Source organism: Streptomyces sp. GESEQ-4 (assembly GCF_017948455.1).
GTDB lineage: Bacteria > Actinomycetota > Actinomycetes > Streptomycetales > Streptomycetaceae > Streptomyces.
Genome location: NZ_JAFFSU010000005.1, coordinates 1 through 112,926 on the forward strand (window position 1 = coordinate 1; position 112,926 = coordinate 112,926).

The 112,926-nt window shown below is 71.0% G+C and carries 104 protein-coding genes and 3 pseudogenes (1 of these 107 only partly in view); 44 read left to right on the forward strand and 63 right to left on the reverse strand.

Annotated features, from left to right (window positions below; all coding sequences use genetic code 11):
* Window positions 1-761 precede the first annotated feature (761 nt).
* The 12 genes from KCH48_RS12085 to KCH48_RS12140 all read right to left on the reverse strand — a co-directional run bounded on the left by KCH48_RS12085 (window position 762) and on the right by KCH48_RS12140 (window position 13,287).
* Window positions 762-1,328 carry a phage tail protein gene (locus tag KCH48_RS12085; protein ID WP_210573015.1) on the reverse strand — a complete coding sequence of 189 codons (567 nt, stop codon included), beginning with the start codon at window positions 1,326-1,328 and terminating at the stop codon, window positions 762-764.
* Between the two features lie 46 nt (window positions 1,329-1,374).
* A complete protein-coding gene (locus tag KCH48_RS12090; protein WP_210573017.1) occupies window positions 1,375-3,336 on the reverse strand; it encodes a putative baseplate assembly protein in 1,962 nt (653 codons plus the stop codon).
* Complete coding sequence (locus KCH48_RS12095) at window positions 3,336-3,758, reverse strand: GPW/gp25 family protein (RefSeq protein ID WP_210573019.1); 423 nt, start codon at window positions 3,756-3,758, stop codon at window positions 3,336-3,338. Before KCH48_RS12095 ends, KCH48_RS12090 begins: the two co-directional genes overlap by 1 nt.
* Window positions 3,759-3,908: 150 nt before the next feature.
* Window positions 3,909-4,247, reverse strand: coding sequence for a PAAR domain-containing protein (locus KCH48_RS12100; protein WP_210573020.1), 339 nt, complete (start codon window positions 4,245-4,247; stop codon window positions 3,909-3,911).
* 32 nt (window positions 4,248-4,279) lie between these two features.
* Entirely contained in the window at window positions 4,280-6,133 is a 1,854-nt protein-coding gene (locus KCH48_RS12105; RefSeq protein ID WP_210573022.1) for a VgrG-related protein, read from the reverse strand.
* The gene (locus KCH48_RS12110; RefSeq protein ID WP_210573023.1) at window positions 6,130-6,852 is read right to left on the reverse strand and encodes a LysM peptidoglycan-binding domain-containing protein; all 723 of its coding nucleotides are present in this window, start codon (window positions 6,850-6,852) and stop codon (window positions 6,130-6,132) included. The genes KCH48_RS12105 and KCH48_RS12110 overlap by 4 nt, the downstream gene beginning before the upstream one ends.
* Window positions 6,853-6,909: 57 nt before the next feature.
* Window positions 6,910-7,335, reverse strand: a complete 426-nt coding sequence (locus tag KCH48_RS12115) for a phage tail protein (protein ID WP_210573025.1) — start codon at window positions 7,333-7,335, stop codon at window positions 6,910-6,912.
* Between the two features lie 23 nt (window positions 7,336-7,358).
* Complete coding sequence (locus tag KCH48_RS12120; protein WP_210573027.1) at window positions 7,359-10,598, reverse strand: hypothetical protein; 3,240 nt, start codon at window positions 10,596-10,598, stop codon at window positions 7,359-7,361.
* A gap of 4 nt (window positions 10,599-10,602) precedes the next feature.
* The gene (locus KCH48_RS12125; protein WP_210573029.1) at window positions 10,603-10,761 is read right to left on the reverse strand and encodes a DUF6760 family protein; all 159 of its coding nucleotides are present in this window, start codon (window positions 10,759-10,761) and stop codon (window positions 10,603-10,605) included.
* A complete protein-coding gene (locus KCH48_RS12130; protein WP_210573031.1) occupies window positions 10,758-11,252 on the reverse strand; it encodes a hypothetical protein in 495 nt (164 codons plus the stop codon). The genes KCH48_RS12125 and KCH48_RS12130 overlap by 4 nt, the downstream gene beginning before the upstream one ends.
* The gene (locus KCH48_RS12135; RefSeq protein WP_210573033.1) at window positions 11,249-11,689 is read right to left on the reverse strand and encodes a phage tail protein; all 441 of its coding nucleotides are present in this window, start codon (window positions 11,687-11,689) and stop codon (window positions 11,249-11,251) included. Before KCH48_RS12135 ends, KCH48_RS12130 begins: the two co-directional genes overlap by 4 nt.
* A gap of 35 nt (window positions 11,690-11,724) precedes the next feature.
* Window positions 11,725-13,287 (reverse strand): phage tail sheath family protein, encoded by a 1,563-nt coding sequence (locus tag KCH48_RS12140; RefSeq protein ID WP_210573035.1) that lies wholly within the window; start codon window positions 13,285-13,287, stop codon window positions 11,725-11,727.
* Window positions 13,288-13,535: 248 nt separating this feature from the next.
* Here KCH48_RS12140 and KCH48_RS12145 point away from each other — a divergent pair, with 248 nt between their 5' ends.
* Window positions 13,536-15,686: a DUF4157 domain-containing protein gene (locus KCH48_RS12145; RefSeq protein ID WP_210573037.1), complete on the forward strand. Its 2,151-nt coding sequence runs from the start codon at window positions 13,536-13,538 to the stop codon at window positions 15,684-15,686.
* A 23-nt stretch (window positions 15,687-15,709) separates the two neighbouring features.
* On the opposite strand, the gene KCH48_RS12150 is transcribed toward KCH48_RS12145, so the two are convergent.
* From KCH48_RS12150 to KCH48_RS12165, 4 genes are all read right to left on the reverse strand, one after another.
* Window positions 15,710-17,956 carry an ATP-binding protein gene (locus KCH48_RS12150; RefSeq protein WP_210573771.1) on the reverse strand — a complete coding sequence of 749 codons (2,247 nt, stop codon included), beginning with the start codon at window positions 17,954-17,956 and terminating at the stop codon, window positions 15,710-15,712.
* A 196-nt stretch (window positions 17,957-18,152) separates the two neighbouring features.
* On the reverse strand, window positions 18,153-18,857 hold the full coding sequence (locus tag KCH48_RS12155) for a DUF4255 domain-containing protein (RefSeq protein WP_210573039.1): 705 nt from the start codon (window positions 18,855-18,857) through the stop codon (window positions 18,153-18,155).
* A complete protein-coding gene (locus KCH48_RS12160) occupies window positions 18,854-22,126 on the reverse strand; it encodes a DUF11 domain-containing protein (RefSeq protein WP_210573040.1) in 3,273 nt (1,090 codons plus the stop codon). Before KCH48_RS12160 ends, KCH48_RS12155 begins: the two co-directional genes overlap by 4 nt.
* 232 nt (window positions 22,127-22,358) lie before the next feature.
* Window positions 22,359-23,054 carry a LuxR C-terminal-related transcriptional regulator gene (locus KCH48_RS12165; protein ID WP_246885197.1) on the reverse strand — a complete coding sequence of 232 codons (696 nt, stop codon included), beginning with the start codon at window positions 23,052-23,054 and terminating at the stop codon, window positions 22,359-22,361.
* A gap of 284 nt (window positions 23,055-23,338) precedes the next feature.
* On the opposite strand from KCH48_RS12165, the gene KCH48_RS12170 reads away from it, so the two are divergent.
* Window positions 23,339-24,646, forward strand: a complete 1,308-nt coding sequence (locus tag KCH48_RS12170) for a hydrolytic protein (RefSeq protein ID WP_210573773.1) — start codon at window positions 23,339-23,341, stop codon at window positions 24,644-24,646.
* Between the two features lie 125 nt (window positions 24,647-24,771).
* Here KCH48_RS12170 and KCH48_RS12175 read toward each other — a convergent pair whose 3' ends face one another.
* Window positions 24,772-25,092, reverse strand: coding sequence for a hypothetical protein (locus KCH48_RS12175; protein ID WP_374104677.1), 321 nt, complete (start codon window positions 25,090-25,092; stop codon window positions 24,772-24,774).
* Window positions 25,026-25,271, reverse strand: a complete 246-nt coding sequence (locus KCH48_RS43410) for a hypothetical protein (RefSeq protein WP_374104678.1) — start codon at window positions 25,269-25,271, stop codon at window positions 25,026-25,028. The genes KCH48_RS12175 and KCH48_RS43410 overlap by 67 nt, the downstream gene beginning before the upstream one ends.
* Window positions 25,272-25,780: 509 nt before the next feature.
* Between KCH48_RS43410 and KCH48_RS42175 the strand changes: the two genes are divergently transcribed.
* From KCH48_RS42175 to KCH48_RS12200, 5 genes are read left to right on the forward strand one after another with little or no spacing between them, the layout of a single operon-like run.
* On the forward strand, window positions 25,781-27,499 hold the full coding sequence (locus KCH48_RS42175; RefSeq protein ID WP_210573043.1) for a sensor histidine kinase KdpD: 1,719 nt from the start codon (window positions 25,781-25,783) through the stop codon (window positions 27,497-27,499).
* A gap of 48 nt (window positions 27,500-27,547) precedes the next feature.
* Window positions 27,548-27,976, forward strand: coding sequence for a roadblock/LC7 domain-containing protein (locus KCH48_RS12185; protein ID WP_210573774.1), 429 nt, complete (start codon window positions 27,548-27,550; stop codon window positions 27,974-27,976).
* Window positions 27,973-28,356 carry a DUF742 domain-containing protein gene (locus KCH48_RS12190; RefSeq protein ID WP_210573045.1) on the forward strand — a complete coding sequence of 128 codons (384 nt, stop codon included), beginning with the start codon at window positions 27,973-27,975 and terminating at the stop codon, window positions 28,354-28,356. Before KCH48_RS12185 ends, KCH48_RS12190 begins: the two co-directional genes overlap by 4 nt.
* Window positions 28,334-28,936 (forward strand): ATP/GTP-binding protein, encoded by a 603-nt coding sequence (locus KCH48_RS12195; protein ID WP_210573046.1) that lies wholly within the window; start codon window positions 28,334-28,336, stop codon window positions 28,934-28,936. Before KCH48_RS12190 ends, KCH48_RS12195 begins: the two co-directional genes overlap by 23 nt.
* Window positions 28,937-28,967: 31 nt before the next feature.
* Window positions 28,968-29,561, forward strand: coding sequence for a GAF domain-containing protein (locus tag KCH48_RS12200; RefSeq protein WP_210573047.1), 594 nt, complete (start codon window positions 28,968-28,970; stop codon window positions 29,559-29,561).
* Window positions 29,562-29,638: 77 nt separating this feature from the next.
* Here the strand turns inward: KCH48_RS12200 and KCH48_RS12205 are convergent, their stop codons facing one another.
* Window positions 29,639-30,919: an acyl-CoA dehydrogenase family protein gene (locus KCH48_RS12205; RefSeq protein WP_210573054.1), complete on the reverse strand. Its 1,281-nt coding sequence runs from the start codon at window positions 30,917-30,919 to the stop codon at window positions 29,639-29,641.
* Between the two features lie 503 nt (window positions 30,920-31,422).
* Here KCH48_RS12205 and KCH48_RS12210 point away from each other — a divergent pair.
* Entirely contained in the window at window positions 31,423-31,965 is a 543-nt protein-coding gene (locus tag KCH48_RS12210) for a tellurite resistance TerB family protein (RefSeq protein ID WP_210573056.1), read from the forward strand.
* A gap of 65 nt (window positions 31,966-32,030) precedes the next feature.
* On the opposite strand, the gene dacB is transcribed toward KCH48_RS12210, so the two are convergent.
* From dacB to KCH48_RS12235, 5 genes are all read right to left on the reverse strand, one after another.
* Window positions 32,031-33,335, reverse strand: coding sequence for a D-alanyl-D-alanine carboxypeptidase/D-alanyl-D-alanine-endopeptidase (dacB, locus tag KCH48_RS12215; RefSeq protein ID WP_210573063.1), 1,305 nt, complete (start codon window positions 33,333-33,335; stop codon window positions 32,031-32,033).
* A 163-nt stretch (window positions 33,336-33,498) separates the two neighbouring features.
* Window positions 33,499-33,969 (reverse strand): hypothetical protein, encoded by a 471-nt coding sequence (locus tag KCH48_RS12220; protein WP_210573064.1) that lies wholly within the window; start codon window positions 33,967-33,969, stop codon window positions 33,499-33,501.
* Window positions 33,953-34,444, reverse strand: coding sequence for an RNA polymerase sigma factor (locus tag KCH48_RS12225; RefSeq protein ID WP_210573067.1), 492 nt, complete (start codon window positions 34,442-34,444; stop codon window positions 33,953-33,955). The genes KCH48_RS12220 and KCH48_RS12225 overlap by 17 nt, the downstream gene beginning before the upstream one ends.
* Before the next feature lie 47 nt (window positions 34,445-34,491).
* Entirely contained in the window at window positions 34,492-35,136 is a 645-nt protein-coding gene (locus tag KCH48_RS12230; RefSeq protein ID WP_210573069.1) for a class F sortase, read from the reverse strand.
* Window positions 35,133-35,519: a Tat pathway signal sequence domain protein gene (locus KCH48_RS12235; RefSeq protein ID WP_210573071.1), complete on the reverse strand. Its 387-nt coding sequence runs from the start codon at window positions 35,517-35,519 to the stop codon at window positions 35,133-35,135. The genes KCH48_RS12230 and KCH48_RS12235 overlap by 4 nt, the downstream gene beginning before the upstream one ends.
* A gap of 272 nt (window positions 35,520-35,791) precedes the next feature.
* On the opposite strand from KCH48_RS12235, the gene KCH48_RS12240 reads away from it, so the two are divergent.
* Window positions 35,792-37,375: a carbohydrate-binding protein gene (locus tag KCH48_RS12240; RefSeq protein ID WP_210573073.1), complete on the forward strand. Its 1,584-nt coding sequence runs from the start codon at window positions 35,792-35,794 to the stop codon at window positions 37,373-37,375.
* On the opposite strand, the gene KCH48_RS12245 is transcribed toward KCH48_RS12240, so the two are convergent.
* On the reverse strand, window positions 37,365-37,985 hold the full coding sequence (locus tag KCH48_RS12245) for a TetR/AcrR family transcriptional regulator C-terminal domain-containing protein (RefSeq protein WP_210573075.1): 621 nt from the start codon (window positions 37,983-37,985) through the stop codon (window positions 37,365-37,367). The two genes, KCH48_RS12240 and KCH48_RS12245, sit on opposite strands and share 11 nt — an antisense overlap.
* Between KCH48_RS12245 and KCH48_RS42180 the strand changes: the two are divergent.
* The 7 genes and pseudogenes from KCH48_RS42180 (at window position 37,939) to KCH48_RS12280 (ending at window position 43,608) form a co-directional block, all read left to right on the forward strand.
* A pseudogene (locus KCH48_RS42180) lies at window positions 37,939-39,530 on the forward strand (FAD-dependent monooxygenase). The gene KCH48_RS12245 and the pseudogene KCH48_RS42180 overlap by 47 nt on opposite strands.
* A 198-nt stretch (window positions 39,531-39,728) precedes the next feature.
* Window positions 39,729-40,370: an HAD family hydrolase gene (locus KCH48_RS12260; protein ID WP_210573079.1), complete on the forward strand. Its 642-nt coding sequence runs from the start codon at window positions 39,729-39,731 to the stop codon at window positions 40,368-40,370.
* A 106-nt stretch (window positions 40,371-40,476) separates the two neighbouring features.
* Window positions 40,477-41,664: a helix-turn-helix domain-containing protein gene (locus tag KCH48_RS12265; RefSeq protein ID WP_210573081.1), complete on the forward strand. Its 1,188-nt coding sequence runs from the start codon at window positions 40,477-40,479 to the stop codon at window positions 41,662-41,664.
* 229 nt (window positions 41,665-41,893) lie between these two features.
* Window positions 41,894-42,025 (forward strand): hypothetical protein, encoded by a 132-nt coding sequence (locus KCH48_RS42910; protein WP_282615135.1) that lies wholly within the window; start codon window positions 41,894-41,896, stop codon window positions 42,023-42,025.
* 58 nt (window positions 42,026-42,083) lie between these two features.
* Window positions 42,084-42,578, forward strand: coding sequence for a DUF6415 family natural product biosynthesis protein (locus KCH48_RS12270; RefSeq protein ID WP_210573082.1), 495 nt, complete (start codon window positions 42,084-42,086; stop codon window positions 42,576-42,578).
* A 118-nt stretch (window positions 42,579-42,696) separates the two neighbouring features.
* Window positions 42,697-43,170 (forward strand): hypothetical protein, encoded by a 474-nt coding sequence (locus KCH48_RS12275; RefSeq protein WP_307840866.1) that lies wholly within the window; start codon window positions 42,697-42,699, stop codon window positions 43,168-43,170.
* Between the two features lie 9 nt (window positions 43,171-43,179).
* Window positions 43,180-43,608 (forward strand): hypothetical protein, encoded by a 429-nt coding sequence (locus KCH48_RS12280; protein WP_307840867.1) that lies wholly within the window; start codon window positions 43,180-43,182, stop codon window positions 43,606-43,608.
* A gap of 333 nt (window positions 43,609-43,941) precedes the next feature.
* Here the strand turns inward: KCH48_RS12280 and KCH48_RS12285 are convergent, their stop codons facing one another.
* The 3 genes from KCH48_RS12285 to KCH48_RS12295 all read right to left on the reverse strand — a co-directional run bounded on the left by KCH48_RS12285 (window position 43,942) and on the right by KCH48_RS12295 (window position 46,577).
* Window positions 43,942-45,000: a DUF3558 family protein gene (locus tag KCH48_RS12285; protein WP_210573084.1), complete on the reverse strand. Its 1,059-nt coding sequence runs from the start codon at window positions 44,998-45,000 to the stop codon at window positions 43,942-43,944.
* On the reverse strand, window positions 44,997-45,545 hold the full coding sequence (locus KCH48_RS12290; RefSeq protein WP_210573086.1) for a DUF3558 family protein: 549 nt from the start codon (window positions 45,543-45,545) through the stop codon (window positions 44,997-44,999). The genes KCH48_RS12285 and KCH48_RS12290 overlap by 4 nt, the downstream gene beginning before the upstream one ends.
* 147 nt (window positions 45,546-45,692) lie before the next feature.
* Window positions 45,693-46,577 (reverse strand): DUF4394 domain-containing protein, encoded by an 885-nt coding sequence (locus tag KCH48_RS12295; RefSeq protein WP_210573087.1) that lies wholly within the window; start codon window positions 46,575-46,577, stop codon window positions 45,693-45,695.
* A 275-nt stretch (window positions 46,578-46,852) separates the two neighbouring features.
* Here KCH48_RS12295 and KCH48_RS12300 point away from each other — a divergent pair, with 275 nt between their 5' ends.
* Entirely contained in the window at window positions 46,853-48,067 is a 1,215-nt protein-coding gene (locus KCH48_RS12300; protein ID WP_210573089.1) for a CdaR family transcriptional regulator, read from the forward strand.
* Between the two features lie 34 nt (window positions 48,068-48,101).
* Here the strand turns inward: KCH48_RS12300 and KCH48_RS12305 are convergent, their stop codons facing one another.
* Complete coding sequence (locus KCH48_RS12305) at window positions 48,102-48,836, reverse strand: helix-turn-helix domain-containing protein (RefSeq protein WP_210573090.1); 735 nt, start codon at window positions 48,834-48,836, stop codon at window positions 48,102-48,104.
* A 242-nt stretch (window positions 48,837-49,078) separates the two neighbouring features.
* Between KCH48_RS12305 and KCH48_RS12310 the strand changes: the two genes are divergently transcribed.
* The 3 genes from KCH48_RS12310 to KCH48_RS12320 are packed head-to-tail and all read left to right on the forward strand — an operon-like array spanning window position 49,079 to window position 51,507.
* On the forward strand, window positions 49,079-49,750 hold the full coding sequence (locus tag KCH48_RS12310; protein ID WP_210573785.1) for a DUF4097 family beta strand repeat-containing protein: 672 nt from the start codon (window positions 49,079-49,081) through the stop codon (window positions 49,748-49,750).
* A 12-nt stretch (window positions 49,751-49,762) separates the two neighbouring features.
* Entirely contained in the window at window positions 49,763-50,722 is a 960-nt protein-coding gene (locus KCH48_RS12315; RefSeq protein ID WP_210573092.1) for an ATP-binding cassette domain-containing protein, read from the forward strand.
* Window positions 50,719-51,507, forward strand: coding sequence for an ABC transporter permease (locus tag KCH48_RS12320; RefSeq protein ID WP_210573094.1), 789 nt, complete (start codon window positions 50,719-50,721; stop codon window positions 51,505-51,507). The genes KCH48_RS12315 and KCH48_RS12320 overlap by 4 nt, the downstream gene beginning before the upstream one ends.
* Before the next feature lie 104 nt (window positions 51,508-51,611).
* Here the strand turns inward: KCH48_RS12320 and KCH48_RS12325 are convergent, their stop codons facing one another.
* The 4 genes from KCH48_RS12325 to KCH48_RS12340 form a co-directional block, all read right to left on the reverse strand.
* Window positions 51,612-51,998 carry a VOC family protein gene (locus KCH48_RS12325; RefSeq protein ID WP_210573099.1) on the reverse strand — a complete coding sequence of 129 codons (387 nt, stop codon included), beginning with the start codon at window positions 51,996-51,998 and terminating at the stop codon, window positions 51,612-51,614.
* 121 nt (window positions 51,999-52,119) lie between these two features.
* Window positions 52,120-54,645, reverse strand: coding sequence for an FtsX-like permease family protein (locus tag KCH48_RS12330; RefSeq protein ID WP_210573101.1), 2,526 nt, complete (start codon window positions 54,643-54,645; stop codon window positions 52,120-52,122).
* A 3-nt stretch (window positions 54,646-54,648) separates the two neighbouring features.
* Window positions 54,649-55,410, reverse strand: a complete 762-nt coding sequence (locus KCH48_RS12335) for an ABC transporter ATP-binding protein (RefSeq protein WP_210573103.1) — start codon at window positions 55,408-55,410, stop codon at window positions 54,649-54,651.
* Window positions 55,407-55,643 (reverse strand): hypothetical protein, encoded by a 237-nt coding sequence (locus tag KCH48_RS12340; protein WP_210573104.1) that lies wholly within the window; start codon window positions 55,641-55,643, stop codon window positions 55,407-55,409. The genes KCH48_RS12335 and KCH48_RS12340 overlap by 4 nt, the downstream gene beginning before the upstream one ends.
* A gap of 164 nt (window positions 55,644-55,807) precedes the next feature.
* Between KCH48_RS12340 and KCH48_RS12345 the strand changes: the two genes are divergently transcribed.
* The 4 genes from KCH48_RS12345 (at window position 55,808) to KCH48_RS12360 (ending at window position 60,467) form a co-directional block, all read left to right on the forward strand.
* Window positions 55,808-57,097 (forward strand): sensor domain-containing protein, encoded by a 1,290-nt coding sequence (locus KCH48_RS12345; RefSeq protein WP_210573106.1) that lies wholly within the window; start codon window positions 55,808-55,810, stop codon window positions 57,095-57,097.
* Between the two features lie 16 nt (window positions 57,098-57,113).
* The gene (locus KCH48_RS12350) at window positions 57,114-57,773 is read left to right on the forward strand and encodes a response regulator transcription factor (protein ID WP_210573108.1); all 660 of its coding nucleotides are present in this window, start codon (window positions 57,114-57,116) and stop codon (window positions 57,771-57,773) included.
* A gap of 146 nt (window positions 57,774-57,919) precedes the next feature.
* Entirely contained in the window at window positions 57,920-59,086 is a 1,167-nt protein-coding gene (locus KCH48_RS12355) for a serine hydrolase (RefSeq protein WP_210573110.1), read from the forward strand.
* A gap of 154 nt (window positions 59,087-59,240) precedes the next feature.
* Entirely contained in the window at window positions 59,241-60,467 is a 1,227-nt protein-coding gene (locus KCH48_RS12360; protein ID WP_210573112.1) for a cytochrome P450, read from the forward strand.
* A 26-nt stretch (window positions 60,468-60,493) separates the two neighbouring features.
* On the opposite strand, the gene KCH48_RS12365 is transcribed toward KCH48_RS12360, so the two are convergent.
* The 6 genes from KCH48_RS12365 to KCH48_RS12390 form a co-directional block, all read right to left on the reverse strand.
* Window positions 60,494-61,537, reverse strand: coding sequence for a hypothetical protein (locus KCH48_RS12365; protein ID WP_210573114.1), 1,044 nt, complete (start codon window positions 61,535-61,537; stop codon window positions 60,494-60,496).
* A 10-nt stretch (window positions 61,538-61,547) separates the two neighbouring features.
* A complete protein-coding gene (locus KCH48_RS12370) occupies window positions 61,548-62,765 on the reverse strand; it encodes an ABC transporter permease (RefSeq protein WP_210573115.1) in 1,218 nt (405 codons plus the stop codon).
* Complete coding sequence (locus KCH48_RS12375) at window positions 62,762-63,502, reverse strand: ABC transporter ATP-binding protein (protein ID WP_374104674.1); 741 nt, start codon at window positions 63,500-63,502, stop codon at window positions 62,762-62,764. The genes KCH48_RS12370 and KCH48_RS12375 overlap by 4 nt, the downstream gene beginning before the upstream one ends.
* Window positions 63,499-65,049 carry a hypothetical protein gene (locus KCH48_RS12380; RefSeq protein WP_210573117.1) on the reverse strand — a complete coding sequence of 517 codons (1,551 nt, stop codon included), beginning with the start codon at window positions 65,047-65,049 and terminating at the stop codon, window positions 63,499-63,501. The genes KCH48_RS12375 and KCH48_RS12380 overlap by 4 nt, the downstream gene beginning before the upstream one ends.
* Before the next feature lie 268 nt (window positions 65,050-65,317).
* The gene (locus KCH48_RS12385) at window positions 65,318-65,815 is read right to left on the reverse strand and encodes a hypothetical protein (RefSeq protein ID WP_246885198.1); all 498 of its coding nucleotides are present in this window, start codon (window positions 65,813-65,815) and stop codon (window positions 65,318-65,320) included.
* Between the two features lie 230 nt (window positions 65,816-66,045).
* Window positions 66,046-66,429 (reverse strand): helix-turn-helix domain-containing protein, encoded by a 384-nt coding sequence (locus KCH48_RS12390; RefSeq protein ID WP_210573119.1) that lies wholly within the window; start codon window positions 66,427-66,429, stop codon window positions 66,046-66,048.
* A 106-nt stretch (window positions 66,430-66,535) separates the two neighbouring features.
* Here KCH48_RS12390 and KCH48_RS12395 point away from each other — a divergent pair, with 106 nt between their 5' ends.
* On the forward strand, window positions 66,536-67,384 hold the full coding sequence (locus tag KCH48_RS12395) for an SDR family oxidoreductase (protein ID WP_210573121.1): 849 nt from the start codon (window positions 66,536-66,538) through the stop codon (window positions 67,382-67,384).
* Between the two features lie 10 nt (window positions 67,385-67,394).
* Here KCH48_RS12395 and KCH48_RS12400 read toward each other — a convergent pair whose 3' ends face one another.
* The 4 genes from KCH48_RS12400 to KCH48_RS12415 all read right to left on the reverse strand — a co-directional run bounded on the left by KCH48_RS12400 (window position 67,395) and on the right by KCH48_RS12415 (window position 72,479).
* Window positions 67,395-68,051 (reverse strand): response regulator transcription factor, encoded by a 657-nt coding sequence (locus tag KCH48_RS12400; protein WP_210573123.1) that lies wholly within the window; start codon window positions 68,049-68,051, stop codon window positions 67,395-67,397.
* Window positions 68,048-69,364, reverse strand: a complete 1,317-nt coding sequence (locus tag KCH48_RS12405) for a sensor histidine kinase (RefSeq protein WP_210573125.1) — start codon at window positions 69,362-69,364, stop codon at window positions 68,048-68,050. Before KCH48_RS12405 ends, KCH48_RS12400 begins: the two co-directional genes overlap by 4 nt.
* A 129-nt stretch (window positions 69,365-69,493) precedes the next feature.
* Window positions 69,494-71,710 carry an MMPL family transporter gene (locus KCH48_RS12410; protein ID WP_210573791.1) on the reverse strand — a complete coding sequence of 739 codons (2,217 nt, stop codon included), beginning with the start codon at window positions 71,708-71,710 and terminating at the stop codon, window positions 69,494-69,496.
* 148 nt (window positions 71,711-71,858) lie between these two features.
* Complete coding sequence (locus tag KCH48_RS12415) at window positions 71,859-72,479, reverse strand: peptidoglycan-binding protein (protein ID WP_210573128.1); 621 nt, start codon at window positions 72,477-72,479, stop codon at window positions 71,859-71,861.
* 199 nt (window positions 72,480-72,678) lie between these two features.
* Between KCH48_RS12415 and KCH48_RS12420 the strand changes: the two genes are divergently transcribed.
* Entirely contained in the window at window positions 72,679-75,021 is a 2,343-nt protein-coding gene (locus KCH48_RS12420; protein ID WP_246885199.1) for a sensor histidine kinase, read from the forward strand.
* Window positions 75,014-75,670, forward strand: a complete 657-nt coding sequence (locus tag KCH48_RS12425) for a response regulator transcription factor (protein ID WP_210573130.1) — start codon at window positions 75,014-75,016, stop codon at window positions 75,668-75,670. Before KCH48_RS12420 ends, KCH48_RS12425 begins: the two co-directional genes overlap by 8 nt.
* Before the next feature lie 53 nt (window positions 75,671-75,723).
* Here the strand turns inward: KCH48_RS12425 and KCH48_RS12430 are convergent, their stop codons facing one another.
* Together KCH48_RS12430 and KCH48_RS12435 are read right to left on the reverse strand one after the other, a co-directional pair.
* Complete coding sequence (locus tag KCH48_RS12430; RefSeq protein ID WP_246885200.1) at window positions 75,724-77,388, reverse strand: lysyl oxidase family protein; 1,665 nt, start codon at window positions 77,386-77,388, stop codon at window positions 75,724-75,726.
* Window positions 77,389-77,556: 168 nt separating this feature from the next.
* Window positions 77,557-78,012 (reverse strand): MarR family transcriptional regulator, encoded by a 456-nt coding sequence (locus KCH48_RS12435; protein WP_307840868.1) that lies wholly within the window; start codon window positions 78,010-78,012, stop codon window positions 77,557-77,559.
* A 155-nt stretch (window positions 78,013-78,167) separates the two neighbouring features.
* Between KCH48_RS12435 and KCH48_RS12440 the strand changes: the two genes are divergently transcribed.
* The 3 genes from KCH48_RS12440 (at window position 78,168) to KCH48_RS12450 (ending at window position 81,129) form a co-directional block, all read left to right on the forward strand.
* Window positions 78,168-79,136 carry an alpha/beta hydrolase gene (locus tag KCH48_RS12440; RefSeq protein WP_210573135.1) on the forward strand — a complete coding sequence of 323 codons (969 nt, stop codon included), beginning with the start codon at window positions 78,168-78,170 and terminating at the stop codon, window positions 79,134-79,136.
* Between the two features lie 100 nt (window positions 79,137-79,236).
* Entirely contained in the window at window positions 79,237-80,163 is a 927-nt protein-coding gene (locus KCH48_RS12445; protein WP_210573137.1) for a peptidoglycan-binding protein, read from the forward strand.
* Window positions 80,164-80,325: 162 nt separating this feature from the next.
* Window positions 80,326-81,129: a hypothetical protein gene (locus tag KCH48_RS12450; RefSeq protein WP_210573139.1), complete on the forward strand. Its 804-nt coding sequence runs from the start codon at window positions 80,326-80,328 to the stop codon at window positions 81,127-81,129.
* Between the two features lie 9 nt (window positions 81,130-81,138).
* On the opposite strand, the gene KCH48_RS12455 is transcribed toward KCH48_RS12450, so the two are convergent.
* From KCH48_RS12455 to KCH48_RS12465, 3 genes are all read right to left on the reverse strand, one after another.
* Window positions 81,139-81,606, reverse strand: a complete 468-nt coding sequence (locus tag KCH48_RS12455; RefSeq protein ID WP_210573141.1) for a DUF4442 domain-containing protein — start codon at window positions 81,604-81,606, stop codon at window positions 81,139-81,141.
* Window positions 81,607-81,664: 58 nt separating this feature from the next.
* Window positions 81,665-82,060: a luciferase family protein gene (locus tag KCH48_RS12460; protein ID WP_210573143.1), complete on the reverse strand. Its 396-nt coding sequence runs from the start codon at window positions 82,058-82,060 to the stop codon at window positions 81,665-81,667.
* Window positions 82,061-82,151: 91 nt separating this feature from the next.
* Entirely contained in the window at window positions 82,152-83,198 is a 1,047-nt protein-coding gene (locus KCH48_RS12465) for a hemin ABC transporter substrate-binding protein (RefSeq protein ID WP_210573144.1), read from the reverse strand.
* Window positions 83,199-83,305: 107 nt separating this feature from the next.
* Between KCH48_RS12465 and KCH48_RS12470 the strand changes: the two genes are divergently transcribed.
* The 5 genes from KCH48_RS12470 to KCH48_RS12490 all read left to right on the forward strand — a co-directional run bounded on the left by KCH48_RS12470 (window position 83,306) and on the right by KCH48_RS12490 (window position 88,754).
* Window positions 83,306-84,058: a hypothetical protein gene (locus tag KCH48_RS12470; protein WP_246885202.1), complete on the forward strand. Its 753-nt coding sequence runs from the start codon at window positions 83,306-83,308 to the stop codon at window positions 84,056-84,058.
* A gap of 112 nt (window positions 84,059-84,170) precedes the next feature.
* A complete protein-coding gene (locus KCH48_RS12475; protein WP_210573149.1) occupies window positions 84,171-85,100 on the forward strand; it encodes an HtaA domain-containing protein in 930 nt (309 codons plus the stop codon).
* 77 nt (window positions 85,101-85,177) lie between these two features.
* Window positions 85,178-85,702, forward strand: coding sequence for a hypothetical protein (locus KCH48_RS12480; protein WP_210573151.1), 525 nt, complete (start codon window positions 85,178-85,180; stop codon window positions 85,700-85,702).
* Between the two features lie 138 nt (window positions 85,703-85,840).
* Window positions 85,841-88,354 carry an immunoglobulin domain-containing protein gene (locus KCH48_RS12485; RefSeq protein ID WP_210573153.1) on the forward strand — a complete coding sequence of 838 codons (2,514 nt, stop codon included), beginning with the start codon at window positions 85,841-85,843 and terminating at the stop codon, window positions 88,352-88,354.
* Between the two features lie 34 nt (window positions 88,355-88,388).
* Complete coding sequence (locus KCH48_RS12490) at window positions 88,389-88,754, forward strand: DUF6479 family protein (RefSeq protein ID WP_210573154.1); 366 nt, start codon at window positions 88,389-88,391, stop codon at window positions 88,752-88,754.
* Window positions 88,755-88,930: 176 nt separating this feature from the next.
* Here KCH48_RS12490 and KCH48_RS12495 read toward each other — a convergent pair whose 3' ends face one another.
* The gene (locus KCH48_RS12495) at window positions 88,931-90,574 is read right to left on the reverse strand and encodes a glycoside hydrolase family 13 protein (RefSeq protein WP_210573156.1); all 1,644 of its coding nucleotides are present in this window, start codon (window positions 90,572-90,574) and stop codon (window positions 88,931-88,933) included.
* A gap of 348 nt (window positions 90,575-90,922) precedes the next feature.
* On the opposite strand from KCH48_RS12495, the gene KCH48_RS12500 reads away from it, so the two are divergent.
* Window positions 90,923-91,849 (forward strand): LAETG motif-containing sortase-dependent surface protein, encoded by a 927-nt coding sequence (locus tag KCH48_RS12500; protein ID WP_210573158.1) that lies wholly within the window; start codon window positions 90,923-90,925, stop codon window positions 91,847-91,849.
* 19 nt (window positions 91,850-91,868) lie between these two features.
* Here the strand turns inward: KCH48_RS12500 and KCH48_RS12505 are convergent, their stop codons facing one another.
* Complete coding sequence (locus KCH48_RS12505; protein ID WP_210573160.1) at window positions 91,869-92,828, reverse strand: nucleoside hydrolase; 960 nt, start codon at window positions 92,826-92,828, stop codon at window positions 91,869-91,871.
* A 119-nt stretch (window positions 92,829-92,947) separates the two neighbouring features.
* A pseudogene (locus tag KCH48_RS42185) lies at window positions 92,948-93,225 on the reverse strand (threonine--tRNA ligase); the annotation flags it as partial.
* Window positions 93,226-93,304: 79 nt separating this feature from the next.
* Between KCH48_RS42185 and KCH48_RS12510 the strand changes: the two are divergent.
* The 3 genes from KCH48_RS12510 (at window position 93,305) to KCH48_RS12520 (ending at window position 95,885) form a co-directional block, all read left to right on the forward strand.
* The gene (locus tag KCH48_RS12510; RefSeq protein ID WP_307840869.1) at window positions 93,305-94,132 is read left to right on the forward strand and encodes a methyltransferase domain-containing protein; all 828 of its coding nucleotides are present in this window, start codon (window positions 93,305-93,307) and stop codon (window positions 94,130-94,132) included.
* 456 nt (window positions 94,133-94,588) lie between these two features.
* Window positions 94,589-95,185: a hypothetical protein gene (locus tag KCH48_RS12515; RefSeq protein WP_210573799.1), complete on the forward strand. Its 597-nt coding sequence runs from the start codon at window positions 94,589-94,591 to the stop codon at window positions 95,183-95,185.
* Between the two features lie 94 nt (window positions 95,186-95,279).
* Complete coding sequence (locus KCH48_RS12520) at window positions 95,280-95,885, forward strand: hypothetical protein (protein WP_246885234.1); 606 nt, start codon at window positions 95,280-95,282, stop codon at window positions 95,883-95,885.
* A gap of 233 nt (window positions 95,886-96,118) precedes the next feature.
* Here KCH48_RS12520 and KCH48_RS12525 read toward each other — a convergent pair whose 3' ends face one another.
* The 4 genes and pseudogenes from KCH48_RS12525 to KCH48_RS42195 all read right to left on the reverse strand — a co-directional run.
* Complete coding sequence (locus KCH48_RS12525) at window positions 96,119-96,862, reverse strand: hypothetical protein (RefSeq protein WP_210573169.1); 744 nt, start codon at window positions 96,860-96,862, stop codon at window positions 96,119-96,121.
* A 662-nt stretch (window positions 96,863-97,524) separates the two neighbouring features.
* Window positions 97,525-97,890, reverse strand: coding sequence for a hypothetical protein (locus tag KCH48_RS12530; protein ID WP_210573801.1), 366 nt, complete (start codon window positions 97,888-97,890; stop codon window positions 97,525-97,527).
* Window positions 97,891-97,906: 16 nt separating this feature from the next.
* Window positions 97,907-98,599: a transcriptional regulator gene (locus KCH48_RS42190; protein ID WP_246885287.1), complete on the reverse strand. Its 693-nt coding sequence runs from the start codon at window positions 98,597-98,599 to the stop codon at window positions 97,907-97,909.
* Window positions 98,600-98,959: 360 nt separating this feature from the next.
* Window positions 98,960-99,160: pseudogene (locus KCH48_RS42195) on the reverse strand (multiprotein-bridging factor 1 family protein); the annotation flags it as partial.
* A 410-nt stretch (window positions 99,161-99,570) separates the two neighbouring features.
* Here KCH48_RS42195 and KCH48_RS12540 point away from each other — a divergent pair.
* The 3 genes from KCH48_RS12540 to KCH48_RS12550 all read left to right on the forward strand — a co-directional run bounded on the left by KCH48_RS12540 (window position 99,571) and on the right by KCH48_RS12550 (window position 101,852).
* Window positions 99,571-100,029: a hypothetical protein gene (locus KCH48_RS12540; protein WP_210573173.1), complete on the forward strand. Its 459-nt coding sequence runs from the start codon at window positions 99,571-99,573 to the stop codon at window positions 100,027-100,029.
* A 9-nt stretch (window positions 100,030-100,038) separates the two neighbouring features.
* A complete protein-coding gene (locus KCH48_RS12545) occupies window positions 100,039-100,710 on the forward strand; it encodes a trans-aconitate 2-methyltransferase (RefSeq protein WP_210573179.1) in 672 nt (223 codons plus the stop codon).
* Between the two features lie 371 nt (window positions 100,711-101,081).
* Window positions 101,082-101,852, forward strand: a complete 771-nt coding sequence (locus KCH48_RS12550; RefSeq protein ID WP_210573181.1) for a hypothetical protein — start codon at window positions 101,082-101,084, stop codon at window positions 101,850-101,852.
* A 48-nt stretch (window positions 101,853-101,900) separates the two neighbouring features.
* Here KCH48_RS12550 and KCH48_RS12555 read toward each other — a convergent pair whose 3' ends face one another.
* The 4 genes from KCH48_RS12555 to KCH48_RS12570 form a co-directional block, all read right to left on the reverse strand.
* Window positions 101,901-102,689, reverse strand: coding sequence for a GAF and ANTAR domain-containing protein (locus KCH48_RS12555; protein WP_210573803.1), 789 nt, complete (start codon window positions 102,687-102,689; stop codon window positions 101,901-101,903).
* Between the two features lie 109 nt (window positions 102,690-102,798).
* On the reverse strand, window positions 102,799-103,584 hold the full coding sequence (locus KCH48_RS12560; protein ID WP_210573804.1) for a TIGR03943 family protein: 786 nt from the start codon (window positions 103,582-103,584) through the stop codon (window positions 102,799-102,801).
* The gene (locus tag KCH48_RS12565; protein WP_210573184.1) at window positions 103,581-104,594 is read right to left on the reverse strand and encodes a permease; all 1,014 of its coding nucleotides are present in this window, start codon (window positions 104,592-104,594) and stop codon (window positions 103,581-103,583) included. The genes KCH48_RS12560 and KCH48_RS12565 overlap by 4 nt, the downstream gene beginning before the upstream one ends.
* Before the next feature lie 93 nt (window positions 104,595-104,687).
* Window positions 104,688-106,031, reverse strand: a complete 1,344-nt coding sequence (locus KCH48_RS12570) for a helix-turn-helix transcriptional regulator (protein ID WP_210573185.1) — start codon at window positions 106,029-106,031, stop codon at window positions 104,688-104,690.
* A gap of 90 nt (window positions 106,032-106,121) precedes the next feature.
* On the opposite strand from KCH48_RS12570, the gene KCH48_RS12575 reads away from it, so the two are divergent.
* A complete protein-coding gene (locus KCH48_RS12575; RefSeq protein ID WP_210573853.1) occupies window positions 106,122-106,313 on the forward strand; it encodes a hypothetical protein in 192 nt (63 codons plus the stop codon).
* Here the strand turns inward: KCH48_RS12575 and KCH48_RS42200 are convergent.
* Window positions 106,310-106,612 (reverse strand): Uma2 family endonuclease, encoded by a 303-nt coding sequence (locus KCH48_RS42200; RefSeq protein WP_307840870.1) that lies wholly within the window; start codon window positions 106,610-106,612, stop codon window positions 106,310-106,312. The genes KCH48_RS12575 and KCH48_RS42200 overlap by 4 nt on opposite strands.
* 169 nt (window positions 106,613-106,781) lie before the next feature.
* The gene (locus tag KCH48_RS12585; protein WP_210573186.1) at window positions 106,782-110,750 is read right to left on the reverse strand and encodes a hypothetical protein; all 3,969 of its coding nucleotides are present in this window, start codon (window positions 110,748-110,750) and stop codon (window positions 106,782-106,784) included.
* A gap of 264 nt (window positions 110,751-111,014) precedes the next feature.
* Between KCH48_RS12585 and KCH48_RS12590 the strand changes: the two genes are divergently transcribed.
* Entirely contained in the window at window positions 111,015-111,926 is a 912-nt protein-coding gene (locus KCH48_RS12590; RefSeq protein WP_210573187.1) for a ribosome-inactivating family protein, read from the forward strand.
* Window positions 111,927-111,934: 8 nt separating this feature from the next.
* On the opposite strand, the gene KCH48_RS12595 is transcribed toward KCH48_RS12590, so the two are convergent.
* A complete protein-coding gene (locus KCH48_RS12595) occupies window positions 111,935-112,210 on the reverse strand; it encodes a DUF397 domain-containing protein (protein WP_210573188.1) in 276 nt (91 codons plus the stop codon).
* Window positions 112,170-112,926 carry the 3' portion of a helix-turn-helix transcriptional regulator gene (locus KCH48_RS12600; RefSeq protein WP_210573189.1) on the reverse strand. It continues 92 nt past the right edge of the window, so 757 of the gene's 849 nt are visible here — the last part of the coding sequence; the start codon falls outside the window, past its right edge; its stop codon occupies window positions 112,170-112,172. Before KCH48_RS12600 ends, KCH48_RS12595 begins: the two co-directional genes overlap by 41 nt.

The window sequence follows — 112,926 nt, forward strand, 5'->3', positions numbered from 1 at the left end:
CGGGGGGGGGGGGGGGGGGGGGGTGGGGGGGGGGGGGGCGGCCGCCGGGCGGGGGGGGGGGGGGGGGGGGGGGGGGGGGGGGGGGGGGGGGGGGGGGGGGGGGGGGGGGGGGGGGGGGGGGGGGGGGGGGGGGGGCGGTGGGGGGGGGGGGGGGGGGGGAGGGGGGGGGGGGGGGAGCGTCGTCGGGGCGGCGGTGCTCGTCGGCGCCGGTCGGTTCGGCGGTGGGGCTGTCGGTCGGTTCTGCCGGTGGCTCGGCGCTGGGGGCAGCGGTCGTCCCGCTCGTGGGCGAGCCAGGTGCCGGGGCGGCGGAACCGGTGCGGGCCTCGTCCGGCCCTGACTGGGCTGGGGAGTTGGCGGGCTCGTCCCGGCCGGGGTCGGCGGCGGGAGGCGTGTCGGCGTCGGAGCCGGGGTCGGCAGAAGGGGCGGGGGCCGGGGCGGCGCCGGAGCCGGTGGCGGCGGGCCGCGTCGTGCTCTGCCTCCTCGGCTCGCCGCGGCCGCGGCCGGTCATCCGGGCGCGGAACGACGAGGGGCGGGGAGGTGCGGCGGACTCGGGCCCGTCCGCCGGAGGCTCCGGGGTTGCCGCGGGCGCGGGTGCCGAGGGCTCCGGGGGTGCGGTCGGCTCCGGTGGCGTCGGTGAGGGTGAGGGCGTGCTCGGGGTCGTAGCGGGCGGTTGCGACCAGCCCAAGTACGTGCCGCAGTTGCCGCAGAAGTCGTCCGTCGAGCCGTTGGACGCCCCGCACGCGGGACATGCGCGCATGGCGTCACCTCCCTTCGTCGGCGGGCGGGCCGGGGAGGACCTCCACCCGGAATGCCGTGTGCACCGGGCACATGGCCCGGACGATCTCGCGGACCCTGGCCGGATCCACCCGCGCCTCGCGGCCCGGCCAGACCCGGACCAGGACCTCGGCGGCGGGCGGGGGCGGCAGTTCGGTGCCGGCGGAGTTCGACCACCAGGAACCGCCGTCGCCGGTCACGTCGCTGTGCACGCCGAGCGCGAGCTGCAGGGCCTCGGCCAGACCGCGTCGGGTGCCGCGCCACCGGTGCAGCTCCACCGCGCGGACGACCGCCTCGCGGCGCAGCTCCACGGGCCACTGGGGGTCGTCGGCGGCGCCCACCCACGACGCCAGCCAGGCCAGGAAGTCGACGGGGGTGACCCGGGGGTCGAGGTAGGAGGTGAGGTTGTCGAGGGTCGCGAACACCGGGGCGAGGACGGTGTCGAGGCCGGCGGTGAAACGCTGCGCGAAGTCGTCGTCGGCGTACAGCGCGGGCAGTTGCTCACCGATGGGGAAGCGGCTCGGCAGTCCGGGTACGGCGGCGCGGCGGCTCATCCCCGTACCTCCGGCGCTACGGCGGTATCCGCCACGACGACCCCGCTCATCCCCGCCCCTCCCCGTCCATCGCCGTCACGACCACCTGGTGCTGGTAGGAGAAGACGAGCGCGCCCGCGGCCACGTCGATGCGGTCCGCCGGGGCGCCGCGGCGGCCGGTGATGGGGTCGGCGGGGAACAGGAGGATCTCCTCGACGAGGGCGTTGCCGGTGGCGCGTTGGAGGATGCCGAAGATCTCGCCGTACTGGACGGGCCGGCCGAAGGGCCAGCCGGTGCCGTCCGGGCCGCCGCTCAGCGGGTTGAGGTGGCGGAACAGGGCGTCGAGGGCGGCGTCACGGACGCGATCGGTGTCCGCGGCGGCCGTCGCGAGCCGGGCGACCACGGTGACGCCCTGGTACACCGGCGGCTCGACGACGAGGCGGGTGCCGATGAGGCGGCGTTCGTCGAGGCTCGCGGTGATGGCCTCCAAGACCTGGTCGGAGGGGATCAGTTGCTCGAAGCGGAGGCGGTCGTCGCCCTCGTCGGCCACGGCGTCCGGGACGACGAGGACCCGTACCGCGCCCGGTTCCTCCGCCGCGGGCACACAGCGGACCCGGCGTACCGAGGGCGCGGCCTGGCGGCTGATGATCTCGTAGTCCTCGGCGGTCACCGCGCGCTCCTGCATGCGCAGCACCTCCGGCGCCCGCAGCTTGGCGTTCTCCACCGTCTCGCCCGCGACGCCGCCGCGTGCCGCCTCCCGGTTGGTGACCTGGGCGATGTACGGAACGGAACTCAGCAGCACGGAGATCGCGCCGCGAGCGACGTTGCCCGCGGGGCCGCCGCCGGTGCGGTAGCGGGCGACGCGTATGTGGGCGCCCTTGGGCGGTACGGCGCCGCACTGGCGCAGCGTGCCGTCCGGTTCGCGCAGCACCGGCGGGAAGGCGAACTCGCCGTTGGTGGCGTCCACGCGGACGTGCCGGTCGGCGGGTCCTGAGCGGCCGAAGTGGTCGACCACGTCCCAGCGTTGCCAGCCGTCGGCCGAGGACACCTCCACCACCGAGGGCTCGCCGTCGAGGAGGACCGGCGGGCGGCCGAGCCGGAACGTCTGGCCGGCGACGCCCTCCGAGGTGCCGAGGGGTACGTCGATCACGGTCTCGGCGTGCTCGACGGACATGGTGCCGCCGACGGTGAACACCTCCGCCTCGCGCACCGTCGGGGACTCCGAGTAGAACGGCTGGCCCGGCTCCGCCTCGGTGACGCGGCAGCGCAGCCAGCCGGCCCGGGTGCCGCCGATCACCGACGCGGTGTGCCCGGCCGGTACGTGCACGATGACCTCGCCGGGCCGGTTCAGACCGCCGGTGGTGTCCGTGCTGGTCTCGCACAGCTGCCAGCCGCTGCCGTCCCACGCCTCCCACACCAGCGGGGGCTGGCGCGGGTCCACGCCGACGCCCTCCACGCGGCTGTCCAGGCGCACCGCGACGATGCAGCGCGGCACCGCCGTCGGCAGGCCGAACAGCAGCGCGTCGCCCGGCTCCGGTGCGGCCTGGAAGCAGGGGATGTCGTGGCCCTCGGCGAGCGTGCCGGTCATGTCGGTCTGCTCACCGGTCCTGGGCGCGGTCACCAGGCGGGTCAACTCGCTGGGCACGATGCGCAGTTCGTCCGTGGTCGCGAACACGACGGGCTCGTCGCTCTCGCCGCCGGCGGTGGTCACCTCGGTGCCGGCGGGCAGCGCGACGGTGTCGGGCTGCGGTGCCGACAGCCAGAAGTCGACGTCGGCCGAGGCGGCGGCGGGCGGGAACAGGCTGATGCCCAACAGGTCCAGGAACGCGGTGTAGTTCTTGTCCGGGACACGGTTCAGCCGGTACAGCAGCTGGTCCACCATGTAGGCGAACGTCTCGATGAGGGTGACGCCCGGGTCGGAGACGTTGTGGTCGGTCCACTCCGGCGTGCGCTGCTGCACATACCGCTTCGCCTCGTCGACGAGTTGCTGGAACCGTCGGTCGTCCAGGTTGGGGGAGGGCAGGGCCATCAGTCCGCGACCAATTCCTCGGCCCCCTCCTCGGAGGGGATCGTGTAGAAGGGAAAGACCAGGTTGCGCCGGTCGTTGGTGGAGCGCAGGGTGTAGTGCACGTCGATGTAGAGGGTGCCGTCCTCGACGGCGTCGAAGGCGACGATCACGTCCTCCACGGCGATGCGCGGCTCCCACCGCTCCAGGGCCTCGCGCACCTGCTGCGCGATACGTCCGGCGGTGGCGCCGTCGCCCGGGGCGAAGACGTAGTCGTGGATGCCGCAGCCGAACTCGGGGCGCATGGGGCGCTCACCCGGCGCGGTGCCGAGCACCAGCCGGATCGCCTCCTCGATCTCCCGCTCCCGCTCGACCATCCCGATCCCCCCGGTCGCCCCGACCCGCAACGGGAACGCCCAGCCCCGGCCGATGAACCGCTCACTCATCGCACACCTCCGGTCGGGACGGGTGGGGCGCCGGGCAGGATCGCGCCGCCGCACGCGCAGTGCCCGCCCCGCAGCCGGACCAGACAGCCACGCCGAATGGACCGCTCGCACATCGCACACCTCCGGTCGGGACGGCCGGAGCGGCGCTCATCACACGCCCCCGATCAGGACGTTCGGGGCGCCCATCATGATCATTGCGCCGCAGGTGGTCTGGTCGCGCATGCGGGCGGCCGGGAGGCCGCCGATGAGGACCTGGCCCTTGGCGAGGGCGCTCGGGTCGGGCTTGATCAGGTTGGCCGGGCCCAGGGCGGCGTGCGGTGGTATCGGGCAGGTGACCAGGCTGCCCACGCCGCCGACGGGGCTGGTGGCGACGGCGGCGGGTTTGCCGCCGATCAGCACGCGCAGCACCGCCTGGGCAGCGGGGCCGGTCGGCAGGGCGAGCGCCCCGCCGTGGTTGGTGGGGTCACCGGTACGGGCTGCGGGTGGCATGCGGTCCTCCTTGGGAAGGTGAAGGTCGGGAGTCAGTTGATCCGGATGAGCTTGGCCTTGAGGACGCCGAGCAGACCGCCGTCGACGGTGACCCCCGTGCGTCCGGTGACGTTCACGCTCGTGCCGTTGACGTCCACCTTGCGGCCGCCGATCGTCACCCCGACCCGGCCCTGGATGTCCACGTTCCGGCCGGACACGCTCACGTTGCCCCGCCCCGCGTCGAGGGTGATGCCCTTCTTGTCGAGCAGGACGGAGCTGAGCGGTCTGGTGCCCTTGGCGGCGTACACCGTCAGCTCGATCGATCCCTTCCGCTGGTCGACCTTGATCTCGAGGCGCTCGTCGGCGGAGGCGAGCCTGAGCCCGGACTGGCCCGGCGCCCGCGCGTCCAGCAGCTCCAGCCGGTGCCCCGAACGCGACACGATGGAGCGGCGGTTGACCTTGCCGGTGGTCTTGTCGATCAGCGGGTCCTTGTGGGGCGAGGGCTTGTCGACGCCGTTGTAGAGCCCGCCGATGACGTACGGGCTGTCCAGCAGGCCCTGTTCGAAGCCGACCAGGACCTCGTCGTTGACCTCGGGACTGAAGACGCCTCCGCCGCCCTTGCCGCCCCACTGCACGGTGCGCACCCAGTCGGTGGTGTACGTGTCGTCCAGCCAGGGGAACTTCAGCTTCACCCCGCCGTTCCCGCCGAGGAGGCCGCCGCCCGGCTCGCGGACGTCCGTCACCACGCCGATCGCCAGGCCCGGCATGCGCGGCCCACGGGCCGGTGCGTTGGCGCCGGTCACCAGGCCGGTGAGGGAGCGGTCGGGGCTGGCGCTGACCCACACCGTCGTCCGGTATCCGCCGTCCGGTTCGAGGATGTGCTGCACCGCGGTCGCCGTGTACTTGCCGGAGAAGTACTGTCCCACGTTGCCGAGCGTCACAGGCTTGCCCGCCCGCAGGAGGGGGTTGCCCTCGACCACCGCCTCCAACTCCCCGAAGCCCGCACTGACCTGGTCGGCCACCGCGTCCGCGACCGCCTTCACTTCGGCCTGGGTCCGGTACGGGGTGTCGGTGACGGTCAGCTTCGACGACTTGCCGAACCGGGCGGCGAGCGCCGGGCTCAGGCCCGGCACCACCGTGTCACTGTTCACCGACGGCGCGGGGGCCACCAGCGGCTTCTTCGTGGTGACGTTCCAGCCGCGCACCTCCACCTGCTGCGCGCCGTCGGCGGCCGACAGGGAGGCCCGTAGCGCCAGCAGGTTGCGGCCGTACTCCAGCACCATCGGGTTCTTGGCGGCCGAGGTCGACGGCGCGGGCGCGCCGGACGCCTTCTTCGGCTTGGTGAACTGCAGCAGCCCCTTGTCGTCGACGCTCACCTGCGCGCCGCTCTCGGCGGCCAGGAACTGCAGGAAGTCCCAGTCGGACACGTTCGCCTGGGAGAGCTGCGTATAGGTGACCGGCGCGGCCTGCACGGTGCCGACGGCCAGCCCGGCCCCGGCGGCCACCTTGCGGACGATGGCCGACGCGGTCATGTTCCGGTACGCCACCACCTTCCGGCCCCGCTGCAGCCGGTGCGCCTTCGAATAGGCGCGCACCACCGTGAACGAGCCCGTGCGGTCCCGGTCCACCTCCAGCGCGGTCACCTCGCCGTTGAACAGCCGCTCCTTGGCCTGCCCGGTCACGGTCATCACGGAGACCTTGAGCGGCGTGCCGATGGTGATGCCGGTCTTCTTGAGGAACTCGTGGTCGGGGTCGCGGAAGGTGAGCACCGCCGCGTCCGGCAGGCCCACGTTCTCGTCGACCACACAGCTCACCAGCTGGGCGGCCCAGACCGGCGGAAGTTCACTCGGCGCCTCCACGATGGGATCCGCCGCGAAGGACCTGCCGTCCCGTGCCCCGCCTGTCACTGTTCCTCCTCAGCGCCCGCGTCGCTCAGTGCCGGCACCACGAGTTCGGTGCCGGGCATGAGCGTCATCGGGTCGTCGATGTCGTTCGCCTCCGCGATGGCCCGCCAGGCCGTCGCGTCGCCGTACTCCTGCCAGGCCAGCAGCGCCAGGCTGTCGCCCGCCACGACGGTGTGCGTGGAGCGGGCGGTGCGCGCGCCGGACGTGGGGTTCTGGCCCGCCGGGCCGACGCTCGCCTCCTCGATCGACAGCTGGCAGGTGGCCCGTAGCGGCTTGCCGTCCACGTCGAACAGCGTGTACGACACGGACAGGCTGGTGAGCACCCCGTCGAACGACGTCGTCCGCGCCGTGCCCCACTCGAACCGCACCCACGGGCTGGCCGGCTTCCTGCGGCCCAGGCTGGCCTTGGTCGGCACGCAGGCCTTCATCAGCTTCTCGACCGCCTGCTCCACCGAGTTGTCGTGCTTGGCGGTGGCGTCCAGGAACACCTCGAGGCTCAGCGTGCGCGGGCCGCTGCCGACGAACTCGGGCAGCGCCGACTCCGCCGCCATACGGGACGGGGTGCGCCGCCACTCGGTGGTCTTGCTCAGCTCCAGGGTGGAGGGGTTGAACTGGAGGTTGAGCCGCGCGAGCGTCCCGCCGGGCTTCGCGCCGACCGAGGCAGGGGGCTCCTTCAGGGTCAGCTGAGCCCTGGCCCGACTGGTGCGGGACGTTCTGGGCATGCCGGGACTTCCTTTCCGGGACGATCACTAAGGCGGCGGGCGGTTCTTGAGGGCGGCTCAGGAAGGGCTCAGCCCCTCGTGGGCGATCTCCAGCGTCTCCACCGCCGCCTCCGAGTTGCTGGGGTCGAAGGACGGGCCCTGCCAGCGCACCGGCACGATCCCGAACACCTGCCAGCTGATGATCCGGGTGAGGTCCGGTTTCAGCGCCACGATCTCGCCGTCCTTGGGCTCCACCCGCTTCAGCGTCTCGTCGAACCAGCGGGCGATCTTCGCCGTGTCCTTGGTGACCGGCCGGGTGAACGTGATGTTCGACCAGGTCACCCGCCCGGGCAGGTTGTGCGTGAAGCCGTTGTTGCCGCCCTCGGCATAGGTCTCGATCTCGAACTCGGCGCCCATGCCGGAGCAGGTGTGGAACGCGCCGAGGTCGTTGCCGCCGATCACGAGCTTGAAGAACACGCTCGTCGCGAAGATGTTGTCCGTCATCCGTCCGTCATCCGTTCTGTGCCTCAGCGGCGTCCGTCGTAGGGGCGGCCTGTACGTTCCCGTCCACGCCGCAGCTCGGTACGCAGCAGCCGGGCCACCGGGTCGATCAGGCGACGCGCCAGCTCGTCCAGGTCCATGCCGGGGTCCTGCGGTGTCTCCGCACGCTGGGCCGTGCGCTTGGCGGAGGCGGAACGGCCGTTCCCCGCCTGGGGTTTGGCCGGTTCGGCGAGATCACCGGCTGCGGAGGCCGGCTGCCGGGGCCGCGTCGGAGTCGCCTTGTCCATACTCCCCGGAAGTGCGGAGTCGTCCGCGCTGTAGGCGCGCTGGACGGGGGGTGCGGCGCCGCCGGGCGGGGAGGTCCGGGGCCGGACCACGGGTACGTTCCCCGCCGATGCCGGGGCCGACGAGGCCGCCGGGCGGTCCGTGAGCGGGGGCGTCTGCGGGGCGGTGATCGGCAGGGACCGCGCAGGGACAGCGGCGGGCGCCCCGTGCGTCTCGCGGTGGGACGGCGCAAGTTGTACGACGGGGACGTGCCGGACCGCGGCGGACGAACCGGTCGTTCCCGCGCCCGAGTTCTGCGGGGCGGGGTGCGGGGTCGCGGCCCGCTGCACGTGAGGCGTCGCCGGGGTCACCGAGGACGGGCCCGGCGTCGGGCGTGCGGGGGTCCCGGTGCCGCCCTGGCTCTGGGGGGCGGCCTGGTCGCCCGGCCAGCGCATCGGCACCACGGGACGGTTGCCGGGGCGGGTGGCGGTGGGCTGTGCCGCACCTTCCGGGGCCCGGGTGCTCAGGGTGAGCGGGCGCGCGGGCAGCAGTTGGAGGGTGCGGGGGGTGCGGTGTGCCGCCGGGGCAGTGGGCCGGTCGGCGGCCGGGGTACGGGCATCCGAAACGCCTTCGGCCAGGGCTCGGGCCACCACAACCGGGCCCGGGGCGCCGTGGGTTCGGGATGCCGCCTGGACGGAAGGTGCCGCGGAACCGGCCCCGGGGAGAGAACGTGAGTCGGCCGCGCCTGGGGTCCCGGCGCGTGGCGCCGCCGGAGCAGCGGGCCGGTCGGCGCCCGGCGTACGGGCATCCGAAGCGCCCTCGGCCAGAGCGCGCGCCACCACAACCGGGCCCGGGGCACCGTGGGTGCTGGGTGCCGCCTGGACGGAGGGTGATGCGGAACCGGTCCCGGCGGCGCCCTGGCCGCGGGATGCCGCCGGGGCAGCGGGCCGGTCGGCGCCCGGAGTGCCTTCGGCGAGGGCGCGCGGGTCGGCTGCGCCGAGGGTCCCGGTGGCGCCGTGGCCGCGGGGGGCCGCCTGGACGGAGGGTGATGCGGAACCGGTCCCGGCGGCGCCCTGGCCGCCGGGTGCCGCCGGGGCAGCGGGCCGGTCGGCGCCCGGGGTGCCTTCGGCGAGGGCGCGCGCCACCACAACCGGGCCGGGGGCGCCGGGAGTTGAGGGCTGTTGCACGCCGGGGCGTGGGGCGTTCCCGGCCGGGGCTGCGGGAGTTGCCGGGGTTGCCGCGCCTTCCGACGCGGTGGCCTGGGACGGCGTCACCAGGGGCGTCGCGGGTCCGGTGCCGTGGGCCGTGGGGTGGCCGGGTGACGTGGTGTCCCCCGTGGCGGAGGGGGTCGTGACGCGGCGCTGGACGTCGACCGACCCCAGCAGCGGCGCGTCCGTTCCGCTCTCCCCGCCCGCGGGCGGTGCTGCCTCGGCGGACGTACCGTCGCGCCCCGACCCGGCTGCGGAACCGCGGCCGTCCTGGCGAGACGGAGCACGCTGGACGTCCGGGCCGGACGCGGGCGGCGTGGTCTGGGCGGACGTACCGTCGCGCCCCGGCGCGGTCGCGGAACCGCGGCCGTCCCGGCGGGACGGAGCGCGCTGGACGTCCGGGCCGCGGGAAGCGTGCGCGCCGGACGAGGTGGAACCCGGCACGGCTGCGCTCGGCGGCAGCGCGGGCAGCGGGGCGCCCAGGCCACCACGCGCGCGTGCCATGGACCGTCCCGCGTCGGACGTCCGGCGCGGGGCGGAGCCTTCCTGAGCCGTGCCCTGCACGCCACCGTCCGACGTACCGCCGCCTTCCGTCTGGCGCTGCACGACGGGAAGCGCCGGACCGGGCGCGGATCCGGTGCCTGACGCGGGGCGCGGGGCCGACCGACCCTCCGCCAACGGCGTTGCTGTGGACGGCAGTTCACTCAACGGAGCGCCAAGAGGAGCGCGGCTACCCGTGCGTGTGGCGGCGCGCTGTACGGGCGCCGTCGTCCCGGCCGCCGGTGCGGAGGGAGCAGCGGACGTGTCAGGGGCTGGGCGGGTGTCGGGCGCGGCCGGGCGCAGGGCGGGGACGCGGCGCGCGGGTCCGGCCTGGCGCCGGGCGACGGTCAGCCGGGGGCCCACCGGGCGGGGCTGAACGGCCACGGGGGACGGCCGTGACTCCGTCGCCGCGCGCTGGACAGCCGGTCCGGAAGTCGTACGACCCCCCGAACCTCCCGGCGACCGGGACGCGCTCCCGGAGTCCGACCCGGGCACGCCGGCCGTCGCACCCGGGACCACCGCGACCCGTCGCACCAGCGGAATCTCCCGAGCGAGGGCCGACCGGCCGGTGTCGGCAGGCGTCACGACGGCGGGAGCCGGCGAGGAGAGTACGGCGGGAGATTCCGCGGACGTGATGCCACGGGTGCGCGGAGCGTCGCCCGAACGTCCCTTCCCCGCACCGCTGTTGTCGGCGGAACGCTGAACCACGGGCCCGGCCCCGGAGGGCGCCGAGCGGGACGTCGTACCGGAAGAACCAGACGAAGAACCCGACCCGGACGAACCCGAACCCGTAGCCTGTCCCCCGCCGCCCAAGTCCCCCGCATCCGCCCCCTCTTGCCGCACCGCCCGCAGCAGCAGCGGCCCCCCGCCGGTGCGCGTGGGCTGGGGAGCGGCCGGGCGGGTGACCCCGCTGACCACGCCGGTCGGAGCGGTCGGCAGCAGGGCGTGGCCGAGGCCGTTGTCGAAGGCCGGGTTCTGCCAGGAGGCCAGGCCCGCGCGGAAGGTGAGGCCGTCGCTCACGCCGAGCGGGGCACGGGCGACGGTGAGCGGCGGCGGGGCGGTGCGGCGCCAGCCGCCGTCCCAGTCGCCGGGCACGGAGGAGCCGGAGGCACCGGCACCGGACGTGCCCCCGCCGTCACCCGGCGCACCCGGGACAGATCCGGACGAATCGCCGGAGCCGGACCGGCCGCTCTGCCCGGCGCCGGAGCCGTCCGCTCCGGCGGCCCGGCGGCGCAGCCTGTCCCGCCATGCCATGTGCTCAACCGCCTTCGTTCATGCGGGTGTTGATACGGGCGATCTCGGCCACCCACTGCTGGCGTTCGCCGTGGGTCAGGTCGAGGATCTGCTCGCGTTGCCAGTGGAAGTGGTAGGCGATGTACGCGATCTCCTCCCGGAGCCGGGGAAGGGCGTACGTCACGATTCCCCCAGGCGCCCACCCGAGAGGTCGACCTCGAAGCCGCCCTCGCAGTGCGGGCAGGTGACCGCCGCTCGGGTGTGGCCCTCGCTGTTGACGCGGCGGTAGAAGTCCTGGAGGAACGCCACGTCGGTGGCGTACATCCGCTCCACGATCCCGGCGTGCACATCGGTGATGTTGCCGAGCCGGGTGATCACCTGGCTCAGCAGCACCACGCTCAGGTACGCCGGGTTCTCCTTGACCCGCAGGTCGATCTGGGGCCGCAGTTCGTCGCGGGCGGTGGCCAGGCGCATCGAGCCGTGCCGGTGCACCGTGCCCTCGTCGTCGACGTACCCGCGCGGGAGTTCGAACTCGAACTCGGTGCGCAGCCCGTGGTCCTCGCGGCGCGGCGGGGCGGCGGCCGGGGTGGCCGCCGCCTGCTCCGACGCCGAGGCGGGCGCCGTGGCCTGGAGGATCTCGTCCAGGTTGCCCGCCGTCACCGTACGGCGCCTCATTCGACGACGATCTCCTCGAACGTGATCGTGACGGACTCGGTGGCCGGCGACGACTCGCCCGCCTTCAGCGAGGGGCCCTCCCACTTGGAGGCCCAGCCCTGCATCAGCTGGATGCGGCGGACCGTGTTGCCCTCGGTGTCCTTGATCTCGATGGTCAGGTTCTGCCGCGCGGTGTTGACGGCGCCGTTGTTCAGCGTCTCCTTGATCCACTTGGTGAACTCGCTGCTCTGGTCGAGTCCCCGGGTGATCGTGATCTCACCGGCCTGGCGCGCGCCGGGCTGCTTGCGGATGATCTGCTTGCCCTGGTCGCTGACCTGCTTGACCTCGACGACCTCCTCCTCGACGGTCAGTCCGCTGATCTCCTGGATCGACTCGACCAGGTAGCCACCGAGCTGCACGCCGAAGACGTGGGTGGAAAGAGCATCGCCCGTTGCCATGACTGTCTGTCACCTTTCCTTGAGGACCCGGCGGGTCACTCGTCGATGAGGCTGGTGCTGTCGGAGAACTGGGCCAGCCGGAAGACCACGAACTCGGCCGGCTTGACCGGCGAGACGCCGATCTCGCAGACGACCCGGCCCTGGTCGATGGACTCCTGCGGGTTGTTGTCGCGGTCGCACTTCACGTAGAACGCCTCTTCGGCGGTGCGGCCGAACAGCGCGCCCCGGCGCCATTCCTCCTGGAGGAACGCCGTGACGTTGCGGCGGATGCTCGCCCACAGCCGGTCGTCGTTCGGCTCGAAGACCACCCACTGGGTGCCCAGGAGGATGGACTCCTCCAGGTAGTTGAACAGGCGGCGCACGTTCAGGTAGCGCCAGGCCGGGTCGGAGGAGAGGGTGCGGGCACCCCAGATCCGGATGCCGCGGCCGGGGAAGGCCCGTACGCAGTTCACGCCGATCGGGTTCAGCAGGTCCTGCTCGCCCTTGCTGAGCCGGAGCTCCAGGTCGACCGCGCCGCGGATGACCTCGTTGGCGGGCGCCTTGTGCACACCGCGCTCGCCGTCGCTGCGCGCCCACACACCGGCGACGTGACCGCTCGGCGGGACGGTGGTGTTGCGGCCCACGGCCGGGTCGAAGACCCGCACCCACGGGTAGTAGAGGGTGGCGTAGCGGGAGTCGTAGCCCGCCTCGTCGTTGCGCCAGGTGCGCACCTGCTGGGCGGAGAGTCCGGGCGGGCTGTCCAGGACGGCGACGCGGTCGCCCATCTGCTCGCAGTGCGAGATCACGGCGAGCTGTACGGTGCGCACGCCCTCGGCGTCGATGTCGCCGCGCTGGTAGGCGCTCATCAGGTCCGGCACCGCGACCATGGTGATCTCGTCGATGGTCTCCAGGCCGCCGAAGCCGGTGCGGGCCGCGGAGTCGCCGACGTACTCGGCGGGATTCAGGCGTGCCACCTCGCCGGCGCCGTTCGTGGCGGGGGCGCCCGGCGCGTCGGGGACCGCCAGGGTCTGCGTGGCGGGCTTGGTCTGGGTGGCGCCGCGCTGCTCGGTGACCTCGATCAGCTTGGAGGCGCGGGCCTGGTTGACCAGGTAGCCCTTGACGTTCTTGCGGGTGGAGGCGTCGTACGTCTCCACGACCTCGTCGCCCCTGCGGACCAGCAGCTTGAAGCGGTCCTCCGGCGGGTTCTCGCCGCCCGCGTCGGCGACCTCCACCGACACTCCGGTCACGCCCGGCTTGGCCGCGACCAGGAAGCCGCCCAGCTCCACCGGCTCCACGGCCCTGGCGTCCCGCTTGCCCCGGGCGCCGTTCGCCGACGGGGCGGAGGCGTCCTCGGCGGAACCGCCGATGCGCACCACGTACGCGGCGCCGCCGCCGTTGGAGAAGTACCCGTAGACCGCGTGGGCCAGATAGGTGCCCTCGGTGAAGCCACCGAACTCCTGGGTGTACTGGTCCCAGCTGGTGACCAGCGTCGGCGCGTGGAAGGGGCCGCGCTCGGCGAACCCGACGAACGCGGCGACGGCGGTGCCGACCCCTTCGATCGGTCGAGCACCGGACTGCACCTCCTCCACGTATACGCCCGGGGTGAGGTACGTCGGCATGTTCGCTCCTTAGCGTCCTTGCTTGTCACCTGTGTCCAGGCCGAGTCTGCGGTGACGGGTGGGGCAGGTGACAGGGACCCGGGGACCTGGCCGGGGGCAGGCCCGCTGCCTTTCCGTACCTCCCGCACGGACCGTCCGGACATCCCCCGCCTTTGCCCTCACACTGCCCGTGCGGACCTGGACGCCCGGTCGGAGCGTGCGGTCCACTGGGGGACGCGGCAGGCGTGCGCCGAACGAGGAGGCAGTAGATGCAGAGGTCCGGACGGCGCACCGAGGGGACCGACGCCGAGCGGCCGGCGCGGGGCACGCCCGCCGCCCGGCGCGAGACACCCCCGGCCGGCGCCGCCGTCCCGCCCCCGCTCACCGCCGGCGTGCTGCGGGCGGCGCAGGGCAGCGCGGGCAACGCGGCGGTCACCGGCATGATCGCCCGCCGCGCCCGCCCCGCGCCCGCCCCGGAGCAGTTCGACAGCGTCGACACCGAGGTGCCCAAGGTCCTGAACTCGGGCGGCAAACAGTTCTCGGGGCCGGTCCGCCAGGAGATGGAGTCCCGCTTCGGCACCGACTTCTCCGACGTACGCCTGCACACCGGTGCCGCCGCCGGCCGCTCGGCCCGCGCCATCGGCGCCCGCGCCTACACCTCCGGCAGCCATGTCGTGCTCGGCCCCGGCGGCACCGACAAGCACACCCTGGCCCACGAGTTGACGCACGTCGTCCAGCAGCGCCAGGGCCCGGTGTCGGGCACGGACCACGGCAACGGCCTGAAGCTCTCCCACCCGTCGGACTCGTTCGAAAAGGCCGCCGAGTCCAACGCCCACAAGGTCATGAGCGGGCCCGTGCCGGTGGCCCGCGCCGTCGACGGGCATGACCACGGGCACCACGAGTCGGACGGGCACGACCACGGGCACGGCGAGGTGCACCGCTCGGCCGAACCGGACGCCGTACAGCGTCTGGTGGGCTTCGAGGTGGAGCTGAGCGTGCCGAGCTTCGGTGCGCACGCCACGACGGGGCTGAACCCGGTCGACGGGCGGCAGCCCGCCCCGGAGCTCGGCGCGTTCTTCCACGGCGGATTCCCCTACGCGGCCACCGTGATGAGCGAAGAGAACCTGACCATCCTCACCGACCACAACTCGCTCTCCCGCCGGGTCAGCGTCCTGCACATGGTGCTCGCCGGGCTGACTGGGTCCGACGGGAACCCCGTCGTGACCGGGAACCTCGCCTCTGCGATGAGCAACCTCGAGTACGTCACCGCACCGTTCGACGAGATGGCGCCGGGGTCCGACGCCGCGGTCAAGAAGGTCGCCGAAAGCATCGACCAGCACGTCGACGCGATCTTCCGGCAGGACCCGGTGCACAACCTCTTCCCCGTGCCGCGTTCGCCCATGGCCGGGACCGGCACCCCGCTGGCCGCCCTGAGAGCGTGGCTGGGCCCGGACCTGTTCGACCACCCCAAGGTGCAGACGGCCATCAAGGCCTTCCAGTCCGACATCAAGGCGGAGATGTACCTCCAGGCCACCCTCGGCGTGCTGCCGTCCGGGATGCCGTCGCTCTACAACTTCCAGGCCAACGACGTCAGCCACGACTCCCGGCGGGCACCCGGCAAGGAGCACATCGCCGACGGCTGGCGCGACGCCGCCGCCGCCGTCAACCGCTCGGTGCAGCGGCTGCGATCCGACGTCGTGCCGAAGCTCGTGCCCGACCTGGGGGCCGGCGAGCAGGAAGCCTTGACCGGCACCCTCGCGCTCGGTCTGTCCTACGCCATCGGCTCGGCGATGATCGAGGCCGGCGTACGCGGGCCCACCGCCTCCACGAAGAACGCCGTGCCGTTCCTGCTCAAGCTGGCCAATCTCGGGACCATCCGGAATCAGGCCACCACCGACACGCTGCGCGCGAAGGACATCGCGCCGGAGGTGATCGGCGAACTCGCCGAGTGGATGCACAGCCAGATCCCCGAGACCGGTGTCGGGCACTGGGAGAAGCTTCTGGACAAGTACCCGGACAACACGCCGAACCCGGCCGGGCCGGCGTACGGCCACGGGCAGACCGGCGTCCAGAACACCGCTGGCATGCTGCACAGCCTGCTCAACGGCGAAGAGACCTTCCCGGTGATCGCGCCCGGCAAGGCACTGCCGAAGGCGGACGAGCCCAATGCCGCGATCGTGCCGCACATCGGTGGCCAGAAGGGCGCGCCCCTCGAGATGCGCTGGCTGACCAGGCGGGCCAACAACCCCGGAGAGCTGTGGGGCATGTTCAAGACGATCATGGACGAGGCCCGCAAGGCCAACCTGGCGACGGTCCCCAACGCGGAGAGCCAGCAGATCTGGGCGGCGGCCACCGACCTGGGGGCGACGCCCGCCGCGGCGCGGCGGGGGGCGCACGCAGCCGAGCTCATGGAGATGTGACGCGACGACGTGCGGTGCCGTCGTCAGGCACCCACGGCGTCCGCCATGTACGGCCCGAACTCGCCCTCCAGGACCAGCCGTCCGAGCTTGCGGTACTCCTGCGCGACCGCCGTCACCACCTGCCGCATGGTGAGCGGACCGCCGGATTCCGCGGCGAGGTAGGCGGCGGTGACCGCGCAGGCGCGGATGGAGCCGCCGGCGAGTTCGAAGCGGTCCGCGCAGAAGGCGAGGTCCAGGTCGTCGGCGCGGGGCAGCCGGTCGCCCAGGCACCGGTCCCACAGGGCGAGGCGGTGACCGGCGTCGGGCACGGGGAAGTCCGCGACGACGTCCAGGCGGCGGGTGAACGCCTCGTCCAGGTTGGCCCGCAGGTTGGTGGTGAGCACCGCGATGCCGTCGAACGACTCCATACGCTGGAGCAGGTACGCCGATTCGATGTTGGCGTGCCGGTCGTGGGCGTCCTTCACCTCCGAGCGCTTGCCGAAGATCGCGTCGGCCTCGTCGAAGAGCAGCACCGCGTTGACCGCGGACGCCTCGGTGAAGATCCGCTCCAGGTTCTTCTCGGTCTCGCCGATGTACTTGTCCACAACTGTGGACAGGTCCACCACATACAGATCCATGCCCAGATCCGCGGCAACGACCTCCGCGGACATGGTCTTGCCGGTGCCGGACTCGCCCGCGAACAGCGCGATCACACCGCGTCCCCGGCCACCACCGGGCCGCATCCCCCACTGCCCGAGCACCTGCTCACGGTGGCGGGCCCGCAGCGCGAGCTCCCGCAGCCGCCGATGGGTGGTGGGCGGAAGCACCAGATCGTCCCACCCGACCCCCGGCTCCACCCGCCGCGCCAGCCGGTCCAACCCCGCCCCGTTCTGAGCGCGTACGGCAGCCCGCACATCGTCGGGCCGCACCGCACGCCCCGCCAGAGCCGCCGTACGCACCGCCACATCAGCGGCCCGCCGCAACTGCCCGGCATCCAGCCGATGCGCGGCAACAGCCGACGCGAGCTCCTCGGCGTCACCGGCGGCTTGGGCCAGCGAGTCGGCCTCACTGGCCGTGGCGCCATTCCCGGCGGCTGTGGCGAATGCGTCGGCGTCGTCCGGCGCGGATCCGTCGCCGGCGCCCCGCGTCGGGCGGCCGGTCGTGGGATCGGCACCGGCGGTCCGGGGGAACCCCTCGACGCCGCCGGGCACCGCCGAGCCCTCGCCCGCCGCCCGTTCCAGGGCGTGGCGCCAGCGGACGGCCTGGCGTTCGGGGGAGGGGGCTGGGACGGTCAGGGTGACGGGGGTGTCGGATGCCCATTCCGGGGACCAGCCGTCGGTGCCGTGGGTGAACAGGGGGATGCCGCGCAGGGCGGCGCACAACGTCCAGAGGGTGCGGGCCCGTTCGGCGGGTTCGGCGGGCAGTGATTCCAGCGGGCCCAGGACGACGCCGGCGCCGGTCAGGCGGGCTTCGCGGGCGGTCGCCCGGGCCAGCTCCGGCACGTCGGCCGGGCGCCGGGCGAGTGCCACCGCGTCCAGGGCGAGCGGGCGCAGTCCGGCCGCGTGCAGGGCGGCGGCGGCGAGTCCCTCGGCGTCGCCGCCGCGGCTGCGCAGATGGACGAGACCGACGCCGGTCATCGCCGCGGCGGCCGTCAGGTGGACCTCCGCCTCCTCGGCGGTCGGGTCCTCCCGTGCCTCGGCCAGCACCCCGGCGAGCCGGGCGTCCGGCTGCGCGCTGCCCAGCAGATGCGCGGTGACCCGGTCGGGGACCACCAACACCCGGGACAGCGGCGGCCGTTCAGCCTCGGTGACCTCCACCAGACCGCCCTCGATCAGCGGCGCTCCGGAGGCGAGACGGAACCGGTCGGGCCCCGCGCCGGTGAGCCCGCACAGCTCCAGGGCGAGCCCGACCGTGGGCCGGCGGCGTGTCAGGTCGTCGTTGAGATAGCCGTAGAGCCGCTCGAACCGCGCGTCCAGATCCGGCGCCACCGCGACCAGGAGCAGGTCCAGATCGAGGGAGGACAGGCCGAACCGCCGCGCCAGTGCGTCGAGTACGGAACCGGCCGGCGGCTGCCAGGGCTCCTCCCCGGGTACGGCGAGACCACCCGGCTCGTCCAGGATCCGCGCCGCCGCCTCGGGCGTCAGGTACTGCCCCCGGTACGGATCGTCAGGATCCGGATCCCCGGCCCGCCGCACCCCCACCGCATGCCGCACCCGCTCCTCGACCGCCCGAAGTCGCGCCCACAAGGGGTCGATGGCGGCGGGGAGGGGTTCGACGGCGGGGTCGGCCACGACATCCGGTTCGACTGTGTACGTCACGGCTGACGATCCCCCCGGCGGCGCCCATCGGCGTTGGGCTGAACGGTTGCGCGGTCTCCCCGGCACGGCCGGCCGGCGGTGGACCGAGCAGAAGCGCGGTCCTCACCGCGGCGCCGTTCGGCGCCGGACCGGACGGCGGATCCGGCCACAGCGGGTTCTGCGGCGTGTGTCACGGCTGACGGTCCCCCCGCCGGCGTCGGGCCGGGGCCTCGCCGCGTTCGCGTGGCCCGGCGAAGCCGTTCGGGCCGGGGTCGCTGACCTCCTTGTAGCGCAGCCGGCGGCCCGGGGCCGCTTCCTCGCCCTCGCGGGCGGCGGCGGAGCGGACGACGAGGCCCTCGGTGACCGGCGGCGCGGTGACCCTGCTGATACCGGCGAGCGGTGCGCGCACGCGCAGGCCGAGCGAGGCCTTCAGTTCGCCGCCGAGCGCCGACCACACATCGGACGCGGCGGGCGCGTCGAGCGTGGACCCGCCGGCGTCCAGCCATACCTTCAGGCCGAGTTCGGCGAGCGTGCCGGTGAGCAGCCGCTCGGGCACCGTGTCCGTGGCCACCAGCGTGGCGAGCACCTGCGACAGCAGCCGGTGCTCGTCCTGCGGCCGGCTCGTCCACGCCGTGACCATGTACGACAGCCAGAACCAGCGCGGCGGGGAGCGCCGCGCCACCACGTACCCGTCCTCGTCGTACACCTCCCCGGCGCCGGCACCCCGCCGGGCGGCGTCCTCGCGGATGTCGTACAGGAAGACGCAGACCGTCGGGGCGCTGCGCCGCGCCGCCCAGTCCCGGGTGGGGGCGTCGAAGACGACCTCGACGCCCGACGCCTCCAGGCCCGACTCGCCGAGCAGCCGCCGCAGCCCATCGTCGACCTCGTGGATCACCGGCGGGTCACCTCGTCGGGCGGCTGCACACTGCCCATGACCACCAGGAAGTCCGTCTTCACCGGCGAGAACCCGGGACCCCTCGCGGTGATGGTGCGCGGTCCGGTCTGGTCCTTGGCGAGGATGAGCAGCTGGCCGATGAACGTGCCGTCCCGCTTCGGAATGGTCGGCGCCGCCGCCGCGGTGATCCCCGGGTTCCACTTGAACCGCACCGGCACGCCCGGCGGGAAGTCCTTGCCGCGCACCGAGGTGACGAAGCCGGGCTTGCCGATCTCCGGCACCGCGATGATGCGCGGCTGCAGGATCCGCACCCGCTCCCGGGCGGTGTTGTCGTTCCGGTTGGCGTCCGTCCCGGTGGTGGTGAGGATGCCGACCGCCTGGCCCGTCGTCGCCTTCCTGGGGCTGAGGACCACCCGTACGACCGTGCTCGCGCCCGGCCTCAGGTCCGGCAGCGCACACACCCAGGAGGAGTCACAGCCGGCCGGCGGCCCGCTGTTCGCGATGCCCCTGGGCAGGCCGATCTTCAGCCGCAGCCCGGTCGCCAGCGCGTTGCGGCCGTTGCGCACGGTGTACGTCACCACGACCCGCCCGCCCACATAGCCGGGGTTCGGCTGGGCGCTGACCCGCACGCCGGGTCCGGCCTTCGGCTCCTGAGGCTCCGGGGGCACGGGGGGCTGTGGGGTCGTGGGCGGCCCGCTGGTAGGCGGCGCCGGGGTCGGGGTCGGAGGCGTCGGTGTCGGAGTGGGGCTCGGGTCCGGCGGGGGCGGCTGCTCCTCCTCGACGACCGGCACCACGGTCCGGCCCGAGTTGTCGGTGGGCTCCGGATCCAGGACCGTACCGGTGACCGACCAGTCGATCGGCGCGTCGCCGGGCGTGACGCCGGTGAAGGTCACGTCCACCGGCACGCTTGCGCCGGGTTCCACCACGCCCACGTTGCACTGAAGGGAGGCGGCATTGCAGGTGCCCCGGGGATGGCGGATCCCGGTGATCTGCACGCCGGGCGGCGGGGTGATGGTCAGCGTGGTGCCGGGCGAGGCGGCGGGCCCGTTGTTGATCACGTCGACGGTGACCGTACTGGAGGCCCCGACGGTGACCTCCGGCGCGGTGCCGGGCGCCTCGAGAGCGAGGTCCACGGACTGCTGGACGGCGGGTTCCTTCTGCCGGCCCGGGAAGTCGGTGGTGAGCGGGGTGATGTCGCCGGACTCGACGTTCAGGACGCTCAGCTTCTCGGGGCTGTTGACCTCGACCTCGGCACGCGAGCTGAACACCAGGCTCTTGCCGTCGGCCGTCCACGCGGCGTCGCGCGGCTGGAACGGGCCGGTGGCCGAGGTGTCCGGCAGCTCCCGGCCGCAGGCGCCGGGCAGGTCGACGAGGGAGGCGGGCAGCAGCACCTGGCAGTCGTCGCCCGAGAGGGACGTCAGGAGCAGGCCGTTCTGTTCGTCGACCGCGCCGCCGCCGTTCTTGCGGTTGTAGGCGATGGTGAGCCCGTCCGGCGAGAACGCCGGGCTGTCGTCGATGACTTCGCAGTCGCCCGGGCAGTTGATCGCGCTCAGGTCGGTCTGCCGGCCCAGGTTGTTCACGGGCACGGTCCAGATGTGCTTGTTGCCGCCGCCCCCGTTGATCTCCATGTTGCGGGTGAAGGCGAGGGTGGTGCCGTCGGAGGACCAGGTGGGCTGGGCGTCCTGGCCCTGGAGCTCACCGGCCGGCGGGGTGATCTCGCCGGTGATCTCACCGCTGGCCACGTCGGCGATGAGGATGCGGCTGTCTCCTGCGGCATCCCCCACACCGCCCGGCGAAGTCCGGGTGAAGGCGAGGAACTTGCCGTCCGGGGAGAACGTCGGGTCGGTGTCCCAGTCCGTCGCGGCACGTTCATCCAGCCGCATGGGCTCCGCGTTGGCGCCGTCGGCGTCCACCGTCCAGATCCGCTCGACGCGTTGCCCGTCGATGGTCTCGAAGCGGGTGACGACGATCCGCCGGCCGTCGGGCGTGTAGTTCTGCCGCTCGGTCCACGGGTCGTACCCGTCCCTGGGCTGGAACAGCGGGTCCTTGGCGGGATCGGTGTTGGTGTCGGCCTCCGGGTCCTCGTTGAGGATCGTCAGCCCCAGGTCGCGCGGGTCGGACCCGTCCATCCGGGCGTCCTGCAGCGTCACCACGTGCGCGGCGGAGACCTCGTCGGTACGGGTTCCGGGGTCGTCCGCCGTGGTGCGCTCCACGATCACGCCGCCGCCGGTGTTCGAGCCGAGCCAGGTGGGCGAGAGGACCTCCCGGTCCTCGTTGAGCACCAGGGGAGGTTCCACGTTCGGGTCCTCGCCGGCGTGCGCGGGGAACGTGAACACGTGGTCGTAGTCGCCCTCGCAGGTGCAGGTGATCTCAGGGCTCAGGAACACCACCGTGTTCCCGTCGGGCTTCCACGCTGCCGCGTGGGCACGCCAGTTGGCGAACCTGCCCGCGAACAGCGGCTCGTCGCTGGTCCCGTTCGTGATCCGCAGCGTGGACCGCGGCTGCCCGTCGACGGTGGCCGTGGCGGTGTACGCGATCCAGTCCCGGTTGACGTCGTCGTTCACCGGGTTCCACGCGGGCTCGGTGGCGGTGCCGTTCGCGGGATCGGTGACCCGGGTCTCGGTGCCGCCCGCCAGGGACCGTACGTAGATCTGCGCTCCGGCCGACGCGTCGCTGTCACTGGAGTACGCCATCCGCTGCCCGTCCGGGGAAACCGCCGGGTCCTGTTCGTTCGCGGGGGTGTCGGTGAGCCGCGTCGGGCTGCCGGTGCCGTCGGCGGGCACCTGCCACAGGTCGCGCTGCGTCCCGCCGCCGGCGCCGTTCGCCTCGGCGGAGTCGAACAGCACTGACCGGCCGTCCGGGGTCAGTTGGGGGTGCGCCGCGTTCATGCCGCTGGTGAGCTTGCGTACGGAACCGTCGGCGGCCCGCAGATAGATCTGCGGGTTCTTCTCGTCGCGGCGGCTCGCGAAGACCAGCTGGTCGCCGACGGCGGACGGCTGGGTGTCGTAGTGGGCCGGGCCCTCCCCGAACAGCGGTGCGCTGACGTTCTCCCTGGGGTCGGCAGAGGTGGCGGTGACCCTGCCGAGACTGCGGTGCCGGGTACCGGCGTACGCGACGCGGGCGTCCGCGGCGTCGGCCGCCGCCTGCGCCCGTGGTTCGGCGCTGCCCGGCCCCGCGGCGGCCGTCACCCCGAGCAGCGGGATCAGCAGCAGCAGCGACATCCCGAGTCTCCCCAGGCGGTACCGCCCGCCGGAGCCAGCGGTTTCCATCAGGGTCCCCTTCGCAGTCTGGATGAGGCATCTGGATGTGCCCCCGCCACCCTGCACCGCCCCCGTGCGGGGCGGCAGGGCGGTGGGGACGTACCCGGGGGAAACGTGGCTGCGCTTTCGGGCAGTGCCGGGTTCCCGGAGCCCGCCGGACGGGGTGCGCGCGAACCCGTCGCCCGGTACGCCGGACCGGTTGGCCTGATCCGTTGGCCGGACCAACCAGTCGGCCTGCTCGTCAGATCAGCCCGTTGCGCAGGGCGTAGCCCACCGCGTGGGCCCGGTTGCGCAGTTGCAGTCGCGTGATGATCTCGTGCAGGACGTTCTTGACGGTCCGTTCGGAGTACGCGGTCTTGCGCGCGATCTCCGCCGTGTCCAGGCCCTCCGACACCAGCCGCAGCATGTCCGCCTCGCGCGTGGTCAGCGTGGACAGGGACAGGCCCCCGGGGTCGAGTGCCGAGCGCTGGAGGTTGCCCACGTGGGAGAGCAGCTTGCCGAGCAGGTCGCCGGGCAGGACTCCCTCTCCGTTGGCTATCGCCAGGACCAGGCGCAGCAGCTGGTCCTGCTCGGCCTCGGCGCGACGCAGCACCGCCGCCACTCCGCACTCGATGACGCGTTGCAGCGCGCCGGGTCCGAGCGTGCCGATCACCAGGCCGGTGCGGGTGGCCTTGTTGTGCCGCAGCCGGTGCAGCAGGGCGACCACGTCGTCGCCGACGTCGTCGACGACCACCAGCGACACCGCGGCTCCTTCCGCTTCGGCGTCGTCGACCAGGTCGACCTCGGGGCGCTGGCGCAACTGGTGGACGATGCCGACGCGCAGCACCGGATCGGCGGCGTAGACGGCGACGGTCACCCGGCCGCCCGTCCGGTCGGCTCTGGACGCCCGGTGGCCGGCCTTTGCCTGAGCGGGCTCACGTGACGTGGTGTCGGACATGGCAGTGCGGGTCTCCTGTGCACATAACATCGCTTGTTACCTGTTCCAGGGTTCGTGGGGGCAGGAGTGGTTCAGGACGAGGCAACCGCCGCAAGGCGGCGCACGGGAAACGGCGCGCCACATTAACGAGGTTCCGTTACAAGGGAGTTGATATTGGCTTGCCGGGCAGCGTGACTGCCCGTGAATTGCCCTCGCGTTCCTCGTGGGACCGCGGGGCGCGCTTCTACGGTGATGGCGTGACGCCTTCTGCAGCCTCTTCCGGCCCGGGTGCGCCCGGCCTCGACATTCCGGCCGTGACGGTGACGCCGGGCGAGATCGCCACGACCACTCTGACCGTCCGCAACGACAGCGACATCGTCGAGGCGTACAACTTGGAGGTCGTCGGGGACTGTGCCCCCTGGACCACCGTGGAACCGGCCCGGGTCTCGCTCTATCCCGGCACCTCCGAGACGGTGACGCTCCGTCTGGCTCCGCCGCGCTCCCCGGAGATCCGGGCCGGCGAGAAGCCCCTCGGTGTGCGGGTCCTGCCGACCGAGCACCCCGAGTCGGTACGGGTCCTCGAAACGACCGTCCATATCGAGGCGTTCCACGAACTGCAGACCGAGCTGGCCCCGCGCCGACGCCGCGGCTGGCTGCGCGGCCGCTACAAGCTGGCGGTGCGCAACCAGGGCAACACCCCGGTGCAGGTGGGCTTCACGCCCGGTCAGGCGGGCGAGGAACTCGGGTTCGCCTTCACCCCGGAGCAGCCCAAGCTGGAGCCCGGTGAGTCGACCGAGGTCGGCCTGCGGGTCCGTACGGCCAAGCCGGTGTGGTTCGGCGCCCCGGTGGTGTGGCCGTTCACGGTGGACGCCGCCGAGACCGGTGACCGGGACGGGGACGCGGACGGGGAGCAGCCCCGCTGGGACGAGCCCGCCGCCCCGCCGCCGCTGGAGGCGGAGTTCGTCCAGATTCCGATCTTCCCGCGCTGGCTGCTGATTCTGCTGGCGGCGCTGCTCGCGCTGCTGCTCGCCTGGTTCGCACTGGTGCGTCCGGTGGTGAAGAGCGCCGCCAAGGAAGCCGCCGAGGAGGCGGTCCAGCCCCGTCCCACGCCCGCGGGCGAGCAGACTCCGGGCGCCGGCGGCGGTGCGAACCCCCAGCCGGGGGGCGGCGGTCAGGAGTCGGGTGCGCCGGCCGGATCGGGCGGTGGCGGTGGTGGCGGCGGCGCCACGGGCGAGGGCGGCGTCTCGAGCACCAGCGGCCAGCACTCGGAGACCATCGACGTGGAGTTGGCCGCCGGGGAGACCAAGTCCGAGTCCTACACGGTGCCGAAGGACAGTGTCTTCGGGGTCACGGACGCCGTCGTCGCCAACTTCCAGGGCGACGAAGGGGTCTTGACCTTCAACTTCGGCGACCGCAAAATCACCACCATCGCGCTGGAGACCTTCCGTAACCAGGACTACCACTGGGTGACCCCCATCAAGATCGCCGAGAACGACACCGTGACGATCAGCGTGACCTGCGCCAAGCCTGGTACACCGGCCACCGGTCGTCAGGCTCAGGGGTGTCACGAGGTCCTGAACGTGAGCGGAATTCTCAGCAGCACCAAGCAGTGAATCGGACCCCCCGATTCACAGACATTGTCGAACTGTGGTTGCGCTTTCTGTAAAGCGTTCGATCTCCATCCGTCCGGAAATGACCAACCCGGGTCCGAAACAGGACCCGGGCCACGTCCGTTCGGTCAGGTCAGCCCACTGTCGCGCCCGTTCTCGGCCCGTTCGGACGGCGTCACCGTGAGGCGGGCCGAGGCCACCTGCTGGGCCAGCAGCAACGCCAATGGGCCGCCCTGAAGCAGGAAGCGTCCCTCCGTGGCGGCCCGGATCGCGTCCGGCAGCGGCCACCACGTGAGTGTGAAGTCCGCTTCGGTGGGTGTGAGTTGCTGCGGGCCCAAGGTGAGGCCTTCGGCCAGGTAGAGGTGGATGCGGGCGGTCGCGTTCAGGACGATGGCGTACGAGCCGAGGGGCCGCCACGTCCGGGCGGTGACGCAGGCTTCCTCACGCAGCTCGCGACGCGCACATTCCTCCGGTGTCTCACCGGCTCCCGGCGCCCTCCGGGCAGGAACACGTACTCGCCGCCGTGCCGGGGGAATTCGGCGGTCAGGACGGCGACCATGCCGTCCGCGTCTCGGGCCACGGTGACGGAGGCGTCGGACATCGCGCCCTGATCGGCTGCTGTGATCATGGCCGGGGAGCGTAGCCGCCCGCTCGGACAACCACGCCTGTCTCCGTGTCGGTGAGTCCGTCGACCGGGCGGGCGACGATCCCCCGCCCCGGGCACCCGCCCTCCACATTCCGCTTACGCCGCCCGACGCCGCAGCGTCCCTTTCGCGCCATCGTCAAGACCCCTCGCGTCAACGCGGTGTGTCCGGATTGTTGCCGAGAGCGCCGCCGAATCGTTTCGGCGGGCCAAGGTTCCGTTTCCGTGGTGATGCGATTACGCCAGTGTGAGGAGGGTGGCGTAGTGTGGCTGTCCTATTAACTGTCCGATACTGACCCTGAGTTGACGGTTACTTCGCGCTGCGCGCCGTGTGTCCGAGCTGGTTGACCGAGAGGACTCCGATGCCCGAATCCCCGACCTATGCAGTGCGCTCGGAGCCCGACCGGGCGGGTGCCATGGGCTCGGCGCGGAACAGGCATGCCAAGCCGCCGGCTCAGGACACGCCGAGTGATTCGGCCACACTTTCGAGGACGGTGCGTCTCGCCGTTCTTCCCGCGGCCCTCATGGCGGTCCTCTCCGCCGCGCTGATCGTCTTCGTACTGCTCACCCAGGACGGCACCGCGGACGGCACCACCTGGTCCGTGCTGACCGCCGGCGCCGTGCTCGGCTGCTGCGTGCTGGCCGGTGCGGTACGGGCCGGGCGGGCCGAGGCCCGGAACGCGTCCCGGGAGTACGCGCCGCTGCGCCGCGCCGTCGCCGAAGGCCAGGCCGCACTGCGGGGCACGCTGCAACGCCTGGAGCGGGGCGAGCCGTTGGAGCAGCAGGCTCCGTTCGCGCAGGCCGGCCCGCCGCCGTCCGACCCGGTCGACCGGCTCGCGTACGAGATCCGCGTCGGCACCTGGCAGGCCTGCACGGCCCTGGCGCAGTCGGCACAGCTGCCCCGCTCCAGCGCGCAGGACAGCGAGGAGCGCGTCGAGGTCTTCGTCAACCTCGCCCGGCGACTGCAGTCCCTCGTGCACCGCGCGATCAACATGCTCGACCAGCTGGAGAACGAGGTCGAGGACCCGGAACTGCTCAAGGGCCTCTTCCACGTCGACCACCTGGCCACCCGCATCCGCCGCCACGCGGAGAACGTCGCCGTGCTCGGCGGCTCCGTCTCCCGCCGTCAGTGGACCCGCCCGGTGACCCTGACCGAGGTGCTGCGTTCGTCCATCGCCGAGGTCGAGCACTACTCCCGGGTCAAGCTGGTGCCGCCGATCGAGGGCACCGTGCGCGGCCACGCCGTCGCCGACGTCATCCACCTGCTGGCCGAACTCGTGGAGAACGCCACGATGTTCTCCGAGCCGCACGCCCAAGTCCTGCTGCGCGCCCAGCGGGTGACCTCGGGGCTCGCGATCGAGGTGGAGGACCGCGGTCTGGGGATGCCGCTGCAGGAGCAGGCACGGATCAACACCCTGCTCGCCGAGCCCGACCACATCGACCTCAGCAAGCTGCTCGCCGACGGCCGCATCGGCCTGTACGTGGTCTCCGCGCTGGCCCGCCGCCACGGCATCGCGGTCCGGCTGCAGAGCAACATCTACGGCGGTATCCAGGCGATCCTGATCATCCCGCCCGCTCTGCTCGGCGACGAGCCCGAGAACGCGCCCGCGCGCGCGGCCCACGAGTCGCAGAGACCGCCCCAGGCCGCCCAGGCCCCGGCGCAGCGCCCGGTCCCGCCCCACCAGCAGCAGATCGCGCAGCAGCGGACCTCGCACCAGCAGCAGATCGCGCCACAGCAGGTCCCGCACCAGCAGCAGATCGCCGGCGCACAGCAGCAGTCCGGCCGGGCGGCCTCCGCCCGGCCCGTGACGCCGCCGCCCGCCCTGCGCCAGCCGCTGCCGCCGGCCCAGGCGCAGGCACACGCACAGTCCGCCGCACCTGCCGCACCCCACCCCATGGCGCAGCAGCAGGCACGGGGGACGGGCACGCCGCCGCCGTACACCCCGCCGCAGCAGCAGCCACGAGGTGCCGCGGCGCCTCAGGCGTACGACCGCGGTCCCTCCCTCGGCTCGGACGGCCGGGACGGACGGCCGCCGCTGCCGCAGCGCCACGCGCAGGAGCACCTGGTGCCGGAACTCCGCAACGGCCCCGCCCCACGCCGGTCCGACGACCAGGAGGTGGAGCACGATCCGGGGCTGATGGCCATGTTCCGGCGCGGGATCGACCTGGCCGACAACGAACCCGACGAGCCGCACCCCGACGGCTCCCGATGACCACTGGCTCCGTTTTCGGACAAGGAGAAGAACGCCACCGTGAGCGACATGTACGCCGGCCAGCAGAAGAATCTGGACTGGCTTCTGGCCGGACTCGTCCAGAGGGTCCCCTACACCCGCAGCGCCCTGCTGCTGTCCTCCGACGGACTGGCGAAGGCCTTTGACGGGTTCGAGACATCGACCGAGGCGGAACACCTGGCGGCCCTGGCGTCCGGCCTGCACTCCCTCGCCCGCAGCGCCGGGGTGCAGTTCGCCCAGGGAGCGGACGTACGGCAGGTGGTGGTGGAGCTGGACACCGCGCTGCTGTTCGTCTGCGCGGCCGGCTCGGGCGCCTGTCTGGCCGTGCTGGCCGAGCGGGACGCCGACGCGGCCGTACTCGGCTACGAGATGGCGATGCTCGTCAAGAGCGTGCGCCCGTATCTGTCCACCCCGGCCCGACAGCAGGTGCCCGGCGGTTCGCCGGACGCGGGGCGTTGAACGTGTCGGACGCCGATGACGAGTCGTGGCTCGATGACGAGGCCGGCCGCTTGGTACGGCCGTACACCGTCAGCAACGGCCGCACCCGTCCCTCGGCCCACTTCGACCTGCTCACCCTCGTGATCGCCACCGGCGTCCGGCCGCCGACCTACCTCGGACCCGACTACGACCAGGTGCTCGCCCTGTGCGACGCGCCCGTGTCGGTCGCCGAGGTGGCCGCCCATCTGCGGCTGCCGGCCGTCATCACCAAAGTCCTGCTGTCCGACCTCGTGACGCACCAGGCGCTCGCCATGCGGTCGCCGCGTCCCGTCGAGGCAGCCTCCCCGACCGACCGAAACATCCTGGAGGCGGTGCTGCATGGCCTTCGAAAGCGGATCTGATCCCTTTCCCACCGCCCTGAAGATCCTCGTCGCGGGAGGCTTCGGGGTCGGCAAAACCACCTTCGTCGGCGCGGTCAGCGAGATCGAGCCGCTCAGCACGGAGGAACTGCTGACCCAGGTCAGCGCGCGCACGGACAGCCTGGTGGGCGTCGAGGACAAGACGACCACCACCGTGGCGATGGACTTCGGCCGGCTGGCCCTGGACCAGGACCATGTGCTGTATCTGTTCGGTACGCCCGGACAGGAGCGGTTCTGGTTCATGTGGGACGAGCTGTCCAACGGGGCCCTGGGCGCGGTGGTCCTCGCGGACACCCGAAGACTGGACCACTGCTTCGCCGCGGTCGACTTCTTCGAGCGGCGCGGCATCGGCTTCATCGTCGCCGTCAACGAGTTCGACAACGGCTATCGCTACGAGGCCGATGAAGTCCGCGCGGCCCTCGCCCTCAAGCCCGAGATACCCGTCGTGATGTGTGACGCACGGCAGTGCAACTCCGCAACCCGCGTACTGATCGCACTCGTTCAGCATCTGCTCGCCTCGACTCCCGGCACTCCGCCCGCGGAACTCAACCCGCTGCGCTGAGGCACCCTCAGCGCAGCCGAATGGAGCCTGCATGTCAGCCCCGGTTCCCTACACCCCGCCGACCCAGTTCGACCCGACCAGCCACCTGCTGCTGACCCCCGAGGACCGGGACGCGCCGGCCCGGGTGGCCCGGCTGCGCGAGCTCGGCATCGGGGACGCCCCCATCCCGGAGTTCGACGAGTTCGCGCGCAATCTGGCGCAGGTCACCGGTGCGCCGTTCTCGATGGTCAACTTCATCGACGAGAACCGCCAGTACTTCGCCGGTCTCTACGCCGCCGGCAAGCCCGGCGTGCAACTGGAGGCGGCACCGCAGGAGCAGCAGGTGGGCCGCACGATGACGCGGGACCAGGGGTACTGCCCGCATGTCGTGGTCCGCAAGAAGGCGCTCGTGCTCGAGGACGTCTGCGACTATCCGCGGTTCGCGGGCAACCGGGTCGTGGATGAGATCGGCATCCGGTCGTACATGGGCGCTCCGCTGATCGACTGGAAGACCGGGATGGCGTTGGGGACGATCTGCGTGGTGGACACGGACACCCATCCGTGGGGGCGGGAAGGGCTGGCGACGATCAAGTCGCTGGCGCAGCAGTTGGTCGAGCGGATCCATGCGATGGAGCTCCGCGGGTAGGTCGCGTTTCGGCTGCGGGTTCGTGGGGGCTGGTCGCGCAGTTCCCCGCGCCCCTTTGGGGCGCGGGGGCACCGCGGTCAGCCTGCTGCCGGTTCCAGCTGGCCTTCCCTTGTGTGTGGGCCGGTCGTTCGGACCAGGTGGGACAGGCGTTCTGACCACTGGCCCTTGGATGTGCCTAGGGCTACCTCGCCCAGTCTCAGGAGCTGGATGTCGGAGGTGCCGGCGGGGGCGTAGATGTGGTGGGCGTCGCGTAGGTAGCGTTCGATCGGGCGGTCGGTGAACAGGCCTGCCGCGCCATGGATTTCCATCGCGTCCTTGGCCGAATCGACGGCGGACTCGTGGTTGAGGAACTTCGCGTTCATCAGCTCCGCGTCGCAGGGCAGCCCCTGGTCGAGCAGGTGCACGGCGTGATACGCGGCCAGCCGGGCGGTCATCAGCCGGGACTTCATGCGGCCCAGCTTGAGCTTGATGCTGTTGAGGGCGCCGAGGGGGGCGCCGTACCGCTCCCGCTCGATGCACAGGGCGGTGGTCTCCTCCAGGACGGCCTGGTGGATGCCGAGGGATACGGCGGTGAGGTTGGGGCGTCCGTAGAGGATGCTGGACGAGTAGGCGACGGCCAGGCCCTGGCCCTCCGCGCCGAGCCGGTTGGCCGCGGGTATCCGGAGGTTGTCGAAGATCAGCTTGCCGAAGCTGAAGCCGTGCAGGCCCATCGCCGGCTGGTGTGCGGCGAGCGAGAAGCCGGGGCGGTCCGACTCGACGAGGAAGGCCGACAGGCCCTGCGCTCCCTCGCCGGTGCGTACGACCGCTCCGTGCAGATCGCCGACGTGGCTGTTGCCGACGAAGACCTTGTGCCCGTTGAGGATGTAGTCGTCGCCGTCACGGACGGCGGTGCTGCTCATTCCGAGGACGTGGCCGCCCGACTCCAGCTCGGTCACCGCGATCGTCGGCAGGCAGTCGCCCGCGGCGATACGCGGCAGCCAGGTGCGCTTCTGCAGTTCGTCGCCGAAGTGAATGATCTTGGCGACGCCCAACTGGGAGGCCTGCGCCATGGCCCCCATCGCTCCGCTGACGCGGGCGAGCTCCTCGATGACGATGGTCTTGGCCAGATGTCCGGCGCCCATTCCGCCGTACACCTTGTCGATGGTCACGCCGATCCAGCCCTGCCGGGCGATGAGCCGGGACAGGTCGTGTGCCACCGCTCGCGAAGTCTCCATCTCCGCTATCCGGGGGCGTACTTCTCGTTCGGCGAACTCGCGCACCGTTCGTCGCAGGTCATCGTGCCACCCGCTGGTGAAAAAGTAGCGTTCCACAACCCCTCCAGCACGCTGCCTCCGGCTCCGTGCGGAGCCGGGGGTCATTCGTCGGGCAGTGGTTCCTCGCCCCAGGGCCGACCGCCCAGAAGATTGTCTACTTATCGATCCATCCCAGCCAAGATCAGCATGGAGGGTTGGCCGAAAAACGGTAGATTGCATTCCGCGCCAACCGTGCGCTATGGAGCGGAACTTGGCCTGAACACTGGCAGGTAACGGAGAGAAACCGTTCACGATTGAACAGAGTTCAACGCATACGGTCATGCACCCACCCATCAGGCAATTGCCCGGCGGGCAGTCGGCGAGGCACATGGACAATCAGTCACCTTCTGTGTGGCTGATATGAGGCCCACATGCTGGATCGATACTGCGTTCGACAGCTGCAGATCAGCCACATTCCCAGGGGTCACAGAGCAGCAGGTCTGCACCAGGAGACACTTGTGCCCCACTGGTGACGGAGGAACTTCGGGCCGCGGGGAAGCGTTGCCAGGAGGAAGCCCGGGAATGGTGCGGGCGACCGAACGATGTGGGCTCAAGCCGAGGTGGCACGTATGGCGATGTGGGATCGGATCAAGGACCAGGCCAAGGGGCTGCAGCAGGGGTCGCGCGGCCCCGGCGGTCACGGGGCTCCGGGTGCGCGGTCCGGCGGGGGATCGAAGGCGCAGCTGGTGAGCACGCTCAAGACCCAGCTCACGTCTCTGAAGACGGAGTTGAAGAGCGGCGCCTACCGGGACGCGAGCATGGCCATGTGCGCCCTGGTCGCCGCCGCCGACGGGACGGTCGACCCGGCCGAGCGGCAGCACGTGGAGTCGCTGATCGTCAGCAACGACGTGCTGCAGAACTTCCCGCCCGACCAGCTGCGGCAGCGGTTCAACAAGCATGTCGACCAGCTCGCGGTCAACTTCCAGCACGCCAAGGCGGAGGCGATGCAGGAGATCGCCAAGGCCGCGAAGAAGCCGACCGAGGCCAGGGCCGTCGTCCAGACCGGCTTCGTCGTGGCGGGCGCGGACGGCTACATCGCACCGGCCGAGGAGCAGGTCCTGCGCGAGGCGTGCGGGGTACTCGGCCTGTCCCCCCAGGAGTTCGGCCTCTGAGCGACCGCGGCCATCGGCCGGCGCCGGTAGTGTCCGGCGACGGCCGCCGGTCGTGTGTGCCGTGCTCAGGCCCAGCAGCCGTTGACCGTCGCGGCGAGGCCGTCGAGGGCGTCCTTGGTGGCGCTCGGGGCGGCCGGGGAGCCGTTCTCCACGAAGGAGAAGACCTTCCATCGCCCGTCCTGAGCCTTCGTCATGCCGCTCAGCGCGATGGCGCCGGTGAGGGTGCCGGTCTTGGCCCTGACCTTTCCGACGGCGCACCTCGATGCCGCGGTGTCGAAGCGGCCCCACTCCGGCCCGAGAGTGGAGCCCCTCTGCCCGGCGACCGGCAGTCCGTCCACGATGTGCTTCAGCGTCCGGGAGTGGCGCGGGTCGACGGTCAGATCGAGGATCTCGGCCAGCGTCTGCGCGGGGATCCGGGTGGCCCGGGACAGCCCGCTGCCGTCGTACATCCGGAAGTTGGCCAGTGACACGCCGTACGTCCCACTGAGCACCGTCCGTACGGCCGCCGTCCCGCCCTCGAAGGTGGCCGGGCGTCCAGCGCCGAGCGCGGTCATCCGCAGCAGCGACTCGGCGATGTCGTTGTCGCTCACCTTGAGCATCCGCCGCACGATCCTGGACAGCTCGGCCGACCGGTGCTGCCCGACGGTGACGTCACGGGCCCCGGCCGCACCGCGGTTCACGCCACCGGTGACGGTGACGCCCCGCTGGGCCAGGAGCCGCGCGAAGACCTGCCCCGCATCCAGCGAGGTGTCCATGACGTCGTGCCCGGCCACGGCCAGCGCCCGTACCGGCGTGACCTCGCCGGGGTAGTAGCCGCGCTTCCAGCCGGTGGCACGGGTAGGCCTGGGGAAGAGACGCCCGTCGACGCGGACCCGCACCGACGTCACACCGGCCCGCTTCAGACCCGCGACTGCGTCCTCGGCCAGCGCGTCGAGGTTCCCGGTGGTCAGGGTGTGGTCGCCGCCGCCGACGAGGGTGAGCGTGCCGTGGCCGTGGACGACCTTGGTGGTGAACCGGTGATCGGGGCCGAGGACCGTCAACGCCCCTACAGCGGTGGCGAGTTTGACGTTGGACGCGGGCATCAGCGCGGTCGCCGCGCGGTGACCCCAGATCCTCCTGTCGGACTGGGCATCGATGACGACACCGCTGACCCGGCCGCCCAGCCGCCGGTCCCGGACGCGGATGTCGAGGTTGCGCGCCATCTTCCGTTCGGCGCGGTCGAGTTCGGAAACGGAGCGCACCGCGGCGGCCGGGTCGGCTGCGACTGACGGAGCGGTGAGCATCGTCGCGGCGAGGGGGACGGTCGCCACGATCACGAGCGCGCGGCGCAGCGACGGGCTCGTCGTTCTGGGCTTGCGGGAACTGGGCATGTGGGGGCCTCGGTACAAGGGGAGAGTGGACAAGTGGTGCGAGCAGAACAGGCACAACTTATGCGGGATTTACCCACCACTCACCGCAAAACCGGCACCAGACGCATGTCGGCCGTGTCGCCGTCTCGCCGTATCAGAGGCGGCTGTCGGCCGTGTCGCCGTGTCAGGGGCGGCTGTCGGCCGGGGTCGCCTCGGACGTGGCGGCCTCCGTCGGGGGCGCCGACGCCGACGGCCAGGCAGGGCTGGGCACCACCGTGCTGCTCGGCGCGCGCGGCACGTCGGTGGCGGGGTTCCGGGTGTGACTGGCGCTGTCGGAGGGCGAGGGGGTGGTGGAGGGCGCCGACGGTGCGGGGGGTGTCGTACGACCGCTCGGGGGCGGTGGTGCGAGCGGGGCCGAGGGGGCGGCAGGAGAGGTGGAGGTGGAAAGGTGGAGCGGCAGCGCGATCAGTGTGGCGACGGCGCAGGTCAGGGCCGCTCCGGCGGCGGCGCGGAGCAGTCGGCGGCGGGATGCGGTGCGGCGGATCGTCTCGTAGTGGCCGGGGGGCGGGGCGAGGTGCTCGGAGGCGGGGCGGAGGATCACCGCGAGGGGGTCGTCCGGCGCGAACTCCGGGTCCTGGTCAAAGCGTGTGGTCAAGGCTTCTCCTCAGTTGGACGCGGAGCAGTTCGCGGGCCGCGTGCAGGTCGGCCTTGACGGTCCCTTCCTTACGTCCGGTCAGCACGGACACCTCCCGGATCGGCATGTCAGCGTAGTAGTGCAGCAGGATCGGCACGCGCAGTCGTTCCGGCAGGGACTGCACGAGCAGCCGTACGGACGGGTCCGCCGGTTCGGCGTGCGGGCGCACGGCGACTTCATGGGTGGCCCGGCGCACGGCCCTGCGTTCGCGCTCCAGCTTGCGCCAGTGGTCCCGGACGAGGTTCGCGGCCGTGACGTAGAGGAAACCGCGGGGCTCCTCCACCTTCGTCCAGCGGGCCCACAGCCGGGTGAACGCCTCCGACGCGATCTCGTGCGCCGTCTCGTCGTCGTCGACGAGACGGCGGCACCAGCCGGCCAGGCGCGGGTAGAGGGCGGCGAACAGCTCGGACGCTGCCGTGTCGCGGGACCGTTTCAACGCTCTCCAGGGTGGTGCGGGTTGTGGGGGGCCGGTTCAACTCGTGCTCAGCGCACACTCAGCGCGGCGAAGACGATCACGTTGTCGCGGTACTCGTCGCCACTCTTGGGCCCACCGCAGGTGATCAGTCGCAACTCCGGGCGGCCTACGTCACCGTAGACGTCGTCCGTCGGGAACTGAGCCTTGGCGACCGTCCGTACGGCGGTGACGGCGAACTCCGTCTCCGTGCCGTTCCCCAGGCGCACCTCGATCCGGTCGCCGCGGCGCAGCTGGTCGAGATGCCGGAAGACCCCGTCGCCGTACTCACCGACCGTCACATGGCCGAGGATCACCGACGGGCCGATCTCGCCCGGCGTCGGCGAGTGCCCGTACCAGCCCGCCCGGTCGTGCGCGGTGACCGGCGGTACTTCCACGGTGCCGTCGGACGCCAGCCCCAGCCGGATGACCGGGGTGTCGACCTCGATGCCGGGGATGCGCAGCCGGATGGGCACGGAATGGCCGACCGCCTTGGCGGGACCGGGAGTTGACCGCGGTGTCGTAGACCGCGGCGTGCTTCCCGTGTCCTGCTCGGTCCGCACGCCCTCGTGGCCGCCGCCGCACCCCGTGAGGAACGAGGCCGTCAGCGCACCCGCCGCCGCGGTCGCGAACGTACGCCGGGAGAGGGGCCCACGCCTGGAGAGCGACTCCGTCATGCCCCGGTCGCCCGCCGACGCCGTACGACGAAGACCGCCGCGCCACTCAGGCCCAGCGCCGCGGCAGCACCGCCGCCGATCATTCCGGCCCCGGGGCCCGAGTCCTGCGACGTCACTCCGGTGTCGGGGGCGCCGCTGGGGACGACGGAGACCTGATCACTCGGGACGCGCGTCGGCTCGGTGTCGGGGGCGTCCTCCGTCGGCGGGACAGTCGTCGGTTCGGCCGGCGCGGGGCTCGGGGTTGCGTCCTCGGCCGGTACGGGACTCGGGGCGGTGGTCGCCTTGGGGGCCGGGGTCGCCGCCTCGTCGGCGAGCGCGGGTGCGGTGGCCGCCAGTACGGCGGTGCACGCAAGTGCCAGGACGCTCAGGACAGTTCGGCGCATGGATTCGCTCTCTTTCGTCGGCCCGCCCGGTACGCGGCGGACTGTGTGACGGGTCGAGCGGAGAGACGAGGCGGGGGCGGGTCGGGTTGTAACGAGATGGCAAAGCCGTGAGAAGGCCACCCCTGCACGGCAGTTCATGTTGATGAACAGCAATCACGTACAAGTCATTGACGCGCTCACATCATGGCTCTAGCTTCCGAGAAAGCGCTTTCCCTCATCTGGATGTGAATCAAACCAACCGCATGTGAATCCAACCGACTTGGAGACGAACGATGCGATTGAGACCAGTGAGACCCGTCATCGCGTCCGTCGGCCTGCTGGCCGGGACACTCGTCGCGCTGTCCGCCACCCCCGCGGCACAGGCGGCGGCCACCCGCTACGAAGCCGAGAGCTCCCCGGCGGTCTGCACCGGCACCCTCGACTCCGACTGGGCCGGCTACTCCGGCAGCGGGTTCTGCAACGGCACCAACTCCACGAGCGGCTCTGCCCAGTTCACCGTGACCGCACCCGCATCGGGCACGGCGACCCTGCACATCCGCTTCGCCAACGGCACGACCGCCGCCCGCCCAGCCGGACTGGTCGTCAACGGGTCCACGGTGCAGACACCGTCGTTCGAGGGCACCGGCGCCTGGTCGACCTGGGTCACCAAGACGCTGACCGTGCCGGTGAACCCGGGCAGCAACACCATCCGGCTGGCCCCGACCACCGCGGCCGGTCTGCCGAACATCGACTACGTCGAGGTCGTGACGGACGGCACCACTCCGCCTGTTGGCAGAGCGCTCTACGTCGCCCCGAACGGCACCGACAGCGCGGCCGGAACGCAGGCCGCGCCCACGACGCTCACCTCGGCGATCAGCCGGATCTCCGCGGGCGGAACCATCTACCTGCGCGGAGGGACGTACAACCAGGCCTCGACGGTCACCATCCCGGCCGGCAGCAACGGCTCCGCGAGTGCCCGCACCACCCTGGCGGCGTACCCGGGCGAGACCCCGGTGCTCAACTTCTCTTCCCAGACCGAGAGTTCGTCGAACCGCGGGCTCCAGCTCAACGCGTCGTACTGGCACATCAAGGGTCTGATCGTCGAACGGGCCGGGGACAACGGCATCTTCGTCGGCGGCAGCAACAACGTCGTCGAGCGCACGGTGACCCGCTTCAACCGCGACACGGGACTGCAACTCGGCCGGATGACCTCCACCACCCCGACCGCCCAGTGGCCGTCCAACAACCTGATCCTCAGCGCCGAGTCGCACGACAACGCCGACTCGGACGGCGAGGACGCGGACGGCTTCGCCGCGAAGCTGACTTCCGGCACCGGGAACGTCTTCCGCAACGCCGTCGCGCACAACAACATCGACGACGGCTGGGACCTCTACACCTACGCCGACGAGGACCCCATCGGCCCGGTGACCATCGAGGACTCCCTCTCCTACGAGAACGGCACCCTCAGCGACGGCTCCCAGGCCGGCAACGGCGACCGCAACGGCTACAAGCTCGGCGGCGAGGACGTGCCGGTCAACCACATCGTGCGGCGCAGCTTCGCTGTCGACAACGGCAAGCACGGGTTCACCTACAACAGCAACCCGGGCTCGATGACGATCTCCAACAACGTCAGCGTCGACAACACCGAACGCAACTTCAACTTCGACGCGGGCACTTCGGTGTTCCGCAACAACACCTCGTGCCGCAGCGGCAGCGGCACGAACGACCGGATCATCGGCAACGCCGACAGCTCCAACCAGTTCTGGTCCGGCACGAACGGCTCCCGCTGCTCCTCCTACGACGGCGCCCTCGGCTGGTCCTTCGCCTCGGACGGGCGCCTGGTCGTGACCTTCGGGAGCACTCAGGTCACTCCTTGACCGCGTCATCACACAGAGCGGCCAGCCCGTACTCGAAGCGCTCCTCGAACGAATCTGCCGTGAGGTGGCCGAGGACGCGGTGGAGGGCGGGGTGGGCCGGCTCCGAGACCGCGTCCGCCAGGCGGTCGCCCAGGGGCCGGCCCTCGGCCGCCTGTTCCTCCTGGGTGAGTCCGAGGGTGAAGTAGACGATCGTCCAGGTGGTCCAGGCGGCCTCGCGCTCGTTCCGGCCGCTGTCCAGGAGTGCGGCGACGAGGGTTTCGGCGAGGCGCAAGGTGTGTGGTTCGGCGGCGTAGGTGCCGACGACGAGCGCGGCACCGTCGCGGTGGCAGAGGAGGGCGCGGCGGTAGCGGCGGGCCAGCTCGCGGACACGTTCGTCGGGCGAGGACGGCAGGTCGTCGAGGGGGATCTCGCCGATGACCGCGTCCGCCATCAGCTCCAGCATCCGGGCCTTGGTCTTCACGTGCCACAGCACGGTGTTCATCCGTACGCCGAGCCGGTCGGCGACCGCCCGCGTGGACAGCGCGTCCAGGCCCTTCTCGTCCAGCAGCTCCAGGGCGGCACGGATGACGGTGCCGGGTTCGAGACGGTCGCCCGCTTGCCTCTTGGTCATTGACCTAGTTTACTGCGAGCAGGGAGATTTGGTCACTGACCAAGACGGCCGAGAAGGACCTGGGATCATGAACACACAGCACGTCGTCATCGCCGGAGGCGGCCCTGTCGGGCTCTGGCTCGCCGCGGAACTGCGGCTGGGCGGGGTCTCCGTCACCGTCGTCGAGGCGCGCACCGAGATCGACGGGCGTTCCAAAGCGCTCACCATCCACCCGCGCACCATCGAGGTCCTGGCCTCACGCGGGGCGCACCGGGCCTTCCTCGCCGAGGGTCTGCCGATCCCGGGCGGCCACTTCGCCATGCTCGACGACCGGCTCGACTTCCGGGACCTGGACACCCCGTTCCCGTACACCCTCGCCCTGCCCCAGGCCCGCACCGAGGAACTGCTCCAGGAGCACGCACTCGGGCTGGGGGCATCGATCGTGCGCGGACATCGCGTCACCGGGTTCACCGAGCGCGCGGAGTCGGTGACCGTGCAGGTGGAGGGTCCGGAGGGGGCGTACGAGATCCAGGCGGCGTATGTCGTCGGCTGCGACGGCACGCGCAGCACGGTGCGCACCACCGCCGGTATCGACTTCCCCGGCACACCCTCCACCGTCCTCGGCTGGCTCGGCGACGTCGCCCTGGACAACCCCCCGCGACCCGGCTTCAGCACCTTCACCCTCCGGGGCGGGTGATGGTCGCGCCGCTGCCCGGCGGCCGGTTCCGGGTCGTCGGCGTGAGCCCCGACAGCCTCACCACCGAGTGGCCCGGCGACCTCACGACGGACGAGCTGCGGGAGAAGACCGCCGCCATCGCCGGAGACGACTTCGGCATGCGCGACCCGTCCTGGCTCTCCCGCTTCGGCAACGCCACCCGGCTGGCCGCCGAGTACCGGCGCGGGCGCGTCCTGCTCGCCGGTGATGCCGCCCACCAGCACTTCCCCGCCGGCGGTGTCGGCATGAACGTCGGCATCCAGGACGCGCACAACCTCGGCTGGAAGCTGGCCGCGACGCTGAACGGCTGGGCCCCGGAAGGCCTGTTGGACACATACCACGCCGAACGTCGCCCGGTCGGCGCCCAGTTGGCGGAACACAGCCGCGCCCAGACGGCCCTGATGACCACCTTCACGCCCGAGGGCCGCGACCTGCGCTCCCTGCTGAGCGGGATGATCGCCACTCAGCCCGCGTTCAACCGCGCCCTGGCCGAACGCCTCACCGCCTTCGCCGTCACCTACCCCACCGCGGCCCCGACGGCCCACCCTCTTCACGGCACCCGCGCCCCCGACCTGGCCTTCACGGATTCGCAGACCGGGTTGTTCGCACGGCTGCGTGCCGATGCATACCTGCTCCTCGACCTCACCGGCGGACACCTCAGCGAACTCGCCACCGCCCAGCGGATCGCCGTACACACCGCGGCCCTCGCTCACCCCCCGGCCGCGTGGGCCGAGGTACGCGCCGCCCTGATCCGCCCGGACGGCCATGTCGCCTGGGCCGGCACCGAACGGGACGACGCCACACTGTCCGCGACTGCGGGCGAGGCCATCACCGCAGCCGTGGCCCGTTGATCCGTCGAATCGCCACCGTCGTGGCCGCCGTTCCTACCAGGGGCTTGACGCGAATGTGGTGCCGGGTCAAGCCCGACTGGTGTCCCTGGTCAGGAAGATCCCGGAGTCAGAGCGGGACGTCAGCGTGGCTCAGGGGTCAGGGAGTGGTGCCACGGACGATCTCGCCTGGCACCCGCCACGGCCACATAGGCTCCCAGGGTGATTGAGACCATCGTGTTCGACATCGGCGAGACGATCACCCGTGACGACCGGTACTGGGCCTCCTGGGCAGACTGGCTCAACGTTCCCCGTCACACCCTCTCCGCACTCGTCGGAGCGGTCGTCGCCCAAGGCCACGACAACTCCGAAGCCCTCCGGCTCCTGCGTCCAGGCATCGACGTCGCCGCCGAGTACAACGCCCGCAAAGCCGCCGGGCGCGGCGAGCACCTCGACGAGAGCGACCTCTACGACGACGTCCGCCCGGCCCTGTCGGCACTCCGGGGCGAGGGCGTGCGCGTCATCATCGCGGGCAATCAGACGCCCCGCGCTGCGGAATTGCTGCGCACCCTGAGTCTCCCGGCCGATCTCATCGTGACCTCGGGCGAGTGGGGCGTCGCGAAGCCGCAGTCGGAGTTCTTCCGTCGGGTGCTGGAGGCGGCGCAGGCTGCTCCGCACGCAACCGTGTACGTCGGTGACCACCCGGCCAACGACGTCTTCCCAGCGAAGGCGGCAGGCCTGCGCACGGCGCACCTTCGCCGCGGACCATGGGGACATCTCTGGGCAGACGATCCGGAGGTTGCAGCCGCGGCGGACTGGCGGATCGACAGCCTCACCCAGCTCACCGAGATCGTGAAGGGCTGACCGGAACCATGCGGCCCCACCAGCCAGGGCTGATGGGGCCGTTCATGTCCACGCGGTGTCTCGGCGCGAGTACGGTGCGGAGTGGACGCACCGAACTGGAGCCGGAATGCCCTCACACACCAAGGGTGGCGTAGGCGCGCGGATCGCCTACTACCGCAGCGTCATGCGCCCGAAGATGACGCAGCAGCAGCTCGCTGAGGCCGCCTGCGTGTCTCTGGGCACTGTCCGCAAGATCGAGCGAGGCGAGCGCGGGGTCAGCGATTCCACGGTGGAGGCCATCGCTGATGCTCTCGGTGTAGATCCCACCCGCCTGCGCGCCAACCGCGTGCCGACTCACACGCGCGTCCACGAGGCTCTGCCCGTGCTCTCCGCCGCGATCGCTACGTACGACCTCCCCGACGACGGCCCCGTCCGCCCCGTCCACGAACTGCGGACATCGGTTACGGAGGCCGCCCGCTGGCGGCTGGGAGCCCAATACACGCGCATTGTCCGCCGGCTGCCCGACTTGCTCACCGAACTCGCTCGCACCTACCACGCTGCCCCCACCGGACAACGTGCGGAACTGGCCGGGCTCTTGGTCATGGCCTATCGGTCCGCGGACGCGGTCGCCTACAAATTCGGCGCCCGCGACCTGTCCGCCCGCATGATCGAACTCATGAGGTGGGCGGTCCCCGAGGCCGACGATCCGCTGCTGGCCGCGTCCGTCGCGTACGTGCGTACAGAGACGTTCTTCGCAGCCCACGCACACATGCCAGGGCTGCGCGCCCTGGAACAAGCCCTGGATGCCGCACCGGTCCCCGCCACAGCGCCGGAGATCGCAGCAAAGGGCGCGCTCCACATGCGGGCCGCCGTCATCGCAGGGCGAGCCCGTGACGCTTCGGCAGCGGTCACCCACCTCAACGAGGCGAGCGCCCTGGCTGCCCGAGTCCCCGAAGGCATCTACTACGGCACCGCTTTCGGCCCCGACTCCGTCAAGGTCCACGAGGTGTCAGTAGCGGTCAGCCTCGGGGACGACCATGTCGGCCGCGCCCTCGACGTGGCGGGCGGGTGGAAGCCGCCAGGGGATCTGCCAGCCGAACGGCGTTCCGCGTTCTACATCGAACTCGCCCGTGCGCAGTTGTGGTCCGGGCTAGCGGATGACTCATTCGAGTCGTTGAAGGTCGCCCGCCGTATCGCTCCGCAGCACACCCGAGAACACCCCTGGGTGCGAGAGGACGCTGCCACGCTGCGCCGCTTGAAGCGGGCCGACTCCGAGACGCTCACCGACTTCGCCGAGTGGTGCGCTGCTATCTGAGCAAGCTGCCCGACTACCCCTCGCTGGGGTACTTGTGACCCTCGCTGGCCCCCACCATCTGTCACACGCGTAGGAACCAGCAGATGGGAACCAGGGATGTCCGACGTACTCCTGCTCGCGCCCACGATCATCGACGGGCGCGTGAGCATCGTGCGGCTCCATGGTGAGGCTTGCTTCGACGGCCCCGGGGCGTGGCCAACGCTCAGACCAGAGAGGGAGCGTCGACACCATGAACGCTACTGCCCCGAGAACACCCGGGGTCAAGATGACCATCCCCGTGTACAAGGTGGACCGCTACGGCACGGTCTCCGACCACCGCGGCACGGTGAACATCCCGTGCGGGCAGAGCCACCACCACTGATGTCCGTGAACCAGCAGTGCATCTGCCTGCGCGGCAGGGCCGGGCAGGCGGTGCCCCAGTGAACGCCACCCATGCCGATACGAACGCACCGACGCTGAACACCACGGAAATGCGGGCCACGGCGTACGACTTCCTCGGGGCGCAAGCGCCACCCCGGTACGAGACGATCCAGCGCCTGGGACACGACTTCCGCCGGGACCTGTGGGAGCTCATTCCGCGGATCGAGCAGCTCACCGCACCCCTTCTCCATGAGGACGACGTGCCCGCGAAGGTGGCGCTGGCCGGGGTCGGCGAGGCTCACCGACGCCTGGACGAGATCGAGCGTGCGGGCCTGTTGGGCGAGTTCGAGCGCGTGAAGCGCCTTGCCCGGTCCGTCCTGGCTCTGTGCGACCACTACGCCACGCTCACCGGAATCGCGATGTGCCTCGTCTGCGACAAGCCGATCGAGGATGACGAGGAGTCCGTGCCATACGACCACGGCAGTCCCCTCGGCGAAGCGACACGTGCAGGCCGCGTCCACACCACCTGCGCGAACACGGTGCGCCGCCACTGACAAGCGCCACCCCAGCCCGGATGGGCCCCATGGCGACCGCAGGGTCAGGGTCGCACGCGAATCCTCCCGCCCCGGCAGCCCAACCCCGGAGGTCGACTGCACCACAGCGGGTCAGCAAGTGCATATCAGCTCAGACAGAAGAGAGGACTTCGAATTGACTGTGGCAACTGAACGACCGGTCGCCCTGCGACACGGCAAGGATCTCGTATCACCCGAGCTCTTCGAGCGATTGACCGAATTCTGCGCTGAGGAGTACGGACACGAGCGTTCCGCAGCCGAGCGGATCATGAGCGAGGCTCTGGCGTTGCTGGACGTGATGGGCCAGACCGGTGAGGGCCTGTCGCCCTCTCAGGTTGTGGACCCGGGATGGCACACGTTCATCCTTCACAGCCCCGAGTACACCGAGTGGTGTCAGAGGAGGTACGGGCATTACATCCACCACGCCCCCAAGTCCCGCTACCGGGACAGGGCCACGATGGTGGATGTGGTGGCCAAGATCCGAGCCCACGGGTATGCGGTCGACGAACGGCTGTGGGGCACCAAGGCGGACTGCAACCAACCGACATGCTGTGGCGACGGCCCATGCTGCTGAGGAGACTCCGTGGCAACTGCCGATGGAACCAAGGGCCGGGGAAGAGTGACCGTCTTCTCCATGTTCGGCCCTGTCTTCGGCTACGCGAGCAGGATCGTGGACGACCAACAGGTCGCGTACATCGGTCCCCTGACACCGGGTGTCAACTGGCGAAGGCTCTGGCAGATGGCCGAGCGGTGCAGCGCGCCGGGTGCCCGGGACACCAGGAGAGCCGAGTGGATCGTCTCGCAGGCGTCCCGTGCGTTCATCTGCGGCAGTGACGTCGTCGTGAAGTTCTCGGAAGCCGATTGGGAGATGGAGCCCGGGGGCCGACGAATGGAACTCGAATCCCCCTGGTGCAACCAGGACGTGTTGGCCACCGGCAACCTCACGATGCCGGAACTCACCGCAGAACAGATCGCCCCGAAGTTCACCCGCTACCCGCAGCACGCGGAATGACGCCCCGACCACGCCCACCCTGGCAAAGGTCACGTGGCCGAGGGCGCCTGGCTCCTCACCACCATGGCAGGAGGGAACACACCCATGACGGTAGACGTCCCGGCAACACCACCGGGCCCTGATCCGCCAGGCGGGCCTCCGCCGGCAAGTCCGCGGACCAGGCAGCAGCACGACACGCACTGAACAGAACGGAACCTACCCCGCTCATCCGCTCCCCTGTGGCGGATGAGCGGCGTCGTCGACCAGACGAGACGAGCGCGTGCTGCTGCTCTCGCCGACGTTCTCGCCCCCTGTGGGAGGCAGCGGTTCATGAACCCGGAGTGCGGCGCGCGCCTACGGCTTCGGGAGGCGGGCCATGGCCTTGGGGGCCAACTCCTGGGCGAGGGAGCACAGTTCCTGCCTCGACGAGTTGCCGGTGACTCCCACCGAGACCACCTCGGTCTGCCCCGCGACGATCGGCCCGGCCTCGCCGTACTCGACGTCGACCGAGCAGGTCGGCAGGGCGGGCCCGAGCAGCCAGCTGTCGTCCTCGGCGGGGTTGTACTGCACCGCCGCCGTACGTCCTCCGACCGTGAGTGGGCGTCCCTCCAGCGCCTCGTCGAGGTGCTCGAAGAGGACGTACAGGTTCGGTTGGTCGATGCTCTCGCCGCCCCAGGTGCAGCTCTGGCCGGTGAAATCGACGTGCACCTCGCCGGGGTCGATGTCCGGGACACGCGCCGCCTCGCTCTTCTTGATCAGTTCGCACGCGTCCAGGTTCGCCAGCGAGTCGGGGGCGTGGCGGGCGGAGGGAAGGTCCCCGGACTTGAGCAGGCGGATGACGTCGTCAGCGGCGGTGTCGGCGATCAGGCAGGCGCGGGTACCGGACTCGTCACCGTAGACGCCGATCGCGACCGCCGCGGTCCGCTCCCGCAGCATCACGTCCCGCGTGCAGTTCTTGCCGCCGGTGAGCCCGCCGTGGCTCTCGTTCTCGTAGACGGTGACGCCGTCCCGCAGCACGGGCGTCGGTGCGGGATCGCCCGCGTCCACGTCACTCGGTCCGGACTGCAGGTCCACGAAGACCGAGACGGACAAGTCGCCCGGACCGTCGAGCTGGATGTCGCACTGGCCGTAGCTGATCCCACGGTCGTACTCGACCTTCCCGAACTTCGCCAGCACCCTCTCGCCGATCAGCTTGCAGGGGTCGGCGCCCCGCAGTTCCTCGGGGGTGACGGACAGGGAGAGTTTGCCGGGCGCCGGTGGTGTGGATCCGGCTGAGGTGCGAGGTGGAGCGTCCGGAGACGCGTTGTCCTGTGCGGAGTCCTGTGCCGAGCATCCCGCCGCGAACAGCGCGATGGTCAGGGCCACCGCCGACACCGCCACACCACGAACCCCGCGCGCAAGCCGGCCCGTCATCGGATGTGGGTCAGGGCCGCGGCTGCTACCGACGCCCCCGCGGGGCACGTGGTGTCCTGCGGTTCCCCCGGTTCCGGGATGGTCGTGGTGCCGACCAGGCGATCGACATCGTCGACCGCGACGAAGATGAAGCAGATCCGCTGGAATTCGGCCTGGATGGCCTTGTGTTGCCCCACCGGCACCTGCGTGACCTGCCCGTTCTTGGTCATGGTCTTCGCGTAGGACAGCGGCAGGTCCAGCGCGAGGCTGACGTTCTGGCCCCCCAGGTTCCAGTGGCACTTCGGCCCATGCTTGGTGGACTCCTGTGTCCCCCGTCCGGTGATTCCGAGGGCAGCGAGGTCGCGCTCGTCGAGGGCGTCGCACGGCCGTGCCGCCAGCTGTGTCTGGGTGTACTTGGTGGGCTGCGCTGCGGCGGAGGGGGAGGACGGGGTGGCGGCGGGGGCAGAGGACGAGACCGAGGATGTCGGACTCGGGGACGATGACCGCGGCGTGCTCTGGTCACTCGCGCACCCGGCGCTGAGCAGGCTCACGGCAAGTACCAGCACGAGTCCGGCTGTTCGGCGGGAACGCCCGCCCCGGGAGCGTTGATCGAGATCGAATCGCAGCATATCGGCACGGTAGGGGCGCCACGCCGGGACCGGTCCCGGGGCGGCCCGCCGGGCGGCTGCCCGGCGGGACGCTGGCGTACGGGCTCAGCTTCCCGTGAGGGAGATGGCCAGGTCCGTGATGTTGACGGCGAACTTGGACGTGGCGGCGTCGGCCACGAGCGTGGCCTCGCCGGTGAAGATGTTGATGCTGTAGAGGGAGGGCCTGTTGGCGCCGGGGACGGTGAGAGCGGCGAAGGCGGCGTTGCTGACCGTCTTGCCGCCCGACAGGGTGCTGAAGATGTCCATGCCCGCGTTGATCTGCGCGTCGATGCCGAGGCTGCCGGTCGCTGCCAGCGTGCCGTTGTTGGCCGGGGACTGGATGACGACCTGGTCGGTGGTCGTGTTGATGTCGAACAGCGTGGTCGCGGTGGCCCCGTTGAGGTCGTTGTTCGTGTAGGCGGCGGCGGAGACGCCCTTGGTCGTGCCCTCGATCGGCGGGGTGGTGAGGTTCACGTCCTGGATGGTCGAGTGGTCGTTGAGGTTGTGCCGCAGGTTCTGGCCGGTGTCGCTGATCACACGCAGCCGGTCGGCGGCCGGGTTGAAGTCGACGCCGAAGTTGGTGCCGTGCAGCGTGTACTGGAGCTGGGAGACCTTGGTGATCACGACGTCCGTGGTGGCCGGCGGGGTCTTGATCGTGTAGATGCCGCCCTGGTTGCCGACGCCGTACATCAGGCCGTTCTGCACCCGGAAGTCGATGCCGATCAGAGTCGTGTCGCCACTGAGCCCGACGATGTCCCTGACCCAGTTGTTCACGTTCGGCTTGTCGGTGGTGAACATGGCCATCTGGGTGCCGTCACCGGTGATCCCGAAGGCCACCAGGCTGGGGGTGGCCGCGGCAGAGCCGCTGCCCGGCAGGCTCAGCATGAGCGCCGAGGAGACGGACAGGACCGCGATCGCCGCCGCGAGTCTCTTTCTGGTTCCTGATTTCATGGCTGTTTCCCTCCCGTTTGATCGAATGCCATCGAATGAAATTGCGCGCACAGTGCCTCTGCGAGTGCGAATTTCGACGCCATGGCGGCTCCCATTTAGCCGCCTTCACAGCAGCTCCACAACCGGATCAGCCCACAACGCCACCTCGATCAGCGAACTTTGCACACCGTGACAAATGCCGGGTCGATACCACGGTCTTCGATTCACGCGAAGTGATAAATCCCGTCCGGATTTCGTCTGTCGAGCCGCTCACCTGCGCTGGCAGGCTCCCGTCCATGGGGAGCCTCTTCGCTGAACTGGCCCGGCAGGCGTCGACCAACGCCCGCCGGGAGGTCGAGACGTACGCACGCGAGATTCCGGAGTTCCGATTTCTGGATACGGACCCCCGGGCCAGGGGCGAGACGATGGAGTACTCGGTGTGGCTCCGGCGCCGGACGATCGAACTGTCCCCGGGCAACAGCGAGCTGACCGCCGACGACCTCCGCTACATCGCGACCATCGGCGAGGTTCGGGCCGCTGCCGGAATGTCCTCGGATTCACGGCAGCGGGTGCTGCGCGTGCACACCGCGCTCATGCTGCGCGACATCCACGAGGCGACCGAGAGCCAGAGCCGCGGCAATGTCGAGGAACTCATGCAGGTGATGACCTGGTTCGCCCCGCAGGGTGACCGCGGCATCGTCGCCTACCGGCAGGGATTCGTGACGGTGCTGCGCCGCCGACTGCCGTACGTCCAACAGATCGCCCTGCTGGCCAGGTCACTGCTGACCGGCGACCCCATGGCCACCGACCTCGCCCCCGCCCTCGGGCTGGAAGTCCCCGAATTCTGCGCGGTCACGGTGATCCGGGTGCCGGACCGCCCCGCCGGTGACCGTGACCTGGACAACGAGATCGAGGCGCTGGTGAAGACGCACCGGGTGCCGGTCGTGTGGTGCCCGGAGGGCGGAACGCGGGGTGGTGAGCTGATCGCCGTAACTCCGTGTGCGGACGAGGAGTTACGGCAGTCCCCCGCGCCCGTGACTGATCTCGTACGGGACTTCGCCGAGGCCCTCGGCCGCCCCTGCGCCGCCGGCACCGCCACCGCGCCCCGGTCCGAACTCGCCGACGCCCTCAACCGGGCCCGGCGGATCAGCAAGGCGGCCCCGCTGCGACCGGCATCGGCCCGGTTGCGCCCCCACACCATGCCGGACGTCTTCGTCGAACTCGCCGTCGCGGACGTGCCGTTCGTCGACGCCTGGCTCCACACGGTGGCCCAGCGCCTCGACTCCGGCCCCGATCTCCTCGTCACCCTCGACGCGTACTACCGCCACGACATGAACCGCGCCGCCACCGCGACCGCCCTCAACGTCCACCCCCGCACCCTCGACTACCGCCTGCGCCGCGTACGCGAACTCACCGGCATCGACCCGGGCTCGACCTCCGGCGTACGGACGCTGAGTTCGGCCGTGACGCGGCGGCTGTCGGGGGCGTGGGACAGGGAGACGACCACCTGAGCGTGGGACAGGGAGACGGCAACCTGAACGTGGCTCAGTCAGTACCGCCCGCCGTCGTCTCGGGTTTCGTCCGCAGGATGTCGCGGGCCTGCTCCGCCGCGCGGGCGGTGCTCTCAGCTATGAAGTCGAGGTAGCGGGCGATGTTCTCGAAGCGGACGCCGGCCGGGGTGCCGGGGCCGAGGACGCTGACGCCCTGCCGTGCGGTCTGGACGGTCTGCTCGAGGGCCCGGGCGCTGGCCATCATCGACTGGTACCAGATGTCGTCGTCGACGACATAGCGCTCGCGGCGGCGGTCGTCGCGCTCCCGGCGGACCAGGCCCTGGCTTTCGAGGAACGCGACCGCCTTGGAGATGGACGCCGGGCTGACCTGGAGGCGCTGGGCCAGTTCGGACGCGGTGAGGCTGCCCGAGTCGCTGATGCACAGGCAGGCCATCACCCGGGCCATCATCTTGGGCGTGCCCGACGCCATGAGGACGGTGGTGAACACCTCCTCGTACTCGCGCACCGCCTCCGGGTCGCGTCCGTAGGCCTGCGGGGGCGCCTCGGGACTCGCCGGTGCGGCCTGCTTGCGGCGGTGGGCGCGGTGTTCGGTGGCGCGGTGGGCGAGGTCGGCGCGGTAGCCGGTGGGGCCGCCGTTGCGCATGACCTCGCGGGTGATGGTCGAGGTCGGGCGCTCCAGGCGCCTGGCGATCTCCGCGTAGGCGAGGCCGTCGGCCAGTCCCAGCGCGATCTGCTGGCGTTCCTGCTGGGTGAGTCTGCCTCCCGGCATCGCTGCCTCCTTCGTGGTCCGTGGCCTCCACCATAGCGTTCACTTCCAATTCATTGCAACAGGTGGAGCAGAGTCTGTTGCGTTACGTTCAGGACCGTTGCAACGATTTCTCGGCTCTTAGCTGCACTGATGCCGATTACGCGCAACGACTTGATTGCCAGATCCTTGAATGCAACGTAGCGTTTCTGTCATCGGAAACAGCGACTCCCAAGGAGCACACCATGTACAAGGCCCAGCCCACGATGCAGAAGTTCGACACCGCCGCCCCGATCTCCGCCCACATCGACATCCCGGCCGGACGCATCCAGCTCATCGCCGCGGACCGCGCCGACACGACCGTCGAGGTGCTGCCCGCGAACGCCGCCAAGAGCCGCGACGTGAAGGCGGCCGAGCAGATCGAGGTCACCTACGGCGACGGGCTGCTGCGGATCTCGGCCCCACCCGCGAAGAACAAGTACCTCGGCCCCTCCGGAGCCGTCGAGGTGACCGTCCAACTGCCCGCCGGCTCCCACGTCGAGGCGAAGACGGCCGCCGCCGAGTTCCGGGGCGTCGGACGGCTCGGCGATGTCGTCGTCGCGGACGGCCACCGCTCGGTCAAGCTCGACGAGGCGGCCAGCGCCCGCCTCAGCGCCGCCGACGGGGACGTCACCGTGGGCCGCCTCACCGGCCCCGGCGAGATCAGCACCCAGCGGGGCGACATCCGCGTCGACGAGGCCGCGAGCGGCACCGTCACCCTGAGCACCCAGCAGGGCGACATCACCATCGGCGCCGCCCAGGGAGTCTCCGCCTCGCTCGACGCCGGCACCGGCTACGGCCGCGTCAGCAACGCGCTCAAGAACTCCGACGGCGCCGCCGCCGGCCTGACCATCCACGCCACCACCGCCTACGGCGACATCACCGCCCGCAGCCTGTAAAGGAGCAACGTCATGACCAACCTGGCCATCGCGGCGAACGGGCTGCGCAAGTCCTACGGCGACAAGACCGTCCTCGACGGCATCGACCTGAACGTGGCGGAAGGATCGGTCTTCTCCCTGCTCGGCCCGAACGGGGCCGGCAAGACCACCGCCGTCAAGATCCTCTCCACCCTGATCAGCGCCGACGCCGGTGTCATCAGCGTCGGGGGCCACGATCTCGCCGCGGACCCGCAGGCCGTGCGCGGCGCGATCGGTGTCACGGGGCAGTTCTCGGCCGTGGACGGGCTGATCACCGGTGAGGAGAACATGCTCCTCATGGCGGACCTGCACCACCTGTCCAGGTCTGAGGGGCGGCGGGTCGCCGCCGAACTCCTCGAACGCTTCGATCTCGTCGAGGCGGCGAAGAAGCCCGCCTCCACCTACTCCGGCGGTATGAAGCGGCGGCTCGACATCGCCATGACGCTGGTCGGGAGTCCGCGGATCATCTTCCTGGACGAGCCGACCACCGGTCTCGACCCGCGCTCCCGGCACAACATGTGGCAGATCATCCGCGGGCTGGTCTCCGACGGGGTCACGGTCTTCCTCACCACCCAGTACCTGGAGGAGGCCGACGAACTCGCCGACCGCATCGCGGTGCTGAACGACGGCAAGATCGCCGCCGAGGGAAGCGCCGACGAGCTCAAGCGCCTCATCCCCGGCGGACACGTCCGCCTGCGCTTCACCGACCCGGCCGCCTACCGGTCCGCCGCCACCACGCTGGGCGAGGTCACCCGGAACGACGAGGCACTGGCCCTGCACATCCCCAACGACGGCAGCCAGCGCGAGCTGCGCTCCCTCCTCGACCGGCTCGACCTGGCCGGCATCGAGGCCGACGAACTCACCGTCCACACCCCCGACCTCGACGACGTCTTCTTCGCCCTCACCGGCAGCGGCGCCACCGTCCCCGACCAGCCCAAGGAGGCTGTCCGATGAGCAACCTCTCCCTCGCCGTGCGCGACTCCTCCACGATGCTGCGGCGCAATCTCCTCCACGCCCGCCGCTACCCGTCGCTCACCCTGAACCTGCTGCTCACGCCGATCATGCTGCTGCTGCTCTTCGTGTACATCTTCGGCGAGGCGTTCAGCGCCGGCCTCGGCGGCGGCGCCGACCGCTCCGACTACATCGCCTACGTCATCCCCGGCGTCCTGATCATGACGATCGGCTCCACCGTCGTCGGCACCGCCGTATCGGTCGCCAACGACATGACCGAAGGCATCATCGCCCGCTTCCGCACCATGGCCATCCACCGCGGGTCGGTGCTGTTCGGCCACGTCGTCGGCAGCCTCCTGCAAGCCATCGGCAGCGTCGTCCTCGTCGGCGCCGTCGGCGTCGCCATCGGCTTCCGGTCCACTGACGCCACCGCCCTGGAATGGCTCGCGGCGTTCGGGCTGCTCGTGCTCTTCGCGCTGGCGCTCACATGGATCGCTGTCGGCATGGGCCTGGTCAGCCCGAATGCCGAGGCCGCCGCCAACAGCGCTCAGCCCCTGGTGCTGCTGCCGCTGATCTCCTCCGCCTTCGTCCCCGCCGAGTCCATGCCCGGCTGGTTCCAGCCCATCGCCGAATATCAGCCCTTCACCCCTGTCATCGAAACTCTCCGCGGTCTCCTCCTGGGCACCGAGATCGGCCACAACGGCTGGATCGCCATCGCCTGGTGCCTGGGCCTCGCCGTACTCGGCCACCGCTGGTCGACCTCGAAGTTCAACCAGGACCCGAAGTAACACCATGACGACGCGGGCCCTCCCGCGGCGCGTCCCACCCCAGGGCGGCGTACACCGGCACCTCACCGGCGTACGCCGCCCCGTCCGTGTACTGGCCCAGGTCCCTACTTGGTGTGCACGATCTGGATCAGATTGCCGCAGGTGTCGTCGAGGATGGCGGTGACGGCCGGTCCCATGTCCAGCGGCTCCTGGGCGAACTGCACACCCAGTCCGCGCAGCCGCTCGAACTCCGCCGGCACGTCGTCGACGGCGAAGGAGACGGCCGGGATGCCCTCCGCGGCCAGCCCTTCCTTGTACGCCTTCACCACGGGGTGACGGGAGGGCTCGAGGAGGAGCTCGGTGCCGTCGGGGTCCTCGGGGGAGACCAGGGTGAGCCAGCGGTCCTCTCCCATGGGGACGTCGTGCTTCGTCCGGAAACCGAGCACATCCGTGTAGAAGCGCAGCCCCTTCTCCTGGTCGTCGACGAAGACGCTGGTCAGATGGATCCTCATGGTGTGCCCTCCGGGGTATCGGGCCTGAGCCATCGGATGAGATGACGGTGACCACCAGCTCATCGCGGATGGGCCGACCTATCAAGCCGACCCATCAAGGCGCCCACCACCAGGTGACCTGTCATTCCCGTACCGAGAGCGCGTCCGCCGGTGCCGTGCGCAGTGCCTGCCGGGTGGGCAGTTCGACCGTGAGGAAGGCCGTGCAGACGACCAGGACCGCGAGGGCGGGCAGGAGCCATGCCGGGCCGGCGGGCCAGGGTCGGTTCAGGAAGCCGATGCCGAGCAGGGCCAGGGGGATCACCGACAGCAGTACGCCCGTGGTGAGGGACGCCGCGCCGATCACCGCGGCCTCGCGGCGCATCATCGCCAGGATCTGGCGGGGTGTGGTGCCGTTCAGGCGGAGCGTGGCGATCTCGTTACGGCGCTGGGCGGTCGTGGCGACGAGCTTGTTGGCGATGCTCAGCAGCAGGTAGCCGAGGAGTACGACGATGACGGCCAGGTTGATCCACACCTCCGGCGGCGCCTCGCTGAGCCCCTCACCGGCCGCGGTGTCGGTCGGCTCCAGCACCAGCCCGGGCCGCGACGCCACCACCTCGGCGAGTTCGCGCTCCGCCGCCTCACTGCCGTCGGTGCGGACGAGGACGCTCTGGTCGAGCCTGGCGGTCGTGTGCCCCTTCGCGAGATCGTGGGACAGGGCGACCGGACCGAAGCCAAGGCCGCGGTCGTAGACGGCGACGACCCGCGCCAGGACCGGGGCGCCGTCACCGAGCACCAGATGCACCGTCCTGCCCAGCTCCGCCCCCCGCATCCGCGCGACCTCACTGCTGACGGCGACGGTGGCACCGGTGAGCCGGTCCAGGCTGCCCTCCCGGACGCCGAGATCGAGCACCGACCCCGCGTCCGGCGTCAGGATCATCGCCGTACCGGACTCGACCTCGTCCTCACCCAGCAACTTGTAGGGCCACACCACGGTCGTGGAACTGACGGGGGCAGCGGCTCGTACGCCCTCCGTGTCGCGTACGGCCGTCAGCGCGTCGGCGGGCAGTCCGCCCAGGCCGGGAGCGGTGAGGCGCTGCTGGGCGAGGGTGCCGGTGCGGACGTCGCCCGCGGTGGCCGCCATCACCGTCGTCTGCGTGAAGGTGTACGTCAGCACGAACACGACCGCCATCGCGAGGGCGCTGACGACACCCGCGAGCCGCATGGCGTACCCGCGAACGTTCGACACGGCCAGCCAGGTCGGCGCCGAGACGCCGGGGCGCAGCCGGCGTGCCGCCGCGTTGCCGAGGCCCCGGACCAGGGCGGGGCCCGCCAGCGCCAGGCCGATCGCGCCGATGATCCCGGCCATGGAGGTGGCCGCGGAGCCGAGGACCGTGCGGCTCAGCAGCGGGACGACCGAGAGGGCGGTCGCGGCGACGATGAGCAGCAAGCCGGCGCGGGTACGCAGCTTCGACGGGTTGCGGGGTTCGCTGCGGGACTCGGCGACCGCCTCGGTGGCCGGCATGCGCGAGGTGCGCCAGGCGGCGCCCCGGGCGGACAGCTGGACGGCGGCGGCCAGAAGCAGGACCGTGGCGGCTGCGGGGAGCGGGCTCAGGGTGAGGGGCAGGGTCTGAGGCAGGACCCCTCGGTCGACGAGGAGATCGCGGAACCGCCCGGCCAGCAGATAGCCCAGCGCCACGCCCGGCACCATCGCCACGCCCGCGATGAGCGTGGCCTGCGTCGCGGCAAGTCGCCGTATCTGCTTCGGAGTCGCGCCCACGGCGCGCATCAGGGCCAGGTCCCGGCGCTGCCCGCCGACCGCCACGGCCAGCGCGCTCGCCATGACGAAGCCGATGATCAGCAGGACGATGCCGGCCAGTGAACCGGCGAGCAGGATCAGCAGGGAGCGGGCCGCTCCGGCGCCGGGGGACTCGATGTCTCCCCGGTCGCCGCCGGTGGACACGATCAGTCCGGTCCCCTGCACTTCGGCGCGGGCCTCGGCGGCGACCTCGTCCTCGGCGCCGGGTTCGGTGCGCAGGGCGACCAGGTCGACGGTGCTGCCGCCGGACAGGCCGCGGGCCGTCGTATCGGCGAAGAGGATTCCGGCGCCGGGGGCGTCGACGACCGCGGAGAGGCGGTAGTCGGCGGCGGGGCGGCCCACCGCGGCGATCCGTATCTGGTCGCCGACCTGGACCCCGGCGGCCTGCGCCGTCTCGCTGTCGAGAGCCACCTGGCGCGAGCCGGTGGGCGCGGTGCCGTCGACCTTCGCGTCCTCGTACAGCTCCTTGGACGACCAGCCGTGTCCGGCCGTCTGCGGTTCCTCGGACGGTACGACCTGACCGCGCGCGTCGACGACGGCCGCGGGGAAGCCGATGTCGCCGACCGCCTTGGTGACGCCAGGCAGTTGGGACAGCTCGTCGACCAGCCGGGCCGGGACCGCCCCGCGCTCCGGGAGCGCGATCGGCAGATCGGCGGGCGGGCGGTAGGTCTGGTCGGCGGAGACCACGACGTCCGCTCCGGCGAGGCGGCCGGTGGGGAGCTGGGAACGCAGGCCGGACTCGGCGAGGACGCCGGTGCCGGTGATGAGCGCCGCGCCGCCGAGGACCGCGCAGGCCACCGCGAGGAGTGCGGTGATGCGGTGGCCGGCCATGCGTACCGCGAGATGCAACATAGGTTACGCCTCTCCCAACGCGACGAGACGGGCGGCCAGTTCGGGCGCGGTCGGCTTGTGGAGGGTGTCCGTCACGCGACCGTCGGCCATGACCAGGGCCTGGTGCGCCTGGGCGGCGGCGGCCGGGTCGTGGGTGACCATCACGACGGTCTGGCGGAGTTCGTCGACGAGTTCGCGCAGCAGGTTCAGCACCTGGTGGGCGGTGCGCAGATCCAGCGCGCCGGTCGGTTCGTCGGCGAACACCACGGCCGGTTTGGCGACCAACGCCCGGACGATGGCGGCGCGTTGCTGCTGGCCGCCGGAGAGTTCGGCGGGCCGGTGGCCGAGCCGGTCGGCCAGTCCGACGCGCGCCACCAGCGCCATCAGCCACTCCTTGTCGGGGGCGCGGCCCGCCAGGCGCAGCGGCAGGGTGATGTTGTCGGCGATGGAGAGGGAGGGGACGAGGTTGTAGGACTGGAACACGAAGCCGATGCGCTCGCGGCGCAGTTCGGTGCGGCGGGTCTCGTTCAGGCCGCTGATCTCGTGGCCGTCGATGGCGATGCTGCCCTCGGTCGGGGAGTCCAGCCCGGCGGCGCAGTGCATCAGCGTGCTCTTGCCGGATCCGGACGGCCCCATCACGGCGAGGAAGGTGCCGCGTGTGACCGTGAGCGACACGTCGTCCAGGGCTCGTACGCCACCCGGGTACGTCTTGCTGACGTGCGCCAGCGCGATGGCGGGAGCGTGGCCCGTGACCGTACGCGGAGCCCCCGCGGCGGGCGCCCTCATCGCCGGCCCCGCAGCCGCTGCACGACGAGCGCGGTCACTGAGAGCGCGGTGACCGCGCCGAACGCGAGGTGAATGTGGGTCGCGGCGCCGCTGTAGGAGGCGGCCATGTTGCCGACGACGCTGATCACCAGCACGATCCACAGGGTCGCCCTGGCGAGGTCGGAGAGGGTCAGGGCGCTCTTCCGGGCGCTGTCCGTGTCGGTGGTGAGGCGGTAGTGGTCGGTGGTGGTCATGGCCTGCTCCTCGGTTTCTTCGGTGATTCGCTGACGTCACCGAAACTACGGACCGTGACCCCCTGCCTCCGAGCCCGCAGGCCGCCCGGTTCGGGGTACAGCAGGCTGTACCTCTCGGCTCCTCCGCATGACGGCGAACCGGCCGACCCCCTAGGGTCACTGACGTGCACGCCGAAACCGCCGCCACCCCGGACGGCAAGAAGGCCGCCCCCGCGCGCCCCGGCATCCGGGAGACCGTCGTCCGCGCCGCCCGTGCTGCTGGCTCCGCGCTCGAACAGCTCGCCGGCGGGCTCGGTACCGCCGCGGTCGCGCTGGCCGTCCTGCTGTGGCTGCTGATCGCCACCGTCACCGTTCCGCTCGGCGTCGGGCTGCTCATGGCGCCCCAGGTGCTGCGCGCCCTGCACTCGCTGGCCGACCGCGAACGCGAACGGCTCGGCCGCTGGGGACCCGAGGTCATCGGCCCCGGTCCGGCGCCGACCCGGCTGCGGCTCGCCCTCGTCGACGCGACCACCCGGCGGGAGCTGCGCTGGCTGCTGCGCCACGCCACGCTGGGGTTCCTGCTGGGCTTCATCGGCGTGCTGCTGCCGCTGCTGGCCGTGCGCGACGCCCTGTTCCCGGCGTACTGGCGGCTGCTGCCGAAGGACACGACCAGCACCTCGCTGGGATTCGGGCTGGCGCAGACCTGGGCGGACGCGCTCGCCGTCGCGCTGCTCGGCCTCGGCTGGATCGCGATCATCGTGGGGCTCACGCCGGGCATGGCACGGCTGCAGGCGGCGCCCGGACGGCGGCTGCTGTCCGCCGGGCCCGACGTCGACCTGTCCCTGCGGGTCGCCGAGCTCACCGCGACCCGGGCCGCCGCGCTGGACGCCCACGCCACCGAACTGCGCCGTATCGAGCGCTCGTTGCACGACGGCACGCAGAACCGGATCGTCACCGTCACCGTGCTGCTGGGCGCCGCCCGCCGCATGGTGGCCCGCGACCCGGCCGGCGCCGAGGAACTCCTCGAACGCGCCCAGAGCGCCGCCGAACAGGCCCTCGCCGAACTCCGCGGCGTCGCCCGGGGCATCCTGCCGCCGGTGCTGGCCGACCGCGGACTCGAAGGCGCCCTCAGCGGACTCGCCGCGTCCTGCGCGGTGCCCTGCCGGATCGACGTGGACGCGCCCGCGCGGTGCGCCGCGTCCGTCGAGGCGACCGCCTACTTCGTGGTCGCCGAGGCCCTGACCAACATCGCCAAGCACAGCCAGGCCGACAACGCCACCGTCACCGTGCGCGGCCGCGGCGGCCTGCTGCGTCTGACCGTCACCGACGACGGCCGGGGCGGCGCGGACGAGGAGGGCGGCTCCGGACTGACCGGCATCCGCCGCCGGATCGCGGCCCTCGACGGCACCCTCGCCGTGACCAGCCCGCCCGGCGGGCCGACAACACTGGAAGTGGAACTGCCATGCGGAACATGACGAAGCGGGAGCGTTCATGCGGATCGTGATCGCCGAGGACGACCCGTTGCTGCGCGAGGGCCTCGCCCTGCTGCTGCGCGCCGAGGGCCTGGACGTCGTGGCCACCGCCGGAACGCCCGACGGCATCCTGGACGCCATCGACGAGCACAAGCCCGACGTCGCCATCCTCGACGTACGGATGCCGCCGACGCACACCGACGAGGGGATCGTCGCGGCGGTCGAGGCGCGGCGGCGCAGGCCCGATCTCGCCGTGCTCGTCCTGTCGGCCTACGTCGAGCAGAGCTTCGCCAGCGACCTGCTGGGCGGCGGAGTGGGCGGGCTCGGCTATCTGCTGAAGGAACGGGTCGGCCGGGTCGAGGAGTTCCTCGACGCGCTGCGGCGCGTGGCGGAGGGCGGCACCGCCATCGACCCCGAGGTGGTGGCCCAGCTGTTCACGCGCAGCCGCGAGGACACCCGCCTGGAGCGGCTCAGCCCCCGGGAGCGGGACGTGCTCGCGCTGATGGCGGAGGGGCTCGGCAACGGCGCCATCGCCGAACGGCTCGTCGTCACCGACGGTGCCGTGCACAAGCACATCCGGAGCATCTTCGCCAAGCTGGACCTGTCGCCGCAGGACCAGGTGGACCGGCGGGTCGCGGCGGTGTTGCGGTACCTGGAGGACGTACAGCGAAAGGGCTGAGGTACAGCAGGCTGTACGTCGTCACGGCAGCAACCCCCACCGCACAGAGGCCAGTTGGCCGGATCGTCCAGAAGCCGTCGGCTTCCTAGGTTGGTGTCCGCATCGCAGAGAGCGGTGCGGACACCAACCCGCGAGGAGCACCCGCAATGAAGCGCACCGCCACCGCCCTGGTCGCCGCGATCGCCGCGGCCGTCCTGACGATCCCCGTGGCGTCCGCCACGGCCGAGTCCTCGCAGTCCTCGCAGTCCTCGCACGATTCGCTGCGGGACCGGGTGAACGCCGTGATGGAGACCGGGGGGACCGTCGGCGCCCTCGCCCGCTCGACGGGCCCGCACGGCGTACAGCGCACGGCCACCGCGGGCGTCAGCGACCAGGCCACCGGCGAGGCCGTGCGCCCCGGCGACCGGTTCCGCATCGCCAGCGCCAGCAAGACGTTCGTCGCCACGGTGGTGCTGCAACTGGCGGGCGAGGGGCGGCTGTCGCTGGACGACACCGTCGAGGACTGGCTGCCGGGCGTCGTCTCCGGCAACGGCAACGACGGCAGCAGGATCACCGTGCGGCAGCTGCTCCAGCACACCAGCGGCCTGTTCAACTACACCACGGACTTCCCGGCGTTCACCAGCGTGGACGGCTTCCAGGCCGGCCGGTACACGACCTGGACGGACGAGCAGTTGGTCGCGATCGCGATGAAGCACCGGCCGGACTTCGCGCCGGGCACCAAGTGGTCGTACTCCAACACGGGTTACATCCTCGCCGGAATGATCATCGAGAAGGCCACCGGGCACAGCTGGCAGCACGAGGTCACCCACCGCATCATCAAGCCGCTGCACCTGCGCCACACCCTCGCCCCGACCACCCAGACCCACATCCCCGGCCGCCATCTGCACGGCTACTCCGACTTCGACGACTCCGGCCCGACCATCGACGTCACCGAGCTCAACCCGTCCGCGGGGAGCGCGGCAGGCGGCATGATCAGCACGTCGGCCGATCTGACCCGCTTCTACCAGGCGCTGCTCGGCGGTCACCTGCTCCGCCCGGCCGAGATGAAAGCGATGAAGACGACCGTCCGCGCCGCGGAAATGGACGAGGTCTGGGCCGGCGCGCGCTACGGCCTCGGTCTGATGGAGGTCCCGCTGTCCTGCGGCGGCTCGTACTACGGCCACGGCGGCGACCTCCCCGGCTACACCACCCGCGACGGCGCCACCGCCGACGGCCGCCGGGTCGTCGTCCTCGCGACCACCGGCGACGGAACGGCCGACCTGACCACGGAACACGCGCGGAACAAGGTGATCGACGGGGAGCTCTGCGCCTGAGACCACGCGAGACCGGACACTAGACCGGACAGGCCCGGAGCGCACCGCTCCGGGCCTGTCCCGCATTCCGGCCACTTCCCTCCTTCCGCGTACGCCTCCACCGGATCACCATGGCCAAGTGCCGCGGTGTGCCGATGAGTTGGAGTGATCCCCGATGGACAAGTCGACGATCGACGCGATTCCGGAGTACGGGACCAGCAGGGCGCCGGGCTGCCCCTTCGACCCCGCGCCCGCCATGCTGGCCCGGCGCGAGGAAGGCCCCGTGGTGCGGGTGCGGCTGTGGGACGGCAGCACCCCGTGGCTGGTGACCGGATACGCCGAGCACCGGGCCGTGCTGAGCGATCCCAGGGTCAGCGTGGCCCCGACCACGCCCGGCATGCCGAGGCTGTCGCCGTCGGAGGCGCAGGCGGAGGCGACGGCGTCCGCGCTCAGCTTCATCCTCATGGACGACCCCGAGCACGCCCGGCTGCGGCGGATGGTCACCGGCGCCTTCTCCGTCAAGCGGATCGAGACGATGCGGCCGGTCGCGCAGCGCATCGTGGACGAGCGGATCGACACGATGCTGGCGGGCCCGAACCCGACCGACCTGGTGGAGGCGTTCGCGCTGCCGGTGCCCTCGCTGGTGATCTGCGAGCTGCTCGGAGTGCCGTACGAAAGCCATGACTTCTTCCAGCGCGACAGCAGGGTCATCATCAACCGTGACTCCACCGCCGAGGAGCGGCGGGAGGCCGCGATCCGGCTGTACATGTACCTGGACGGGCTGGTCGGCGAGAAGCTCGACGACCCCGGCGAGGACCTGCTCTCCGGGCTGACCGGGCGGATCAGGGCCGGTGAGCTGTCCCGCGAGGAAGCGGTGCAGATGGGCGTGCTGATGCTGTTCGCCGGGCACGAGACCACCGCGAACATGATCGCGCTGGGCACGCTCGCACTGCTGGAACACCCCGCCCAGCTGGACCGCCTGCGCCAGAGCGACGACCCGAAGTTCGTCGCCGGCGCGGTGGAGGAACTGCTGCGCTATCTGACCATCACGCACGGCGGCACACGGCGCGTGGCGCTGGCGGACCTCGAGATCGGCGGGCAGCTCATCCGCGCCGGCGAGGGCATCGTCGTCGTCAACGAGACCGCCAACCGGGACCCCGCCGTCTTCGGCGACGACCCCGACCGCCTCGACCTCGACCGAGACGCCCGCCGCCACGTCACCTTCGGCTACGGCATCCACCAGTGCCTAGGCCAGTCGCTGGCGCGCATGGAGCTCCAGGTCGTCTACGGCACCCTCTACCGCCGCATCCCCACCCTGCGCCTGGCCGCGGACATCGACGACATCCCCTTCAAGCACGACGGGTTCATCTACGGGGTGTACGAACTGCCGGTCGCCTGGTGACGGAGCCGGCCGGTCGGCTCCCGCGCTCAGCTGTCCAGCAGCGTTCCCGGCAGGTCGAAGGTCTTCGTGCGGCCCGTGGCCGGGTCCACCCAGGTCACCGACTTCTCGGTGTAGAGCAACCAGCCCGCCGAGGTGGCGGTGATGTCCAGGGAGGCCGCCACGCCCTTCACGCGCGCGCGGTGGAGTTCCTTGCCGGTGGTGGCATCGAGTTCCAGGATCTCGGTGTCGTCGTCCGACGCCGCCGCGATCAGGAGTGACGATCCGGTGGCCGTCACCGCGTCGACGCGGCCACCCGCCACCGTCACCGTCGTCGATGCGGCGGTACGGGTCAGCGTGGCCTTCGGGGAGTCGGCGGAGCTGGTGGATCCGGTGGACGTCGAGCCCACGATCACCGGGTGGCCGGAGGGGCAGGCGAGGTTGACGACGTCCAGCCCGCTCGGCACGGCGACCGGTGTCACCTTGCCGGTGGTCAGGTCGGCGCCCGAGACCTTGTTGCCGCCGGCCAGGCAGATGCGGTCCGACGCCGGGTCCGAGGCCGCCAGGTCGATCGTGCCGGGGATCTTCAGTTCACGCTTCGTGGTCCAGTTCGCGGGGTCCTTGACCAGCACGCTGGACGCGGTGGGGTGCTGCGCGGACTTGGCGTCCGGCAGCCCCGCCACCTCGGCGACCAGTGTCCTGCCGGGCAGCAGCCGCCGCAGGCGCTCGTCAGCGGTGAGGCCGTCGAGGACCTGGTCCTTGCGGGAGATCTCGTAGCGCCGGTCCGGCTTGTCTCCCTTGCGGGGCACGGTGAGCAGCCGGCGGCCGTCGGCGAGTTCGACGATCTGCGGGCTGACGGAGTCGTCGTCGTCGGACTGCTGGGGGACGACCGCGAGGCTCTGCGCCCGTGCCTTGTCCGGGTTGATCCCGACGACCGTGACCAGGCCGTCGACCCTGGCGAGCACAAAGGTCTTCGAGCCCTTCCAGTCCGTGCCCAGATCCACGCCGCCGGGGCCGGAGCAGGCGGTGGTCAGCACGGCCGTGGCGGCGAGTGCGGACAGAAACAGAGAGCGCCGTGTCGTGAAACGTGGCATGGGGGGTGGCTCACCAGTCCTTCATTGCATCTGTGGGGGACATCCTCGCGGCCCTGCGGGCCGGGGCCAGCGAACCGATCGCCACCACCAGCACCGTCAGGCCGAGAAGAAGAAGCAGCGGGCTCGCCGACGGCAGCAGCACCCAGCCCTTGACGTACGGCGCCAGCTCCGCGCTGTCGCGCAGCAGTGCCGCGGCACCTGAACCGAGCGCGGCGCCGAGCACCGCGCCGAGCAGTGCGGCCACGGCTCCGACCAGCGCCATCTCGGTGACCAGCATCATCAGCACCGACCTCGTACGGAATCCGACCGCCTTGAGGATGCCGATCTCCTGCGCCCGCTGCCGCGACAGCGCACCGGTCACGGTGACCGCGCCGACGAACGCCAGCACACCGAGCACACCGAGCAGTACCTGGCCGACCACCTTGATCATCTCCAGGACGCCGGGCAGGGCATGGAGCTGCTGCTGCAGGGTGACCGCCGGATAGCCCAGCCGCTGCACGGACTTCGTCACGTCCGGCACGTCTGCGCTTGTCCTCGCGACCACGGTGAGCTGGTCGTAGCCGATGGTGGAGAGGTAGGTCTTCTCCGGTTCACCGGACCGCTGGGCCGCCCACTTGACCACGGTGGAGTCGGCGGCGTACGCGGCGTCCGGGTTGTCCAGCTGCCAGGTCGGGTCGTAGACCCCGACGAGGCGGGCGTGGCCGCTGACTCCGGTCCCCTCGCCCTGCCGTACGAAGCGCGTGGTCTCGATGTCGATCTGCCGGCCCACGAGCCTGCTCAGGTCCACGCCCTGGGACGCGGCCGGGGCCACGATCTCGCCCGGCTTCAGCGGGAAGAGGTCCTTGCGGACGGACTTGGTGACCGGCGGCGAGAGGGCCGGACGGTGGGTCGTCGCGTACAGCAGGACGGTGTCGCCCGCCTTGGTCAGCACCCCGAACGACACCTGCGCCCGGTGCTGCACCGACTCGACGTGCGGCAGCTTCGCCAGCCGCGCGGCCGTACGGTCCGTCAACTGCGGTGTGTCCGGGCGGGAGTCGGGACGGTCGACGGTGATGCTGCGATTGGCGCTGCTCTCCTTGACCCCCGAGTCGGTGACGCCCTGGGCGCTGTCGGCGATGCCCAGCGCGCCCAGACAGACGGCGGCGGCGACCGAGACCAGTGCGACGAGACCGATCAGACGGCGGCGCAGGGCGCGGACATTGGCCAGCGCCAGACTGAAGACGTTCATCCGGCGTTCTCCGTCCGCGTGTTGGCCCTGGCCCGCTCGCCCGCCGGCGTCCTGGCCGCTTCCTGCGTGAAGGCGCCGCTCTCCAGGCGGTGCACCACATCGGCGAAGTCCGACACCGCCGGGTTGTGCGTGACCAGGAGCACCGCACGGCCCTCGTCGGCCAGTTCGCGGAAGAGCCCGAGCAGCACGTCCTCGCTCTCGGAGTCGAGGTTTCCGGTGGGCTCGTCGGCCAGCACCGCGGGCGGATCGTTGATCAGCGCCCGCGCCAGCGCCACCCGCTGCTGTTCGCCTCCGGAGAGTTCGCCCGGCAGATGCTCGGCACGTTCCGCGAGCCCGACCCGCTCCAGCAACGTCAGCGCGCGTGCCTCGCCCTCGGCGCGGCGGCCGACGTACGGCAGGACGACATTGCGCAGTGCCGAGTGCTGCGGCAGCAGGTTGTACGACTGGAACACGAACCCGAGCCGGCTGCGGCGCAGATCCGCCAGCGCACCGTCGCCGAGCCCCGTGACGTCCGTGTCCGCCACGAACACCCGGCCGCTGTCCGGCGGGGTCAGCAGCCCGAGGATGTGCAGGAGCGTGGTCTTCCCGGAGCCCGAGTGCCCGACCAGGGCCGTGACCTCGCCTCCTGACACGGCGAGGTCGACTCCGCGCAGGACGTCGACCCTCCTTCCGCGCAGGGTGTAGGACTTGCCTACGCCCTCGGCCCGCAGCAGTGCGTTCACCGAACTCTCGCTCACTTTCCGTTCCTTGTGGCCGGCAGCCGGCCAAGGGCGCCGTGCAGTTGTCGGTCCAGGGTCCACACGGCCCAGGTCGTCTTGAGATCGCAGGCCAGGTCCCCGCCGCCGACCTGGAACAGGTCGGGCAGCCCGGGACAGCCCCGGTACGGCGTGATGCCGCGTCCCAGGGCCTCGCGCAGCGGTGCGTCCAGTGCGCCGCCGGTCAGGGAGTAGGCCCGTACGACCAGGGCGTAGTGGTAGACGGAGGTGAACCGGCCCGGGTCGCGCGCCCACTGCTCCAGGCCGTCGGCGGTGATCCAGGAGGGAATGCCGTCGCGCCGTCCGCTGTCGGCGAGACCGACGGCGACCGTGGCCGCCGCGACGACCCGCTCCGGGGTGTCCGTGCTCCAGGTACCGATCTCCGGTACGGCCGTGGAGACCCCGGCGTCGGCGCAGTTGAGGGTGGTGCGCTGCCACTGGGTGGCGTTCTGCTCGGTCACGGTGGCGGGCAGTACCCGCGGGTCGGCGCACAACTGCCGTGCCTGCTCGCCAGTGCCGCCGCCCGCGGTGACCTTCCGCAGGGCGGCCCGGCTCAGCCGTTCGCCGGCCGCCTGGCCGGCGTCGGCGGACTTCTCCTCGCGGTCGAGGGCCGCCAGCAGCCGGGAATCCTCCCGCGACCAGTCGGCCAGTGCCCGCAGGCGTTGTACGAAGAGGGAGGCGTCCGGGTTGCCGATGTAGGCGTCGGGGTCGCGTACCGTCCCGTCGTCGAGCCGTTCGCCGTCGAGCCGCTTGAGCACCGGCGTGAACACCGTTTTGGGCGAGCCGGCCGCCTTGAGTATGTGGACCAGTTCGTAGAGCTGCTCGTACGGAAGCGTCGCGGCACCGTCCCTGAGCACCGGCTCCCAGACCCGGCGGTCCACGGCGGGCCGCTTGCCCGCGGCCTGTTGGATCAGCGTGTAGCTGTAGGTGTCGTCGAGCCGGGTCGCCCTGGCGTCCGGCGTGAGGTCGGCGAAGTCGTCCGTACGCGGCGCGGGGATCCCGGTGAGGCCGGCCGGGACGGGCTCCTTCAGCAGATACAGCGAACGGGCCAGGGCGCTGCTCTCGTCGAATGCCCGGGGCTTCTTCCCCGGCCTGTCCAGCGAGCGCAGCCAGGCGACGGTCGCGGACCGGTCCGCCGCCGGGAGGTCGTCCAGGCGCCCGAGCGCGTCGAGCACTTCGAGGGCCGCCCAGGTGGCACCGAGGTGTGCCGCCTCGCTGTCGTCGCCGAGGGCGGAGTCGACATACCAGCCGCCCTCGGCCCGGAGCTTGTGCACGGCCGCCGCGTCGCTCGCTCCCAGCGCGGCACCGGCACCGGCCCGCCGCAGCGGGATCAGCCAGTCGCGGCCCCAGAGCGGAGAGGTCTGAAGCGCTTGTCGGCGCAACGAGCCGACCTGCGCCGACGCCACACTCGTCTTCGGGTCGCCGCCCAGCTCGAACAGCGTCCGCAAGGCATAGGACTGCGCCTGCGGGCCGGCGGGCTGATTCCGCAGGAACGGGTGGTAGTAGTAGCCGTTCTGTTTGCTGACCAAAAGGTCGAATTGCCGGGCAGCGGCGGATTCACGCTGCCGGGAATCACCGGAAGAATCAGAGGTGGTTGTACATGAAGTGACGAGAGCGGCACATAGGACCGCCCCGGCCAACCGGGACGCTGGCTTTCCGCCGCGCGCCACCGAACCGAATTTCACCGAACGCCCCCGTGCGTCGTCCCTCAAATGTCACCGAGCAGCCCTGCCGGCCGCAGCGAAAAGTGCCACACCGCCGGGCCCTGACGGTGTGACACCCCTGCCTACGGGAAGATCAGGCAGCGCCCGCGTAGGCGCACTTCTCGCTGACCTTGATCGCGCTGGTCACCTGCGCCGAGCCGCAGCTCTTGGTCGAGACGTAGGTGGTGGTACCGCCCGGCTTCATCTGGCCGTAGGTGTCGGAGATGTTGGCGCTGGTGTTCCTCCAGCGCACCTCCCCCAGGGACCGGCTCTTCATGGTGAGCGTGGCCTCGGGGTTCTTGGAGATGGTGATGGAGACGCTGAAGCCGTGAGCCGCCAACTCCGTGCGGTTCTGGATCCACTTGGCCTTGCGGGGGTTGGTTCCGGACATCTTGGTCGACGCCTTCCAGTCGCAGGCGGTGACGTAGAAGCCGCAGTGCCAGGCGTTGATCGTGACCTTGTTGCCGCCTGGGAGGCCGACCGAAGTGGAGGCCGAGGTGGCGTGGGCCGGCGTGGCCGTCAGCACCAGGGCACCGGCCGCGACCGCGGCGGCTGCCCCTGACATCAGGCGCATGCGTATGGACTTGTTCATTCGATTGTCTCCCCGTGAGATACCGGAAAGCGGTTCCGGGTCAGGAAACCGCAAACGCCCCGGACCTGAATCTCAAGATCCGTTTGGCGCCCCCAATTGATACAGGAGGTCGTTTCAACGGCGCAATCCAGCCAGCGGTCCGCAGTGGGTGCGCCATGTCACACCGGGGAAATGGAACCCGCACTCGGGAAATTGCATCGCAGGAGCAAACCCCGCACCGCGACGGCCGGCTACCGCTCCGTGTCGTAAGCGTGCCGGGACTCTTCGACCTTCCCCAGGTTGTCCGACGCCCACTCCGCGAGGTGGGCGAAGAGTGGGGCGAGGCTGCTGCCGAGGTCGCTGATCTCGTACTCGACGCGGGGCGGGACCTCCGGGTGGTACGTGCGGACGACCAGACCGTCGCGCTCCAGTTGCCGCAGCCGCTGCGTCAGCACCTTCGGCGTGATCTTCGCGATCCGCCGCTCCAGCTCGACGAAGCGCTGCCGGCCGTAGGTGTGGAGGGCCCAGAGGATCGGTGTGGTCCAGCGGCTGAAGACGATGTCCACGACCGGGCTGATGGGGCAGGCGAGTTCGGGGTCGGAGGTCGACGTCCGGGTCTTCGCTTCGGCGGCCATGGGCACATCCCTCTGAGGTAGTCACTTTCCTATAGGTACCTACTATACCGACGGTGTTAGCGTCCTCCCGTTGGCGCAAATGCGCAGATCACAAAGGGAGTTGACCATGATCGTGGTGACGGGGGCGACCGGCAATGTGGGGCGGTCGCTCGTACGGATTCTGGTGGGTGCCGGTGAGCCGGTGACCGCGACCTCGCGCTCCGTCGCGGAGGCGGAACTGCCGGAACGGGTGGTGCGGAAGGCCGCTGACCTCACCGACGCGGAGAGCATGCGGCCCGTGCTCGACGGCGCCGACGCGCTGTTCCTGCAGGACGGGGGTCCGAGCGCCCATCGGCTGGACCCCGCGCACCTCGTCGATGTCGCCAAGGCGGGCGGCGTACGGCGGATCGTGCTGCTGTCGTCCCAGGGGGTGGCGACCCGGCCCGGCTCCGCCTCGCACGGGGAGGTGGCCCGGTCCATCGAGGACGCCGTACGGCAGTCGGGGCTGGAGTGGACCGTCCTGCGGCCCGGCGGCTTCGCCTCCAACACCTACGCCTGGGCCGAGTCGGTGCGGACGACGCGGACCGTCACCGCGCCGTTCGGCGATGTCGGGCTGCCCGTCGTCGACCCGGACGACATCGCGGCGGTCGCGGCCGTCGCGCTACGGGTGAGCGGTCAACATATCGGGCAGGTCTACGAGTTGACCGGGCCCGCTGTCGTCACGCCCAGGCAGCAGGCCGCGGCGATCGGGGCCGCGCTCGGCGAACCGGTGCGGTTCATCGAGCAGTCCCGTGCCGAGGCCCGCGCGCAGATGCTGCGGTTCATGCCCGAGCCCGTCGCCGACACGACCCTCGACATCCTCGGCGAGCCCAACCCGGCGGAGTTGCGGATCAGCCCGGACACCGAACTGTTCCTCGGGCGGGCGGCGGAGACGTACGCCGGGTGGGCGGAGCGCAACGCCGCCGCCTTCCGGTGACCGCCCGCGCTCACGCGGGCCGTACCAGCCCCGCGTCATAGGCGAAGATCACCGCCTGCACCCGGTCCCGTGCCCCGATCTTCGCCAGCACCCGGCTCACATGGGACTTGACCGTGGACTCGGCGAGCGAGAAGCGTTCGGCGATCTCGGTGTTGCTCCAGCCGGTGGCCATCGCGGTGAGGACCTCGCGTTCGCGTTCGGTGAGGGCGGCGAGGCGGCGTTCCTGATCCGGGGTCCGGCCCGGCAGACGGTCGGTGAAGGCGTCGATGAGCTTGCGGGTCAGGCCGGGCGCGATGACGGCGTCCCCGACGGCCACCGCCCGGATGCCGGCGATCAGTTCGTCCGGCAGGGCGTCCTTCAGCAGGAAGCCGCTGGCGCCGGCACGCAGCGCCGAGTACGCGTACTCGTCGAGGTCGAACGTGGTCAGGACGAGGACCCGCGAGCGGCCGCCGGACTGGACGATGCGGCGGGTGGCCTCGATGCCGTCCATGCCGGGCATCCGTACGTCCATCAGCACGACGTCGGGGCGGAGTTCGGCGGCCATCCGGACCGCCTCGGCGCCGTGCGTGGCCTCGCCGACCACGCTCAGGTCGGGGTGCTGCTCCAGGAGCATGCTGAAGCCGAGCCGCTGCAGGGCCTGGTCGTCGACGATGAGGACGGTGGTCATAGGGGGCGCTTCTCCGTGGAGGTGGATGCCGGGGTGGTCGCGATCTCGAAGCGGGCGTGGACGGTCCAGCCGCCGCGGTCGTTGGACCCGGCGGTGACGCTGCCGCCGTACAGCGCGGCGCGTTCCCGCATGCCGACCAGGCCCCGGCCCTCGTCGCCCACGCGCGCGTGCAGCGACGGTCCGGTGTCCTCGACGGTGAGGTCCACGGCGGTGTCGTCGGCGGTGATCGTGACCTGGACGGTCGTGTCGGGCGCCGCGTGCTTGAGGGTGTTGGTGAGGGCCTCCTGGACGACGCGGTAGACGGCGAGCTGGAGGCTGGGCGGCAGGTCGGTGCGGTGGCCCTCGGTGTGCAGGGTGACGGCGGGGCCAGCGGCGCGAACGCGCTCCAGCAGCGGGGTGAGATCGCTGAAGCCCGGCTGGGGGGCGAGAGGGGTGCCTTCGGCGGTGGTCTTCTCGTCGTCGCCGATGACGGCGAGGAGGCGGCGCAGTTCGGCGAGGGCGCCCCGGCCGCTGTCGGCGATGATGCGCAGCGTCTCGGCGCCGCGCTGGGGTTTGGCTTCGGTCAGTCCGGCGGCGCCGTTCGCGAGGCCGACGATGACGGCGAGGGTGTGGCCGAGGATGTCGTGCATCTCGCGGGCGACGCGGGCGCGTTCGGCGGCGGCGGCGAGCCGGGCACGCTGGTCGCGCTCCACCTCCAGGCGCAGGGCGCGTTCGTGCAGGGCCCTGATGTACGCGTTCACCACCCGGCCGACCAGGCCCGCGGCGGCGACCGCCGCCACGAGGGCCGACTGGATGATCGCCACCACCGGAGCCTGCAGGCCGATGTCCCGGCCTTCGTCGCGCAGGACGGTGGCCACGGACGTCTGCGCGACGGCCACGCCCACACAGACCGCCAGCTGAACGGGCCGGCTGCTGCGGCCCACATTGAGCAGCGCCAGCACGCGCGCGGACTCGGACCCGGTGTTGGCGTCCAGAGCGATGGCCACCGTGGAGCCGACGGAGGTGAGAGCGAACACCAGGATCGGCCGCTGCTGCCGCCACAGCAGCGGGATGCAGAGGGCGGCCATCAGGACCAGCAACGTCGGTACGCCTGGCCCGGCGCCGTCCCCCGCGTCCTGAAGCGCGGGAACACCGAACCACGCGCAGAACAACGGACCCGCCCAGCGCCTGACCCAAGGACGATTCCGGTCGGCCTGCGCCACCCGCGTGAGCGCACGCATGACCGCGACGTCCGAGCGCCGCTCGGCCCCGCCCAGCAGAGTCTCGGGCGGGACGGAGGCCACCGGCTGCCCGGTGGCGGTCGGTCCTGTCACGTCGCGTACGCCCTCTCGGTACAGGGGCCGCCCGCCGGTCCCCGGGGGGAGTGGGACCGGCGGGCGGGGCGGGTGGTCACGGCCGGGGCTCGGGGCCGTACGCCTGCTTCGGATCGTACGGCCGACCGGTCAGCCCTTGCCGGTGGGCACGGGCTCGGGCTCCCGGTCGCTCTCCGGGGCCTGGTCGAGCAGGTGCCGCAGCTTCTCGCCCTCCACGTCCACGTTCGGCAGGAGGCGATCCAGCCGGCCGGGCAACGACCAGGCGCGGCGGCCGAGCAGGGCCATGACCGCCGGGACGATGGTCATCCGGACCACGAAGGCGTCGAGGAAGACGGCGGCGGCGAGGCCCAGGCCGATCGACTTGATCATCGCCTCGTCGCTGAAGACGAACCCGGCGAACACGGAGATCATGATGACCGCGGCGGCCGTGACCACCCGGGCCCCGTGCCGGAAACCGGCGACGACCGCCTCCCTCGCCTCGGCCCCGTGGACGTACTCCTCCCGCATCCGGGTCACCAGGAAGACCTGGTAGTCCATCGCGAGGCCGAACACCACGCCGACCAGGAAGATCGGCAGGACGCTCACGATCGGGCCGGTCTGTTCGACGCCGAAGAGGTCCGCGAGCCAGCCCCACTGGAAGACGGCGACGACGACGCCGAGGGTGGCGAGGACGCTGAGCAGGAAGCCGGCGGCGGCCTTGACCGGGACCAGGATCGAGCGGAAGACCAGCATCAGCAGGACCAGCGCCAGGCCGACGACCACACACAGGTACGGGATCAGGGCGTCGTTCAGCTTGTCGGAGATGTCGATGTTGAGGGCGGTGGTGCCGGTGACCATCAGCTCGGCGCCGGTGTCGTCGTGGAGCTGTGGGCCCCGGTCGCGGATCTCGGAGACCAGGTCGACGGTCTTCTCGCCGGCGGGGGAGGAGCCCGGGACGGCGCGGATCAGGGCGACGTCACCGGCCTGGTTGAACGTCGCGGGGCTCACCGAGGCGACGTCGGGCAGGCCGTCGAGGAGGGTGACCGCGTCATTCGCGGCGGCCTTGGGGTCGTCGCTGCCGCGCGCGTCGACCACGACTGTCAGGGGGCCGTTGTAGCCGGGGCCGAAGCCGTCGGTGACGGTGTCGTAGGCGGTGCGCTGGGTACTGCCGGGGCTCGCGGACTCGTCGCCGGGCATGCCGAGTTGGAGCGACAGGGCCGGGATGGCGAGCAGCAGCAGACCGGCGACCGAGACGCCGAGGACCTTGACCGGGTTGCGCAGCACGAACTTCGACCAGCGCACCCCCATCGGCTCGCGCTCGCCGCTCTCGATCGCCCGCATCCGGCGCGACGTGAGCTTCCCCGTCGCGATCCGGGGACCGGCGAAGCCGAGCATCGCGGGCAGCAGGGTGAGCGCGATGACCACGGCGACGACGACCGCGAAGGCGGCGCCGAGACCGATGTCGGACAGGACCTTGATGCCGATGACGCTCAGCCCGGCCAGCGCGATGACCACGGTCAGCCCCGCGAACACCACCGCAGAACCGGCCGTACCGAGCGCCCGCCCGGCAGCCTCCTCCGGCTTGTGCCCGTCCCGCAGCTCCCCCCGGTACCGGGAGACGATGAACAGGGCGTAGTCGATGGCGACCGCCAGGCCCAGCATCAGCGCCAGCGTGCTGGTGTTGGAGCTCAGGTCGATGAACGCGCTCGCGACGGTGATCCCCAGGATCGCCGCGCCGACCCCGAACAGCGCGGTCAGCAGCGGCAGTCCGGCCGCGACCAGCGAGCCGAAGGTGATGACCATGACGACGGCGGCGACCGCGATACCGATCAGTTCGGCCACGCTCTGGTGGGGCTGCTCCTGGACGGCGTTGCCGCCCATGCTGACCGCGAGACCCGCCCGCTCGCCCTTCCCGGCGATCTCCTCCAGATCGTCACGGGCCCGGTCGGTGACCTCGGCCTCCGCGACCTCGTACGTCACCTGCGCGTAGGCGACCGTGCCGTCCTTGCTGACGGTGCCGCTGGTGTACGGGTCGGCGACGCTCGCCACCTGCCGGGCCTTCCCGAGGTCCGCGACGAGCGACTCCACCTCGGTCTTGTGGACCCCGGACGTCAGCTTCTGCCCGTCCGGCGCCTCGAACACCACCCGCGCCGTGGCCCCGCCCGCCGACGCCTGCGGAAACTCCTTCTCCAGCAGGTCCAGCGCCTTCTGGGACTGGGTGCCGGGAATGGTGAACGCGTCGGACGTACTGGCGCTGACACCGGCGGCCCCGATGCCGACGGCCGCCAGCACGGCTATCCACAGCATCAGGACGAGCCGTCGGCGCCGGAACGAGAACCGGCCCAGCCGGTAGAGGAACGTGGCCACGGAGAACTCCCGGAGGGGGTACGAGGAACGTGCCCCCACGCTAGGAACGTATTGCCGCGACTCCTTGGGCCCGGAGAGGTGAATACGGCCGCCGGCACCGGTACTGCGGTGCCGTGCGGCCGTCATCCGTCGGGTGTACTCCCCGCGGCTAGCCGCAGGCGGGCAGGGTGCTGCGCGAGAAGTCGCGCACGCTGCGGGTGGTCTGGGCGTTGTCGCTGCCGTACCTGCCGACCCAGACCACGAGCTTCTCGCTGTTGTAGGTGTCGGCGTAGACGTGGCCCTGGGCTTCGATCCGGTCATCCGCGAGGGCATCTCCCTCAATGGGCCAAGAGCTCTGCGCCGTGTAGAGATTCCAGTTGGCGTTGTCGCCCGAGTTGTTCCACACGGAGAAGCGGAAGGACGTCGAATTCGCCTTGCACATGTACACGGTGATCCCGGCCTTCCAGCCCAGCGCCTTGCCGTAGGTCGCCAGCTTCCGCCAGGTCTGGGGTCCGACCTTGCCGTCGACGCCGATGTTGGCGTCGTCCTGGAACGACCGGACGCGGCTGCGCGTCCCCGAGCCGTACACGCCGTCCACGTCGAGCCCGCCCAGGTTCTTCTGGAGCACCTTCACGCAGGTGCCGGTGGAGCCGTAGCTCAGGTAGGTGCTGGAACAGGACGCGGCCTGCGCGGAGGGAGCGGACGCGGCGACGAACGCGAACGTCGAGGCGACCACGGTGAGGGCTGTGGCCGAAGCCGTCAGCGCACGGTTGCGAGGGGTGGCAGACATGGCGGACCTTTCATCGCTGGAGAGTGAGGTCGTGCGCGGCCGCCACGGCCGGTGTCAGCCCCCGTACGCCCCCGTACGACGGGGACAGTAGCCCGCCCCGGTCGCTGAGTGTGACGGTCGTTCGCCCCACAAGGTCAATTACCCTTGTTCCATGCGGCTCGGGGGACACGCGGGGAACAGGGCTGGAGTCGCTGATCCCATGGACGGGTCCAGGGCCGGCGAGCGCCTGGTGATCGGGACCCTTGAGCGGTACGGAGTGTGGCTGCGGTCCACCGTGGTCTGCCTGTGCGGTGCGTTGGGCGTCGTCTCGGCGGACGGGGCGGAGATCGTCCCGGCGATGTCTCTGCTGGGGCCCGCTCTCCTCGCCTGCGGTGTACGGCTCTACGCGCTGCGCCGCCCGCTCCCGGCCGCCGTGCTGTGGACGTCGGACGCGGCCGTGCTGGTGCTGACAGGACTGTCTCAGCCGGTGCTCGGCGGCGACAGCGCTGATGTGATGGTGGAGGCGATCGTCAGCATCAGCGTCATCACCTCTCAGCACGAGTGGGGGACGCGACCGGCGGCCGGGGCCGCTCTGGCCGTGTCGGGGATCGCCGTCTGCGCACTGGGCGACGTCCTCTCCTCGCCCACGCACAGCCCGGAGTTGATACCCCTGGTGCGCATGGTTGTCGAGGTGGGCCTGTCGAGGGGCGCCTACCTGATGGTCCGGGCGCGGGCCAGGGCGGCGGACGGGGCGGCAGCGGCCAGGGCGGCGTCGCGCCGGGAGGCCGAGGTCGCCGCCGCACGGAGAGCAGCCGAGCGCGAGTACCTGGCGACCCTGCACGACACGGCGAGCGCGACGCTGCTGATGGTCTCCCAGGGCGACGGCCGGGACTGGTCGTGGCTGCCTCCACGTGCCAGACAGGATCTGGAGGCCCTGTCCGCCGTGCCCGGATTCGAGACGGGGAACGTCGACCTCGCGGCACTGCTCGACTGCGTGCCCGAAGGTGAGGGACAGGCCAGGGTGCAGCTCAAGACGCACATCGACGGCCCGCTCGTCATTCCGTCCGGCCCAGGGCTCGCGATGTTCAACGGGGTCCGGGAGGCCGTCACCAATGTGGCACGCCATGCCGGGGTGCGGGAGGCGGAGCTCAGGGCATGGACCGAGGAGGACGGCACCGTCGTCGTCGAACTGTCCGACGCGGGACGGGGCTTCGACCCGGAGTCCGTCCCCGCGCGGCGCCGGGGCATCTCCGGTTCCATCATCGGCAGGATGCACGCGGTATCGGGCTCCGCTTCCGTCACCTCACATCCGGACACCGGGACCCTCGTGCAGTGGCGCTGGCAGGGCAGGGCCCAGGCGCCACAGGCAGATGACGGAACGCAGATGACGGGCATACAGCGTCCGCCCCGCGCCCAGGCACAGCACACGGCTGTCGTCCGCCTCATCCGCGGGCAGCTGCTGTACGGGGCCCAACTGGCCGCGCTGCTGATCAGCCTGGTGTCGCAGTTCACCACCTCGCTGCGCATGCTCATGGCCTACCAGGACGTGTACCGCCCCGCGTGGGCACAGACAGCGGCCTTCGTCTGCCTCGCCGCCGTCGCGGTGAACGGGGCCGCCCATCTGCTGCGCGGCAGGCAGATCCCGTCGCGGGTGCGCTGGTGGAGCCTGGGCGCGGTGCTGACGGTTTCGGCGACAGGCGCGTTCACGCTCCCGCCGGAGCGGTTGGCAGGGCCCGAGGACTGGGTGTTCGGACTGGTCGGCTGGCACGCGCTGTTCCTGCTGGCAGACCTGCGGGTCAGGGTGTTCGCGGCGTTCCTCGGGGCGCATATCGGGCTCAACGCGACCGCTGTGTTCCTGTCGGGGGCGCCGACCGCCGTGGAGTCGGCCGCCATGGGGATCTCCGTCTGCGGCTTCCAGCTCTCCGTCGGTGTACTGCTGACGCACCTGCTCCACGGCACGGCGCCGGCAGCGGGCACCGCCGCCGCACAGGAGGAAGAACTGCGCACCCGGGAACGCATCCACGAGAACATGCAGCGTGATCACAAAGAGCGTTACCGCGCCCTGATGGCGACGACCGTGCCACTGCTCGTGGGCCTCGGCCACGGCGTGCTGAGCCCGCACGACGAGGACGTCAGGCTGCGGTGCGGCGTGGAGGCGGCCCGTATGCGCCGCCTGTTCGCGGAAGGCGACGCCGTCCTGGACCCGCTGCTGAACGAGGTGCGGGCGTGCGTCGAGGTGGCCGAGCACCAAGGGGTGACGGTGAGTCTGGCCGTACGAGGCCGGCCGGGTGAGGTGCCTGTGGAGGTACGCAGGGAGTTGGTCGACCCGGTGGCGGTGATCCTGGGCCGTACCCGCTCGACCGCGCGGGTCACCGTCGTGTGGACACCCCGCGCGGTACGCGTGAGCGTGATCGGCGAGGACTGCACCGACGGCCCTGGCACGCCGGAAGCCACGGACGCGAAGGTGAGCGTGGCCAGAACGACGCGCGGCGGGAGTGTGTGGGTGGAAGCCGACTGGAAGAGACCGGACCGGCGGCCTGGGGAGTTGAGCCGACATGAGTGACAGCGCACCGGTCAGCGTGGTCGTCGTCGACGACCATCCCGCGATCCTCTCGGGCGTGGAGGCGTGGTACGCCGCGTCGCGGCGGCCCATCACCGTGGTCGCGGCCGGCGGCTCCGTGGCGGAAGCCTGGACCGAGCCGGGCAGCACGGCCGATGTCGTCGTCCTGGATCTGCAACTGGGCGAGGGCGGCCCCGCCTTCGGCAGCCTGCGACGCCTCGTCGACGCCGGGCGGCAGGTGGTCGTCTACTCGATGCGGGACGACGAGCAGACGGCGCTCAGCTGCCTGGACCTGGGAGCCGCGACCTTTCTGACCAAGAGCGAGGGCCGGGACCACCTGGTCGAGGCGACGCTGGCGGCGGCCGACGACCGGCCCTACATGCCGCCCGCGCTGGCCGGCGCGCTGGGCACGAACACCCGCGCCGACCGCCCCCAGCTCTCCCTGCGCGAGGAGAACGTACTCATCGAGTGGTTCCAGTCGGAGTCGAAGGAGCTGGTCGCCCAGCGTCTCGGCCTCTCCGTCCGGACGGTCAACTCGTATCTGGACCGCGTGCGGATCAAGTACGCCAACGTCGGCCGCCCCGCGCGGACCAAGGCGAGCCTGGTCGCCCGCGCCATCCAGGACGGGCTGGTCGACGTCAACGACCTCTGAGAACACCGCACCGGCTCGCTGACACGAACCGGTGCGGCGACCATCGGTTGTGACTAGCCGGCGTTGATCAGGTGGTGCGGCGGCACCTTCACCGTGCGGGCGCCCGGCTCACCGCCCAGGACGACCTTGCGCACGGCCACGTTGTTGGTGGTGTGGGTCTCCTTCAGGCGCTTCGCCGGGTTGGCGATGACCTGGATGTAGTACGTGCCGTTCGGCACGTCGGTGATGTCGAAGGACTGACCGGGAATGTCCTGGGTGTACGTGTCACCGGAGCCGACGTCGAGGACCTCGCGGACGGAGATGGAGTTCTCCTCGCCGCAGGCGGTCGACAGATCGGTGTTGTACGGCTTCCAGTTGGCGTTCTTCACCGTGTAGTCGACGGCGTCCGTGTTGGCCAGGCAGAACGCCTCCTTGCCGCTGCGGACCTCCTTCGTCTGGTCCGCGCTGAGCAGGCGGTAGCTGGCGAAGTCGGTGAAGTGCCAGTGCTCATGGCCTTCGCGCGGGTCCCACTCCATGGTGCCGGTGGGGGTGTAGCCGACCTGCTTGCCCTTGGCGTCGTAGAAGTACTGGTAGGCGTCCATCAGCTCCTTGCCGGGGCTGCGGAAGCCGTCCACGACGAGGGGGGCGGGGCCCGCGTTCCAGACGTTGGCGCTGAAGGCGAGGTAGTCCTTGCCGGGTGCGTCGCCGTCCTCGCCGTCGCTGATGGCGATGTTGAAGGCGGGCAGGGACCGCAGGTCGGGCTTGGGCACGTCGGGGACGCTCGCCCGGCCGATGGGCCGCTTGGTGGCCGGCTTCAGTGCGGGCGCGATACGGGAGCCGTCGGTGTGGCCGCGTCCGTCACCCAGGTGGTGGGCGAGGCCCCGGTCCTCGAGGGCGTGCGAGAGGGCGCCCGGCGTGGGGGCGTCGGGACCGTGGTGGCCCGCGTGGCCGGCGGCCTGATGCCCGGCGTGCCCTGAGTGGCCGGAGTGGGCGGTCAGTCCCACGCCGCCGCCCCCGTCGCCCTGCTGCTGACGCACCGTCACCTTGATCGTCGGCTGGCTGTCGGGGATGCCGAACAGGTCCCGGTACTTCTTCGCCACCCGCACCTTCGCCGTGTACTGACCGGCCGGCAGGTCCAGCGGCTTGTCGTAGTCGAAGGTGCTGGAGTTGGACGCCCAGCCCTTCTCCACGCCCCACACCGAGCCCAGCGTGAACGGGTTGGTCGGGCAGCTCTCCGGATAGTGGTTGGTCGCCGCGCCGTCGGGACGGATACGGCCGGAGGCGTTGTTCGGGCAGTAGGTGCCCTTGGTCTTGGCCACCTCCTGGCCGGCCGTGTTCTTGACGGACACCTCCAGGAAGCCGGGCAGCCCGGAGAAGTCCTTCACCAGGCCGGCGGGGAGGGTCTTGGTCGTGGTCTTCTTGCCGTCGCGCAGGATCTGCTGGGCGACAATGGGGTCCTTGTACGACTTGCGCTTGACCTTGAACTCCAGCGGCGCGTTGTCGACGGTGACGTACGTCCCCAGATCCAGGTAGACGCCTGCCTGCCCGTCCCACTCGTAGCGTTCGAGTGTCACGGAGTTCGAGGCGGCGATCAGCTTGAGCTTCGGCTTGCCGGGTGTGCTCGACGGCGCCGCCCCGGCGCCGGGAGCGGTGGCGGCGACTCCGGCCACGACGGCGAGCGCCGCGGAGACGGCGAGTGCCGAGCGTTTCACACGCGTGCGGTGTTGCTGACTGGTCATCGATTCCTCGTCTGCGAGTGCCATGGTCAATGGCATCGGACTGGACAGTCCAGGAATCCGCCGGCCTTCGTGAACCCCCGGGCCGAACGGCTCTGTGAACAACCTGTGAGACCGGTAAATCCGGTGTGCGGGTTGCCTGTTGGGGGGAGGGAGTTTCGAGCCGAAGGGTCAGCGTTCGGTGACGTTCGCCGTCAGCAGCCGCAGCAACTGCTTGGCCTGCGCGTCCTGTTCCGGGGTCAGCCCCATCGCGTCGCCGATGGCGAGGGGCACGGCGGCGGCCCGTTCGCGGAGTTCGGCACCCGCTTCGGTGAGGCGGATGGCGACGGAGCGCTCGTCCTCGGGGCGGCGTTCGCGGTGGAGCAGCCCGCTCGCCTCCAGGCGCTTCAGCAGCGGGGAGAGGGTGCTGGACTCCAGCTGGAGGGCGGCTCCCAGGTCCCGTACGGAGATGGAGTCCTGCTCCCACAGCACCAGCATGACCAGGTACTGCGGATAGGTCAGGCCCAGCGCGTCCAGAAGCGGGCGATAGCGGGTGGTGACCGCCCGGGATGCCGCATACAGTGCGAAACAGAGCTGGTCGTCGAGGAGCAGCGAGCCCTCTCGCGCGTCCGGTGCCGCAGCGCTCACGTCGCCCTCCTCCATGTCTCCGAGCTGTTCGTTCACCGTACATGTTCAAGTCTACCCGATTCGATCGAGCACAAATGAGTTGCGCGCGACTTAATAGCGCAGTACCTTCATGGTGTGCCGCCGCCCACGACGGCACCCGATCCGAGGAGATCGCCATGACTGAGAGCACCGCCCCCCGCCCCGTCCTGGAACCCGCCGCCCAGGCCTTCACCGAGGCCACCGCGAACCCGCCGTACCTCTTCGACCTCGACCCCGCCGAGGGCCGCAAGGCCGTCGACGAGGTGCAGTCGGGCGAGATCGAGAAGCCCGAGGTCGACGAGGAGTGGATCACCGTCTCCGGCGGCCCCACCGGCAGCGTCCGGGCGCGCATCGTCAAGCCCGTCGGCGCCCAGGGCACCCTCCCGGTGATCATCTACATCCACGGCGCCGGCTGGGTCTTCGGCAACGCCCACACCCACGACCGGCTGGTCCGCGAGCTCGCGGTGGGCGCGAACGCCGCCGTGGTCTTCCCGGAGTACGACCTCTCCCCCGAGGCCCGTTACCCGGTCGCCATCGAGCAGAACTACGCGGTGGCCCAGTGGATCGTCCGCGAGGGCGCCGCCAAGAACCTGGACGCGGCCCGGATCGCCGTCGTCGGTGACTCGGTCGGCGGCAACATGAGCGCCGCGCTGACCCTGATGGCGAAGCAGCGCGGTGACGTCCCGCTCGTGGCGCAGGTGCTGTTCTACCCGGTGACGGACGCGCGCTTCGACACGCCCTCCTACCACCAGTTCGCCACCGGCTACTTCCTGCGCCGGGACGGCATGCAGTGGTTCTGGGACCAGTACACGACCGACGAGGCGGACCGGGCCCAGATCACCGCGTCCCCGCTGCGTGCCACCACCGAGCAGCTCACCGGCCTGCCCCCGGCCCTGGTCATCACCGGCGAGGCGGACGTGCTGCGCGACGAGGGCGAGGCGTACGCCAACAAGCTCCGCGAGGCGGGCGTCCCCGTCACCGCGGTCCGGTACCAGGGCATCATCCACGACTTCGTGATGCTCGACGCGCTGCGCGGGACGACCGCCGCGGAGGGCGCGATCCGTCAGGCGATCAGCACCTTGCGCACGGCCCTCGGCACGGACTGACGCAACACTCCTGCTACAGACGCTCGAGCCTCCTCCGCTCTCACCGCCAATGCCCATACATTTCAGGGCAGTTGGTCAGGTTGACCAGGAGGAGGCCGGAGTGAGCACCAAGACAGGACCGCAGCGGTACCCCGGAGCGAGCCGCGCGAACTGGTACCAGGACGACTTCGGCGGCGACGCGATGGAGGTCAACGTCGTCGTGCTGCACACCACCGAGGGCCGCAGCCTGCCCGGATACGGCGGTGGCGGCTCGGCCCCGAACCTCACGGCCGTGCCCGACCTCTCCGCCAAGAAGCTGAGGTGGTACCAGCACTTCGACATCGAGTCCTCCTCCCGGGCGCTGCAGAACCTGCGCGGCGGCGTCGAGACCAACACCCTCAACGTCTGCCAGGTCGAGCTGGTCGGCACCTGCGACCCCAAGACGCACAAGAAGTGGCAGGACGCCGGGCAGTCGCACATCTACTGGCCCGACGCCCCGGACTGGGCACTGCTGGGCGTCGCGCGCTTCCTCGCCTGGATGCACGAGGAGCACGGCGTTCCGCTGACGGGCCCGAAGGCATGGCCCGCCTACCCGACGTCGTACAAGAACGGCGGCGGCCAGCGGATGTCCGGCGCGAAGTGGAGCGGGTTCAAGGGCGTGTGCGGGCACATGCACGTGCCGGAGAACGACCACGGCGACCCCGGCGCGATCGACTTCGCCCGCCTCCTCAAGCACGCCAAGGCGGACCTGGACCTCGACGACGACAACCCGTCGGAGACCGAGCCGTCCAAGCCCTCGAAGCCGAAGGTGCCCGCCTACCCCGGCCGCAAGTACTTCCGCGAGGGCGCCTCCAACAAGTACGTCCTGCAGCTCGGCAAGCAGCTCGTCAAGCGCGGCTTCGGCGACCACTACCGCGTCGGTCCCAGCCAGGCCTGGGGCGAGGCCGACCGGCTCAACGTCCGTGACTTCCAGAAGTCCCGCAAGGAACTGCGCGGCGACGCGGACGGCTACCCGGGCCCGCTGACCTGGCGACTCCTGTTCTCGTAACCGCCCACAACGGACACCGCATGCACCCCGTGTCACACGCGGGGTGCATGCGGTCACAGGTCAGGGAATCTGCGCAAGAGCACCACAGGTACTGCACACAGGCTTTCGAAAGCCTCGTTAGGTTGCTGGCCAATCACCGCCGTCAACCCAGGAAGACCAGAGATGGACTACTGCACCACGTGTCGCCGGCACCTCAACGGCGCCCTGGTCTGTCCCGGGTGCGGCGCCTACGCCCCGGACATAGCCCCGATGACGATGGCCGGCTGGTACCGCCGCCCGGACGAGCCGGAGACCGGGCCCGCCATGGACGAGACCGACCCCGGGCAGCCCGTGATGGACGACGACACGGAGGTCCAGGCCCCCAGCCACGCCCCCGTCGCGTCCCCCGCACCCCACAGCGGCCGGGCCGCGCGGCGCCGGCAGCTCGCCCGGCTGAAGAAGCACCAGCGCCGGGCCATGATCGCGACCGCCGTCGCCCTGGTCGGCGGCGGCCTGAGCTTCGCCACGATGGACCGCGGCAACAACGACCGTGCCGAGGCGGCCACGACCCCGGACGACACGATCATGGGCGGTACGGGCCAGGAGACGACCGGAGTGGAGGAGGAGACGCCGAAGCAGGACACCGGCCCGGCCTCACCGACCCCCACCGCACCGGCCTCCGACCCGGCGTCCCCCAAGATCCCCGGTCAGCAGTCCGGCAAGCAGTCCCCCAACACACCGCAGACCACGCAGTCGCACAAGGTCATCACCCCGGAGACCCCGCAGCAGCAGCGCCAGAGCCTGCCCCTGCTGCCCAGCACCCCGGACACCCCGGCGACCACGCCGACGCCGACGCCCACCCCCTCCGCCTCCGCGTCGACCGCCCCCGTCGCTCCCTCGACACCGTCACAGACACCTTCCACCCCCGCGCCGACCTCGCCCTCGTCGTCGCAGCTGTGCCTGCTGGTGATCTGCCTCGGCGGCTGACAGCACTGCTCACTTCCCGCGCCGCACACTCCAGTCGAACGTCCCCCGGCACACCACGGCCCCCGTCGCGTCCGTGATCTCCGTGCGGGTGGAGAGGCGCGCCCGGTCGGTCTCGCGCGCCAGCAGCGGTCGTACGGCATCCCGCGCTTCCCGCGTCAGACGGCAGGTGGCGACCAGGCGCCCGCGCGCCGGGGCCAGGAACTCCATGCTCGCGTCGGTGCCCAGCGGGACGACGCCCGTCATGTCGTCGGGGCCCGTGCTCTCGGCGATGATCGCGGCCAGGCCCGCCGCGTCGGCGAGGGCGATGAGGCCGCTGGAGTGGAGGGAGCCGATCACGTTGGTGAGGGACTCCGGGGTGGGGCAGGTGAGTTCGGCGGTGCCGTCGGTCGCGCTGAGGACCTCGATGGCGGCCGTGCGGTGCGCGGGGATGTCGAGGAGGGTGCGGGCGAGTGCGGTGGTGTCCGTCCTGTCGTCCATCGCCGCAGCCTCGCACCGGGCGCTTACGACGGGATGACGTGGCGGATGACGTGAGGCGTCAGCCCCGTTCGTGCTGTCTGGGCAGGACGGTGACGCGGTGGAAGTTGCAGCCGGCGGGCGGCGGGAGCGCGCCGGGCTGGGGCGGCTTCTCGTGGGCCTGGAGGGCGACGCTCACCAGGCTGGCCAGCAGGTCGACGTCGGTCTCGCAGTCGAGGTGAATCGTCACCCACCGGGAACCGGGCACCACACGGATGGCCGTGGACCGCTCCAGGTCCTCGGCGAAACGCCTGATGGCACCGCTGGTGAGATGCAGGTCCACTTCGTGGTCGGAGTGGAAGTGCACGATTTCGCAGCGCCGGGAGCGCAGTGCGCGCCCGGTACCGCAACTGGCCTGGACCGCCGTGAGGTCGGGCCAGGATTCCAGTCGCTCCAGGGCACGCTGGGCCAGAGTCATGCCTCCATCGTCACCCGATACCCCCAAAGCCACCAGGGGTTGTTCAATCCGTAACCTTCACCAGCGGTTCACCCTGAGTGTGAGATCAGGTTCATCCCCGGTGAATCCGGTCAACCAGAATGTCGATGACGAGGGGTGTGCGCGGCCCGAAGCTCAGCAGCACGCCGTCCTCCAGGGACACGATCCGCCGGGCCGCCCCCGCCGGGGTCTGGGCGATCCCCGGGATCTCCTCCAGCCCCTTGATGCCGCCCACCGACTCCAGCCCCTTGTCCATCATCAGGAGCACATCGGGCCGGGCGGAGACCAGGGCCTCACTGGTGAGCGGCGTGAACGGCTTGTCGAGACCGGCCTCCACGCCCGCGTCGACCGCGCCCGCCGCCTCGATCAGCGAGTCGGCGCCGGAGCCCTTGCCGCCCATCAGATAGACGGCCGCGGTGCCGCGCATGTAGAGGAAGGCGACCTTGGGCCTGCTGCCCTCGGGGACGGCGGCGCGGGCGGCGGCGAGGTCGTCGCTCATACGGTCGTTGAGAGCCTTGCCCGCGTCGGGGACACCGAGCGCCTCGGCGATCCGGGTCGTACGGGTCGTGACGTCGGCCAGTTTCGTCGCCGGGTCGAGGACGACCACCGGGACCCCCGCGTCCCGGATCTGGTCGATCGCCTCGGACGGACCGGTGTCGGTGTCGGCGAGGACGACCGTCGGCCTGAGCGACAGCACGCTCTCCGCGCTCACATCGTGCGCCTTGGTGACCTGCGGCAGCTTCTTGGCTTCCTCGAAAGTGGCGGTGATGTCACGGCCGACCACCTTGTCGCCCAGCCCCAGCGTGAACACGATCTCCGCCACTCCGCCGTTGAGCGGCAGGATCCGCGACGCGTCCTGCACGGTCACCTTGCGGCCGTCGGAGGAGTCGACGGTCACCGGCAACTCCGGCGTGGGCACCTCGCCGTCAAGCGGTACGAGCGTGTTCCTTGCGAGCTGCTTCTCAGCCGTGGCGGCCCGCTCGCTCGCGGAGACCGGGGACACGTCCGAAACGCCGCCCGCGTCGGCGGAGTTGCCCGCACAGGCGCCGGTGAGCAGGGCGACCGCCAGGGCGAGCGGGGCGAGGGCCCACGCTCGCGGGTTTCTTCCGGACTTCTGCATCGCCGGTCCTCTCACGTCTCGTATCCCCCACACGGTTGAGCATTAGCTTAGGTTAGGTTTACCTTAATTACCCGAGGTGGGGGTGTGACGTGATGTCCACAAGTGGCTTGCATGACAGACGAGTTGTCGGATTCGCCGGGGTCGCCGCCTCGGTCGCCCTGGTGCTCACGGCCGCCGTACCGGCATCCGCGGCAGGCAACTCGGCGACCGGACCCGAGGACCAGAAACTCACCGCCTCCAAGGCCTCCGGCCTCGCCGCGGCGGGCGAGACGGTCACGGTCTCCGGCACCGGCTACAACACGGAGAAGGGCATCTACGTCGCCTTCTGCGTGGACAACGGAGCCGGAAAGACACCCACGCCCTGCGTCGGCGGCGTCGACATGTCCGGCGAGTCCGGGGCGTCCGTGTGGATCTCCTCCAACCCGCCCTCGTACGGCGAGGGCCTGGCCAAGCCCTACAAGGGCAGCGGCCACAACGGCTCCTTCAGCGTGAAGCTGAAGGTACGCGCCAAGGACGCCAACACCGACTGCACCAAGTCCGGCGTGACCTGCGCCGTCATCACCCGCAACGACCACACGCGGGGCGGGGACCAGTCGCAGACGGTGCGGATCCCGGTGAGTTTCGGAGGGAGCGGGTCGTCGTCATCCGACGACACGACGACGACTCCGAGCCCCACGGCCAGTGCGAGCACAACCGGCGGCAGCACGAGCGGCGACGAGCCCTCCGACGGCCCACTCGCCAGCACGGGGTCGCTCGCGCTGGCGAGCGGGGCGACTGCGGCGGGGCTGGTCGTGGTGGGTGCGGGGACGTGGTACTTGGCGCGACGGCGCCGGCGGGCGAGCCAGCGCTCAGCTGGATAGGCGGTTCGTTGACTGCGGGCCGGTGGGGGCTTGTCGCGCCCACGCGGCGGAGCCGCATATCGATACAGCCCCGCGCCCCTTTGGGGCGCGTTTGACTCAAGGAGACTTGAAGATGCTGAAGAGACCTGGCGCCGCGGTTATAGCCGGCGGCGCCCTACTCGCGCTACTCGCCCCCGCGCGCCCCGCGAACGCCGACGACACGTCCCCCCGTGACGTATCCGGCGGTTACGCGACCTGGTCCACCGGCTCGGCGGAGCTGAACGGTCTGACCCTCACCCCTGCCCGACCCGCCGTACAGGGCTCGGCGAACCGCACCTCCCTCCCGGCCACCGGCGGCCACACCGACCCCGCGACCGGCGCCGCGGACATCGACCTGGCCGGCACGCTCCGCCTCGACGGCTCCGCCGGACAGCCCCAGCCGCTCGTCCTGGGTTCCCTGCGACTGGCCCTGGACGGCGACGACGGCACCCTGCACACCCGTACGGCCGTCGACGGAAGGGCCCGTGACCTCGCGCTGGCCGAGGTGGCGACGGACGACGCCGCCATCGCCGTACGGGCGGGCGGGGTGACCTGGACCGGCCTGCGCACGACCCTGACCGACGAGGGAGCGGCGCTGCTGTCCGCGTGGAGCGGCGCGCAGTTCGCGGCGGGGGACGGGCTGGGCGTGCTGGATGTGACGGTGGGGACAGGGAGCGAGACGCCTGCCGAGACTCCTCAACCGACCCCCAGCACCCCGCCGTCGACGCCGGAGCAACCGAAACCCCAGGCTCAGACGGCGAGTTCACCGACCGCATCCGTCACCCACCCCACCCTGACCGCGGGCGGCGAACAGACCGTCACCGGAACGGGGTTCGAGCCCGGCGCGGTGGTGCTGGTCGCGATCGACGGCGACACCCGCTATCAGGCGGTGGCCGACGACGAGGGCCGGGTCGAGCGGTCGTTCCCGGTGTACGACACCGCCGAATCGGGCGCGCATACAGCGGAGTTGTACACGCCGACGGACCAACAGCAGAGCACATCCGCACAGTTCGGTGTTGCGTAAAGCCGAAGTCGTACTTAGGTTTGCCTACCCTAAGTTGAGCACTCGCTCGACTCACCCAGAAAGGTGCTCGGTACCCCATGAGACGTAACTCCGCACGTGTCGTACTCGCCGTAGCCGCCGCCGGTGCCCTCACCCTCGGTCTGGCCACCTCCGCGTCCGCCGCCACCTCGACCCGCACGGTCGTCGACGGCTCGACCACGTACAACCTGTCCCTGACCGCGCCGAACACGGCCGCCGCCGCGGGCCAGGTCATCACCGTCTCCGGCTCCGGCTACAACACCGGCCAGGGCGTCTACGTCGGCCTGTGCGTGGTCGACGGCGCGGCGGGCGTCAACAAGCCGACCCCGTGCCTCGGCGGCCAGGACGAGTCCGGCTCGACCGGCGCCTCGCACTGGGTGAACAACACCTTCGGCGGCATGTTCGCCAACAGCTCCAAGTTCGGCACCGGCGGCACCTTCAGCGTGAGCATCTTCGTCAAGGCCACCCTCGACGACGGCAGCGTCTGCGGCGAGGACGTCACCTGCGCGGTGGTCACCCGCGCCGACCACTTCGACACGAACGACCGCAAGTACGACGTGCACGTCCCGATCGCCTTCCAGTAACCCCCGTACGTGGTGCGGGCCGGACGCCCGTCACACCGGCCCGCACCACCAACCGACCCCGCCCCACCCCATCCCGCCTCCCTCCGCCGCCGAGCCGACCCACCGATGAGGAAGCCCATGTTTTCCACGGCAGTTGACATGCCACGCCCGCGCCGCAGACGCCCGGCGGCGCTGCTCGGCGCCGTCGCGCTCGTGGCCGCCTCGGTCATGGTCGGCGTCGGCTCCACGGCGCAAGCCGCCGACACCCCGAAGACGGGCCTCGGCAAGGACGGCCAGAAGCTGACCGTCTCCGCCTCCGCGAATCTCGACCCCGACGGCGAGACCCTCCGCGTCACCGGCGAGGGCTACGACGCGACCAAGGCCATCTACGTCGCCCTGTGCAAGGACAACGGCGACAACCGCATCCCCACCCCGTGCCTGGGCGGCGCCGACATGACCGGCGGCGGCGAGTCGTCGAAGTGGATCGTGCCCGAGGGCGACGAGTACGCCGGCGATCTCGCCGTGACATGGGGTGCGGGCGGCACCTTCGACGTCGAGATCGCCGTCAAGGCCAAGGACGGCGGGCTCGACTGCACCCAGGTCACCTGCTCGGTCATCACCCGCGTCGACCACCGCAACAGCGGCGACCGGTCCCAGGACGTCCGTATCCCGGTCGCCTTCGAGGGCCAGGACCCCGGCGGAGGCGGCGGCGACGGTGTGGACGTACCGGCCGGCACCGTCAGCTATGTGAAGGCCGCCGAGTTCACCACCGCCGGACGCCCGGTGGACCTCCTCCTGCACCCCGACTCCGGGAAGCTGTACGTCGGTTCGGAGAACATCCCGGACACCGCCGACGTCGCCGAGCAGGGCCTGTACGCGCTGGACGCCGCCGACGGCAAGCTGCTCAGCCATGTCGCGCAGGCCCCCGGCTCCACCGGCGCGCTGGCCCCCCGCGTGGTCAAGGAGATCACCGTCCCGCTCGCCGGTGATGGCGTCGTCTTCCACTACCCCCTGCGCGGTGTCGGCGCCGCCAAGGACGGCGACACGGTCGCCCGGGGCGTCTGGCTGACCGGCGCCTCGGTCACGGCCACCGGCCCGGGCACCACGGCATCGACGGTCCTGGTCCAGCAGGGCCCCACCGTCTCCGAGATCGAGTACGCCACGGGCGCCGTGCAGCGCACGCTCACCCTCGACGGCGGCAGCAAGCTCGGCGTCGACACCGCACACGCCGCCGCCTGGTCCGGCTACGACAACGGCAAGCTCAGCCGTATCGACACCGGCTCCTTCAAGGTGACCGCCACCGCCCAACTCCCCGAAGGCTTCCTCACGTTCATCGAGCCGGACCCGGACACGGGCAACGTCTGGGTCGGCGTCGGGGACGACGTTCTCATCTACGACAAGGACGCCAAGCTCCTGACCACGCTGGCCGGCAAGGACCGGGCGAAGGCGGTGGGCTTCGACAAGACCACGCACCGCGCCTTCGTCCTGCGCGAGGACACCGCCGCGGAGGGCACGGACAGCACCGGCTCCCTGGAGACGTACGACAGCACCACGTTCAAGCAGGCCGCCGCACCCCTCGCCCTCCCGGGCAGCCTGGCGGGCACCGGCGCCGCGGTGGCCGTGGCCCCGGGCGCCACGTCGGTCTATGTCACCGCTCAGGCCGAGAGCAAGGTCCTGAAGTTTGACGTCCGCGTCTCTCCGAAGGTCACCCAGTCCCCGACCGACCAGACCGTGGACCCCGGCGACGAGGTCACCTTCGTCGCGGCGGCCGAGGGCACTCCCGAGCCGGCCGTGCGCTGGCAGGTCAGCCCCGACGGCGGCCAGACCTGGACCGCGGTCGAGGGCGCGACGCGGAACGCGTACACGTTCACGGCGCAGGCGTCGCAGGACGGATACCGGTACCGGGCGGAGTTCACCAACGCGGCGGGCACCACCCGCACGACGCCGGTCACCCTCACCGTCAAGGAGCCGTCGGACGGCGGTGACGGCGGCGGCGACGGCGGCGGCGAGGACCAGGACCCCTCCGGCACGAAGACCGGCACCGGCCCCGAGGGCCAGAAGCTCACCGTCACCCCGGTCAACAACCTCGCCACCGAGGACCAGACCCTGAAGATCACCGGCTCCGGCTACGACACCGACAAGGGCATCTACGTCGCCCTGTGCGTCGACAACGGCGCCGGCGAACTCCCCACCCCCTGCATCGGCGGCGTCGACATGTCCGGCACCTCGCACTCCTCCGCCTGGATCTCCTCCAACCCACCGGACTACGGCGAGGACCTGGCGATCCCGTACGGCGACGGCGGCACCTTCGAGGTGGAGCTGACGGTCGACGCGAAGGACGAGTACACCGACTGCTTCAAGGCGACCTGCGTCCTCGCGACCCGCGCCGACCACACCCTCTCCGGCGACCGCTCCCAGGACGTGAAGGTCCCGGTCAGCTTCGTCGGCCAGGACCCGGTGGACACGGACGACGGCGACACGGGCGGCACGGGCTCGACGGGCGGGACCGGCTCGACGGGCGGGACCGGCGGCTCCACCGGCGGCACGGCCACCTCCCCCTCCGGCGGCAGCCTCGCCTCCACCGGCGTCACGGTCCTGACGGTCGCCGCCCTCGCGGCCGGCCTGCTGGGCGCGGGCTGGATGGCGTACCGACGGGGCCGCACGGCCGGCTAGGGCCCATTCGGGCCAATGGGGCGATAATGGGGGTATGAGTACGGCAGCGTTTGAGGTAGCAGCCACGGCGAGTGACGTACTGAACGTGATAGCCGCCTTCGCCGGAGGACTGTTCATCGCCGGTGCACTGATCTGGGCCGTGCGGCTCGGCATGCGGGTCAGGGACCAGGAACCCCCACGGCCTAGCCCGGAGGAACAGCCCCACCTTCCCGTCACCGGCCCGGTCCGCGAGATGCGGGAGGTACGGGAACCGGACGAGGTCCCCCATTCGGAGCAGGAGCGGCTGATGCCGTACGAGCTCCACCACGCAAGCACCAAGCGAGGAAAGGACCAACACCGCAAACGCTGGCTCCCCGGCTCCAGCGGCGGCTTCGGAAGCGGCGGCATCGGCCACGTGTGACTCCGTCGGTGGTGCGGTGATGGGTTGTCGGTTGTCTGCGGCTGGGTGGGGGCTGGTCGCGCAGTTCCCCGCGCCCCTTTCGGGCGCTGTAGCGCCCCGTAGGGGCGCGGGGAACTGCGCGCTCAGTCACGATGGCGCCGCAGCGAACCGTGAACCCCGCCACCCCCATCCCCGGGCTACGCCAGCCAGACCGTCGTATCCGGCCCGATCCGCCCGTCCTCGATCGGCGCACTGCTCAGCCGCACCTCACCCGGCGGCAGCGCGATCGCCGTGTCCGACAGGTTGGCGACGCACCGCCAGCCGTCCCCGCGGGCGAAGGCCAGCACGCCGGGCGGGGTGTCGGCCACCCAGGTCAGCTCCTCCCCCTCCAGCAGCTTGCGGCGCAGCCGCAGTGCCCGGCGGTACAGCTCCAGCGTCGAGCCCTCGACACCGTCCTGGGCCTCGACGGCGTACGACGCGAAACTCGCCGGCTGCGGAAGCCACGCGGTCCCCGCCCCGAAGCCGTACGAGGGACCGGTCGTCGTCCACGGCAGCGGCACCCGGCAGCCGTCGCGCCCCTTGGAGGTGTGGCCGGTCTGTTCCCAGATCGGGTCCTGGAGCACCTCGGCGGGCAGGTCGGCGACCTCGGGCAGACCGAGTTCCTCGCCCTGGTAGACGTACGACGATCCGGGCAGCGCCAGCATCAGCAGCGTGGCGGCCCGAGCGCGCCGCTGCCCTGCCGACTCGTCGACGGCGGGGGCGGTGCCGTCGGACAGGAGCCAGGCGTCGGGGTCGGTGCCGGGCGGGAGCATGAGGCGGGAGGCGTGGCGGACGACGTCGTGGTTGGACAGCACCCAGGTGGCGGAGGCGCCGGCGGCACGGGCGGTGGCGAGGGAGTCGCTGATGACCTGTTTCAGCTCACCTGCGTCCCAACCAGCCTGCAGATACTCGAAGTTGAAGGCCTGGCCGAGTTCGTCGGGGCGGGCGTACCGGGCGCGGCGGGCACCCGGGACCCAGGCCTCGGCAACCGCCATACGCGGCGGAATGTAGGCGTCGAGGATCTTGCGCCAGTCGCGGTAGATCTCGTGGACCTCGTCGCGGTCGTAGAAGGGGTGGGTGCCCGGCGCGAAATCCGTGAGGGCGTCCTCGGCGCTGAGTTCGGGGGCGCCGAGGTCGCGCAGCGGCTCGTTGAGGTCCTTGGCGAGGGCGTGGGCGACGTCCACGCGGAAACCGTCCACGCCCCGGTCGCACCAGAAGCGCAGGGTGGTGCGGAAGTCGGCGCGGACCTCTTCGTTGCCCCAGTTGAGGTCGGGCTGCTCGGGGGCGAACAGGTGCAGATACCACTGCCCGTCAGGAAGGCGCCGCCACGCGCTGCCGCCGAAGACGGACTGCCAGTCGGTGGGCGGGAGTTCGCCGTTCGCGCCCCGGCCGTCGCGGAAGACATACCGGTCACGGGCCGCTGATCCCGGCCCCGCGCGCAGGGCCTCCTGGAACCAGACGTGCTGGTGCGAGGTGTGGTTCGGGACAATGTCGACCATCACCTTCAGGCCGAGGCGATGCGCCTCCTCGACCATGGCGTCGAAGTCGTCCAGGGTGCCGAGGCGGGGGTCGACGTCGCGGTAGTCGGCGACGTCATAGCCGCCGTCGGCGAGTTCGGAGGGGTAGAAGGGGCTCAGCCACAGGGCGTCGACGCCCAGGGCGGCGAGGTGGTTCAGGCGCTGGGTGATGCCCTTCAGATCCCCGAGCCCGTCGCCGTCTGCGTCGGCGAAGCTGCGCGGATAGACCTGGTAGATGACGGCCTGACGCCACCAGTTGGGGTCGCGGGACGAGAGGTCGGGCACGCGGTCTCCTCTGCGGTGCGGTCACGCTGTGCGGTGGTGCGACAGACAAACCCTGTCCACATCGCCTGAAAAGTGAACCACCGGGCGGTTGTGTCAGGCGTGGACTGAAGCATTCCCCGTGTGACGAGAATGTGATGACGCCTGAACTTCCTCTCCATCTCCGCAGGTTGACAGGTTTCAACGGCACGACGAGCATGGTCCTCGCTGTGGCGCATGTGACCGATGCGCCCGGTGTTTTTTCGCTTGTCTCCACAACCACTCCACCCGGCTCGGCGTGCCCGGCAGCATCGCGCTGCCCTCCACGGCGCCGTGCCCGGGTTCTCTGCTCACGCCAAGATGGGGATCTGCATGTCCATAGCGAGACGTGTCACCGCGCGCCGCCTCCTGACCACGGGCGCCGCGTCACTCGCCCTCTGCGCCGCCACCGTCGCCTCCGCCTCCGGCGCCTGGGCCACCGGCACGCCCGGCGGCGAGGGCTGGAAGTCCGGCGGCACCTACCAGCCCGGCACCGGCGCGGGCACGGAAACCGGCACCGACCGCTGCCAGTTCTCGCTCGACGGCGCCAACTTCTTCGACTCGGTCAAGGTCGACGACGTCAACCTCCGGCCCACCGACGACGGCAAGGTGCACATCTCCGTCCGCACCGCTGGCGACGCCACCACCTGCACCGCCTCCCTCGCCTCCTACCTCGCCCACGGCCCCACCTTCGCCACCTCCGGCGAGCAGGTCTTCGTCGACTTCGACACCGTGACCGTCAAGCCCGGCCAGACCGACACCCTCGACATCGCGGTACCGGACGCGGGCTGCTTCGCCCAGATCGACCTGTACCGCGGCAAGGTCAAGTACGACGGCGAAGACCCCGACATCGGCGACGGCTTCGAGCACGGCGACCTGCCCAAGGGCCCGGACCGCCCGGTCATCAAGGACAAGCTGATCGCCGCGTGGAACGGCGGCACGAAGGACTGCACGACGGTTCCCTCCGAGCCCCCGGCCGAGACCCCGCCGGCCGAGACCACGCCGCCTCCGGCCGAGTCCACCCCGCCGGCCGAGGAGACGACCCCTCCGCCGACCGAGCCGCCGTCCGAGACCCCCTCCCCCCCGCCCGCCTCGGAGTCGTCGACACCCCCCGCCCCCACCCCGAACGGCGGCGACGGCGACCTCGCCGAAACGGGCGGCAGCAGCGCCACCATGCCGATCGCGATCGGCGCGACGGTACTGCTGGCAGGCGGCGCAGGAATGGTGGCACTGACACGCCGCCGCCGCTCGTCGAACTAACAGGGCGCCCCTTGAAGGACTAACGCTCGACGGTCGAGAGGTACAACTTCACGTACCTCTCGACATCGACGTCCAACGCCACCTCCACCAACGGCTGTTCACGCACACCCTCGTGAATCTCGGACTCACCGGGACGCGGACGCCGATCGACGACCGTCTGCCCCCGCCCCGGCCCCGCCGCAAGGTTCACCTCGACGGGCAGCAGCTCCGTACTGATGCCGGCCGGATCAACAACCGCACACACCGCCCCCGCGTCTCCAAGACCCCCCGTAGGGGTCGGGTCCCCGGACGCGGCCGGATCACGGTGAGCAAGCAACTCCCCGGCCATCCGAAGGCTCGCATCCTCGCTCGCCCGCAACCGCTGCACATCCGCCGGAGGCACCAGCACCCGCTTGAACACGTCGAGCCCGTACATGGTGATCGGCACCCCCGCGGTGAGCAGGATCGCCGCCGCCTCCGGGTCGTGCCACACGTTGAACTCCGCGACCGGCGTGGCATTCCCCGTCGCCACCGCGCCGCCCATGAACACGATCCGCTCGATGTTGCGCACCACCTCCGGGTGGGTCCGCAACAGCAGAGCGATATTCGTGAGGGGCGCGGTCGGAACGAGCGTCACCCGCCGCGGCGAGGCGAGGATCTCCCGCCGCAGCAGCGTCACCGCATCCACGTCGACCGCCGTACGGCTCGGCGCGGGCAGCCCGAGGTCGGCCATCCCGTCCTCCCCGTGCACATGCCGCGCCGTCCGCACAGCCTCGATCAACGGCCGCTCGGCACCGCGCGCGACGGGAATCTCGGGCGCGCCCGCCTGCTCCAGCACGGTGAGGGTGTTCCGTACGACCCCGTCGACGTCGGTGTTCCCGGCCACACAGGTGATCGCCCGCAGGTCGATCCCCGGGTGGCGTACGGCGAACAGCAACGCCAGGGCATCGTCGACACCGGTGTCGCAGTCGATGATCACGGGTATGGGCTGACCGGTCACGTCGGCGCTCCTCGTTCCACGTCCGGGTAAGTCACTGTCGACACGACCCTACGCAGCGGCCCAGAGTCCGGCGCCGTGACCCGATCGAGCAGCCCCGCCACAGGCACCGCCCCCGACTACCGCCCGTCCCGCAGCCGCACGGCCGCTGGCCTCCTCCTCCCCCCCGATCACCGCCTGGCACGGCACGAACCACCCCACCCGGACACGGGCGCCGAGGGCGCCGTCGCCGGGCCCGTACAGCTCGGCCCGAAGCCCGCGGCCGCACGGCCCGCCGTACGACCTCCCGCGCCTGCTCCTCCTGCGCCTCCGACACCGGCAGCACCGCGAGCTGCACGGGCGCGAGCCAGGCCGGGAAGGCGCCGCCGTGCACTTCGATGAGGTGGGCGACGGCGCGTTCTTCTCTGAACTACCGGCAGCACGGCAGCTGCCGGTAACCAGTGGCGTCTCCGTGGACGGGCCTCATAGCTTGTGCCTTCGTGACTGATGATCCGAAGACGCACCCGACTCGACACGGCCTCGGCCGGGTGTTCAACGAGGTGCCGGAGCTCTACGACCGGGTCCGGCCGGGATACCCCGACGAGTTGTTCGCGGACCTTTGCGCCATCACCGGCATGGACGAACGGTCGTCGGTGCTGGAGGTGGGCTGCGGCACCGGGCAGGCGACGCGCTCGCTTGCAGCGCTCGGATGCTCAGTGACCGCCGTCGAGCCGGGGGCAGACATGGCCGCACTCGCTCGCCAGCGGATGGCCTCTTTCCGGAACGTCGAAGTCGAGACGTCGAGGTTTGAGGAGTGGGACAACCGCGGTCGACGCTTCGATGTCCTCGTAGCTGCGTCGTCGTGGCATTGGGTTGCCCCGTCGATCGGCTGGCAGCGAGCGCACGACATGCTCCATCCCGGAGGCTGGATGGCGCTGCTCGGCCACGTCGTTGTCCGCCGGCCGGGAGAACCGGAGGTGTACGCCGAGACCGCCGATCTCCACGAGCGGTTCTGCCCCGGGAACCCCGACTGGGGTCATCCGCCACTAGAAGAAGACGTGCGCGGTACCGACGACGGTTGGGGCCTGGTCGACGATCCCGGAGAATTGTTCGGCCCAACGATCGTGCGCTGGTATCCGACCGTTCAGTGGTTCAACGGGGACGGCTTTGCCGATCACCTTCGCTCGTTGTCGCTGTACCGGAGACTCGATCGCGAAGTCCGTGAGCCCTTGCTCGACGCCGTCGCCGAGCGGATCCGCATGCAGATGGGCGACCGGGCATCACGCCGTTACCTGAGCGTCCTCCGTGTTGGACGGCGCGCCCAGTGAGGCCAGGGACCTGCCTCTGAACTAACTCGAAGGTCTCGTAGCTGTGCTGGTCCGTGTCGCGATCTGGCTGAAGGTAGGCATACCGAGGTCGATCACCTTGCACTGCCGTTCTCGTTCCGAGTCGAACTGGGCCAGATTCTCCTCGGCACTGGCGAGGCTGACTTGGAGTCCTTCGATCTCACCGAGCCATCCCTCCTGTTCTGCTTCGGTGATTCGGGCGATCAGGTTGTCGCTGATCTCGACGAGGCGGTGTCTCTGAGCCGGATCCGGTCGGAGCATGGAGCATCGAATACACACTTATCCGAATTAGCCCAGACGGTCTGGCGGGGGCGGATCGCAGTCGAGTTGCTCAAAGTAGTGGGCAACAATCTCGGCGCCAGCGAGCATTGGGCGTGTCGCGCCGCTAACTCCGGTCGGTCTGGTCACCCTTCAACCCGCGTCCGGAGACGGGGGAGAATGCAGCACATGGATGACGCGTTCACACTCCTTCGGCAGGCCGTCGATCTGCTGCCGGAGGACGCCGCGGCAGAGAACGGCCAGACGGTCGGGGATGTGCGCGAGGACATCGGGCGCCAGGAGTGGGAGATGGTGCTCGGCGTTCTCATCGAGCTCGGGGATGTCCAACCCGCGTCCGTTGACTTCTGGGAACTACTCGCCGAGGCCGCTCGGCAGATGATGCTCGACCGCAGCCGGCGTTGGTGCGAGTGGCGGGGCTGGGAAGTACGACACGGCACCGTCCGGGCGACCCTGAGCCTGGTGGGTGCGGAGGAGGGCCGACGCCGGACTGCCTTTGCCGCAGACGGGCGGCTCCGGCCGATGTGGGACATCGGCAACCGCACCGCCGGCAGCAGGGAGCGAGAACTGAACATCGCCCGATTGTGGGTGGAGCATGCGCAGGAGCTTGGCCCGGGAGAGACCGCCGACGTTCGGCTGGCTCCTCTGAGCCCCGAGCAGTGGAGGCACCTGAAACCCGGCGACGTGATCACCATGTACGAAGCCCGACCTGTTGCCGGAACGGCCACCGTGATCGAGGTCCTGCCGCCGGGCGCCTGAGCTCATCTCGCGTCAGGCGGGCCTCCGGCTGCAGCCAGGTGATCTTCGAAAACTGTCCGAGCTCAGATGGCGGGACCAGTACTGTTCCGACGTGATGAAGCCGGATGGGATGAGGCTGGGGATCGAAGCAGCGCGCCTTCTCGCCGTTGCGGACTGCTGTGAGATAGCGCCGGGACTGAGCGAGATCGAGCTCCAGCGTATTGAGCAGGAGTACGGCATCGAGTTTGCCGACGACCACCGGGCTTTCCTGGCGTCGGGCTTGCCGGTCAGTCAGCCACCCGAAGAGGGGGACACGTGGGAGAACCCGTGGCCGGACTGGCGCAACGGCGATCCCAAAGGACTCCGAGAGCGGCTTGAGTGGCCCGTGGAGGGCATTGCCCTGTCGGTCCGACACGGCTACTGGCATCCGAGCTGGGGGCAACGGCCGGAGGATGCCAACGAGGCCCTTCAGCAAGCTCAGACGCTGCTTGCTCGGGTCCCCAAGCTCGTTCCCATCTACGGGCATCGGTTCCTGCCTGCCGGCCATGGCTCCCATGGTCACCCGGTTCTCTCAGTATGGGGCACCGACATAATCTGTTACGGCACTGACCTGGTCGACTACGTCAACCACGAGTTCGACGATTTCGACGCCCACACCCCCGACGACTGGCGCCCCCAGGCGACCGTCTCGTTCTGGCGGGATTTCCTGCGCAAGGCTTGATCTCGCGGCGGCAACCGTCCCAAAGACGCGGTCGACTCACAACGGAGAGGAACTCGTCCCACTCGGTGGCGGTGAGCTCGCGGTACTCCTCGCTGGGCCGCTCGGTTCTGCGGCGGCGATGAAGGCCCGGTGATGGGAGATCACGTCCTCCGGGTAGATCGCTAATGGTGGAGTCGGGTATTGGAGCTGTCCGAATGTCTCAGCCTTGAGGAGCGTTAGGCGGGACGGCTGACTCACTCCGTTGGCGCGAAGCGTGAGCGTTCCGCTGAGGGGAAGCGTCGCCCTTCAGCATCGAGGAGGTCGATCAGGTCGATGAGTTGGTGCTGGATCCGGGCCAGACGGTCACGGGCCTGGTCGGGCTCACGGGCTGCGAGCTCGACGTGATCGAGGATTTCCTGCATCCACTCGGAGAACGCATCTTCAGCAGTGAGCTGCGCGCAGAATGTGGCGTAGCCGATGCATCGGCGCTCACCAGGCTCGCTGTCCGGATCGATCATGATTTCACCGACCGCTCTTTGATCCGTGCGGAAGATCCGGAAGCACTCTGCACCCGGGGTGTGCTCGACGTCTCCGAGAGTCCTGCTGATCCTGTTGAGGGTGAACATGATCTGCTGGTTCGCCCTGTTGCTTCCGAGGTCAAGGAACTGAAGATCCCTGCGGAAGATCTCGGCCCATCCCAGGTACTCAGCGAACAGGAACGCAGTGCTCCTCTTCACGTAATGCGCTTGCTGTTCAGTGCCCGCCAACAGGAAGGAACTTGTGAACCCCTTCATCCCTCGAAGGTCGGCTTGGTAACCCCTGAGGATGTTGTAGATCCTGCTCTGAAGATCGAACGCTGTCCATAACAGCGCATCCCGGTATCGGCTCATGTAGTCCCTGCGGTCGAGGGACTTCGCCTGAACCTGCAGCCGATGCCCCAGGACTGCCGTAAACACCGCGCCCAAAACGGCGATCACAGCCGATATCACCGCGATCATTGGCAGCCCCTGCTCGGGATTCCCGAAGGGGATGGGTCGGGTGGTTGAAATCCCTCGTTCACTTCAGTGATCTCCCGTCTGGAACGCCGGCTGACGTCGGCGGCGTAGGCGGCCCAGTCCACGGCGGATGCCTTCTGCCATTGGACGGCGACCTGGATGTGGACGCCGAGCATCCGGGCAACGATGGCGGCGGGCAGTTCGCCAGCGAGGGTGAACAGGGCTGTGGAGCGGTCCCGATGGGGCCGGATACCGATCTTCTGCAGCCGCAGACCGACCTGACTGTCGCTGAGCGGATGCCCTGGTTGTCCTCCGGGGAAGAGCCAAGGGGCGTCGTCCGGAGTGCCGATCTTGGCCCGTCCTGCTGCAATGGCTGGATGCCGTGCTCGTCGTGCCGGGCGGGCCGACCATGATCCAGCGAGACGAAGACCCAGAGCTTCTGCCCGCCTCCCTCAGGGACGAGTGGCCCGTCGTCATGGCCCGCACCGGCGCGGAGATCGACCGGGCGATCCGGGCTTCCTGAACAAACGCCGTCGGCCAGCACGCCTCCGCTCCACAGCAGCCACGCCAAGGTCCGATGCAGCACCGACCGGATCACCGACGTCGTGAAGACCGTTCTCGTCCTTCATCACGCCTCAACCTGAGGTTGGAAAAGGCTCGTTGTGTTAGTCGCTCTGAATACTCGCCCTCTCGATAGCGTCGAAAATGTCGGCGTCCGTCTCCTTTTGCCACTCAGGAAGCTCCGACCAATCCGCAACATAGCCCGGCTTCGGGTCTTCGATCCACCGGTAGATCTGAGCGATCCAGCACGTAGCAACAAAGCGACCGCGTTGCTCCCGAGTCAGCTGCGCCGTGCTGCCGCCTGAAGTTTCGACAAATTCACGCACCTGTCGGCACACGGCGGCGGCGGACTCTCGCTCCCAATCCGGCGTCTCCTCCCACGGGGTGATGTATCCCGGCTTAGGCTCTCCGGGAAAGTATTTCTTGACACCCTCGATCCATGCCTCACGGAAGATGCGGCTTTCATCGATACCCACGGATTACCTCTCATCCCGAGAATTTCAATGCCGAAATCTGCCCTATCAGGTCCCTGACCCTGCGGTCCTCCTTCAGCGGTTCAAGCTGCATCTGGAGCCCGTAGAGTTTGCGGCCGACCCAGCCTGAACCGCGTTGCCGCGCGATATTCAGAGCTTCGATCGCGTACGACACGAGTTGGTCAACGTCCCGCCGCTGCACCCCGAGCAGAGCCAGATCCGCCAAAATGGCACCCCTCCGGCGGGAAGTCGGGGGCAAATCCTTCAGTGCAGCGTTCAGCGCATTCTCGGCCAGATCAGGCCGCCGGAGTTTCGCGAAGCAGGTACCGCGCTCCTCCGCGAGACGGGAGCCGTCGAACCTCAGCCATCCTCCGTTGTGCACCGGCCCGGAGAGGGAGTGCACTTCCTCTGCTTCATCCAGGGCACGCTTGCAGGCGTCGAAGTCTCCAATGGCTGCGAAATTCTCTGCCTGAACGGCAGCGACCCAATGCCGGGTAGCAAGCTGCGTATCCCCCTGCCGGGCCACGTCACGGGCCAGTTCCAACAACGGTGCGGTCTCCTCGTACCGCTGATCACCGCACAAGCCGATAAAGGCATGACGGGTCAGGGCACAGGCCCACAGGTCGGGATTCCGGGCCTCACGTGCCGCGCTGGCTGCGAGGGTGTAGCAGTGTGCTGCGTCCGTGTAGTGGTTGCCGTCGAACATGATCTCCCCGGCGAGCTGGAAGACATCCGCTGCATCCGCACAGAGACGCCTGTGCGCCGCTCCACGCGCTCCGCGAAGCGCACTCGACAACTCGGCTGCCTGATCGCGGACAAGGGGGTACACGGACTGCTTCGACGAGGCCAAGGAGTACACCTGCCACAGATGCGGGCCCATACTCGTGGATCCCGCTGACGCCGTCGCTGCGGCGCAGGTAGGCATGGAGACCATCGCGCCTGCCATGGTCACTAGTTGCAAGAAGTCGCGTCGGATCACGTCGTCAAAGTCACCCCCCTCCACTCGCGTTCGCGGTAGTGACGTCTCGTCCGGTACCGACACGGCCAGTGCCAGCAGGTCCTCCAGCTCGGCCGGGGTCACCTTGAGGAGTCTTGCGAGCTTCGGCCAGAGGAACCCCTGAGGGGCCGCCTCTCCGCGTACCCACCGGCCAACCGTGGTGCGGTCGACTAGCAGGGCATGTGCTAACCGCTCCTGACTGTAGCCGCACGCCCTGATTCGCCGCTGTAGACGATCACGCCTGTCCGCCATACCTCGTCCTCTCGGCATGCCGTCTTCCCTGGTCACGGTAATGGATGCGTCAGACGTGCGTCATAACTGCGGCAAAAGTGACGTGGTCACGGCCCATGTTCCGGCCGTTCACTGAGGGCCCGTCCGCTTCAACTCCTAGCGAGAGGCCGTGAGATGACCGTGAAGGCTGAGGAGCCACAGGCCAACGCCGAGAGCTCAACCGTCTTCATCGAAGGCGAGGCGATCCCCAAGTGCCCCGGCTGCCGCTGCCTGGTCATTTGGGAGGACACGACGGGCGTGTGCCTGCACTGCCGGACGCAGATGAGGCCGGACGCATGAACTCCCGCTGCCTGCCGGTGGTTTTGTCCTTCCATGACACGGTCCCCACCCCCCACGGAAGCCCGGCGGACAGCAGGTCGCAAGTGCACCCCAATCCACAAGGAGGCACCATGCCAACGACCGACCCCACCACACCGATCAAGAAGGTGGATCCCCGCAAGCTCATGGATGAGCACCTGCTCGACCGGCTCTCCACCCGCATCACTGCCGATCATCGGCACATGGAGCATGAATACGCCCGGCGCATCATGACGGAGACCGTGAAGTTCCTCGTCGCCGGAGTCAAGAGCGACGGGCCCCTCTCTCCCTCGGAAACCGTCGACATCGGGTGGCACACGTTCATCCTGCACACGGCGGACTACGCCGAGTTCTGCGACCGGGTGGCGGGATACTTCATCCACCACAACCCTGAGTACCTGGACAGGAAGACCCACGGAGGGCCGAAGAACGTCCGGCAGCGCACCCTCGACGCCATCACAGCGGCCGGATTCGAGGTCGACCTTCCGCTGTGGCCGGCTGTGGCGGACTGCCACCAGTGCCACGCCGGGTGCCACGACAGCCCGAAGTAGGGGGACCACATGACCACAGCCCAGTTCTGGGGCGACTACGCCCGGACCAAGCCATCCCCTCGCGAGACCAACGCTGCCGGAGAGCGCACGTGGTTCAACTGGACCCAGTACCCGGAGCACGGCCCCGGTGAGGAGATCTTGTGCCGTCAGGGCTTCGGCATGCCCGAACGCGCCCTGGAACTGGGCTGCGGCTCCGGCCGTAACATCGCACACCTCGCCGGCCGCGGAGTGACCTCCGTCGGGCTGGATCTGTCGGACGTCCAGCTCTCCAGAGCCCGCGCGAAGTGGGGAGATGTGGAACACCTGCACTTCGTCCAGATGGACGCGACCGAGTTCCTGGGCAAGACCGAGGACCGGTACGACGCCGTGTTCTCGATCTTCGGCGCCCTCTGGTTCACCGACCCCGCCGTCTCACTGCCCCTCGTACACGAGCATCTGAACCCGGGTGGAGTCCTGGCGTTCTCCCACGCGCCGGCCATCGACGGCTGCTACGGGGCCCAAGGGGCGTACAAGGGAGACTTCGCAGGTGCCCCGCCGATCTTGCGCCGCTGGGCCTATACGCCCCAGATGTGGACGGGAATCCTGCTCAACTACGGCTTCGTGGACGTGTCAGCGGTCGTGCTTCCGGCCCCGCATGCCGGCGATCTGGGGACACTTCATGTCCGGGCTGTACGCATCTGAAACACAGCCGAACCCGGCCGTCCCCCAGACCCACGCTTCGGCCTGAACGGCCTTGTCCTCGAACGCCGGACGGGCTGAAATGCACGGAACGGTGAGATAGGCGACGAGCCAGCAGCCGTCCCGCCCCGCCCAAGCTGCGGGCATGCGTGCCGCCTGGGGCGGCACGGGTGGGCGCAGGCGGCACCCCGTCAGCGCCGGGCTGCGCGACCCCCCCCGCCTCAGCCACCGCGCCGGGCCGCGCGACCCACCCCCGCCCAGCCCCCACGCCGCGCACCCGCTCACCCGGACGGCCCGGCGCGCTGGTGGCCCCCCGTCGCCGGTGGTGCCGTAGGAGACACGCCCCCGCCCCGGCACCCCCAGGAGCCCCCTCGATGCCCCGCACTCCTGCTGTCCCCCTGCTCCTCGCATCCGCCCTCGTCACCATGACCGCATGCTCGGTCGACTGGCCGGAAACTCCCTCCGTGGCCGATCAGCCCAGCACCCCCACCCCCGCACAGTCACCGTCACTCTCCCCCTCACCCGCAGCCGCCCCCTCCCTCACCAGAGCCCAGACAGAAGCCGCACTCATCACCGAGACCGACCTCGGAGACCCCTGGATGCCGACGGAAGGGGCCGCTACCTGGCGGGACGGGCTGCTCAAGGCGGCCGCGCGGCCGGCGGAGTGTCAGCGGCTGCTGAACACCGTCTACACGGACGAACTGTTCGGCACGGCCACGGGGACGCGAGCCGTCGTCGCGCTTGACGACGCCTGGGACGGGGCGCAGTTGCGCTATCAGGTCGTCACGCAGCGCCCGGCGGAGGTGGAGAGCACGCTCGCCTGGCTGAGGTCGCTGCCGAGGACGTGCGCCACGTTCGCCGCGACGACCGCACAGGGGGCCGTACGAGAAGGCCAGGTCAGCGGACTGGAACTGCCCGACGTCGGCGACGCCCGCGAGGCGGTCCGGCTCACGCTCACCGGCGAATCGGCGGAGGGCGAGTTCACGCTCACCCTCGACGTCGCCGCCGTCCGCGTGGGCGCCGACGCGCTCGCGCTGACCAACGGCGGCATCGGCGAGGTATCGGCCGAGGTCACGCAGGGCGTCGCGGAACTGGGCGCCGCACGCCTCGCCGAGGTCCGCAAGCGGGGCCGCGCGGAGGTGTGAGGACGAAAGGCGGCAGCCTTCACCCCCTTCCACGCCTTTCCACGCCCTTCAATCCCGCTCGAACCTCACCCGCTGCGCCACCACATCCCGCGCCACATCCACCGCCGTCCGCTCCTGAGCGAACGCCCGCCCCCGCAGCCGCGCCATCGCCTCGTCCGCCCCGACCCCCAGCTGAGCCATGATCATCCCGGTGGCCTGGTAGATCTCGTCGTGCTCGGTGGCGAGCCCGCTGAGCCACCGCCCCGGGTCGAGCGCGCCGTCCTCCTCGCGTGGCAGGGCCATCAACGCCACCGTCATGACCCCGGCGACGAGCCGCGCGGTCCGCAGGTCACGTGCGTCGAGCGCGCCGGGCTCCCGGCGATACAGGTCAAGCGTGCCCAGACACTCCAGCCCCTCCGGCCCGGCACCGTCGTCCTCACCGCCCAGCGGCACCGCGTACGCCGCCCGTATCCCCACCGCCGTTGCCTCCATCGCGAACACCGGCCAGCGCCGCGCCCCCTCCTCGCCCGCCAGATCCTCGGCGAACACGGCCGCCCCGTCCTGCGCGGCGGACAGACAGGGCCCCTCGCCCAGCGTCGCCTGGATCTCCGTGAGCCGCTCCGCCAGCTCGTCACTCGCGCACAGTTGTACGGGCATCCCGCCGCCGTGCAGCGAAACGGTCGCCCCGGTCACGTCCACCAGCCGGACCGCGACCGCGCACAGCCGCCCCGGCACCTCAGCGGGCCGGGCACCCCGCACCTCCTCGCCGATCACACGGGCGGTGGGATCACGTTGCCGGGGACCCTCACCGCCGGCGGAACCGCCGTGCCGTTCGTTCCTGGGCCGCACGGTCACCATCTCCTCCATACGGTGCGGCCTGCACGGTCTCTGCGTCCGGGGCGGCCCACAGGACCGTCCGTCCCGGACGCCGCCCGACTACCCGAGGCACCAGGCCCGAAACGCCCGCCTACCGCTTCTCGTACGGATCCGAAGGCTGCTTCACCCGCACCACCGACCCGGCGTCCAGCACCGGCGGCCAGGCCGCGTCGCTGCCCAGCTCGCCCTTCGGACGCCAGGTGCCGGTGACGGTGACCCACGCGTCGGTGGGCGGAGGCCCAGAAAGGTCGGTGCCCCGGATCTCGACCTTGCTGGCGGTGGCGTCGGCGGCGCAGCAGGTGACGTAGAGGCGGGTGACGTACCAGGTGCCGTCGTCGTCCTGGGTGACGAAGCCGGTCATCCGGACGGTACGGCCCTTCAGTGACCGCCCGCTGTCGTAGATCGCCCGGGAGCTGAACTCGGCGAGCGTCAGCCGCACCGGGTCCCCGGAGGGCAGCGCGGGGAAGGTCCCGACCCCTTGAGCCGCCCGCTGCGCCGCCTCGCGCCCGGCGCTGTAGGACCCGAGCGCCGGGGGAGGGAAGAGGAGCAGGGCGAGGGCGGGAAGGGCGAGCAGCCAGGCCAGCCGGGGCCCGGGATGCGCATGCCCATGACCTCCCCCATGACCTTCCCCGTGCTCATCCCCATGGCCTTCCCCGTGCTCCTCTTCTCCCTCTTCTCCCTCTTCCTCCGCGTGCGGCCCCCGCCACCGTACGACCCCCGCCCCCGCCCCCAGCAGCACCAGCACCGCCCCGGACACGACGAGGTAGGGCCGTAGCCCCGACTGCACATACCGCAGGTACAGCTCGCTGAACAGCGAGATCCGCAGGATCGCGGCGCCGGTCAGAAGGAGCAGGATCGCCGAGCCGTAGCGCCTCACAGCAGCCACCACCCCACCAGCACGCTGCTCGCCACGGCCACCACCCAGGTCACGGACGAGAACCGCAGCGCGAAGCCGCGCCCGAAGGTCCCCGCCTGCAACGCCATCAGCTTCAGGTCGACCATCGGGCCCACCACCATGAACGCCAGCCGCGCGGTCGGCGAGAACCCGGTCAGGGAGGCCGCGACGAACGCGTCGGCCTCGCTGCACACGCACAGCACGACCGCGAGGACGGCGAGCAGCAGCACCGACAGCCAGGCGGAGCCGGTGAAGACGTCCAGGACGGAGCGCGGGACGGCGATGTTGAAGGTGGCCGCGGCGGCCGCGCCGAGGACGAGGAAGCCGCCCGCGTGCAGGAAGTCGTGCTGGAGCCCGGAGGCGAAGCCGCGCAGCCCGGTCGTCGCGTTCGACGGCGTCGTACGGCCCTTCGGCAGCCGCAGCCACTCGTCCTTGCCGAAGCGCACCCACAGCCAGCCCATGACGACGGCGGTCGCGAGGGAGGCGACGAGCCGCCCGAGGACCATCATCGGCTGCCCCGGGAAGGCGATGGAGGTCGCGACGAGGACGACGGGGTTGATCGCGGGCGCGGAGAGGAGAAAGGCGAGCGCGGCGGCCGGGGCGACCCCTCGCCTCATCAGGCTCCCCGCCACCGGCACGGACGCGCACTCGCACCCCGGCAGCACGACGCCCGCCGCACCGGCCACCGGCACGGCGAGCGCCTGGTTCTTCGGCAGAAGGCGGCTGAAGACCTTCTCCGGTACGAAGGCGCCGATCGCCGCCGAGACGACCGTCCCGAGGAGCAGGAAGGGCACGCCCTGGACGGCGACGGCGGTGAAGACGGTCCACCAGGCGGCGACGGGCGGGGTGTAGAGGTCGAGGGCCGCCATCGGCCCCAGCACGGAGACGACGGTGGCGATGGCGAGGAGCGCGGCGCCACCGAGCACGGCGTACGCGATGGTGCGTACGGTGATGCGCAGCCCGTCGGCCACAGTCGTCCGTTGGTTTTCCACGTGCCTCGCCCTGGTCGTCCCTATGTCCTCGCGTTTTCCTCGCGATTTCCTCGCGCAGGCTAACCGCAACCCCTGTGGGAAGGTCCTGCCATCTCAAAGAGGGGGCTGTGCGGGTGCGGGTCCGAGGGTGGTGGTGCCGGGGGCCGTACGGTGTCCCAGCCCCGTCCGGTACGCGTCCAGGGCCGCCTCCACGCGCCCGGTCCGGCGCAGCAGATCGCCGAGCAGCCGGCACAGGTCGGCGAGGTCACCGGCGGCGCCGGCGCGCTCCAGCAGGCTGAGCGCGCGTACGTAGTGCTCCTCGGCGTCGTCCGTGTCGCCGGTGTCCTCGGCGATGATCCCGAGCAGCCGGTGAGCGGCGGCGGCGTGGACGGCGCCGCGTTCGGAGGACAGATCACCGAGGACGCCGTTCAGGAGGGCCGCGGCCTCGTCGGACTTGCCCCTCCGGTGGAGTACGTCGGCCAGCTCGACGGCGACCTGGCTGCTGTAGAGGGCGGCGCGCTTGGCGGAGAGCATGTCGAGGGCTTCCCTCAACTCGTCCTCGGCGCGCTCCAGTTCGCCGTTCTGCGCGCACACGTACCCGCGCATCCAGTGGCAGTTGGCGAGTTCGGTGCGGATCTGCAACTGCCGGTACAGCTCGGCCGCCTTGGCGAGCGAGGCGTCGGCCTCGGCGAGGCGCCCTTCGGCGAGCAGGGTGCGGGCGACCGACCGGTGCATACGGGCCACCAGCGCCGGGTCGCCCGCGCGCGGGGCGAGCGCGAGGGCGAACTCGGCGGCCTGGGCGGCGCGGGCGTGGGCGCCCATGTCCATGTACGGCCCGATGGCGGAGGCGTAGAGCAGCAGCAGGGCGTCCGGGTCGTGCAGGCCGCCCCGGTTCAGCTCGTCGAGGGTGGACTCCAACAGGTAGACGGCGTACCGCAGTTCACCGGCGAGGTAGTGCGCGACGGCCCGGCCGCGGATCGCCGGGACACGGGCGGGCAGCGGTGCGTCGGCCAGGGTCTCCTCGGCCCGCTCGAAGCACTTGCGCGCCTCGACCAGCTCGCCGGTCTGCGTCCCGCATTCCCCCAACCCCAGCAGCGCGGCGGCCTGTTCCTCCGCCAGCCCGTGCGGCTCGGTCTCGTCCAGCACCGCCCTGAACGCGTGGGCGGCGGCCTCGGTCTCGCCGGTGGCGAGGGTCCGCTGCGCGCCGGTGAGCTGGAGCCGGAGCTCGGTGACGAGCCGGGCGGACCGCCCCTTGGCCAGCTCGTCGAAGCCGACGCCGAGCCGCTCGGCGAGATGCCGCAGCGCGTCGTCGGAGGGCCGCACCCGGCCGGCCTCAAGGGTCGACACATAGGCGGGCGTGTACGCGGGCTCGGCCAACTGCCGCTGCGTCAGCCCCTGCTCGACCCGCAGCCGCTGCACCCGGCGCCCGATGATCTCCGGGTCGTCCCGCTCCGGCATTCCGCCCAACTCCCCTTGCCCCTCTTGCCGTTCGGCAAGCACAGCCTCTAGGTTAAACGGCGGATTAAACGTGCGTAGGAGACCCGCTTAATGCACTCCTCAACCCCCCGCCGCTGTGAGGTCGCCGTGCTCGATCGCACCAGCCCCACCCAGCGTTACACCCGAGGCATCGCCGCCGCCGTCATCGCGGTAGCGACCCTACTGCTGGCCGCGAACGCGGGCCCGGCGAGGGCGGCGGAACCGGAACCGGCACAGCAGCAGCAGGTTCAGCAGGAGTCCTAGAACTCCCCGGTGTCCAGCTCGAACCCGAGGGGCTCGGGGAGCGGGACGGCGAGGCCGAGCTTGCGCTTGGGGCTCTTGGCGTAGTCGTCGCCCGACGGCTCGGAGTAGACGATGACCTCGCCCTCCTCACGGTCGATGAGGAGGTAGACGGGGATGCCGGCGCGGGCGTATCCGCGGATCTTCTTCTCACGGTCCCGGACGGCGGTGCTGTCCCGATGCCCGTGTAGTTGCGCAGCGATCGATCGGGACGTCGATCGGTGTAGACGCCGAGCCCGCACAAGGAATCCGGAGCCGACCACCCGAACGAGTGTGCTGTTACGTTTCCGCTCTTCAGGCCGCTGCCCCGGCTGAGGGGGGGATTCGGACCGGGGCAGCGACAGCTCGATCGTCACGGGCCGGGAGTTGATCGGCCAGCCTCTCGATCACGTCAATCAATCGCCCCTGACCAGGCGAACCAATGCCGGAGGGTCAGTCCCCGCACACCTTGCGATACGGCACGTCGGTCACGTACGTCTGCCACTCCGTCCGCGTCAGTCCGTGCCCTCCCGTCCGGGCGCAGACCGACTCGATCGCCTTCGACGGGTCGATCGTGTAGCGCTGGAGGGGCACGTGCGCGCTTCCCGCGTACAACGTGCCGCTGTCCGCGCCGAACGCCACCGTGTCGATCCCGTCGCCGGGTGTGGTCAGCGGTCCGCCGAGCGGCTGGTGGCTGGCGATGTCCCACAGCTGCAGACTTCCCGCCTCGCCGCCCACCGCGAGCGTGCGGCCGTCGGGGCTGACGGCGAGGGCGCTGACGGCCTCGGAGGTGTCGTCGATGATCGCGTCGACCACGCCCTCCGGAAGCGCGGGGAAGGCGTTGGGCAGGGTCCCCTCCCGCTGCCGGACTTCTCCGTCCCACAGCGCGACCCGGCCCGTCTGGTCCCCCGCCATGAGCCGCGAACCGTCCGGGGCGAAGGCGAGGGCGCTGATCTCGTCGCCCTTGGCCAGGTCGCGTGGGGTGGATCTGCCGCCGGGCAGGGCCGCCGTGCGGTTGTCGCCGGCCAGGAGCCCGCCGTCGGGGCGAACGGCCAGGTGGCTGCTGGACAGGCCGGTGAGGAGCGCCGTCCGGCGGTGGCCGGCAAGGTCCCAGGTCTCGTTGCTCAGCTCGCCGACGGCGGGGGTGCGGGTGAGCTGGAGCGTACGGGCGTCCGGGCCGAGGGCGAGCGTGATCACCGCCCCGGCCGATGTCCTCGTGGCGAGGTCGAGCGTGGTGCGGGTCCGGCCCTGGGTGACGTCCCAGATCGTGAGGCGCTGCGGGGACGCCGTGTACCCGGGCGCCGAGACGGCGTACGCGAGCGCCTTGCCGTCGGGGGAGAAGGCCAGGAGCGGGAGGGTGGCCTCCGCGTGCACCGGCATGGAGGGGTCGCGGGAGACGGGGAGCGGCGTGGCCGGCAGTGTCCTCAGGAGCCGGTTGTCGCGGGTGTCGCGCAGCTCGAAGCGGTAGGTGTCGCCGGTTTCGCCGATGCGGCGGGCGGTGGCCAGGGTGCGGCCGTCCGGGCTGATCAGCACCTTGCCCAGCGGCTCGTCCTGCCAGGCGGAGGTCACGGCGTTCGCGACGTCCAGGGAGTGGGCGGTGCCGCCCTCCAGGTAGCGCAGCACCGGGCGCTCGGGGTCCCAGGCGAGACCGCCGTCCAGATGCTGGTTGTTGAGGGGGTGCCGGAACACCGGGGCGGCGACGCCCATCCGCCACACCCTGATCTCCTCCCCGTCGGCGGTCGCCAGGAAGGTCCCGTCCTTGCTGAAGGCGGCGTACCTCACTCCCGTCTCGGGCAGGTCGGCCAGTTGCTCCCCCGACCGGACGTCCCAGACGCGCACGCCGCTCGGGATCACCGCGGCGAGCTTCTGTCCCCCGCCGAGCACCAGATGCGCGTACTCCTGGCCGCAGATGTCGGCCGCGCGTTCCCAGCGCCCGTGCACCGTCCTCCGGCCCGTCAGATCCCGCACGTGGAGCGGGCCGTCCCCGGTGGGGCAGACCGCGAGGAGCCGTCCGTCGGCGCTCGGAGCCGCCGTGGCCATGCTCATCGACTCGGTCTCGAACAGCGGCTTTCCGTCCGCGGCCGAGTGCACCCACACCCTGGCGTCGTCCACGCCGTGCACGACGTACGTGCGCTCGGCGAACTCCACGAAGGTCGAGGCCGGCAGCCGGTCACCGAACCATCGTCCGGCGGTCGTGTCCCACAGCCGTACCCCGTCGTCCCGGCGATCCCCCTGGGCCGCCAGCAGCCGCCCGTCCGGGCCCGCCCCGATTACGGTGCCGTCGTCCCGGCGATCCCCCTGGGCCGCCAGCAGCCGCCCGTCCGGGCCCGCCCCGATTACGGTGCCGTCGTCCCGGCGATCCCCCTGGGCCGCCAGCAGCCGCCCGTCCGGGCTCACCCCGACCGCGGTGCCGTCGTTCCCGTCACCCCCCCGGATCGCCAGCAGCCGCCCGTCCGGGCTCACCCCGACTGCGGTGCCGTCCTCCGGCAGCCGCCCTTCGGCGATCCGCCGGTGCCGTGCCACGTCCCAGGTCCGCCAGGTACGCCCCTCGACGCTGAGCAGCGTACGGCCGGAGTCCGTCAGGTAGCGGGAGGGGCCGTCGCCCGGCGCCGGGTCGCTGAAGGTGTCCAGTTCCTGCTGGCCGAGCGAGCCCAGTAGCGCCCGCCGGGACTCCGGCAGTTCGGCCACGCGCCAGGCGGCGACACCCAGCAGTTGCGCGGTGCGGGGGTCGGTCGTGCGCAGGGAGTCGGCGAGGGCGGCGACGCGGCGGGCCGCGTCGTCGACCCGGCGGCGCTCGTTGTCCCGGCTCTGCGTCCAAGCGGCGAGAGAAGCGACCAGCGCCACCGCGAGGACCGCCGCCAGTACGGCCACCCCGGCCCGTGTCCGACGCGTGGAGCGGGCGGCGGCCCGGCGCTCCGCCTCGCGGGCGGCCAGCGCGGCGGTGAGGAACTCGCGTTCCGGCACGGTCAGGGAGCGGTCGTCCTCGTGGTCGGGGAACAGTTCCGCCACCCGGTCCAGTCGGGTGCCCCGGTACAGGGCGCCGGAGTCGCGGTCGTGCTCCAGCCAGACCCGGGCGGCCTCGGTCAGCCGACGGTGGTGGCGCAGCCGCTCCCGGTCCTCCTCGATCCAGCCGCGCAGCCGCGGCCAGCTGGTGATCAACGCCTCGTGGGCGAGCTGGACGGCATCCTCGTCGACGGTCAGGAGACGGGCGCGGGCCAGCCGCTCCACCACCACCGGCACGTCGGGACATGCCCACTCCTCCCGCTCGGCCTGGGTGAGCGGCCGCCGGGTGTCGGGTGTGCCCTGGCCGGGCTCGACCATTCGCAGCAGCAGCCGCCGGGCGGCATCCGCCTGGAGTGCGGTCAGCTGCCCGTACGCCTCCTCGGCGCTCGCCGCGATGGCACCGCGCACCCCGCCGGCCGCCTGGTACGCGGCCAGGGTGAGCACCCGGCCCTTGCGCCGCCGCCAGGTCTCCAGCAGGGCGTGCGAGAGCATCGGCAGCCCGCCGGGCTCGTCGAGGACCTCCTCCACGATCCGCGCGGTCAGCTCCCGCTCCACCAGGAGCCCGGCCTCCTGCGCCGGCTTGACGACCGCCTCGCGCAGCTCGTCCGCGGTCATCGGGCCGACCAGCAGCCCGGCGCCGCACAGCGTGTCCGCCAGGCCACGGTGCTCGCCACACCGGGGGTAGAAGTCGGCCCGTACGGCGATGAGCACCCGCAGCCGGCTGCCGGGGTCCCGGGCGGCGAGCAGCAGATCGATGAACCGGGCCCGCTCCGCCCGGTCCCGGCACAGGGTGAAGACCTCCTCGAACTGGTCCACCACCACCCAGCTCTCCGGCTCGTCCGCCGCCGGGGCCAGCAGATGCGCGTATGTGGCGGCAGGCCGGTCGCCGGGCGTCAGCACCCGCAGCACCGCCGGACGTCCCCGCTCCGCGATCTCCTTCTGCAGCCGGGGTATCAGCCCGGCCCGCAGCAGCGAGGACTTCCCGCTGCCGGACGCACCGAACACCGCGGCGAACCGGTGCCCGCACACCAACTGGAGCAGGTCGTCCGTCAGCCGGTCCCGGCCGAAGAACAGCCCCTGGTCGGCCGGCTCGAACCGGGCGAGACCCCGGTACGGCGGCGCCGCGTCCTCGTCGTCCTCGCGGACCTCCCCCGCCACCTCCGCCTCGGCGTCCTTCCACCGCGACTCCCACTCGTCCGGGTCGCCGCCGCAGGCCCGTACGTAGCCCTGGACGACGGCGAGGGACGGCAGCCGTTCGCCCGCCGCGGCCTGCGACAGCGTTGTCGCGGAGAAGCCCGCGGTTTCGGCCATCGCCCGGTACGAGGGGCTCCCCGCGTCGCTGCGCAGCTTCCGCAGCTCGTGCGCGAGCCGCGGCACGGGACCGGCCGTCGGGTCCAGCGGTCTTTCCGGGCGCCCCATGCGCACCTCCCTGTACGTGGCCCTATACGTGGCGAAATAGCTGGCGAAAGCGACATCGAGCGCGACGAACGTACAAGCCGCCCGGTGACGGCCAGGTGGCCCACGGGTGACATCCAGGCGATGCGGCATGTGATGTCCATCAATCCCCTTCCGCCCACGGGATTGATTGACCTGACAAAAGGGACGTGGCAATCAACGTTCCGGTTGCGAGCGTCAGTGGGGCAAGGCCGGATCCCGGCACGCCGAACAACTGGAGGACAGCGCATGCCCCACACAGACGAGATGTCGCAGCAACGCACCCGCAGGGTCACCATCGGCACGGTCGTCACCACTCTGGTGCTGTCGATCTTCGCCACCCTGCTCGGGCCGCTCGGCGTGCTGTCGAGCGCGAACGCCGCCGACGGCCACATCACGTGGAAGATCGGGGACGACAACCCGAACAGCCCGACGAGCTACGTCCAGGTCGTCAGGGCGATCCGCAACGCGGTCGACAGCGGCAACCAGGCCGCGGTGCCGGGCGCCGGCTACCAGGTCATGCACACGGACACGGCCGCGAGTCAGACGTACGTCGACATCGACGTCGAGGACGCGTACAGCGACGCCTACGTACGCGTGCGGATGCGCGCCTCGGACCTGTACCTGATGGGCTGGTGGGCGAACGACGGCCGGTATCACTACGCCGACGAAGGCCAGGCCTCGACCAGCAACAGCGTGAAGGCGCCCTTCAAGGAGAACTACATCGACCTGGAGCAGAAAGCCGGGACCACGCGCTACGACGTGGCGTACAACGAGCCGAACCTGAGCAACACGGTGCACTCGCTCCTGAAGGCGGGCGACACGCGTGACCAGGCGCGAGCGTTCCTGATGTTGGCCCAGGCCCTCGCGGAGGGGTCACGCTTCCGCCCGATCGCCGACTTCTTCCACCTCGCCTCCGCCCCGAACGTGCAGGAGTCCCGCCTGCCCTCGCAGTACGTGGACATGGAGAACAACTGGGGCACGTTGAGCGAGCGCTTCAACCGGATGATGCGCGACCAGCAGAGCGAGCCGAGCTCGACCGCCCTGTGGATCTGGTCGTTCGTCAAGTCGAAGGGCGAGTGGGTCAAGATCTACCTGAACGACCCGAAGACGTTCGCCGCGTACTGCCTGCTGATCGCCCTCGGCAAGTACAGGGGCTGAGGAGCGGGCTACGCGCCGCCGCGCCCGACGTGACCCACGAAGGCGACATACGCCTCCGGGGAGAGCGTGAGGGTGCCGGCCTCGGGGTTCTTGGAGTCGCGGACGGCGATGTGCGGAGTGAGGTCGGCGACCTCGACGCACTCGCCGCCCGTGCTTCCGCTGTAACTGGACTTACGCCAGGCGGCGCCGCCGAGGGGGGCACACTCGACGCAGTCGCCGCCGCTGCTGCCGCTGTAGCTGGACTTACGCCACGTCGCGCTCCTCAGCTGCTGGCTGGTCTCCATAGCGCTCCTCCATCACGTGGGCGATCAACTCTGCCGAGTCCCGTACCGAGAGGGCGGCAGCTCGCAGTTGATCGTAATGGAGCCAGCCCTCGCTGACACTGTCCGGATTGGCCGTCATGTGGCCCTGGATGAAGTCCTCGGTGTAGACGACGTCCGGATCGTCGTCGAAGCGCAGGAGGTTGAAGGTGCCCGTCAGGCCCGGGTGTTCTCCCGCCGAGAACGGCAGCACCTGGATCTTCAGGCGCCGTTGGTCCCGGAAGCTCAACAGGTGCGCGAGTTGGTTTCGCATCACCTCCCGGCCGCCCATGGGCCGGTACAGCACCGCCTCGTCCAGCACCACCCACACCAGCGGCGGCTTCGCCTTCCGCAGGACGCGCTGCCGTTCCATGCGGGCCGCGACCAACTCGTCCAGTTTCTCCGGTTGGGGTGCGCCCAGCACCGCCCGCGCGTACTCCTCCGTCTGCAACAGCCCGTACACCAGCTGGCACTGGTACGTGGAGATGTACGTCGCCTTCGCCTCCATCTCCGCGTACGGCTGAAACCACGTAGGGAGTTGGCTCCGCAGCACCAGCCCGACCAACCGCGAAAAACACCCGTCCGTCAGCAGCGCCGCATCCGCCCGCTCCGCGAACTCCCTGGTCGGCACCTTGTGGGCGGTCTCGATCTGGCCCACCAGGGAGCCGGTGCAGAAGATGCACTCGCCCAGCTCCTGCTGG

What these genes read in the sequence shown, in the direction of transcription:
- KCH48_RS12425 (WP_210573130.1), top strand. Translation starts at nt 75,014, where the DNA reads ATGAGTGACAGCGCACCGGTCAGCGTGGTCGTCGTCGACGACCATCCC.
- KCH48_RS12555 (WP_210573803.1), bottom strand. Translation starts at nt 102,689, where the DNA reads ATGGTGACCGTGCGGCCCAGGAACGAACGGCACGGCGGTTCCGCCGGC.
- KCH48_RS12480 (WP_210573151.1), top strand. Translation starts at nt 85,178, where the DNA reads ATGAGACGTAACTCCGCACGTGTCGTACTCGCCGTAGCCGCCGCCGGT.
- KCH48_RS12395 (WP_210573121.1), top strand. Translation starts at nt 66,536, where the DNA reads ATGATCGTGGTGACGGGGGCGACCGGCAATGTGGGGCGGTCGCTCGTA.
- KCH48_RS12570 (WP_210573185.1), bottom strand. Translation starts at nt 106,031, where the DNA reads ATGCCGGAGCGGGACGACCCGGAGATCATCGGGCGCCGGGTGCAGCGG.
- KCH48_RS12390 (WP_210573119.1), bottom strand. Translation starts at nt 66,429, where the DNA reads ATGGCCGCCGAAGCGAAGACCCGGACGTCGACCTCCGACCCCGAACTC.
- KCH48_RS12590 (WP_210573187.1), top strand. Translation starts at nt 111,015, where the DNA reads ATGCCCCACACAGACGAGATGTCGCAGCAACGCACCCGCAGGGTCACC.
- KCH48_RS12400 (WP_210573123.1), bottom strand. Translation starts at nt 68,051, where the DNA reads ATGACCACCGTCCTCATCGTCGACGACCAGGCCCTGCAGCGGCTCGGC.
- KCH48_RS12500 (WP_210573158.1), top strand. Translation starts at nt 90,923, where the DNA reads ATGTCCATAGCGAGACGTGTCACCGCGCGCCGCCTCCTGACCACGGGC.
- KCH48_RS12460 (WP_210573143.1), bottom strand. Translation starts at nt 82,060, where the DNA reads ATGACTCTGGCCCAGCGTGCCCTGGAGCGACTGGAATCCTGGCCCGAC.
- KCH48_RS12230 (WP_210573069.1), bottom strand. Translation starts at nt 35,136, where the DNA reads ATGACGGAGTCGCTCTCCAGGCGTGGGCCCCTCTCCCGGCGTACGTTC.
- KCH48_RS12315 (WP_210573092.1), top strand. Translation starts at nt 49,763, where the DNA reads ATGACCAACCTGGCCATCGCGGCGAACGGGCTGCGCAAGTCCTACGGC.
- KCH48_RS12365 (WP_210573114.1), bottom strand. Translation starts at nt 61,537, where the DNA reads ATGCCACGTTTCACGACACGGCGCTCTCTGTTTCTGTCCGCACTCGCC.
- KCH48_RS12130 (WP_210573031.1), bottom strand. Translation starts at nt 11,252, where the DNA reads ATGAGGCGCCGTACGGTGACGGCGGGCAACCTGGACGAGATCCTCCAG.
- KCH48_RS12185 (WP_210573774.1), top strand. Translation starts at nt 27,548, where the DNA reads ATGTACGCCGGCCAGCAGAAGAATCTGGACTGGCTTCTGGCCGGACTC.
- KCH48_RS12115 (WP_210573025.1), bottom strand. Translation starts at nt 7,335, where the DNA reads ATGACGGACAACATCTTCGCGACGAGCGTGTTCTTCAAGCTCGTGATC.
- KCH48_RS12160 (WP_210573040.1), bottom strand. Translation starts at nt 22,126, where the DNA reads ATGGAAACCGCTGGCTCCGGCGGGCGGTACCGCCTGGGGAGACTCGGG.
- KCH48_RS12575 (WP_210573853.1), top strand. Translation starts at nt 106,122, where the DNA reads ATGCACTCCTCAACCCCCCGCCGCTGTGAGGTCGCCGTGCTCGATCGC.
- KCH48_RS12140 (WP_210573035.1), bottom strand. Translation starts at nt 13,287, where the DNA reads ATGCCGACGTACCTCACCCCGGGCGTATACGTGGAGGAGGTGCAGTCC.
- KCH48_RS12320 (WP_210573094.1), top strand. Translation starts at nt 50,719, where the DNA reads ATGAGCAACCTCTCCCTCGCCGTGCGCGACTCCTCCACGATGCTGCGG.
- KCH48_RS12520 (WP_246885234.1), top strand. Translation starts at nt 95,280, where the DNA reads ATGAAGCCGGATGGGATGAGGCTGGGGATCGAAGCAGCGCGCCTTCTC.
- KCH48_RS12450 (WP_210573139.1), top strand. Translation starts at nt 80,326, where the DNA reads ATGGACTACTGCACCACGTGTCGCCGGCACCTCAACGGCGCCCTGGTC.
- KCH48_RS12285 (WP_210573084.1), bottom strand. Translation starts at nt 45,000, where the DNA reads ATGACGGGCCGGCTTGCGCGCGGGGTTCGTGGTGTGGCGGTGTCGGCG.
- KCH48_RS12420 (WP_246885199.1), top strand. Translation starts at nt 72,679, where the DNA reads ATGGACGGGTCCAGGGCCGGCGAGCGCCTGGTGATCGGGACCCTTGAG.
- KCH48_RS12485 (WP_210573153.1), top strand. Translation starts at nt 85,841, where the DNA reads ATGCCACGCCCGCGCCGCAGACGCCCGGCGGCGCTGCTCGGCGCCGTC.
- KCH48_RS12525 (WP_210573169.1), bottom strand. Translation starts at nt 96,862, where the DNA reads ATGATCGCGGTGATATCGGCTGTGATCGCCGTTTTGGGCGCGGTGTTT.
- KCH48_RS12475 (WP_210573149.1), top strand. Translation starts at nt 84,171, where the DNA reads ATGCTGAAGAGACCTGGCGCCGCGGTTATAGCCGGCGGCGCCCTACTC.
- KCH48_RS12440 (WP_210573135.1), top strand. Translation starts at nt 78,168, where the DNA reads ATGACTGAGAGCACCGCCCCCCGCCCCGTCCTGGAACCCGCCGCCCAG.
- KCH48_RS12455 (WP_210573141.1), bottom strand. Translation starts at nt 81,606, where the DNA reads ATGGACGACAGGACGGACACCACCGCACTCGCCCGCACCCTCCTCGAC.
- KCH48_RS12210 (WP_210573056.1), top strand. Translation starts at nt 31,423, where the DNA reads ATGGCGATGTGGGATCGGATCAAGGACCAGGCCAAGGGGCTGCAGCAG.
- KCH48_RS12360 (WP_210573112.1), top strand. Translation starts at nt 59,241, where the DNA reads ATGGACAAGTCGACGATCGACGCGATTCCGGAGTACGGGACCAGCAGG.
- KCH48_RS12100 (WP_210573020.1), bottom strand. Translation starts at nt 4,247, where the DNA reads ATGCCACCCGCAGCCCGTACCGGTGACCCCACCAACCACGGCGGGGCG.
- KCH48_RS12585 (WP_210573186.1), bottom strand. Translation starts at nt 110,750, where the DNA reads ATGGGGCGCCCGGAAAGACCGCTGGACCCGACGGCCGGTCCCGTGCCG.
- KCH48_RS12205 (WP_210573054.1), bottom strand. Translation starts at nt 30,919, where the DNA reads ATGACCCCCGGCTCCGCACGGAGCCGGAGGCAGCGTGCTGGAGGGGTT.
- KCH48_RS12135 (WP_210573033.1), bottom strand. Translation starts at nt 11,689, where the DNA reads ATGGCAACGGGCGATGCTCTTTCCACCCACGTCTTCGGCGTGCAGCTC.
- KCH48_RS12240 (WP_210573073.1), top strand. Translation starts at nt 35,792, where the DNA reads ATGCGATTGAGACCAGTGAGACCCGTCATCGCGTCCGTCGGCCTGCTG.
- KCH48_RS12540 (WP_210573173.1), top strand. Translation starts at nt 99,571, where the DNA reads ATGCCAACGACCGACCCCACCACACCGATCAAGAAGGTGGATCCCCGC.
- KCH48_RS12350 (WP_210573108.1), top strand. Translation starts at nt 57,114, where the DNA reads ATGCGGATCGTGATCGCCGAGGACGACCCGTTGCTGCGCGAGGGCCTC.
- KCH48_RS12430 (WP_246885200.1), bottom strand. Translation starts at nt 77,388, where the DNA reads ATGACCAGTCAGCAACACCGCACGCGTGTGAAACGCTCGGCACTCGCC.
- KCH48_RS12515 (WP_210573799.1), top strand. Translation starts at nt 94,589, where the DNA reads ATGCAGCACATGGATGACGCGTTCACACTCCTTCGGCAGGCCGTCGAT.
- KCH48_RS12295 (WP_210573087.1), bottom strand. Translation starts at nt 46,577, where the DNA reads ATGAAATCAGGAACCAGAAAGAGACTCGCGGCGGCGATCGCGGTCCTG.
- KCH48_RS12335 (WP_210573103.1), bottom strand. Translation starts at nt 55,410, where the DNA reads ATGAGGGCGCCCGCCGCGGGGGCTCCGCGTACGGTCACGGGCCACGCT.
- KCH48_RS12385 (WP_246885198.1), bottom strand. Translation starts at nt 65,815, where the DNA reads ATGAACAAGTCCATACGCATGCGCCTGATGTCAGGGGCAGCCGCCGCG.
- KCH48_RS43410 (WP_374104678.1), bottom strand. Translation starts at nt 25,271, where the DNA reads ATGATCACAGCAGCCGATCAGGGCGCGATGTCCGACGCCTCCGTCACC.
- KCH48_RS12245 (WP_210573075.1), bottom strand. Translation starts at nt 37,985, where the DNA reads ATGACCAAGAGGCAAGCGGGCGACCGTCTCGAACCCGGCACCGTCATC.
- KCH48_RS12195 (WP_210573046.1), top strand. Translation starts at nt 28,334, where the DNA reads ATGGCCTTCGAAAGCGGATCTGATCCCTTTCCCACCGCCCTGAAGATC.
- KCH48_RS12120 (WP_210573027.1), bottom strand. Translation starts at nt 10,598, where the DNA reads ATGGCATGGCGGGACAGGCTGCGCCGCCGGGCCGCCGGAGCGGACGGC.
- KCH48_RS12310 (WP_210573785.1), top strand. Translation starts at nt 49,079, where the DNA reads ATGCAGAAGTTCGACACCGCCGCCCCGATCTCCGCCCACATCGACATC.
- KCH48_RS12085 (WP_210573015.1), bottom strand. Translation starts at nt 1,328, where the DNA reads ATGAGCCGCCGCGCCGCCGTACCCGGACTGCCGAGCCGCTTCCCCATC.
- KCH48_RS12325 (WP_210573099.1), bottom strand. Translation starts at nt 51,998, where the DNA reads ATGAGGATCCATCTGACCAGCGTCTTCGTCGACGACCAGGAGAAGGGG.
- KCH48_RS12330 (WP_210573101.1), bottom strand. Translation starts at nt 54,645, where the DNA reads ATGTTGCATCTCGCGGTACGCATGGCCGGCCACCGCATCACCGCACTC.
- KCH48_RS42910 (WP_282615135.1), top strand. Translation starts at nt 41,894, where the DNA reads ATGAACGCTACTGCCCCGAGAACACCCGGGGTCAAGATGACCATCCCC.
- KCH48_RS12465 (WP_210573144.1), bottom strand. Translation starts at nt 83,198, where the DNA reads ATGCAGAAGTCCGGAAGAAACCCGCGAGCGTGGGCCCTCGCCCCGCTC.
- KCH48_RS12355 (WP_210573110.1), top strand. Translation starts at nt 57,920, where the DNA reads ATGAAGCGCACCGCCACCGCCCTGGTCGCCGCGATCGCCGCGGCCGTC.
- KCH48_RS12340 (WP_210573104.1), bottom strand. Translation starts at nt 55,643, where the DNA reads ATGACCACCACCGACCACTACCGCCTCACCACCGACACGGACAGCGCC.
- KCH48_RS12110 (WP_210573023.1), bottom strand. Translation starts at nt 6,852, where the DNA reads ATGCCCAGAACGTCCCGCACCAGTCGGGCCAGGGCTCAGCTGACCCTG.
- KCH48_RS12145 (WP_210573037.1), top strand. Translation starts at nt 13,536, where the DNA reads ATGCAGAGGTCCGGACGGCGCACCGAGGGGACCGACGCCGAGCGGCCG.
- KCH48_RS12235 (WP_210573071.1), bottom strand. Translation starts at nt 35,519, where the DNA reads ATGCGCCGAACTGTCCTGAGCGTCCTGGCACTTGCGTGCACCGCCGTA.
- KCH48_RS12200 (WP_210573047.1), top strand. Translation starts at nt 28,968, where the DNA reads ATGTCAGCCCCGGTTCCCTACACCCCGCCGACCCAGTTCGACCCGACC.
- KCH48_RS12545 (WP_210573179.1), top strand. Translation starts at nt 100,039, where the DNA reads ATGACCACAGCCCAGTTCTGGGGCGACTACGCCCGGACCAAGCCATCC.
- KCH48_RS12415 (WP_210573128.1), bottom strand. Translation starts at nt 72,479, where the DNA reads ATGTCTGCCACCCCTCGCAACCGTGCGCTGACGGCTTCGGCCACAGCC.
- dacB (WP_210573063.1), bottom strand. Translation starts at nt 33,335, where the DNA reads ATGCCCAGTTCCCGCAAGCCCAGAACGACGAGCCCGTCGCTGCGCCGC.
- KCH48_RS12550 (WP_210573181.1), top strand. Translation starts at nt 101,082, where the DNA reads ATGCCCCGCACTCCTGCTGTCCCCCTGCTCCTCGCATCCGCCCTCGTC.
- KCH48_RS12265 (WP_210573081.1), top strand. Translation starts at nt 40,477, where the DNA reads ATGCCCTCACACACCAAGGGTGGCGTAGGCGCGCGGATCGCCTACTAC.
- KCH48_RS12490 (WP_210573154.1), top strand. Translation starts at nt 88,389, where the DNA reads ATGAGTACGGCAGCGTTTGAGGTAGCAGCCACGGCGAGTGACGTACTG.
- KCH48_RS12165 (WP_246885197.1), bottom strand. Translation starts at nt 23,054, where the DNA reads ATGTCCGACACCACGTCACGTGAGCCCGCTCAGGCAAAGGCCGGCCAC.
- KCH48_RS12305 (WP_210573090.1), bottom strand. Translation starts at nt 48,836, where the DNA reads ATGCCGGGAGGCAGACTCACCCAGCAGGAACGCCAGCAGATCGCGCTG.
- KCH48_RS12090 (WP_210573017.1), bottom strand. Translation starts at nt 3,336, where the DNA reads ATGGCCCTGCCCTCCCCCAACCTGGACGACCGACGGTTCCAGCAACTC.
- KCH48_RS12370 (WP_210573115.1), bottom strand. Translation starts at nt 62,765, where the DNA reads ATGAACGTCTTCAGTCTGGCGCTGGCCAATGTCCGCGCCCTGCGCCGC.
- KCH48_RS12595 (WP_210573188.1), bottom strand. Translation starts at nt 112,210, where the DNA reads ATGGAGACCAGCCAGCAGCTGAGGAGCGCGACGTGGCGTAAGTCCAGC.
- KCH48_RS42190 (WP_246885287.1), bottom strand. Translation starts at nt 98,599, where the DNA reads ATGTTCGACGGCAACCACTACACGGACGCAGCACACTGCTACACCCTC.
- KCH48_RS12300 (WP_210573089.1), top strand. Translation starts at nt 46,853, where the DNA reads ATGGGGAGCCTCTTCGCTGAACTGGCCCGGCAGGCGTCGACCAACGCC.
- KCH48_RS12095 (WP_210573019.1), bottom strand. Translation starts at nt 3,758, where the DNA reads ATGAGTGAGCGGTTCATCGGCCGGGGCTGGGCGTTCCCGTTGCGGGTC.